Origin of the sequence: Limnomicrobium aquaticum (assembly GCF_040545545.1) — a bacterium.
Taxonomy (GTDB): Bacteria; Pseudomonadota; Alphaproteobacteria; order Rhizobiales; family Rhizobiaceae; genus Ensifer_A; species Ensifer_A aquaticum.
Genome location: NZ_JBEPMB010000009.1, coordinates 1 through 113955 on the forward strand (window position 1 = coordinate 1; position 113955 = coordinate 113955).

The following is a 113955-nucleotide window of genomic DNA, read 5'->3' on the forward strand; positions in this document are numbered from 1 at the left end:
TGGCAACGCACCTTCGAACCGCATCCGCCCGGCAATCTGCTCCGGGCTCCAGCCAGCCTTCAGACAGACGACGATCCGCTGGCGCAACTCGGAATATCGGACGAGCTTGCGGTGCCGGAACCGACGGCCAAGCGCCAGTTTCTGAGCCAGCACACACCAGTAGCCGGTCAACTCAGGGATTTCGACGTCGTGGTGTCGGTTTCGCCGCAATTCGCGGAACACGGTCGAACGGTGGCGTCCCAGCCGTTCAGCGATTTCCGTCGCGCTCATCTTCATCAGTCGCCAGCGTTCGATCTGACGCCGGTCAGCTAGGGTGAGGTGGCTGTATCGGGTCTTCATTCAGGATGTCCTTTCCATCTTCAACATCCTGCCACGTTTCAAAAGTCGCAGTTCGGTATAGCGCGTACCCCGGCTATAAGTTTAGATTTCATAATTTAGTTTATGGAACTAATATCTTGGGCGGAATAGGAAAAATACCTTTATGTGCCAGACGTTTAACGGCTAATCGTCTATACGGACATTGAGCCCGTAAGTTTTGGTTAGAATTGTATCAATAGGTACGGAGAGTTCCGGCTCAGAGAAGACCCTTCGCCTTGAGGTCGCCGGCGAAAGTTGCCAACGGCAACACAAGCGCCAGCGGTCTATCTGCAAGCGGCTCGGCCCCATAACTGGCATACCAGCGCGCTGCTCGCTCCGCTCTTGGCGTCGATTATCATGAGCACGCCACCCACCACATCCGCGATCCGCAATCAGCGTAACGCTGCGGTCGCGAAAAGTTGCCCGCCTAACTCCTATCCCGCGACAGTAGCATCGGTTGCAGTCCGAGGCGGCGATTCATGCTGCCAACGTCCTGCCAACCGGGGGCCGTTCCACATATGAGCCAGAGCCAATTCTCCGGTCAGACCCGAAGGCGCTCAACGATATCGTCAATCAGCGTGCAGCGAAGCGGGGCTTGATCCGGCAGAGTTTCCGGCCCACGGCATTCGCTCCGGATATCTCACCGTGGCTGCCAGTCCCTGCATTCCGCTGCCCGAAGCGATTGAACAATCTCAACAGCGCTCCCGTCCGGCAGGCCACGGAATATTACAACAGCGCCACGCGGACGGGCAACAAGGCTATTGGGATCGAGTGGTCGGCGTACATGAATACATAAGCCGATGGAAAGGTATCAATATATGGCCGCTATTTCCCAAACCGTTGGTTTGAGTCCTTCCCGCAATATGAAATGGGTTAGGCCACGCAGGGATCGGATGCGACAATACTCTGCCCTGGGGATCACATCCCAATATGAGCGCCATGAGCAAGCTCAGAAGGTTTCCCACTGCGGAGCTGCAGCCGCATTGCCGGCCCGCCCGCGCTGAGCGACAGCGCGGGAAGGAGCCCGCATGCTGGAAGCCACATTGCGCAGCTGTTGCCCATCATTGCCAAGTGCAAAGCGTGCAAGAAGGTCCGCCAGGTTGACAGATTCCTGCGCAAGGCCCGCACCCGCCGCATTCATCTCTTCCACCATAGCCGCATTCTGCTGTGTTGCCTGATCCATGTGGTTGACGGCCGTGTTGACCTCCGCCAGTCCCGAGGACTGTTCCTGCGCCGCTGTCGCGATGGCTTCCATATGCGTGTTGATCACCTGGACCAGTTGCTCGATCGAATTAAGCCCCTGCCCCGTATCGGATACGAGCTTCACACCTTCGGAAACGGCAGCTGTCGAGTTGTTGATCAGCGCCTTGATCTCCTTCGCCGCATTCGCAGACCGCTGCGCAAGCTCGCGCACTTCCTGTGCAACAACCGCAAAGCCCTTTCCGGCATCACCGGCGCGTGCCGCCTCGACGCCGGCATTCAGCGCCAGCAGGTTGGTCTGGAAGGCGATCTCGTCAATGACGGAAATAATGTTGGAGATCTGCTGCGATGCCTGCTCGATCCGCTCCATCGCCGTCACCGCATTGCGCACCACTGCACCGGAGTGATCCGCATGCGAGCGGGCCTCTCGCACCACAGTGCGGGCTTCGGCTGCACGCTTGGAGGTAGAAACGACGTTGACCGTGATCTCTTCCAGCGCTGCCGCCGTCTCTTCCAGAGACGCGGCCTGCTGTTCCGTACGCTTGGCCAGGCTGTCGGAGGCGTCTGAGATTTCCTTTGAACCGTTCGTCACGGTCGCGGCCGAGTTGCTGACGCTGAGCAACGCCGCACGCAATTGGCTGACGGAGGTGTTGAAATCGGCACGCAGGGTTTCAAATTGCGGGGCGAACTGTTCGTGGATCTCGCAGAGCATGTCACCTGCGGCAAGACGCTTCAGGCCTGCTGCCAGCGAACCGGTAGCCCGGTCCAGGCGTTCCTGCGCTTCGGCTTCCGCCCGACGCTGCACCTCGACACGATCAGCTTCCGCGAGCTTGCGGTTTTCATCGGCTTCCGCCTCAAGCTGCTTGTTGCGGATGGCCGCTTGGCGGAACACTTCGACAGAGCCCGCCATACCGCCGATCTCATCCTGCCGATTGGTGAAGGGGATGAGGGATTGCGTATCGCCATCGGCCAATGCCTGCATGCAGCGGGTCAAATTACCAATTGGCATGGCGACGCGGCGCACGACAATCACCATCCCGGCAATTGCAACAACAAGTGCGGCCAGAAGCAGAAGACCATACGCGATGACGCTGGAAAGCGCGCCATCAGCGAGTTCATTGGCCTTGTCGTCCATCACCTTCATGGAAGCGACCACGACATCGGCGATCGCCGCCTGTGACTTGGAACTGGGAGCCAGCCAATTGTCCAGGGTGACACCGACAGGTTCGCCTGCCACAGCCTTCTTGAACATCCCGTCGCGCGTATCGGCGATCTGTCCGCTGAAATAGGCAGCTTCAGCCTTCGTCAGCAGCTGCTTCAGGTCGTTTGACACGATCGGATGGTCGATCAGCGCACGCACCTGCAACCAGCTGGCCGTGACCTTTGCATCCTGGGCGATCAGTTCAACGACATCAGCCTTCGGAAGCGCCGCACCAGAGGCCGCAGCCTTGTTGAGAATGATGTTTTCCGCGCCAGCACCAGCGCGGGCCGCCCAAGCGTTTCCTCGGATCTGCAAGAGATCAGTCAGGCCGTTATCAAGAGCTCGAATGGCGGATTCGGTGAAGATGGCATTGGTTTCAAGATCCGTTAAGACCGTAGCCCCAAACGACATCTGTTTGACGTTCACGTCCTTGTTTCGGCTGTCCAGCGGCATGGCCAACTGCGCGTCGATTTGTGCGCGCATCGAAACGATCGTATCGTAATTTGTCCTGGTCTTGGCAAGGATCGCGGAAAACTCCGGGCGATCCACTGCTTGTATCGCCTTATCGATTGCCTTCATCGCCGCATCGACTTTTTGGCGATCCACGGGAATGTCCTGCGGCGTCGTGCCGGCCTTTTCCGGCGTCGTAATCATCGCCGTGTTCGTGTGACCGCGCTCCAGACGATAATTCAGAAGAAAGTCGAACAGGGCCTTGTCCACAGCCGTCAAACCCGCGACCTTCTTGAAGGTATTGTACGCCGAGTACGATTCCAGAACGGATTTCGATACAACGGCACCTAAAGCCAGACTGATCACGAAAAATACGGAAACGAGAACATTTCTGATGGAAAACATGGTCTAGATAGACTCCAGAATCTTTGCATATCGTTTTCCGCTAAAGAACTTAAATATCGCTAAATTACCCGGAATTGATTTTTCGAGTTTGACGACAAACCGCGCCGCCACTCAAATCATTCGACGACGGACACTTTTGATCCTCATAAGACCGGGGAGAGATCACGACTTCGCTTGCAGCACGTCGTGATCCCTTTCTTTGGTATCTTCCACCGCGGCATCAGCCTGACTGACCGGCAGAGCCGCAATCAGGGCGAAAGTTCTTCAAGTGCCGTACCCTTGGTTTCCACCGCGAAGAAGAAGGTGAGACCCGCGCCGACCAGCAGAATGGCCGCGAAGGTGGCGAACACATACTGGATACCCACCGCCGTCATGATGAACCCGACAACCATCGGACCGGCCGAAGAGCCAAGCCTGAGCCAAGCGCTGCCCGCCCCGGTCCCGATAGCACGCAAGCGGGTCGGATAGATCTCTGCGGAATAGAGATAGAGGGAAAATGTCACTGTCTGCACAATGGCATAGGCGATGCTTGCAAGAACGAGCACCTGCACGGCCGAGGTCGCACCCAACCACGCAAGGGCGAGCAATGGAAGCGGTGCCAAAATCAGCGCCCCCGTATACCAGCGCTTGCGGCCGACCTTGTCGATGAGAAGCGCGCAGATCACAGCCGCCACGACACCGCCGATCGATGTCAGGAAGCCATAGAATATGCTGGTCTGAAGCGGCAGGTTGAAAACCTGGCGGTAGAGCGTCGGAAGCCAGGTGATCGTTCCATTGGCGACCATATAGGTCGTGAACCACATGGCCCAGATCGACAATGTGCGGCGCAGGTAAATGCCCTGGAAAAGTTCCTTCCAGTCGGAAGCGCGCTTGACCGGCGTCGCGACGATCTTCGGTTCGGGCAGCTCCTTTCCGGATGCGCGCGCACTTGCCTCCATCTTCGAGACGATGGCATCGGCCTCCTGGTAGCGACCGTTTGCGGCGAGCCAGCGCGGCGATTCGTTGAGGAACCAGCGAAGCGGGATCATGAGCACCGCCGGAACGAGACCCACGATGAACATGGCTTTCCAGCCATAGGCGGGCACCATGAAATAGCCGATGAGACCGGCACCCACGAGACCGAGCAGGAACATCACCTCGTAGAGCAGGAAGAAGCGCCCGCGGCCCTTGTAGCCGATCATTTCGTTGACATAGGCACTGGCGACAGGCACCTCGCCCCCGGTTCCGATGCCCTGCACGAAGCGAAAGGCCATCATCATGCCGGCTCCCGCCGCAAACAGGCAGGCGACGTCCATGCTGACGAAGAGCAGAATGGTGAAAAGCAGGACCTTGAGCCGGCCGACCTTTTCCGCGAGCCAGCCGAACAGAATCGCGCCGATCAACTGTCCGAGATAGCCCATGGACAGGATCATACCGGTCTGCTGGGCGTTCAGTCCCCATTCCTTGACCAGAACGGGCATGGCATAGGCAATTGCAATGACGGTATATCCGTCGAAGAAGGTCGCGGCGCCGACAATGTTTCGCGCCCAGAAAACCTCGCGCGTGACCGGAAGCCGTTCCAGGCGGGCACTGATATCCGCTTGCGGATCGTCGACCTGCCGCGCATCTGCCAACGAGGGCTGCATGATGTTCATTGGTTCCTCCTCACGCTCCGCGAACACCCTCTCCATCCCGGTGCCGGAAACGTCTTCGTGTTGTTGCTAACTTGGCTCAGGGCATCCTGTCTGTGCAAGAAATTCAGCCGGCATCCCTCTCGACGGCGTGCCGTGCCCGATCTGCCGACCGGCATGCTTCAATCGCGGGTCAGTGCCCCTGCGCGCCCAAGCGCGGCAGGGGCCGCCGACGGTTTACTCGGCAGCAATCAGCTGCTGATCGACGCGGCCGATGCCGGCGGCGTCGAAGGCCGCAAAGATCTCGCGCTCGGCCTTCTCGCCCAGGTTCTTCAGGGGCTCGCGGATCGTTGCGTGATCGAGAAGACCGCGGTGAACGAGGCCGAGCTTGAGAGCGACTGTGCCTTCCATGTGCGAACCGCGATGATAGACGGCGCGGGTGACCGGCAGAAGCTTTTCGAAGATCTTGCGGGCTTCCGGATAGTTCTGCGCCTTGCCGGCCTCGATGAGGTCAATAAGCAGTTCCGGCGCGATGTTGCCGTAGCCGACCAGCAGACCGTCGACATCGAACATGGTCGGCAGCAGCCATTCGTCGTGGCAGGACAGAACCTGGAGCTTCGGGTTGGCCTTCTTCAGTTCGGGGATTTCGACATACCAGCGCTTCATGTTGCGCACGCCGTTCTTGGTGGCGACAACGCCGTCCTGCGTGGCAATCTCAAGCTGGGTGTCGAGGTCGTAGGACGCTTTGGTTACGTCGGGATACTGGAATAGGATTTCCTGCAGTCCGGACTCTTCCCAGATCGCCTTGTAGCGGCTCTGCGGTGCGCCCTTCTGGTAGCCGAAGCGAAGCCAGCCGTGGTTCGGATAAACCAGCGCGCCGGTTGCGCCCGCTGCCTTGCACTTCTTGGCTTCGGCGGCGGCAACCTGCGTGCCTTCGCCGGTGATGCCGGCAATGATCGGAACGGCGCCATCAACGGCTTCAACATAGGTGCGGATAAGCGCCAGGCGTTCGTCTTCCGTCAGGAAAGTGCCTTCGCCGGCATGGCCGAGAATGACGAGGCTCTTCACGCCCTTCATCGAGACCAGCCATTTGGCAATCCGGGCATTCGCCTTGTGATCGACTTCGCCATCCTGCGTGAAGGCGGTGACGGGAGCGGGGCTGAGGCCGCGAAGGTCCATGGGGTTCATTTGATTTCTCCTCCTGATGCATCGCCGGCAAGTTTCGTTTGGCGATGGGAACGTTATTGGGAACGTTCCCAATATCGATTTGATTTTTGGAGGAGTCAAGTGGTAGAAATCAAATTCTATGAACGCGGGAATGAAAGCGGCGCTATGAAGAGTGACAGGACAAACCCCGAGGTGCAGCCGCGCGTGACAATCCTGGACGTGGCAAAGGCCGCCGGCGTTTCCAAATCCAGCGTTTCACGTTTTCTCGACGAGCGCATACCGAAGTCGGATAGCGAGACTGCCCGGCGCGTGCGGCAGATCGCCATGGACATGGGCTATGTGCGCGACGTTTCGGCATCCTCTCTCAGGCGCGGGAAAACCGGCATGGTTGGGGTCATCGTTCCGCGCCTCACGGATACGGTCATGGCCATGCTTTACGAAGCGCTGGCGCATGCGGCGGCGCGCGCGGGCCAGTTCACCATCGTTGCAACGACCGAAGATGAGCCTGGAGCCGACCGGCGCGCCGCCGATATCCTGCTGCGCCGCGGGGTGGACGGCCTCATCCTGTCAACAGCGCGGGAGGGGGACAATTTCACCGACGAACTGGTCGATCGCGGCGTGCCCTTCGTCCTGGCGCTGAGAACGGACGGCAAATGCCGCTCCTCCGTGGGCGATGACTGTCTGGGCGGCTATCTGGCGACCCGGCACCTCCTCGACCTTGGCCATCGTCAAATCGGCCTGATCGCCGGCCCGACCTACGCTTCCAGCGCAACGGGACGCGTGGAAGGGTACAGGAAGGCCCTGGCGGAAGCCGGCCTTGAGGCGCGGTCGGAATGGATCAAGGGTTCGACCTTCGGCATCGAATCGGGCGGCGAGGCGGCCCGCCAGCTGATGTCGCTCGCCGAGCGCCCGACGGCGATCTTCGCCGTCAACGACAATACTGCCATCGGCGCCCTGTCCGCGCTCACCCGTATGGGCCTGTCGGTGCCAAACGATGTCTCGCTGGTCGGTTATAACGACATTCCGGTGGTCAGCCATTTGCCGATCCCCCTGACATCGGTGAAGATCCCCTTCGAACAAATCGCAACAGCCGCCTTCGATCTGCTTTCGGCCGAGACCGTATCACCGCGCGAACGCATCCGCATTGCGATGCCAACATTGATCCCTCGTGGTTCCACAAAGCCGAGGTGAGATCGTGCCGACGAGCCAGCATTTTTCTTCAATCTCATCCAGCAGGGAAAGAAAGCCATCGAGGTCAAACATGGCGCGTTACCTCTTCTGACGCACGCGCCCTCCCCTTCCCGCACCCGGCTTCAAGCATTCCCATCTGTTCCATGACGAGCCTGCCAAGCCTATCAACGCCGCTCTTCAGCTCGGCATAACGCGGAGCCCGTCCGGCATTGAGCGCCCGCGCGATCTGGTTCAGGTTCATGCCCACTTTCCGCAACTGCACGACATTGGCGTGAATGCCCTTCGCAGCCTCTCCGTCGAAGGTCGGCCCAAAACCGGAGGCATGGCGCGCCAGCCGGCGCAAAATCTCGCTCGTGGTCAACCGAGAAGCGATCGCAAACGATGTCAACGCGCGCCACTCCTCGTCTGACAGACGCACAAGGACCACCCGGCCGCGTCTGATTGACGACGAAAGTTTCGGCCGTCCGCCTGCCATGGTGATCCTATTGCGTCTCATCTCGTCGTTCCGGTCGCCCTGCGACTGCCGGAACGACCCCCCAACCGCCCGCTTCGGGCACAGGCAGTTTTCGTATCACGAAGACTGCTATCCAGCCGGTCAGATAATTCAATATTATTATTTATTTTCATATACTTAAATCATCTTAAAAAGCACTTTACTGCAGGAAGTGAACCCACTTCATGAAGCATAGCGCTTCATGAAGGACTTCGCTGCGTTAAGCTCTCTGCTGTGCGGCGTGTCGTGCTCCGGCAAGCGAAATGCTTCCCGAAGACCATGTTGTTAACAGGGAATAGCTGTCTCCGATTGAGGCTTCCCTCGTCTATATATGCACATGTATGTAGGCATCATAGACTGGGACTCTGATGACCATTATCTCATTCGCAAACTCACACCGCGGCACGCGCTCTATCCTACGCAGCGAGGATAATCGTGGTCACGATCACGATGCCAGCAGTCGCGCCGAGACAGTATCGAAGGCCCGTTCGACCAGCGCCAGCTTGTTGATCTGGTAAGCCTCGTATTCCTTGCGAAACGCCGCGGACAGCCAAAGCGTCGAATGGCCGCGTCGTCCTGTCCAGCCCAGGAAGCCCCCTTGTTCGGCAACCATCAACTTGCGTCCGAGATGCGTGCGCGAGACCTTCACCTGCTCGGCAAGTTCAGTGATGGAGACAATGTTCGTCAGTGTCCGTTCGGCCTGCTCCGGCCCGGGTTCCAGCCCGGCTATCAGCTGGTCCATGAGATGGCCCCCATCCTTCAGCCAGGTGAAATTGGCGAACGCGCCCTGCGGAAGCCGCATCGACCGGGACGCCGCCAGCTCGTCGGCCACCGCCGGCTGCACGATGCGGACCGATTGCGGAACGCGCTGAAAGGTGGCGCTGCGGCATCCGCCGTCGAAGCAGTCCAGCATGTGGAGATGCAGGTTTATCCAGCCCGTGATGGCAGCAACCATCGAGTCCGGCAGGCAGAGCAGGCGGACCTTGCCTTTCTTTTCCGGAGAGCGGTACTGAACAACGCCATATTTCAGCATCTCGAGCATGAAGGCGTGTGCCGTATTGCGTGCAGCGATCTGCTCCGCCTCCACCTTGTCCAGAACCGAGGCGGTGTAGGCGGGCGGCCCATCGCCGGTGAGTTCGCGGAAATAGAGCGCGATGCCGACCTGCGCCATCAGCCAGCGCTGCTGGGTGCTGAAGACAGCGCCCGTCAATGGGTCAGCGGCATGCAGCTCCAGAAAAGCGCTGGCCAAATGCCTGACAATCGCCCGCCGGTCAGGGTGGGACATCATCTGTTCGAAAGACAAGCTCATCTTTCGGTCTCTTTAAAACGTATTGGTTTGTAATCCCGGCAGACGGTCCAAAGTTCGGTCGTCTCGCGAAACCCTATAGCAGCCGTTGTATACAAATCCTTGACAGGCCTCTAGAATTTCACGCGATAGCTTGCCGAGAGCCAGGTGACATTGCGGCCGGTCTGGTTGGAAGTGTTGAGCATGACCAGCCCGTCGCCATTGCCGAGCTTGTAGTTCACCCCGATGCCGCCCCGGACCCAGTCCTGCTGCACCGGCGCGCCGTCGATGGAGAAGGCCGAGAGCCCGAGGATCTGCCCGCTGACACCCGCGCCGGCCTTCTCGAAGCGATGGCCATATTCGAGGCGAGTGACGAGGGCGAATTGATCGTTGAGCGGCGTTTTGGCGTCCGCGCCGATCCGCACGGCGTTGGAGACTTCGCGCGACGCGTCGAAACGCGACGGGAAGCTGCCGCCGGTTTCGGTATAGCCGCCCATGCGTCCATCGATATGGGTGTAGCTCGCATAGGGCGATACACCGGTATCGGCCAGCATGAAGGCATCCTTCCAGTCGAGCCGGGCGCGCAGCGCGAAGGTCTGCGTGTCGGTCGAGCCGGTGGAGAAATCGTTTGCCGTGCCGTTCAGGTAGCCACGACGGATATCCGCCCTGCCCCAGCTGTAATAGCCGGTCAGCGTACCGACAAAGCGGCCGCCGAAGTTCAGTGCCGCTTCCGGTGCGACATAGCCGCCGGAGAAGGTGGCATTGCCGGCATTGTTCAGGTCGAAGCGCGAATATTGACCGCCACCGGCAATGCGCACCGTCCAGCCGCCTTCGATCCCGCGGCCGAAGCCGATCTCGCCCGCGCCGAGCCCGCCGCGATAGGTTTGCGCATCGGCGTAGCCGCCATCGCCCGTAAACCAGGCGGAGGATTGGCCGGCATCGAGCAGCATGAAGAGCGGCGAGGAATGCGCGCCGTTGATGACCTGATCGGCATTGAGCGACATAGGCGGAAGGCCGTTCAGGTTGGCGAGGCTCTGCTGGAAATTGGGCACGTCCATCAGGCCGGCCGTGGTTGTGGTGCCGCCGGGTTGTACCGGAACGGGGCCTCGGGCGATATAGGGGTTGGTGTTTCGCAGCTGGCCCACCACCACATTGCCGTCCGCCGACACGCCGGAGGCGGTCTGTGTGGTGAAGTCGGCGACGGCAACGCCGTTGCTGCGCAGCCATTTTTCGACGCTGAGCATGCCGGTGGCCTGGGTCCAGCGAAATCCGACCGCACTGGGTTCGTCATTCGGGGTGAGAGGCATATAGGTATTTCCGACAACCACCGCGCCATCGGCGGAGACGGCCCTGGCGTCCGAGGTATCGTTGGCGCCCCCCAGCGTGCCGAGACTGACCATGCCGGTGGCCTGGGTCCAGCGGAAGGCGCGAGCGGAGTTGTTCAGCATCCCGTCCGCGGCATATCCGACAATGACCGAGCCATCGCGGTTGGCGGCTCTTGCAAGGGAAACGCTACCGTTGTTCAGGGAGCCCAGGCTGACCATGCCGGTGGCCTGGGTCCAGCGGAAACCGCTAATATTGCCGTCCTGCTGATCATTGGAATAGCCGACGACCGTGCTACCGTCGCCGCTGACGCCATTGGCCCAGGACCACTTGGCTAATCCGACGACTCCCAGATCCACCATGCCGGCGGCCTGGGTCCAGCGGAATGCCCGGCTGCGGCCACTGGGCAAGGTTGACGAGCCGACGACGGTGTTGCCGTCGTCGCTGACCCCCGTGGCAGCGGATGTGCTGCCACCGAGTGTACCGAGACTGATCAAGCCGGTGTCCGCGGTCCAGCGAGCCGCCCGCGGCTGAAAGACGCCGCCGTCTACGGCCTGACCGACAATGACGCTGCCATCGGCATTGATCCCGTATGTGGACAGGCTGTTGCCGCCATGGAGCCTGCCGAGGTCGGTATAGGTGCCGTTCGCGGCGCGCCGGAAGCCGTTGCCCAGGGCGCTGAGCGCCAGAGTTTTTCCGTCCCCGCTGACCGCCACCCGATCCTCAACGGCTTCATCGCCGGCCGGAACACCCGGCGGCGTTCCGATATCGGTGAAGGACTGGGCCGGGGCAGGCCCGGCGGCGCAGAACGCGGCAGCACCTGCGAGAAGTACGCGCCTCAGCCGGAGAAAGACGGGGTTTTCAGATGGAAAGATAAAGGCGGGAAGGCGTTCCTTCGATACAATCGATGTGTGCAGCGTCATTGTCCAGTTCTCAACACCTGAGTTGCCGGCCTGTCGCAATCCGACGGCCGCCTTCGCGAGGCTGCGAAGAACATTCTCTTAGGAAAGCGGGAGGCCGCAGTCTCCGGCCATTTTTGGGACTCTGGATTTTTCGTCGTGTGCGGTCGCGGGGAAAGGTCGGCCGCTTTCAGATGACGCCGACGCCGCCGCACCCCCCAAGGCACCCCGGGGAGCGGCGGGTTTCGCTCAGTGCCGTGAGAGCGCCTTCAATGCGCCGATTGCTGCTTGGCGCGGGTGACGATCTGCGTCGGGTTGACGAATTGCAGGGCAATCACCAGCCAGAACAGTGTCGTGACCATGTAGACGACCGCCATCGCGTCGATGGACTGCGCGGCGCGCACGCCGGAGGCGAAGACGGCGTAATAGAGCGAGACCACCAGCGTCTGCGTCGTCGGACCGGCGACAAGGAAGGTGAGCTCGAACATGGCGAGCGCCCGGACCAGAACGAGAAGCAGCGCGGCGAGCATCCCCGGCAGCAAGAGCGGCAGCAGAATGCGGACGAACAGGCTCGTGGTCCCTGCCCCGAAGACGCGGGCCGCCGCCTCGATGCGCGGGTCGATCTGCTCGATGAAGGGGATCATCACCAGCACGACGAAGGGGAAGGAGGGCACGAGGTTGATCAGCACGACGCCCCAGAACGTGCCGCCGAGCCCGAACTGATAGAGCACGGTCGCAAGCGGAATGCCGTAGGTGAGCGTCGGGATGAGGAGCGGCAGGAGGAAGAGGAGAACGACGATCTTCTTGCCCGGAAAATCGCGCCGCGCCAGCGCATAGGCCGTCACGACACCCAGCAGGCCCGAGAGGATCGTCACGGTGAAGACGATCTCGAAGGTGACCAGCACGACATCGGAGAGCTGGAACTCGCTCCAGGCGTCGAAATACCAGCGCGTCGTCCAGCCGGCCGGAAGCCAGGTGCCCAGCCAGCGGGTGGCGAAGGAGTTGATGATCACGACGGCGATGACGCCGGCGAGATTGAGGACGAAGAGGCCGGCGACGGCCCAGATGGCGAAGCGCCAGAGTTTCGAGGCGAGGCCCTTGTCACGGATCATCGGATCAACCTTTCGTGCCGCCGGCCGGGCCGCGATAAAAGAGGGAGCGCAGCGCCAGAACCAGCACGACCACGACCAGCTCGACGCCGCCCATGACGAGCGCGATCGCCGAGCCCATGGAGTGATCATATTGCTCGAAGGCCGCCTGATAGGCCGCAATCGAAATCACGCGGGTCGGGCCGGCGGGTGCGCCGAGAAGCACGGCGGAGGGGAAGACCGCATAGGCCTGCACGAAGGACAGGCAGAAGGTGACCGCCAGCCCCGGCACCAGCAGCGGCAGGAAGATGCGCTGGAATCGCTGCCGTGCCCCCGCCCCGAGCGTCGCCGCCGCCTGCTCGATGGCCGGGTCGATGCCCGACACATAGGAGAGCGTCAGCAGGAAGGCGAAGGGAAAGCCGGTGATCAGCAACGAGGCGAAGACGCCCCAGTAATTGTTGGTGAGCTTCAGCGGCTCATGCAGGATGCCAAGCAGCATCAGCACATGGTTGAACCAGCCGCGTGGTCCGAGAAAGGTCAAGAGGCCATCGGCGACGAAGACCGTTCCGAGCGTGATCGGCAGGACGAGGATCGTGGTGAGCAGGCGTTGCCGGCGCATGAGGCGGACGCGGAAGGCGATCGGCACGGCCAGCGCGAGGTTGACGATCGTCACCGGGAGCGCGAGCCAGAGCGTCGCGGCGATGGTGCCGTATTGATAGGGATCGCCGAAGAACTTCGCATAATTCGCATACCACGCGCCGCCATCCTTCGGCCGCAGCGAGTCGATCACCCCGAAGGCGAAGGGATAGATGAAGAGCGCGAGGATAAAGATGAGCCCCGGCAGGAGGAGCAGCGTCGTGCCGTCGAACCCTCGCGCGGCAAGCCGGCTGCGAAGCGAAGGCGCACTCATGCCACGTCTTCCCGGAAGATCAGCGCCCGGCGCGGCGCCGGGGCGAGATAGGCTGAGGAACCGCGCAACAGCGGTTCGTCGGCGCGGAAATAAAGCTCCGCGCCTGCAGCCGTGCGCGCCAGCCCGAAGAAGGCCCGGCCGCGATATTCGATGCTGACGACGGTGGCGGCAATGCCGGGGCCTGTGGCGCTTGCGACAAGGTCTTCCGGACGGATGGCGAGAACCGCTCTATCGCCCACCTTCAGAGTTTCGCGCGCCAGCCCGTGGAAGCGGCTGCCATCCACTTCGATCTCGGCCTCGTCGCCAGCAACCGAAACGATCCGGCCCGGCATGCGGGTGCGGAAGCCCATGAAGTCGGCCACCGTGAGATTGACCGGCCGCTGATAAAGCTCTTCCGGCGTCCCCACCTGCTGGATATGGCCCTGGCTCATGACGACGATGCGGTCGGCCAGCGACAGCGCCTCGTCCTGATCATGCGTCACATAAATGGTGGTGGAGCCGATCTGGTCGTGGATGGCGCGGATTTCGGCGCGCATTTCCAGACGCAGCTTGGCATCGAGATTGGAAAGCGGCTCGTCCATCAGCACGATGGGCGGACGGATGACGATGGCGCGGGCAATGGCCACGCGCTGCTGCTGGCCGCCGGAAAGCTGGCCCGGCAGCTTGTCCGCCTGGCTTTCCAGCCGCACCATGGCAAGCGCATCGCGGATGCGCTTCTCGGCCTCCGGCCCCTTGATGCCCTGCATGGCAAGGCCGAAGCCGACATTCTTGCGCACGCTCATATGCGGGAAGAGCGCATAGCTCTGGAAGACCATGCCGAAGCCGCGCTTTTCGGGCTCCAGCTGGTCGATACGGCGGCCACCGAGACGGATTTCGCCGCCGGTGAGTTCCAGCAGTCCGGCAATGCAGTTGAGCGCCGTCGACTTGCCGCAGCCGGAAGGGCCAAGCAGCGCGATGAACTCGCCGGGCTCGATGGCGATATCGATGCCTGCCAGCGCGTTATAGGCACCAAAGGACCGGCGCAGGCCGTCCAGTTCAAGACGTCCGCCGATGCGCGATGCGCCCGCTGCCGGGCTCGCATGTTCTGCCACTGCGTTCACTCTATGCTCCATTCCAGAAAGACAGGCGATGCGGGCTTGGCGCCCGCATCCATCTCTTTGTCTTGACGCAATTCCGACGAAAAACCGGCTCCCGGTTCTCCTGGAATTGCCTGAGCCTCACAATCAGCCCTTCTTGGACCCGATCTTCTCGTCCCAGATGCGGAAGGCTTCCACCATCTGCTTGGGCTGAAGCGGCACTTCCAGCGGGTTGTTGGCGATCCAGTCGGCATATTCCGGCCGGCCGAATTCCTTGATCGTGTCCTGGCTTTTCTGCGGCGCCATTTCGAGCGTGACGTCCTTGACCGCCGGGCCCGGATAGAAATAGCCGGCATCGAAGGCGATCGCCTGCTGCTTGGGCTGCAGGATGAAGTTGAGCACGTCCATCAGAACGGCGACCTTCTCGTCCGGCACGCCCTTCGGCACGACGGCGTAATGCGCATCCGTCACCCAATGGAAGCCGTCAAGCTTGGCCACCTTGGCTTCGGCCGGCACGATGCCGAGCGCGCGCGGGTTGATGTCCCAGCCGGTTGTCGAGACCATCATATCGCGGGTGCCTTCGCCGAGTTCCTTGCAGACCTGCGTCGTGCCGCTCGGGTAGTACTGGATGTTTTCGCCGAGCGCCGCGAGATATTCCCAGGTCTTGGCCCAGCCGTTCGTCGGGTCCAGCGGGTCCTTGTCGCCCAACAGATAGGGCAGACCCATGAGGAAGGTGCGGCCGGGGCCGGAATTGGCGGGGCGGGCATAGATGAAGCGGTTCTTGTTCTGCTTCGCCCAGTCCATCAGTTCCTGTGCGTTCTTCGGCGGGGTCTTCACCTTGTCCGGCATGTATTCGATCAGCGGGCCGGACGGATAATAGGTGACGACGACGCCCTGATCCTTGGCCAGCGCCTGCATCTTCCAGGCCTGCGGCAGATAGATCTTTTCCAGATCCGGCAGGTCGGCCTTGTGCGAGCCGAGGTCAAGCCAGAGGCCCTGGTCAAGGCCTGCGGAAAGCGCATCCGTGCCGGTCAGCACGAGGTCGATATCGACCTTGCCGGCCGTCTGCTGCGCCTTGATCTTGCCCGGCAGTTCCGGCGCCGGCGCCTTGGTGAAGGCGAATTTGGAGACCCAGTCCGGCTTCTGCGCCGCATAGGCCTCGAACATGCCCTGCGTGAGGGCCAGATTGCCGGCAACATCGGCCACCGTTATGGTAACGGGGCTCGCGGGCTTTTTGATTTCCGCGAAAAGGCGGCTGGGAAAGGACCCCATGACAACCGCACCGGCCGCGCCTCCGACAAATGTTCTACGTGTAATTTTCATGCTGGCTCCTCCCATTGTTTCAGGCCGGCACAAAGGTGCCCAGGCCCCATGAAATCGACTGCAAAATCCTCTGAAAACTTCAGTCAGGCGCGACCTCCTCCGTCGCGCCCCTTGGCAAGTCTGATTAACTGATATACTAGTACACTTAACCCTGTCAACAGAGCCCCTTGATGCCACAGAACGAACTCGTTCCCACTCTTGACGACACTTCCTCAGCGAGAAGGCCCGTTGGCCTTGTGCGCGTGACCACGGCGCGCGCCATCTATGAGCGGCTGCATGCCGATATCCTGTCGCTGAAAATGCCGCCCGGCATGGCCCTGCAGGAAAAGAAGATCGCCGAGGAGTTCGGCGTCAGCCGCACGCCGGTGCGGGAAGCGCTGCTGCGCCTTTCGGAGGGCGGGCTGGTCGATATCTATCCGCAGTCGGGCACCGTCGTGTCCCGCATACCGGTCTCGGCCATTCCCGAAGCCGTGGTGGTGCGCAAGGCGCTGGAATCGACCACCGTGGAGCGAGCCACCGAAATTGCCGATGCCGGCGCGATTGCACGGCTGGACGCCATCATCACCCGCCAGCGCATGCGCGCGGCGCTCGGCGACACGTCCGGCTTCCACGAGGAAGACGAGGCTTTTCATGAGGCAATCACCCAGATCGCCGGCTATCCGGGCATCTGGACGATCCTCAAATCGGTGAAGGTGCAGATCGACCGCGCGCGGCGCATCACGCTGCCCATCCTCGGGCGCATGGACAAGGTCATCCAGGAACATGTGGTCATCCGCGATGCAATTGCAGCGCATGACGCTGAAAGCGCCAAGTCGGCGATCCTGCATCACCTCAACGCCGTCATTCCCGATGTCGCGGAATTGCGGCTGAAACACCCGGATTACTTCCGGTAAGCATATTCTAACATTTTAAGGCAGGCAGGCCGAACGGCAGGAGGAGACGACATTGCGGCAGGGTTGGAGATGGTTCGGGCCGGAAGCGCCGGTCACGCTGGACGAGGTGCGCCAGACGGGCGCGACGAATATCGTGTCCTCGCTGCATCAGGTTCCGATCGGCAGGGTCTGGACTGAGGCCGAGGTTGCCGAACGCAAGTCGCTGATCGAGACGACGCCGGCTGGGCGTTCGCCGCTCACGTGGTCGGTCGTCGAAAGCATTCCGATCCCGGATGCGGTCAAGCGCATGGGCGGCAAGGCCAGGTCAGAGATCGAGGCCTGGATCGCGAGCCTCGAAGCCGTCGCCGCCTGCGATATCCCCATCGTCTGCTATAATTTCATGCCCGTGGTGGACTGGACACGCACCGAACTCGACTATGAAATCGAGACCGGCGCGACCGCCATGCGCTTCGACCAGGAACGCTATGCGGCCTTCGATCTCCATATCCTGCAGCGCGCCGGTGCCGAGGCCGAATATTCACCCGAGGATCGCGCCCGCGCCCGCGCCGTCTATGAGGCAATGAGCGAAGCCGAGATCGCCGAGATCACCCGCATCATCACCTCGGCCCTTCCCGGCTCCACGACCGAGCCGATGACCGTGCCGGGCTTCCGCGACAAGCTCGCGCAATATGCCGGCATAGATGCCGCGAAACTGCGCCAGCATCTTGTCGAATTCCTGGAAGCCGTCACGCCGGCGGCGGAAGCGCGCGGCGTCAAGCTGACGCTGCATCCCGACGATCCGCCGCGTCCGCTCTTCGGCCTGCCCCGCATCGCCTCGACTGCCGACGACTACGCAGCCCTCTTCGATGCCGTGCCCTCGCCGGCCAACGGCATGTGCTACTGCACCGGCAGCCTTGGCGTGCGCGCCGACAACGACCTGCCGGCCATCGCCCGACGCTTTGCGGAACGCATCCATTTCGTGCATCTGCGCGCCACAAAGCGCGAGGGCGATGGCCGTTCCTTCCATGAGAGCGCGCATCTGGAGGGCGATGTCGACATGGTGGCGGTTCTGAAGGAACTCGTCGCCGAGGATCGCAAGCGTGACGCCGCCTCGCAGATGGTCTTCCGCTCCGACCACGGCCACCGGATGCTCGACGATCTGGCGAAGACCGTCACCCCCGGCTATCCGGCCATCGGCCGCATGCGCGGGCTCGCGGAACTGCGCGGCATTCTCTACGCGCTCGGCGTGGTCCCGAACTGAGGCCCAGAAGTGAAGAACAACATGAATAGCAAGAACGGCATTCTCCATCCCGACCGGCTCTTTCCGGCCGACCCCGCCACCCGCACGGTCGCCCGTGACCTTTATGAAACGGTCAGCGACCTGCCCATCGTCAGCCCGCATGGCCACACGGAGCCGTCATGGTTTGCCAATGACACGGCCTTTGAGGACGCCTCGGCCCTTCTGGTGATCCCGGATCACTATCTCTTCCGCATGCTCAACAGCGTCGGCGTCAAGCTCGACGATCTCGGCGTGCCCCGGCTCGATGGCAAGCCGGTGGCGAAGGGGCGTGACATCTGGCGAGCCTTTGCAGCGCAATATTCGCTGTTTCGCGGCACGCCCTCGAGCCTCTGGGTCGATCATGCCATGTCCGCCGTTCTCGGCTGCGACGAGGCTTTGACACCTCAGAACGCCGACCGGCTCTACGACCATATCAATGCCCAGCTTGCAACGCCCGAATTCCGCCCGCGTGCCCTGCTGACCCGCTTCGGCATCGAGACGATTGCGACGACCGAAGGCGCGCTCGATACGCTCCCCCATCACCAGAGGCTCGCCGCCGACGGCTGGATCGGCAAGGTGCGCACGACCTATCGCCCCGACAGCGTGACTGATCCGGACGCGCCCGGCTTTCGCGACAACCTCATCAAGCTCGGTGAAATGACCGGCGAGGACGTCACCCGCTGGGACGGCATGATTGCCGCCCATCGCAACCGCCGCGCCTGGTTCCGCCAGTTCGGAGCAACCGCGACCGACCACGGCGTGCCGTCTGCCTTCACCGCCGATCTCGCACCGGGTGAGAAGCAGGCGCTCCTCGACAAGGCGCTGAAGGGGCCGCTCTCTTCTGCGGATGCCGAACTTTTCCGGGGGCAGATGCTGACGGAAATGGCAGGGCTCTCCGCCGAAGATGGCATGGTCATGCAGATTCATGCCGGTTCGCGTCGCAACACCGATGCCGCCCTCTTCGCCACACGCGGTCCGAACATGGGCGCCGATATCCCCGGCCGCACCGACTGGGTCGGCGGGCTGAACGCGCTTCTCTCAAAGCACGGCCACGCGCCGGGGCTGAAAATCCTGCTCTTCACGTTGGACGAAACGACCTATGCCCGCGAGCTGGCCCCCATGGCCGGCTATTGGCCATGCCTGATGATCGGCCCGCCCTGGTGGTTCCATGACAGCCCCGCCGGCATTCGCCGCTATCTCGATCAGGTCTCGGAGACGGCCGGCTTTGCCAATCTCGCCGGCTTCAACGACGATACGCGGGCACTTCTGTCGATCCCGGCGCGGCACGATGTCTGGCGTCGTGAAGTCTGCCGCTACCTTTCAGGTCTCGTCACCGAGCACCGGATGACGAGCCAGGAAGCGGAAATCGTCGCCCACGATCTCTGCTACGCCAATGCGAAGAAGGCCTACAAGCTGTGACGACACGCCTGCAGAATCTGGACGGCCTCCCCGCCTCCGTCATCCGTCCGGCCTATCGCCGCGATGCGCTCACCGCCGGCATCCTGCATCTCGGGCCGGGCGCGTTCTTCCGTGCCCATCTCGCCGTCTACACCGACGATGTGCTGGCGAAGGACAATCGCTGGGGCATCGAAGCCGTCAGCCTGCGCAGCACCGATGTGGTCAATCATCTGAACGAGCAGAACGGGCTCTACACATTGCTCACGCGCGACACGGCCGGCACCACTGCGCGGGTCATCGGCTCGATCAGCAAAGCCCATGCGGCGTCCCGCAATCCTGCCGGCCTGCTGAAGCGTCTCGCCGATCCCGCCATCCGCATCGTCAGCCTGACCGTGACCGAAAAGGCCTACGGGCTCGACCCGCGCACCGGCGGCCTCGATCTTGCCCATCCCGATATCGCCGCCGATCTCGCCAATCCCACCCATCCGCGCGGCGTCATCGGATATATCGTCGCCGGTCTCGCTGCGCGCCGGGCGCAGGGTCTGAACCCTTTCACGCCGCTCAGCTGCGACAATCTGCCGGGCAATGGCGCGGTGTTGAAGCGGCTGGTGCTGGAATTTGCCGACCGCGTCGACCCGGCTCTGCGCCGCTGGATCGAGGAGAGCGTCCCCTTCCCCTCCACCATGGTCGACCGTATCACGCCGGCCAGCACCGACGAGACCTATGCGGATGCGCAGCGCCTCACAGGCCACGCCGACCGCGCGGCCATCGAGACCGAACCCTTCTCGCAATGGGTGATCGAGGATCACTTCGTTGACGGCCGCCCCGCCTGGGAAGAAGCCGGAGCGCTGATGGTTTCGGACGTCTCGGCCTACGAGAAGATGAAGCTGCGCATGCTGAACGGCGCGCATTCGCTGCTCGCCTACCTCGGCTTCATCGCCGGTCACGAATTCATCCGTGACACGATGCAGGATGCGGGCCTGAAATCGCTCGCGGAACGCCACATGAAGGCAGCGGCCAGAACGCTCGATCCGCTCGCAGGCATCGATTTCCACGATTATGCCCGCGCCCTGATCGCCCGGTTCGAAAACCGCGCCATCGCACACCGCACCTACCAGATCGCCATGGACGGCACACAGAAGCTCCCGCAGCGGCTGCTGCAGCCGGCAATGGAGGCATTGGCACGCGGCGAGGATGCGGAAACCTTCGCCATCGCGGTGGCCGGCTGGATGCGCTACGCGATGGGCATCGATCGGGACGGCAAGCCTTACGAGCTGCGCGACCCCCGCGCCGGCGAAATCGCTGCGGCGCTTGGCGCAACTGACACAAGCGCCGTCAGCGTGTCGCGGGCGCTCTTTTCGCTCCCCGGCCTGTTTCCCGAAGCCTTGACGGACAATGCGCATTGGACAGCAAGGGTGGAGACTGCGCTTGGCGATCTCATGTCCGGGGCGAGTGTTCCCGCGATCCTGTGATCGCTATTCCGTAACGGCGGCCGTCTGCCCCTTGGGCGGCCGCCCCTGTGCCCCGCGCTCGCTTGCCAGCTTCGAGATGATCTCAACGAAGAGGCGCACGGTGGGGCGGCTTTTCCAGTCTTCGGTCGTGGCGATCTGGAACTTCGCCTTGTAGGAAAAGAGCTTTGGCCGGACGGGACGCATGCGGCCCGCCGCGACGAATTGCGCCGCATAATGGTCCGGCAGATAGCCCAGAAAACTGTCCGACAGGATCAGCATCGCCTCGGCTTCCATGTTGGACACGGTCGCATGGGGGCTCGCGATGGCGAATATCTTGATGTCGCGCGCCGCCCAGTAGCTCCGCCCGATGATCCGGTGCGTGCGCACCTCATCGATGCCGATGCGCTCGTCCGGCTGCGCAAACAGCGGATGGCCCGCGCCACAATAGAAATTGTGGGTTTCCTCATAGAGATCGAGATAGGCAAGACCCAGCGCCATGCGCGGAAAGCTGCCGATCGCGACATCGAGCTTGCGGGCGACCAGATCGCGCAGCAATTCGCCCGGCGAGCGGACTTCAAGCTGGAATTGCAGGGCCGGTGCGGCGTCCACCAGACTGGCAATGCTGGCCGAAATGGGAGAGGCAGGATCGGAAATCATGTTGTCGAGCATGCCGATGGACAGCGTGCCGCCGAGATTGGAGCGGAAGCCGGCCACCTTGCGGCTGAACTGGTCGAGCGAGCCGGTGAGCCGCTGGCATTCGTCGAAGATCATCCGACCGCTTTCGGTAAGCTGGAAGCCGCCGCGGCCGCGCTTGCACAGCGTCACGCCGAGCCGCTGTTCCAGCGCTGCGATCTTTTCCGAAATGGTGGACAGCGACAGATTGAGATCGGTCTGCGCAGCCGACAGGCCGCCCGCTTCGACCACGCGGATAAAGATCCGGATGAGGCGGATATCGATATTGTCGATCGAGATCGGGCTTCGGGCGATGGTCTCCGTCTTCTGCATCCGCAACTCCTGCAGCACGTCCGCCCCTTCGAAGGCCGGGCTGCGATCAGGCCGGCGCCGATGGCGACGCCTGCTCTGTGCCAGAATGTGCAAGGCGGAGCAAGCGGTCAGGCGGCTTGCGTGATATGCTTGATGCCCTGATAGGCCGAAAGCCCCCATGGACCCAACTCGCGGCCAATGCCGCTGCGCTTGAACCCGCCCCAGGCCGTGTTCGGGGGGATGACCTGTATCGTGTTGACCCAGATATGGCCGGCTTCAATCCGACGCGCCACGGCAGCGGCCGCCTGTCTATCCGTGCCGACGACGGTTGCCGCAAGGCCGAAGCTTGTATCGTTGGCAAGGGAAATTGCCTCTTCGACGGTGGCGTAGCTGCGCAGAGCCAGAACCGGCCCGAAGATTTCCTCCTGCCAGATGGCATGATCCTGCGGCACGTTGCGATAGATGGTGGGCTCGACAAAATAGCCTCTGCCGCCTTCGACAGCCTTGCCGCCCGTCAGGCACTCAATCCCGTCCGCCTGCGCCTGAGCGAAAACGCTCTTCACCTTGGCAAATTGCGGCGCGGTGGTGAGCGGACCCATTTCCGCATCCGGATTGTCATAGCCGCCGACGGTCAGCCTGCCGGCCTTCTCGACAAGGGCGGCGATGAAATCGTCGGCGATCTTGTCCGCTACAAAGAGGCGCGAGGTGGCCGAGCACATCTGGCCGCAATTGAAGAAGATGCCGGCCGCTGCGATATCGACGGCTTCGGCAATGTTCGCATCTTCCAGAACAATCAGCGGCGATTTGCCGCCAAGCTCCAGCGAAACGGGGACGGCACGCGCCGCGGCGGCTGTCATGACGCGGGCGCCGGTGGCATTCGAGCCGGTGAAGGAAATCTTGCGGAAGCGGCGGTTTTCGGAGAGTGCCGCGCCGACGTCTCCGGCGCCCGGAACGATGTTGAGCACACCGGCGGGCAGGCCTGCCTCCAGTGCCAGATCGCCATAGACGAGTTCGGCAAGTGTCGTGAATTCGGACGGCTTCAGCACCGCCGTGCAGCCGGCGGCAAGCGCCGGGGCCAGCTTCCACGCGGTCGTGACCATGGGGAAGTTCCAGGCGACGATGAGCGCGACGGGGCCCAGCGGTTCGGCATAGGTCGCGCCTGCCAGACCGTCCATCCCCAGATCGACCGGGCGACCCTGGTCCGCATCGAGCTGGTCGGCAAGGCCGGCATAGTAGTCGAAGGTGGCGGCCGCATCGTCCACGTCGATTTCGGCCTCGAAGCGCGGCTTGCCGTTGTTGAGCATCTGCAGATGGACGAGTTCGGCCTTGCGCGCCCTCAAACCCTCGGCAAAGGCCCGCAGGTATCCGGCGCGCTTCGCGGAACCCATCTTGCCCCAGCTCGCAAAGGCCCGCGTGGCAGCCTCGGCGGCCTCGTTCACCTGCGCCGCTGAGGCTGGCTTGAATTGCGCGAAAGCCTCGCCGGTCGAAGGATCGACAGCCGAAATCGCGGCCGCACCCTCGCCCTTGCGCCAGGAACCGTCGATGAAGACGCAAGCGTCGCGGTCGATCATGGCGGTGGAAACATCCAGTGTCGCGGCGAAAGTTCGGGTTGTCATGGCGCGGGTTTCCTCCAGTCGAGCCTCTGATGAAATGCGGACGGCCGTTCCCGTTCTTCTCGGCATTCCCGTTGCGTCCAAGGGTCGGCGATGGCGCACCTTGAATACAGTGGGAGAAGTCCGCGCTTCACTTCGCAATAATCCGAATTAAAGCGCGCTTGCGCGCGATTAAGGTGGGGTCAAACAGGCAGGAGACTTCGCGATGACAGACCAGGCGCATCTTGACGCACTACGCAAGAAATACGGCAACGCGGCCGGCGGCGACATTTTCGATCCGCTTTTCAAGCAGGTGGCGGAGGCTCAGTTCTCCGGCGGCGACAAGCGCAAATGGCCGTTTGCCGGCATTCCGACCCTGCTCGATGCGCCTGCCATGCCCGATGCGGCGAACTCCGACGACTTCGGCGGCCTCGACATCGCCCTTCTCGGTGTTCCGATGGATCTCGGCGTCACCAATCGCAACGGAACCCGCTTCGGCCCGCGCGCCCTTCGCACCATCGAACGCATCGGTCCCTATGACCATGTTCTCAAGGTCTCGCCGCTCACCAGGGCCAAGGTTGCCGATATCGGCGACGTGCCGTTGCAGAGCCGTTTCGATCTCGCCCAATGCCATGCCGATATCGAGGCCTTCTATCGCCGCCTCGTGGGCGCCGGCGTGCGCCCGCTCAGCGTCGGCGGCGACCATTCGATCACCTCCTCGATCCTCAAGGCGGTTGGCGCCAAGGAGCCGGTGGGCCTCATCCATATCGACGCCCATTGCGACACGTCCGGCCCCTATGAGGGCACCAAGTTCCAGCATGGCGGCCCGTTCCGCCTCGCCGTTCTCGACGGCGTTCTCGATCCGCGCCGCACGATCCAGATCGGCATTCGGGGACCGGCCGAATATCTCTGGGAATTCTCCTATGAGAGCGGCATGACTGTCGTCCATGCCGAAGAGATCAACGAACACTCGCTGCCGCAGATCATCGCCAAGGCGCGCGAACTCGTGGGCAACGGCCCGACCTACGTCTCCTTCGATATCGACAGCGTCGACCCGGGCTTTGCGCCGGGCACCGGCACGCCGGAAGTGGGCGGCCTGATGCCGCGCGAAGTCCTGCAGATCCTGCGCGGCCTCGACGGGCTCAACATTGTCGGCGGCGACGTGGTCGAGGTTGCGCCACAATACGACTCCACCACCAACACCGCGCAGATCGCCGCGCAGGTGCTGCATACGATCCTCTGCCTGATGGTCAATTCGGGCAAGTGACCGCTCCGGAAAAACGAAGGACCGGCGAGGGTTTCAAACCCCGCCGGTCCTTTTTTTATTCTCAATCTCGGGGTGCTCCGTCAGGCGGCGGCGGAACGCAGGTCCGCCGGCACCTCGCTGAGCGCCCGATCCAGCGCGTCCACGCAACGCGCCGCATCGGCGAGGCTGAAGACGAGCGGCGGCCGGATCTTGATAATATTCCCGTGCGGCCCCGTCGAGGAGACGAGGACACCGAGCACCTTCATACGCTCGCGCACCCAGCGCGCGGCATACTTGGCCGGCCCCTTTGTGGTGCGGTCCGTCACCAGTTCGACGCCGAGGAAGAGACCGCGGCCCTGGATCTGGCCGATGATCTCGTGCCGCTGCATCAGGCCGTGGAGTTCCTTGATCAGCCATGCGCTGCTGCGCGCCGCATTGCCCTGCAGGTCTTCGCCGATCAGCACATCGAGACAGGCGTTTGCGACAGCCGCCGACACCGTGTTGCCGCCGAATGTGTTGAAATAGCCGGTCTGTTTCTGCACCGCTTCGGCGATCTCGCGCCGGGTGGCGACGGCCGCGACCGGATGGCCGTTGCCCATCGGCTTGCCCATGGTCACGATATCGGGCTGGACGCCAAAAGCCTCAAAGCCCCACATATGCGTACCCGAGCGCCCAAAGCCCATCTGCACTTCGTCCGCGATCACCAGCGCGCCGACCTTCTTCGCCGCCTCGTAAGCCAGCTGCATGTAATCCGGCGGCGGCACCAGTGCGCCATTGGCGTCGAAGATGGAATCGATCATCAGGCCGGCCATGCCCGGACCCCTGGCCGCGAGCGCCTCGGCGGCAGCCGTGACATGGTCGGCATATTTCCGGCCGGCATCGTTGACGTCTTGGCCGTAAAGCCCGCGATAGAGGTTCGGCGGCGGCACGGTTTCGACCCAGCTCGGCTTGTCCTTGATGTCGTAGTCGATCAGCGATAGCGGCGTGACCGTCGTCGTATTGCCGTGATAGCTGTTCTCGGTCACCACCACGCCCTCGTTGCCCGAGATCATGCGCGCCATGCGCACGGCCAGATCGTTGGCTTCCGAGCCGGTGCAGACGAAGATGAGCGTGTCGAGATGCGCCGGCAAGGTGGCCGAAAGCCGTTCGCCCAGCCGCACGATTTCCGGATGCAGGTAGCGCGAATTGGTGTTGAGCATGCTTGCCTGCCGCGTCAGCGCATCGAGCACATAAGGATGGCAATGGCCGACATTGGCGACATTGTTGTAGCAGTCGAGATAGTCCTTGCCCGCTGCATCATAGACCATGCAGCCGCGCCCGCGTACCAGTTCCAGCGGTTCGTTGTAGAACATGTAGGTCCTGCCGAGCACGGCCTGGCGGCGTTCCAGCAGCGCCGGTGCCGACGCCGTGGGCGAAACGGCAACAGCCTCGCTCGTCGGCACGACGGAGGGCATGACGCCCCTGACGAAATCAGGTTCGGAAACGGCAGCAAGCTTCAGGATCGCCCGGATATAAAGCGCCTGCAGTGCCTCGAGATCGTCATCCTGGCGGCCATGCACGGCCGTCTGGTAGGAAACGAGACCGACCTGCAGCAGGAGCCGCGCCAAAACGAGGCTTCTCAGGATCGCCAGATCATCCTGTTCCAGCGGCATGAAGCGCTGATAGCCGCGCACGAGGCAGTTGGCGGCAAAGACCGGATCGGGCGTCCAGTGGATGAGCGAGGCGACGGAAACGGCGAGATCCTGCGCAACCGGCCCGAAGATCATGTCGCCGAAATCGATCACGCCTTCGACGCTCAGCGACGGGTCGAGCTTCACCAGAACATTGGACTCGTGGAAGTCGTGATAGATCACCTGTGCCCGCAACTTCGGCAGCCTGTTCGAGAGCACATCGGAAATCTGCGGCAGCAGGTCTTCCAGCAGCGGCGCGATCGGGGTCGGCATATGCGCGTGGACTGCAGGCGAAAAGAGCAGGCCGCTGCGGATATCCCACGGCATGACGCTGGAGGCGCCGCGGCCGGCAAAACCCTGAAGGGCGCGCGCCAGCCGTCCGCTGGCCCGGCCAAGCGCGATGAGGTCTTCCGCGTTCAGTGACCGGCCGGTTTCCTGCAGCTGGTCGAAAAGGATTGTTCCCTTCACGAAGGTCAGCACGCGCAGCACATGGCTCACGCCTTCCTTATCGAAGATGTGTGACATGGCTTCGCCGGCCAGCGTGCGGCGCAGACGGGGCGCCACGAGGCCCGGATCGACGCTGGCAATGTGCTCCAGCGCCTCCGTCTGGAAACGAAGGCTTTCCATCGGCTCGGTCGGCGCGGCGATCTTGACCACGAAGGCCGCACCCTCGCCTATCGTGAGGCGGAAATTCTGCTCCCGCTCGCCACCGAGCTGCTTCCACTCTCCGGTGAGGCCATAGACCTCGGCGACACGCGCCCGGATCATTTCCAGCGGCAGGTTCGGCGCCTTGATCCCGGCCAGCATGGCCTCGATCGTCGGGTCCTTCATCATCGGCTGCGTGTTCAAGTCATAACCTCACGAACTGGCGAAAAGGGGAAAAGCCTGCGGCCCAAAGGCCCCGGAAGATCGCTCCCCGGCGCCAGCCATCCCCCATGGATCATGGTATTCTCACATGCCCTTACTTCGCTGCAAATGGGTCAGGGCCGGAGTTCACTTCGTGATAATTCAAACTGAATTCAATCGTCGTTGCCGTTGTTGAACTTTTCAGACCGTTTGTGCCGCCATCGTGTCTCCGCGATTTCAGGGCCGCAACCCTCTCATGCTTCGGCAATGTCCGAAGTCTCCTCCTGAACAATACGATTTTTGATCAAGTCTTGCATGTGGTCCATTCGACCGACAAACAGGGGAACCATCATGCGGACCATCATCAGCAAACTTGCGCTCGGATTGCCTCTCGCAATCCTCTCGGCTGTCCCGGCACACGCCGAGGACAGGGTCGTCAATGTCTATAACTGGTCGGACTATATCGACGCGACGATCCTGACGGATTTCACGAAAGAAACCGGGATCAAGGTTGTTTACGACACCTACGATTCCAACGAAATCGTCGAAACCAAGATGCTGACCGGCGGCTCCGGCTATGACGTCGTGGTGTCCAGCGGCCCGTTCCTCGCCCGCCAGATCCAGGCCGGTGTGTTTCGGACGCTCGACAAGTCCAAGCTGCCGAACCTTGCCAACATGTGGCCCGACATCATGACCCGGCTCGCCCAATACGACCCCGGCAACGCCCATGCCGTCAACTACATGTGGGGCACGACCGGCATCGGCTACAATATAGACAAGGTGAAGGCCGCACTGGGTGATGTGCCTCTCGACAACTGGGATATCCTCTTCAAGCCGGAAAATGCCGCCAAGCTGAAGGACTGCGGCATCAATATCGTGGATTCGCCGGATGAAGTCCTGCCGGTGGCGCTGAACTATCTCGGCAAGGCCCCGAACAGCAAGGACAAGGCCGATCTTGAGGCCGCCGCCGCCGTCTTCGCGAAGATCAGGCCCTATGTCCGCACCTTCAATTCGTCTTCCTACATCAACGATCTGGCCAATGGCGATATCTGCATTTCGATCGGCTGGTCCGGCGACGTGCTTCAGGCCCGCAATCGCGCCACGGAGGCCAAGAACGGCGTGAACGTCGGCTACGTGATCCCCAAACAGGGCACATCCGTCTTCTTCGACAATCTCGCGATCCCGGCCGACGCGAAGCATGTGGAGGAGGCGCATGCCTTCATCAACTACCTGATGCGGCCGGAGGTCATCGCCAGGTCGTCCAACTTCATACAGTCGGCCAACGGCAATCTCGCCTCGCAGAAATTCATCGATGAGGCGATCATCAAGAACCCGTCCGTCTATCCGAATGAAGAAACCTTCAAGCGCCTCTTCGCCATCACGCCCTCGGGCCCGAAGGAGCAGCGCATCACCACCCGGCTCTGGACGCAGATGAAAACCGGCCAGTAAGCAAGGGACCGCCTCTGCGGCGGCTGGCGCTGGAGCATTTCCGATGAAAACCGGATCACCTGAAATGCTCTATCTCTTTGTTTTTTCGCAGTCCGAACGCAAAACCGCTGACGCACTTTTGCTGGACGTGCTCCAGGGTCTCATGGCCCGCGCCGCGAGGTGTCTGGCATCAGTGGCAGGCCGTAAAATCGGCTGAGCGCGATCCAGAATGCGCTGACGAGGATCAGGGAGACGTCCCCGTCGATGGCATAGTGCCAGCCGCTATAGATGGAACCGAACTGGATGATGACCGCATGGCTCCAGCCCAGCATGGCCCAGCGGCGTCCGAAGCCCGACAGAAACCAGGCCGAAAGCGTGGCGACGGCGACATGAACGCTCGGGAAGGCGGAAATGCCCGCCGCGAAGGCCAGCTGCTTGCCGCGATAGGCATCCAGCAGATAGCCTGAATAGCCCAGAATGTTGCTGATGTAGGGGTTGCCCTGGATCGCCGGCTTCAGGTTGATGAACTGCGGCGCATGGGGATAGAAGTCCGTGTAGAAAATCGGACCGACGGAGGCGAACAGGGTCGCCAGCACCGTTCCCAGAACGGCATAGACGAAGAACAGGCCCCACGCATAGCGATGCAGCCGTGCGCCATCGACAAAGATCAGCCCGCTCAGCATGCCGAAAAGCAGAACGGCCGGCCAGACGCGGGTGTAGAAGAAGTCGACCACCAGGCCAACCTGCGGCGGCACTTCATGCATCAGGCGCCAGGCGTTGCGGCCATAGAGGAAACGGTCGATTTCCGCCAGATACGGGTCGGCGTAAAAGGGAACGACGGTCGGAATATTGATCTTGTAGGTCGAATAGGCGCTCAGGCCGAGAATGAACATGAAGAGGCCGCCGACGATGAAGCGTCCCCGGCGCGCAAGCCTCTCCCTCAGCGCCTCAATCGGCCGATCCGGGGCCTTGATCAGCCCTTCGAAACACACGACCAGAACGATGAAGGCGAGTGAAAAGGCGAACATTTCCGACATGGTTGTAACCACCATGGGCCAGAAGATGTCTGGATAAAGAACGCCGGCGCCCAGCGTATAGACATTGACGACGATCAGGAACGGCATCCAGGAGCGCTCTTGCGAGGCGCGCACCTGCGACGCGGCCCGGCCGGTCGCAACGTCTACCCTGAAAAAATCGGTCGAGAGCATCAGTCGCCCAAAAATTTCAATATTTTCTGGGTGCTACTCCTGCCTTATAATCCTTTCGATTTGCTAAATCCGCACTCGCGAAATCTCTTATAAGTTGCGTATCACCCGCACGAAATGCGGCGAGGTCGGCGCGGGTACTCCGCACCGGCCTCCAGGTTGAAACCCAATCGGGCACTTGCCGATACAGCTATTCCGCGAAGATGCCCGTTTCGGTGGCCACGCGACGATAGGCAGCCCCCGCGGTGAAGCCGCCATCGATGACGAAGTCTTCGCCTGTGATGAAGCTCGATGCGTCAGACGACAGGAAGAAGACGAGATCGGCGATCTCTTCCGGCTTGCCGGCGCGCTTGAGCGGCGTGATGCCGATCATAGGCTTCAGATGCGGGCTCGCCGCATTGAGGCCGGTGACGACGAGGCCGGGGCAGACGGCGTTGACGCGGATATTCTTCGGTGCAAGCTCCATGGCAGCACTCTTGGTCAGGCCGCGAAGGCCCCATTTGCTCGCCGTATAGGCCGGGTCGTAATGGCCGGAATAGCCGCTGTTGGACGAGATGTTGACGATCGCGCCGCCGCCGGTCTCCGCCATCAGCGGACTTGCCGCCTGGATACCGAGGAAGGAGCCGGTGAGGTTGACGCGCAGCACCCGTTCCCAGGCTTCGAGCGACGTGGTCTCGACCAGCGTCCGGTTGATGATGCCGGCATTGTTGACCAGCACGTCGAGCCGGCCCTTCCACGATTTCGCCAGATCGATGACGGCGGCCCAACTGGCCGGGTCCGTCACATCGAGGCGGATGAAGCGGGCCTCCTTGCCCTCTTTCGTCAGTTCCGCCGCCAGCGCCTCGCCTTCGTCCACGAGAACGTCGGCGATGATGACCGCCGCGCCCTTCGAGGCGAAGAGGCGGATTTCCGCCGCGCCCTGTCCGCGCGCGCCGCCGGTGACGATGACAAGCTTGCCTGCAAAATCGCTCATGGCTTTAGTCCTTCGCTTCAATGGTTTGCTGGCGCTGGTCGCCCAGACCCTCGATGCCGAGCGTCATGACCTGGCCCACCTTGAGGAAGACCGGTTCCGGCTTGATGCCGAGGCCGACGCCCGGCGGCGTGCCGGTGGCGATGATGTCGCCCGGCTCCAGCGTCATGAACTGGCTGATATAGCTCACCAGATGGCGCACACCGAAGATCATGTTGGCGGTGGTCCCGGTCTGGCGGCGCACGCCGTCGACATCGAGCCAGAGCGCAAGGTTCTGCGGGTCCGGCACCTCGTCGCGCGTGACCAGATACGGGCCGATGGGGCCGAACGTGTCGTGGCTCTTGCCCTTCGTCCACTGGCCCCCGCGCTCCGACTGGAAGGCGCGTTCGGACACGTCGTTGACGACGCAATAGCCGGCGACATGGTCGAGCGCCTTGTCTTCGCTGACATATTTCGCCCGTGTGCCGATGACGATGCCGAGTTCGACTTCCCAGTCGGCCTTGACGGAGCCGCGCGGAATTTCCACCTCGTCATTCGGGCCGACGATGGCGCTGGTCGCCTTCATGAAGAGGATCGGCTCTTCCGGCGGCGCTTTCCCGGTTTCCTTCGCATGGTCGCTGTAGTTGAGGCCGACGCAGATGAACTTGCGTGTGCCGGCCACGCAGGGACCGATCCTGCCGGGGGAAACCTCCGGCAGGGTCTTTAAGTCAGCGGCGGCGATGCGGGCAAGGCCCGCATCTGAAAGGACATCGCCGCCGATATCGGCGACAAGGCCCGAGAGGTCGCGGATCTTGCCGTCGCTATCCACAAGGGCGGGCTTCTCGGCGCCCGCCGGGCCATGACGCAGGAGCTTCATCAGGCGCGCCGGAAACCGACGAGGATCGAATCGTCCACGTCCGGCAGGTTGATGACGATATTGTCCGGCGTGCGCGTGGTCATCCAGACCAGCTCTTCCGTGGTCGACATGTTGACCTCGATATGCGGCCAGTAGGGCGGCACGAAGATGAAGTCGCCTTCTTCCATGTCGAGATATTCCTGCCAGTTCTCGCCGAAATAGATGCGCGCCTTGCCCTTCAGCACATAGCCGCCGGTTTCGGCTTCGCCATGGTGGTGCGGATAGGAGCGGTAGCCCGGATCGTTGGAGACCTTGCCGAACCAGATCTTGGTGGCGGGCGTGTGCTGCGGGCCGACGCCCGAAATGCGGATGCAGCCGCCGGACTGGCCGGTATTCTTGTCTTCCTGGCCCTTGCGGGTGATGACGGGCATGACGGTATTGGACATGGTTTCCTCCTGGGATTTGAGTGGTTTCTGCATTTCCACGGGGATGGAATGTATTCCTCAATCCGGAACGACGGCGAGCGCCTGGATTTCAACCTTGGCGCGGTCTTCCATCAGCGCGACGACCTGAACGGCTGCCATCGGCGGGAAATGCCGGCCGATGATCTCGCGATAGGCCGCGCCGATTTCCTTCATGCGCGACTTGTAGGCCTCGCGGTCGGTGAAATACCAGGTCATCTGGATCAGGTGTTCGGGCTTGGCACCGGCCTTTTCCAGCACGCTGACGATGTTGATCAGCGTCTGGCGGACCTGATCGACGAAGTCGTCGGAGTGGAACAGGCAGTTCTCGTCCCAGCCGACCTGACCGCCGACCTGCACGATACGGCCGCGCGCGGAAATGCCGTTGGAATAGCCGACGGGCTTGGCCCAGCCATCGGGTTGAATAATTTCATGCAGCATCTTTTGGCTCCAGATAGCGTGTGAGGCCAGCGCGGATATCGTCCGGCCAGGCGCGGGATTTGTGGTCTTCTGTGGAGGTGAGAACGATGCGCTGGCGCACCGTCCAGATCATGTCCTCGCCGACGCGAACATCGGTCTCGAGGTCCAGCGACGAGCGGCCGATGGCGCGGACATGGACGGAGAAGTCCAGAACGTCGCCATAAACGGCCGGCTTGATGAATTGAAGGTTCATGGTCACGGTCGGCAGGCCGAGACGGCGCTCGAACATGATCTCCTTCCAGGTGATGCCGAAGGAGGCAAACATCGCCTCGTTGACGTCCACCAGATAGGACAGATAGGCCGGGTGATAGGCGATCCCGGTCAGGTCGCAATCGCCGAAGCGCATCGGCTTGGATATCTTGAATGGCATCTCGTTCCCTCTCAGGTTTCTTATCTGTCAGCCCGCCAGCACTTCGCCGCCGGCGACCGCAATCGCCTGACCGTTGATCGACCGTGCTGCCGGTCCGCAAAGCCAGGCGACCGTGTCGGCCACCTCGGCAGGATCAACCAGCCGGCCTTGCGGATTGTGTTTGGTGAATTCGGTCATCGCCTGTTCCGCCGTCCGGCCGGTCTTGGCGACAATCGCCTCCACCGAGCGGGCAATGATCGGCGTATCGGTAAAGCCGGGGCAGACGGCATTCACCGTCACGCCGGTTTTCGCCAGTTCCAGCGCCAGCGCCCGTGTGAGCCCGACAACGCCATGCTTGGCGGCGCAATAGGCCGAGACGTAAGCATAGCCCGTAAGCCCCGCCGTCGAGGCGATGTTGACGATGCGCGCGCCCTGGCCGAAGGCTTTCAGATCCGGAAGCGCCGCTTTCGTCACATTGAACACGCCCGTCAGGTCGACGCCGATGACCTTTTCCCAAAGGTCGAGCCCGGTCTTCTCGAACGGCGCGCTCGGGGCCTCGCCGGCATTGTTGACGAGAATGGAGACCGGGCCGAATTTCGCCCGCGCCGCCTCGAAACCGCGCGCAATGGCTGCCGGATCGGTGACATCGACGCCGGAGACGGCCAGCGTCCGGTCAAGACCAAGCTCGGCGGCCAGAGCCTCCAGCGGCTCGGCGCGGCGGCCGGCCAGCGTCAGCAGCGTGCCCTCGCCCGCAAGTCTGCGGGCAATGGCCGCCCCGATGCCGCTGCCGGCGCCGGTGACGAGAACGTGCCTGTTTTCAAGCGCGCGGGCCACGTCAGCCTCACTTCGCCGGAGCGGTCGCACGGGCGAGGTTCGCCTCGTACTGATACTTGCCCGACACATATTGCTTGGGCCATGCGACACTCTTCAGGCCGATCTTGGCCGCCTCGTGCAGCGCCCAGGCGGGGTCTGCCAGATGCGGGCGGGCGACAGCGCAGAGGTCGGCGCGACCGGCGGCGATGACGGAGTTGGCATGGTCGGCTTCCGAGATCGCGCCGACTGCAATGGTCGGAACATGGATCTCGTTGCGGATCTTGTCGGAGAAGGGTGTCTGGAAGAGACGGCCATAGACCGGCTGTTCTTCCTTCCACACCTGACCCGACGAGCAGTCGATGAGGTCGGCGCCGGCATCCTTGAACATCTGGGCGAAGATCGCGGCATCGTCCGGCGTGTTGCCACCCTCGAACCAGTCATGGCAGGAGAGGCGCACCGAGAGCGGCTTGTCGGCCGGCCAGGCGTCGCGCACGGCGCGGAACACTTCCAGCGGATAGCGCGCCCGGTTCTCGTGGCTGCCGCCATATTCGTCCTCACGCCGGTTGGTCAGCGGCGACAGGAAGCTGGACAGGAGATAGCCGTGGGCGGCGTGGAATTCGAGCCAGTCGACACCGGCCTCAACCGCGCGCTTCGTGGCGGCGACGAAATCGGCCTTGACGCGATCCATGTCGGCCCGGTCCATCGCCTTCGGCACCTTGCTGTGCTTGAGGTAAGGCAGCGCCGAGGCCGAGAGGAGCGGCCAGTCGCCGCTTTCCAGCGGCTGGTCGATGCCTTCCCAGGCGACCTTGGTCGCACCTTTTCGACCCGCATGGCCGAGCTGCATGGCGACCTTGGCATTGGAATTGCCATGAATGAAGGCGACAAGCCGCTTCCAGCCTTCCATCTGTTCATCGTTCCAGATGCCAAGGCAGCCGGGGGTGATGCGCGCATCGGGCGACACGCAGGTCATTTCGGCAAACACGAGGCCCGCACCGCCGAGCGCACGGCTGCCGAGATGCACCATGTGGAAGTCATCGAGCAGACCGTCCCTGGCCGAATACATGGCCATGGGCGAGACGACGATGCGGTTCGGCAGCGTGAGCCCGCGCACCTTGTAAGGCGTGAACATCGGCGGCAGGCAGCGCTCGCCCTCCTGGACATTGAGGCCCTGCCTGGCGGCAAACCACCGCTCGTAGCCTTCAAGCCAGGTCTTGTCGCGCAGGCGCAGATTTTCATGGCTGATACGCTGCGAGCGGGTCAGCATCGAATACATGAACTGTTCCGGCTCCAGCGTGTCGGCATAGCGCTGACCGACGACCTCGAACCATTCCATGGCGTTGCGCGCCGCATTCTGGATGCGGGCGACATCGACGCGGCGGATTTCCTCGTAGCTCGAGAGAACGCCGGGGATCGCATCCTTGCCATGGCCGGCAATGTTGAACTGGTTGGCGAGTTCGATGGCGTCATCGATGGCGAGCTTGGTGCCCGAGCCGATCGCGAAATGGGCGGTATGGGCGGCGTCGCCCATCAGCACGACATGCGAATTGCCGTTGAAATGGCTCCACTTGCCGCAGATGAGGCGGCTGAAATTCAGCCAGGCCGAGCCGCGCAGGTGGCGGGCATTGGTCATCAGCGACGAACCTTCGAGGCTTTCGGCGAAGAGGTCTTCGCAGAACTTGATCGACTCGTCCTGCGACATCTCACCCAGCTTGTGGGCCTGATAGGCCTCTTCCGTCGTCTCCACGATGAAGGTCGAGGTCTTGTCGTCGAACTTGTAGATATGCGCCTGGAACCAGCCGTGATCCGTCTTGCGGAAATCGAAGGTGAAGGCGTCGTAGAGCTTGTTGGTGCCGAGCCAGATATAGCGGTTCGGGCGCACCACCATGTCGGGCTGGAAGATCTCCGCATATTTGTTGCGGATCTTGGAATTGAGACCGTCCGAGGCAATGACGAGATCGGCATCCGGGAAATCGAGATCGCTATCGACATCCGTCTCGAACTTGAGTTCGACGCCCAGCGCTTCGCAGCGGGCCTGCAGGATATTGAGCAGCTTCTTGCGGCCGATGCCGACGAAACCGTGGCCGGAGGTGCGCTGTCGCGTGCCCTTGAAGAGCAGTTCGATATCGTCCCAATGGTTGAACGAGTCCTCGATTTCGGCCGCACTTTCCGGGTCCCAGACGCGCATGGACTGCATGGTCTGGTCGGAGAAGACGACGCCCCAGCCGAACGTGTCATAGGGCTTGTTGCGCTCGACCACGGTGATGTCGTGGGCGGGATGAAGCTTCTTCATCAGAAGTCCGAAATAGAGGCCAGCCGGGCCTCCGCCGATGCAAACGATGCGCATTTTCGCGTTCCCTTCATTCCAGAATTTATTTTAAGTTTAAAGTATCCAGAGATGCTTTAAGCGTCAAGCAAAAAATGCCGCCCAGTCATCCTGTCGGAGAGGTTTGTTCAAACGCCTGAAACGACGCGATTTTCCGCTGTCAGCGGCCGGTAGTCGCCCTGCCAGTAGACCAGCGCCGCGCTGGCATCGCCGATCGCCACCGAGCGCACGCGGCCGATGAGGATGGAGTGGGTCGTCCACTCGATCATGTCCTGGATCTCGCAGTCGATGGCGACCGCAGCGCCTTGCAGAAGCGGCGCACCGGTCTCGCCCTTGCGCCATGTCCCGAGCGCATAGCGCTCCGCGCCCTTCACCCCGCCCTTGCCGCTGAACCGCTCGGCAATCGCCTTCTGGTCGGGCCGGAGCGCGTTCACGCCGAAGTGCCGATAGCGTTCGAAAAGCGGCCAGGACGATGCACTGCGATTGACGCAGACGAGCATCGTCGCGGGCTCGACGGAGAGCGAGACGGTGGAGGTCGCGACCAGTCCGGAGCGCTCATCGCCCTCCCCCACCGTGATGACGCTGACATTGCCGGCGAAACTGCGCATGGCCTGGCGGAAGGTGTCGGACATGTCGTGGTTGGTGAGTTTCATGGTGGGTCCCCTATTCTTTTCTGGACGTGGGTGTTTGTCGTGACGGGTTTTGGTCTGGCGCAAGTCGGCAAAAAGACCCCCTCTGGCCTGCCGGCCATCTCCCCCACAAGGGGGGAGACGACTCGTGGCACCGACCTGCCCCATGGCGGAGGACACGGACGAGGCGCTCTCAGGTTCGACGCGTGGCACCCCTAGGCACGACGGTCACTCTCCCTCCCCCTTGTGGGGAGGGTTGGGGAGGGGGCTGTGCCTCAAACTCTGCCGCTTCAGATTGAAGACGTCCCCTCTCCTCCGTCATGCCGGACTTGATCCGGCATCCAGTCAGCCCGCGTCTGCGGGCTGGAAGGCCCTTCCTTAAAGAGTCCTCTTGCGCGATAGACATCGCGCAGCTGGATCCCGGCTCAAGGCCGGGATGACGGTGGTGGGTGGGGCACACGCTGCAGCCTCAGGCAGCCTTAGCCGCCTTGGTCACAGCCCGCCGAATACCCGCGCTTTCCAGCATCGGCAGCACGGTGTCGCGGAAGTAGGGGAACTCTTGCGCATAGTCGACGAAGGAAAGCGTCGTGCCGTTGAAGCCGGCCTTGTGGAGCGCGATCAGCCCCTCGGCCACCTGTTCCGGCGTGCCGACCAGCGGGAAGCCGCCGTGGCCGGCGGCCATGCGGTCGCGGATCAGCGCGAGAAGATCGTGCGGGAAGGAATGCGCGTGCGCAAACTGCAGCCGAACGAGATTGTCGACGGCGTCCCAATCGGCATTGTCCTGGCCGAAATGCTGCAGATAGTCCTTCGCTTCTTTCTCCGTGGGACGGCAGACGACATGGCTGAAGGTGAGCACGCCCACCTTCTTGCCAACGTCGCGGGCCTGCTGCTTCAGGGCCGCAATCTCTTCGCCCGAGCGGGAGAGATCGATGGCGGGCGTGAAGAGGAAATCGGCATTCTTCACCGCGAACGCCCGGCCTTCGCCGGAGCCTGCGGCATTCAGGATCGGCACCTTGCGCGAGGGGCGCGGGTCGCCGAGGATGCCCTTCAGCTTGAAGAACGCGCCGTCCCAGTCGAAGGTTTCGGTGCGCGACCATAGCGCCTTGATGACGTCGAACCACTCCTGCGCATAGGCGTAGCGCTCTTCGTGGCCGGCGGGCAGATCGAGGCCGAGCGCCTTGTATTCCGGCTCGTTCCAGCCGGCGACGATGTTGAGCCCGATGCGGCCCCGGCTGATCTGGTCGATGGTGGCGATCTGCTTGGCAACGACGGCCGGGTGGTTGGCCGCCGTGTGGATGGTGGCAAACACATTGATGTTCTGCGTGCTGGCCAGAAGCCCGGCCGCCCAGGTCATGGTTTCCAGCACACCGCCATGGAAATTGGTCTCGCCGCCATAGCCGATCCAGCGGGCGATCGGCAGCATGAAGTCGATGCCGGCATCGTCGAGCAGGCGGGCGAGCTTCAGATTGTTGTCCCAGGAATTGACCCAGCGCTCGGGCACTTTGGTGACGGACATGCCGCCGGAGCAGTTGGACGCGAAGGTTCCGAGCACGAATTGGCCTTCAGCGAACATCGAGTTCTCTGTCATGGTAGTTCCCCAGAAGATTTGTTAGAATTTACGATAGAAAGTTTATTTGAAGTCTAAACTTTGTCAACGGTCAAATTCGCGAACCGCTATTTTTCCGCGCGCGCCGGCAGGCCCTTGGAGCCGCCGCCGTGGCGCGGTTAATGTCGGGGTCATGAGTCGGTTGCAGGAGCGGGACATGCAGGACAAGAGCGGGAATGCCGGCAAGGGAGCCGATGGGGAGAAGGACAGCGGCCTCGACCGGCACTGGCATCTGGCGCGCACACGGGGAGAAATGGATGTCGCCGAGCTGGAATATGCGTTGATGCGCACCTTCGAGGCCTTCGGCCGCTGGCAGACGGAATGTCTCGCCACCGTTCTCGACCTGACCGCGAGCGGCCCGGAAAACGCCATGCTGCACATCATCCGCATGAATGACCGGCCGAAAACGCTGAAGGACATCGCCCGCCTGTCCAACCGCGAGGACATTCCCAACATGCAATACAGCCTGCGCAAGCTCATCGGCGCGGGCCTTGTCGAGCGCACCGGCAGCGGCCGCGCCGGCGTCACCTACACCGTCACCCAGGCCGGCCGCGACGTCACCGACCGTTACGCCGACATCCGCGCCTCGCTTCTGGTCAAGGCCGTTCAATCCGTGCCGAACCTCGGCAAGCGGCTGGAAGATGCGACGGAAACGCTGGATCTGCTGACGGGGATTTACGAGCAGGTGGCACGGACGGCCGCGACACATAGGAGGCTGCCGCGGTGAGTGCTGAGGCGTGACGGAGGCTCTACCCTCCGCCGTCATGGTCGGGCCTGTCCCGACCATCTGCCCACGCCGAATTCCTGCTGCAACGTCGTTTGCTTGGCCTCTTTAGCAGATCCTCGGACAAGCCCGAGGATGACGGCGGGCATGTTTGTCAGCTCCGAGTCCCTGTCAATTGTTGTTCTTCCAACTCGGGAATGTCTGCGAGATTGTAAGGCTTGTCGGTTTCCACGCTTGCCTGCATTACTAGCCTGACATCGTTCTCAGTTAGAGTGCTAGCTTGTACTAAAAAGTTCTCTTCATTCAAATGTGCAGGTGCGTACAGAAGAAAGAAGTCGTTCCAAAACCTGACGACTACATCAAGCAGTTGGCCTAAAGGCATCCAGCGAAGCTCACCAGCTGATTCGCCGTTGTCAATGAGAAGAACAGCGTTATCGCCCGTCATATACGGCATGGGTCCGTCCCAAGAACCACTATCAAAACCTGCGTCGGCTTTATCAAAAGCGAACGGCAGGGCGCTAACCTTTAAAGCTTCAAAGGATTTCGGACGGCCGAAATGTTTCGTACCGTTCGCGAGTTCTTCAACCCAATGAAACCAAACGCAAGTTCTAAACAGCCATTTCTGAAAGCTATTTTTATCATGCAGTGCTAGCTTTGACTGGAGGCTGGCGTCTTCCTTTAGCCAGTCACTCCATACCCAATCATGCATATGATAGGCTGTAAGCACACAATTGAGCGCCAGTCTCGACGAGCCCGGATCCTTTTTCCAATCAGCAAAGTCGCCTTCTAGTTTGTTCAAGAAATCCCGTGAGTTGGTCATTCCGAAGATGCTAGGCTTTACGTTGGATTTGCGGCGGCTCATTGCACCGACCCTCCCCTATTTCAGCTCACGATGACATTTGGAGAAGAAATTACAAGAGTTTCGCGCATATAAAACCGCTGATACGCGGCGAAGCGTTCGCCTTACCACGGGAGGAAACCCTTTCGCCGCGAGCTGTGTAAGATAGGTGCTGGCCACTCCCCGCATGCACTTGTGGGCGGCGGCGTAGATAAGGCATAGGGCGCCCCTTCCGAACCTCATTTTTCGCCCCACATCAACATTGCGACCCACCCCCAACGGGTGTATGCGCCGATGATCCTTTGAAGTCGCCGAGAAAGAACACCGCATGCTCTTGCAGCAAGGCCAAGCCCGTGATGAACGCGTTGATCTCAACCTCGCGGTGACGCTGGCCGGAACGGCAGGTGCGCTCAATGCGGCGGCATTTTACTCGGTGGGCTTCTTTTCCGCGAACATGACCGGGAATGTCTCGACCCTCTCGGATCATCTCGCCATCGGCCAGTGGCAATCCGCGCTCTTCTATTTCAGCATCGTCTTCGCGTTCATCTTCGGGGCCTGTGTCTCGACGCTGCTGATCAACACCGGGCGGCGGCGGCATATCCATGGCATCTACGCCTACAGCGTGTTGACGGAAGCCATTCTGCTTGCATTGCTCGGCTGCGCCGATCTCTGGCTGCTCGAGGCCTGGCGCACACCGGTTGTCGTGCTGGGCCTGGCCTTTCTCATGGGCCTGCAGAATGCCGTGGTGACGCGGATTTCCGATGCCCGTGTGCGGACCACACATGTTTCGGGCATGGCGACCGATATCGGCATCGAACTCGGCATCGCACTCGATATCCTGCGCGGGCGCGATCGCGAAACGGATGCGGCGCATAACCGCTCGAAGCTGCGCCTGCATCTCTATACGATTTCCGCGTTCCTGCTGGGCGGCGTTCTTGGCGTCGTGGCCTATCAGGCCATCGCCGGCTGGCTGTTCATGGTCGCAGCAGGCCTCCTGTTTGTGATTTCATTGACCGGGATTTCGCGGTCGCGGCGCATCGCCGGCCGCAACGGGTCATCCGATTTCGCGACGGAGTCCGGGGACTGAGACAACAAAAAAGGCCGCGTCGAAACGCGGCCAAGGGTTCGCTTGTGTCCAGAGAGGAGAGCCTTACGCGGCGAGCCGTGTAAGGTAGGCGTCCGCCTCTTCCGGGACGGCGAACCAGGGGAAAAAGTCCCGGGGGTCGTTGAAGCCGTTGGCGATGCGCTTGGCGAGGTCCGGATAGGCCTGTGCCGAGCCCATGATGTTCAACACATGCGGCGGCGGCGGCATCAGGAGCGCGTTGGTCCAGCCGACGACGAACTGGGCATAAGACCAGTAGGCTTCGAAGGTCGCGACCATGAAGGCCTCGTCGAAGGCGCGGTCGCCGTGGGCGAGGATCGCGTCCATATAGGCCTTGGCGCATTTGGAGGCGTTGTTGGAGCCCTGGCCGGTGATCGGGTCGTTGAGGCAGACGGCGTCCGCCATGCCGAGAACGATGGCGCCGGAGGGCAGGCGGCCGACAGGCTTGCGCACCGTGGGCGGGAAGGCCCCGGCGAGGATGCCGTTATCGTCGGTGAGTTCGATATTGTGGCAGCGCTCGGCTTCCCAGGGCGTGAAGGTCTCGAGGATCCACTTGGACTTCGCCAGATGCTCTTCCGGCGACTTGACGTCTTTCCAGCAGTCCATCGGGCCGCCGGGAATGCCTTCGAACACCATGATGTCGCAGGGGCCGGTGGTCGTCAGCGCCGGGAAGGTGAAATATTCGCCGACCGTCGGGATGAGGTTGAAGTTGACGGCCGAATGGTCGGGGCGCTTTTCCATGCCCTTGACATAGGTGAGCGCCAGCGCGCGCTGCGGCTTGTCGAAGGGCGAGCGGGTGGCGTCGCGCTCGAACATCTTCACAATATCGCCCTTGCCGGCGGCGACGATGACGAGATCGCTCTGCTTGGCATAGTTTTCGAGATCTTCAATGCCGGCGTCATGGATGATCATCTCGCCGCCCTGACGGACAAATTCCTGCATCCAGCGCGGAATCTTGACGCGCTGGTCGACGCTCTGCGCGGCGTGATCGAGCTTGCCGTTCCAGTCGATCGCCTTGGCGCCACCGCCATCCGGCGAAGGCACGGTGAAGCTGATGGAGTCAACCGTCGGGCATTCGGCTTCCCAGAAATTGATGCCGAGGTCGCGTTCGTTCTGCAGCGCCTGATCGAACATGCACTGGCTGGACATCACCTTGCCCTTCTCGATGTCATCACCGGTGCGGTTCTGCACGATGCGGACTTCGTGGCCGGCCTTCAGCAGGCCGATGCCGAGCTGCAGGCCGGACTGGCCGCCGCCGACGATGGTGAAATGTCTGGATTTCGTCATGTCATTCCCCTTTCTTTGCGTGTGTTCAATTGTCGTTGAGAAGGCCCCTCACCCCGCCTCCGCTTCCGCTCGGCGACCCTCTCCCCAAGGGGAGAGGAGGTCCGGCGGCGTTGCGGCTCCACCCCTTCTCCCCTCGGGGAGAAGGTGGCGCGCAGCGCCGGATGAGGGGTATTCATCACTCCATCAGGCGCGGGATGGCCGGAACGTTGGTTTCCGGTCCCATCGCCGTGTAGCCGCCATCGACGCGGATATCCGTGCCGGTGATGAAGCTGGCATTGTCGGAGAGCAGGAAGGCGATGGCCTCGCCCACTTCGCTCGGGCTGCCGGTGCGGCCGAGCAGGTGGAAGTCCTTCGCCACGGCGTCCGCCTTGGCGCGCGTGTCATGCGTCAGTTCCTGCATGATGTTCGACCAGGTCCAGCCAGGCGACACGGCGTTGACGCGGATGCCCTCGGGCGCCAGATCCATCGCCTGGTTGCGTGTCAGTTGCAGGATCGCGGCCTTGGACACCGGATAGACCCAGCGGCCAACTTGAGCCACGCGGGCCGAGATGGAGCCGAAATTGACGATCGCGCCCTTGTTGGCGGCCAGATGCTTGCGCGCCGCCTGCATCAGCATGACGGAGCCGACGATGTTGACGTCCAGCGCCTTCAGCCAGTCGCCGCGTGTCGTGTCCGCGCCATTGTCGAGATAGGTGCAGGCGACATTGACGAGGAAGTCGAGACGGCCGGTCTTTTCCACCGTCGCCTTCACCAGCGCCTCGATTTCGGCGTCGCTGGTAATGTCGGTGGCGATGAAATGCGTGTTGCCGCCAACCTTGGCCGCTGCCTTCTCGCCGACTTCTTTATTGATGTCGGCAATGACGACCGTCACGCCATAGTTTTTCAGAACCTCGGCGATCCCCTGTCCGATCAGCGTCGCGCCGCCGGAAATGATCGCAGTTTTCCCGTTCAGTCCATTCATGATGGCTTCCCCTGTCTATTGAACGATGTCGTTCTAACGATGTCTTTTGTGATGGCTCAGGCCGCAGCAGAGGCGGTTGCTGCCGCGAGGCGGGCGGTCAGGAACGCACCGTCGCCATAGATCAGCGGCGGCGTTTCGCCATCCGCGCAGCGGGTCGAGACGACCTCGCCGATGAGGATCATGTGCGTGCCGAATTCGTGGATCTCGGCGAGCTTGCAATCGAAGGAGACGGAGGCATCGGCCAGAACCGGCGCGCCGGTGCCGTCATCGATCCAATCGCCGACCGTGAAGCGATCCTCGCGGGCGTGGCCGGTGCGCCCGGCAAAGGTCTCGGCGACCGGGCGCTGGTCCTCGGCGAGAACGTTGACGGCGAAGACGCCGCGATGTTCAACGACGGCCGCGATGGAGGTCGAGCGGTTGACGCAGGCAATCAGCGACGGCGGCTCTGTCGAGAGCGAACAGACAGCGGTCGCCGTGATGCCGCAGCGACGGCCGTCGGCATCCAGCGATGTGATGATGGTGACGCCCCCTGCAAGACGGCGCATTCCGGCACGAAAGAGATCGCTTCCCATGACCTTGTTCCCGTTTTCTGAGCCGTCTTTGTCGATGGCTTTTCATTCATTTTATGTTTAAACTAATCATGAACCGGATTTGACAATCGGCAATCCACTTTGCGCGAGGCCTTGTCCACTTTCGGCAGATATGGTTTGATTTCGGCTCGTCACGGGGAAACCGCCGATGTTCGATGCGCAGGAAAAGCCTCTTCAGCATCACGGTCTGGTCGACACCCGCGCCGTCGATGAAGCGCGCGATGCCATCGGCCGCATCTTCTGTCCCCACTTTCTCAATGTCCGCGACCGCAATGGTTATGGCTTTCATGCCGTGCACAATGCGGTGGAGCAGCCGGGCTATTCGGTGAACTTCGTCGCCTACGGCGCGGAAGTGGAGATCGATCCCGGCGAGCTGTCCGATTTCTTCCTGCTGCAATTGCCGGTCCATGGCGCCGCCCATGTCCGCTGCGGCACCAGCGCCGTCGATGTCGCCGCCGGTCAGCGCGGCTCGCTCCTGTCGCCGACGCTGGCGTCCCGCATGGTGTGGAAGGACGATTGCGAAAAGCTGATCGTGCTGATGCGCCGCCGCATGGTCGAGGATTTCTTCGAGACGCTGACGCATCGCGCGCGCGGGCCGATCGAATTCGACCCCTCGGTCGATCTCACAAGCCCTGTCGGGCGCAGCATCCTGTCGCATACCCGCATGCTGGTGGAGGCGGCGGAAGGCGGCGCGGCGCTGCCGGACGCCTATCGCAGGATGCTGCGCGACGGGCTGATTTCGCTCATCCTCAACGGACTGACCGGCAATTTCTCCTCAACCCTCAGCCAGCCCGCCATCGACCCCGGCTCTGCCGCCGTGCGCAAGGCGGAAGATTTCATCCGCGCCCGCGCGGCCGAAAACATCTCCATGGCCGACATCGCCACCGCCGCCGGCATCCCGCTGCGCACGTTGCAGGAAAGCTACCGCAAGGCCTTCGGCCGCACGCTCTCGGATGGCGTGCAGAAGGCGCGGCTTGAGAGTTTGCGCAACGCGCTGCTCAAGCCCACGCCGTCGCTCAATGTGGCAGATGCCGTGCTGGCATCAGGCTTCGGGCATCTGGGACGGGCGGCGGCCGCCTATCGCGAGGTCTATGGGGAGAGCCCGTCGGAGACCTTGCGACGGGTGCGGGGGCGGTAGTCTCGCCTCTCATTCGGTATCGTCGAAATAGGCATCGATGTCGCGATGCCCCTCCAGAATGTTGACGACCTCAAGCCTGTCTCCGACATAGCGGAAGAAGATCACGTAGCCCCGGAAGGCAAAGCTGCGCATGTCCTCGCGCAATTCCGGGCGTGGGCGGCCCATCGTTCCGGGAAGGCCCGCGAGATGCCGGCATTTCAGCCGGAGGGCTGCGACGAAATCCTGGCCTGTCTGGAGTGACGCGCTTTGCGTCGTGACGTAACGGAGGATGTGAACGAGGTCATGTCTGGCGCTGTCGAGAAATATCAACTGCGCCACATCAGAAGCCCTTGGCCCGCAATGCTTTGGCTTCCTCCGCCAGTGCCGCGTCAATGTCGCCGTCACCATTGTCGCCGCCGGCGGCGATGGAGGCGTTGAGATGGTCACGCAGCGCGTTCAGCCGCGCTTCGCGCTCCTCGACGAGGCGCAGACCCTCGCGCACGACTTCGCTGGCCGAGCCATAGCGTCCTTCGCGGACGGTCTGCTCGACAAATTTTTCCCAGCGCTCGCCCAGTGAAACATTCATCGCAGTCTTCTCCTTCGACGGTCTTAAAGATACGCCGATAACAGAAACTGCGCAATAAATGCTATTTGCGAAAACTTTCCCTCACGCCCCCGGCTTTTCCGGGTTCCACAGCAACACCTTGCTCGTCGCCTCATAGGCCATCCCCTTGGGATAGCTGATCGCCTCGAACTGCAGGCCCCACGGCGCCTGGAAATAGAGGATGGACTGCCCGGCAATCGGGCCGTCCTCAATAGGCAGTGGGCCCAAGCGCGTTTCGACGCCCATGTCGTCGAGATAGGCTTTGGCGGCGGCGATGTCGCGGACGTAGAAGGCGATGTGGAAGGCGCCGATGTCGCTGTTTTTCTGTTTCAGGTCGCGCTGGTCGGGGGCGGAATACTCGAAGAGTTCGAGGTTCGAGCCATTGCCGCAGCGGATCATCGCAACACGCTCGATGCGAGCGCGCGGGTGGACGCCGAGCGCGTCCGTCATGAAGCTGCCCTCCGGATCGCCGATGGGGCCGAAGGTGAGAACATGGGTGCAGCCGAGCACGCGGTCGAAGAAGTCGATCGCCTCGTCGAGGTTCGGCACGGTGAGGCCCGTGTGGTCGTGGCCGACGAGGCCGGGCAGGCCCTTGGTCGTTTGAACGGTCATGGCAGGTCCTCCGGTCAGGCTGCGTTTTCAAGATTGGGAGCCGGCCGCGTCAGCCAGCCGTCGTCGATTTCGGGCAGCGGAATGGCATCGAGCAGCAGGCGCGTATAGGGCGATTGCGGGGCGTCGAAAACGGTTTCGCACGGGCCCTCCTCCACCACCTCGCCGAAGCGCATGACGGTGACGCGGTCGCAGACGGCGCGGATGACGGAGAGGTCGTGGCTGATGAAGGCCATGGCGAGCCCCATTTCCTTGGACAGCGCCTTGAGGATGTTGAGCACCTGCGCCTGCGTCGACACGTCGAGACCGGAAACGATCTCGTCGGCGAGCACGAAATCCGGCTTCATCAGCACGGCGCGCGCGATGCCGACCCGCTGGCGCTGGCCGCCGGAAAGTTCATGCGGCGCGCGCTCCAGCGTGACGGGCGCAAGCGACACGCGATCGAGGATCGCCCGCACCTGCCGTTCGGCATCGCGCCGGTCGGTGGCAAGGCCGTGCAGGAAGAGCGGTTCGGTCAGGATCCGGCGGATCGTGTGGCGCGGGTTGAGCGAGGCCATCGGGTCCTGGAAGATCATCTGCATGCGCCGGCGCAAGGGGCGCATGGCGTCGGGCGAGAGGTTCGTGATGTCCTGCCCGTCGAACCGGATCGTGCCGCCGGAAACGGGCACGAGCTTCAGCAGCGCCCGGCCGAGCGTCGTCTTGCCCGAGCCGGATTCGCCGACAATGCCCACCGTCTCGCCGCGCCGGATCGCCAGATCGACGCCATGCAGCACGCGCACGCCCGGCCGGCCATGGCCGAAAAGACCCTTGCTCATGCCATAGGTGACTTCGATGCCCTTCGCTTCAAAGAGAAGATCGCTCATCTCACACTCTCCTCTCGGCAATGCCGACTTCGGCGCGCAATTGGCGGAACACGGCTTCCGGCACGGGCTCCAGCCCGGCATTCGGCCGGTCATAGCGCGGGCCTGCGGCAATTAGCGCGCGGGTATAGATGTGTTTCGGCGCGGTCAGCATGTCGGCAGTCGCGCCGTCCTCGATCACCTTGCCGGCATAGAGCAGGGTCACGCGGTCGCAGATTTTCGCGACGACGCCGAGATCGTGGGTGACGAAGATCACCGCCGTGCCATGCGCCTCCTGCATGCGGCGGATGAGGCGCAGGATTTCCTTCTGCACCGTCACGTCCAGGGCCGTCGTCGGCTCGTCGGCAACGACGAGCTTCGGGTTCAGCGCGAAGGCCGAGGCAATGAGAATGCGCTGGCGCATGCCGCCGGAGAGTTCATGCGGATAGGCGTTCAGCACCCGTTCGGGATTGCGGATCTGCACTTCGTCGAGAAGCTGCAGCGCGCGTTCGTGTGCCTGCGCCTTGCTCATCCCGAGCTTAAGCCGCAGCCCGTCGGTCAGCTGCGCCTCGATGCGCCGGGCCGGGTTCAGCGCCGTCTGCGGGTCCTGCGGGATCAGGGTGATGTCGCGGCCCATGATGTCCGAGAGTTCGCGGCGCGGCATGGCGAGCAGGTCGCGTCCCTCGAAGCGGATGAAGCCGCCGGTGACCTTCACCGTGGAGGGCAGGATGCCGAGCAGCGCCTTTGCAATGGTGGACTTGCCGGCACCGGATTCGCCGACGAGGCCGCGAACCTCGCCCTTTTCTAGCGTCAGGGACACGTCGCGCAGTACGGGCGCGCCGCCGTCGCGGGTGGAAATGGCGCTCAGGCCTTCGATAGCAACAAGTGGTTGGGTCATCGGCGCATCACCGGGTCGAGCGCCTTGCGCAGACCGTTGCCCAGCTGGTTGAAGGCAAGAACGGTGGCGAAGAGCGCGATGAGAGGAAAGACGAAAACCCACCAGCCCTGATGGATCATCTGGCGGCCTTGCGCGATCATGCCGCCCCAGGTCGGGATGTCGGAGGAGAGCGACAGACCGACAAAGGACAGGATCGCCTCGACAATCACGGCGATGCCCATTTCGAGGCTGACAAGGGCGATGAGGACCGGCGCGACATTGGGCAGGATTTCGCGCCAGAGAATGTGGCTGCGGGAAAAGCCGATGGTTTCGGCGGCCATCACATAGTCAAGCTGCGCCTGCGCCATCGTTTCGGCCCGCACCACGCGACAGAAGCGCGTCCAGTCGATGATGACGATGGCGGCGATGACCGAATGCAGGCCCGAACCCAGCACCGCGACGAGCAGAACCGAGAGCAAGACCGGGGGGAACGCCATCCAGATATCGACGAGGCGCGAGATGATCCGGTCCGCCCAGCCGCCATACCAGCCGGCGGCGAGCCCCATCAGCGTGCCGATGATGGCCGAAAGGCTGGCGGCGACGAAGGCGACGGTGAGCGCAATGCGCGAGCCGTAAAGCACGCGCGAGAGCACGTCGCGGCCGAGATCGTCGGTGCCGAGGAAGTAACCCGGCTCCGCGCCGGGATAGTTGGCGGGCGGCATGTTGCCGAGCATCAGGTCCTGCTCCAGCGGGTCCTTCGGCGCGATAAAGGGCGCGAAGATCGCGATCAGCAGCAGCAGCAGCAGGAAGCCGCCGGCGATCACCACCCGCGGTTCACGCAAAAGCGGTTTGATGTTTTTCATCGGCAGGCTCCGGAGGGGGACGGGGGCGTCCGTGGTTGCGATCTCAGCCATGGGCAGCGCCCCGCGGATTCAGCCAGGCGGCGATGAGATCGACGAGAATGTTCACGAGAATGAAGATCGCGCCGAAGGTCAGCACGATGCCCTGGATCAGCGGCAGGTCGCGGTTGATCACGGCGTCGATCGCCATGTTGCCGAGGCCGGGATAGGAGAAGATGCGCTCCACGATGACCGTGCCGCCGATCATGAACGTGAACTGCACACCGGTCAGCGTCAGCGTCGGGCCGACCGCATTGCGCAGCGCCTCCTGCAGCACGAGGCGGAGCGGCGACATGCCCTTGAGACGCGCCAGCAGCACGTAATCCTGCACCATGGCTTCGGCCAGCGCCTCCTTCAGCGTTCGCACGACGATGGCCGCGAGCGGCAGGCCGAGCGCGAGCATCGGCATGACCATATGGGAGATCAGGTCGCCGAAGGCGGAAAACTTGAGAGTGACGAGGCTTTCGATCAGGTAGAAATCCGTTTGAAAATTGGTCGAAAGCGTCGGGTCGATGCGGCCCGACAGCGGGAACACCGGCCAGAACACGCCCAGCAGCAGCACCAGCGCCAGCGCCCAGACGAAATCGGGCACGGCGAGAAACAGGCCGTTGACGAAATCCAGCGCCGGATCGAGCGCGGTGCGCCGCGCCAATGTCCCGAGCGTGGCGATGATACCACCGGCCAGCACGCCGAAGACGAGGGCGGCAAAGGCGAGTTCCAGCGTCGCCGGCAGGCGCTCGCCGATCAGCTCCATGACATCGCGGCGTTGCGAGATCGAGGTGCCGAAATTGCCTTTCAGCACATCCATGAACCAGATGCCGAATTGCTGCGGCAGGCCGAGATCGAGGCCGTAATGGGCGCGGAGCGCTGCAATGTCGGCCGGCGTCGCACTCGGCGAGATCATCATGGCGATCGGATCGCCCGGCACAACGCGCAGCAGACAGAAGACGATGACGGCGACGCCGGCAAGCGTCAGCACCGCCATGAAAAGACGATTGAGAAGATCGGAAGCGGTCATGATGAAACCTTCCTGTTGCCGTCAGCGCCGGCAAGCTAGCCGGGCGCACGGGTCTGCGAACAGGGGGAAGCAGCGCCGCGCCATCAAGGGTACGACGCTGCCTTCTTGATGTCAGGCTTTGGAGACCAGCGTCGGCTGGAGCGCGCTCGAGACGTTCGGCGTCACCTTCAGCGAGGACTTGAAGACGATGGGCTGCACATATTGCAGAAGCGGGATCACATAGCCCTGCTCGGCAATATACTTGTCGACGGCCTTCCAGCCGGCGATGCGCTTGGCCTCGTCCTTTTCGCCCCAGAGCGGACCGATGAGCGCGTCGACGTCGTCCGTCTTCCAGCCGGAATGCGGCGACTTGGAGAACATGGCAAAGCCGGTCGAGGTCGTCGGATCGCCGATCGCATTGCCCCAGTTGTAGAAGGCGGCGGGTGCGAGCTTGTGGCCGGCGCGGAGTTCGAAATGCTTGGCGATTTCGTAGACTTCGATTTCCGCCTCGATGCCGACCTTGCGCCACATGCCGACAATCGCCTGGATCATCTCGTAATCCTTGGGCTTCAGGCCGCGCGTGGTCTGGATCTTGAACTTGACCGGCTTGTCCTTGGAATAGCCCGAAGCCTTCAGGAGCGCGACGGCCTTGTCCGGATCGTAAGCGACCTTGATCGACGGATCGAAGGCGGCATATTCCGGGGCTTCCAGCGTGTCGATCGGCACGCCATAGCCGCGCAGCAGCTTCTTGACGATGCCGGCCTTGTCGATGGCGTGATGGGCAGCAAGGCGCACATTCTTGTCCAGCATCGGCTCGACATTGGTGATGAAGATCATGCCGATATCGGAGATCGGCGAGGAAACGCCGGCATAGCCCTTCTTGGCCTTCAGACGGTCGAATTCCTCGTAAGGAATTTCGAGCGTCACGTCGGACGAGCCGCTCTCGATTTCGGCGACGCGGCTGGTCGGGTCGGTGACGAACTTGAAGATGACCGTCTCGAAGGCCGGCTTGCCGCCCCAGTAGTTCGGGTTGGCCTTCAGACGCAGGAAGGAATTGCCCTCATAGGCGTCGAACATGTAGGGGCCGGTGCCGATCGGCTTCTTTTCGAAACCTGCAGCACCCACCTTTTCATAATAGGCCTTGGGCAGGACGAAGCCGGTGAGGAAGGCCATCCACTTGAAGATGGTCGGGTCGAAGGAAAGAACGTCGGCGGTGATGCGCTTGCCGTCCACCTTGTAGTTGCCGATGCCGGCCCAGACGCTGGCCACCGGGTTGCCGGTCTCGGGCTTGCCGGCGCGGGTCAGCGACCAGACGATGTCTTCGGGCGTGAAGTCCGAGCCGTCATGCCACTTCACGCCTTCGCGCACATCCATCCAGACCTTGGTCTTGTCGTCGTTCCAGCCCCAGGCCGTCAGCAGGCCGGGCTCAAACGACAGGTCCGGCTTCTGGCCGATATATTGATCGTAGATGGAGCGATAGATCGCCTGGATCGCCGGGTTCACGCCCGACAGTCCCACCGTGCCGTCGAAGGACGGCAGGTTCGAGTTGAAGGCAATCGTCAGAGTGTTCGTTTCGGCGGCCTGAACCGGGATCCGGCCGGCGAGAATGCCGGTCAGAACGGTAGCCGCACCCAGTCCCAGTACGCCACGACGCGTCATGTCAGTCATTTTGGACTCCTATGTTCCCCTTGACGGAATTCCGGTGGTTTCCGGATTTTGTGATTGTTTGAAACTTAAAATGAAAATCCGGATTTTGACAAGGGTCGTTTGGCGCATTTCTTAAAAATAATATGAAATGGAATATTTCCTCCCCGCCGCATATAAAGGCAAGCGCGCGCGTAAGCGGCAAAGATTTATGCAATTGACACAATCCGACAGATGAAATATGCATTTGCATATAACTTGCCAACAAGATGGGGAACGTCATGGCAGAGCGATCATTTGCGCGTGAAGTCGAAGACCTGAAGCTCGGCGAAGGCGACATTTTCAGAGGCGAAGGCATCCTCGCCATCACCAAGGCGCTGCTGCAATCGGGCGTCTCCTATGTGGGCGGCTATCAGGGCTCGCCGATCTCGCATCTCATGGACGTGCTGGCTGATGCCAAGGACGTGATGGAAGAGCTGGGCGTGCATTTCGAGACATCGGCGTCCGAAGCCGCCGCGGCCGCCATGCTCTCGGCCTCCGTCATGTACCCGGTGCGCGGCGCCGTCACCTGGAAGTCCACCGCCGGCACGAACGTCGCCTCGGATGCGCTCTCCAACCTCTCCTCCGGCGGCGTCACCGGCGGTGCGCTGGTCATCATCGGCGAAGATTTCGGCGAAGGCTCCTCGATCATGCAGGAGCGCAGCCATGCCTTTGCGATGAAGTCGCAGATGTGGCTGATGACCCCTCGCCCGAACTTGCCCTCCATTGTCGAGGCGGTCGAAAAGGGCTTCGAGCTTTCGGAAGCCTCCAACACGCCGGTCATGCTGCAGGTCGGCATCCGCTCCTGCCACGTTCATGGCCATTTCGTCGCCAAGGACAACAAGCGTCCCGAATATACGCTGAAGGAAGCGCTGGAAAATCCGCGCCGCGACCTCAGCCGCATCGTTCTTCCGCCGGCCTCCTTCGCGCATGAGAAGGAAAAGCTGGAGAAGCGCTGGCCCGCGGCGGTCGAATTCATCAAGGCCAACAAGCTCAACGAACATTTCGGCCCCACCGAGGGCGAGATCGGCATCGTGCTGCAGGGCGGCGTCTATAATGGCGCGATGCGGGCGCTCCAGCATCTCGGCCTCGCCGACGTCTACGGCAATTGCCGCGTGCCGCTCTATGTCATGAACGTCTCCTACCCGATGGTCGATGACGAGCTGATCGAATTTGCGGCCGGCAAGAAGGCGATCCTCATGGTCGAGGAAGGCGCGCCGGAATATATCGAGCACACGCTGCACACGCTGTTCCGCCGCCGGGACATCCAGACCAAGGTCTCGGGCAAGGACGTCCTGCCGCTCGGCGGCGAATATACGACGCCGGTCCTGATCAAGGGTCTCGGCGCCTTCATCGAGGCCAATGCGCCGGGTCTCCTCGGCAACCGCCCGCCGGTGCCGAACCCCGATCCGATCCTCACCGATCCCAAGGTCAAGGCGCTCGCCGAGGTCGTGCCGCCGCGGCCTGCCGGCTTCTGCACCGGCTGTCCGGAGCGCCCGATCTTCGCGGCCATGAAGCTGGTCGAGAAGGAACTCGGCGAACATCACGTCTCGGCCGATATCGGCTGTCACCTCTTTTCCATCCTGCCGCCCTTCAATATCGGCGGCACGACAATGGGCTACGGCCTCGGGCCGGCCTCTGCCTCCGCCTTCAATGTCGAGGCCGACAAGCGCTCCATCTCGGTCATGGGCGATGGCGGCTTCTGGCATAACGGTCTTGCCACCTCGGTCGGCAATGCCGTCTTCAACAAGCAGGATGGCGTCATCCTCGTCGTCGACAACTACTATTCGGCGGCGACCGGCGGTCAGGACATCATGTCGTCCCGCGCGCTCAACCCTCGCCGCAAGACCAACAATTCCATCGTCAATGCGGTCAAGGGCATCGGCGCGACCTGGGTCCGCCAGATCGACCGCACCTATGATGTCGCCAAGATGCGCGACACGCTGAAAGAGGCGCTGACGACAAAGGAACCGGGTCCGAAGATCATCGTCGCCTCGTCCGAATGCAGCCTCAACAAGCAGCGCCGCGTGAAGCCGCAATTCGCGAAAGCCGTGAAGGACGGCAAGCGCATGGTCAAGGAGCGCTTCGGCGTTGACGAGGATGTCTGCACCGGCGATCATGCCTGCATCCGCCTCTCCGGCTGTCCCTCGCTCTCGGTCAAGCATACGGATGATCCGCTGAAGGACGATCCGGTCGCGGCCATCGACAATTCCTGCGTCGGCTGCGGCAATTGCGGCGAAGTCTCGGAAGCGGCAGTCCTCTGCCCCTCCTTCTACCGCGCCGATGTCATCCACAATCCCACGGGCTGGGACCGCTTCGCGCATCGTGTGCGCAAGGCCGTGATCGGCTGGCTCCAGTCGCGCCGCGCCGAGGCCCGAGTCGTCTTTGCTGATTGAGAGGGATGAAAACCATGAACGTTCATGTCGATAACGCATTTGCCGCCCTCTCCCACGACAAGCCGCTGTCGCTTGCCATCCTCGCTATGGGCGGCCAGGGCGGCGGGGTTCTCGCCGACTGGATCGTGGATCTGGCAGAATCTCAGGGCTGGGTCGCGCAGACGACTTCCGTGCCGGGCGTTGCCCAGCGCACGGGCGCGACGATCTATTATCTGGAACTGCTGAAGGCCCGCGAGGGCGTCGAGCCGGTTCTGGCGCTGATGCCGACGCCTGGCGATGTGGATATCGTGCTCGCCGCCGAACTGATGGAAGCCGGCCGCTCCGTGCTGCGCGGTCTGGTCACGCCCGACAAGACAATGCTGATCGCCTCCACCCACCGCTCCTATGCGGTCGGCGAAAAGGAAAAGCCCGGCGACGGCACAGGCAACCCGACCGTGGTGGTCGACGCCACGGATTTTGCCGCCAGGAAGACCATCACCTTCGACATGGATACGCTGGCCACGAAGAACGGCAGCGTCATCTCCTCCTCCATGTTCGGCGCGCTTGCCGCCTCCGGCGCCCTGCCCTTTACCAAGGACGCCTTCGAGGCGACCGTGCGCAAGGGCGGCAAGGGCGTCGAGGCCAGCCTTCGCGCCTTCAACGCGGCCTATGACCGCGTGCTCCGCGGCGGCAATGACAAGGTCTCGGCCACATCGCCCAAGACCTTCGCCGAAATCCCGGCCTCCGCCGGCCATCCGGCGCTGGACAAGCTGCTCACCCGCATCCGCAGGGAATTCCCGGACATCATCCAGCCCATGCTCTATGCCGGTGTGAAGAAGCTCACGGATTTTCAAGACCCGGCCTATGCCGACGAATACTTAAGCGAAGTCGCCAAGCTCCACGCCGCCGACAAGGCGCATGGCGGTGGGGAAAAGGATTTCGCCTTCACCGCACAGGCCGCCAAATATGTCGCCATCGCCATGGCCTATGACGATGTGATCCGCGTCGCCGATCTGAAGACGCGCGGCACCCGCTTCGACCGCGTGAAGAAGGAAGTCGGCGTCAAGGCTGACCAGATCCTCTACACGACCGAATACATGCATCCGCGCATGGAAGAGGTCTGCGGCACGCTGCCGAAGGGGCTCGGCCAGTTCATCGGGAACCGCCCTGCCCTGTTCAACTGGCTCAACCGCCGCATCGACAAGGGCCGCCGTGTCAAGACCGGCACACTCTTCTGGTTCACCGGCCTCTATGTCGTCTCGTCGCTCCGCCGCTTCCGCCGGGGGAGCCTCCGCCACTCGATCGAAATGGCGCATCGCGATGCCTGGACCGCAGAGGCTCTGAAGGTTCTGCCGCAGAATTACGATCTCGCCGCCGAAGTGCTCGGCAACCGTCGCCTCGTGAAGGGCTATTCGGACACCCATGTGCGCGGCCTCTCCAAGTTCGACCGCGTCATGTCGGCACTGCCGATGCTCATGGGTCGCGAGGATGGTGCGACATGGATGCGACGGTTGCGTCAGGCCGCTTTGCTGGATGAAGGCGGGATTGCGCTGGATGGGGCGCTGAAGACCGTCGCAAGTTTGTGAGTTCCCTCTTCTCCCCTTGGGGAGAAGATGTCCGAAGGACAGATGAGGGGTTTCTCTCCGCATTGTTGGAACCCCTCATCCGGCGCTTCGCGCCACCTTCTCCCCTTGGGGAGAAGAGGGCACCCGCTCACCCCGCCTTCGCCACCCCGGCAAATTCCCCCGCCGGCTTGGGCTTGCTGAACAGATAGCCTTGCGCCTTGTCGACGCCGAGGTCGCGCAACGTCCGCTCTTCCTCCACCGTCTCGACACCCTCGGCCACGACGATCGTGCCGGTGCGGCGACCGTACTCGGTGAGCGCACTGATCATGGCGCTGCGCAATGGGTCGGTGTCGATATCGCGCGTCAGACTGATGTCGAACTTGATGATATCCGGCTGCAATCTCAGCACATGCTGCAGGCTCGCATAGCCGGCACCCGCGTCGTCGATGGCGATCTGCACACCGGCCGCGCGCGCCTGTCTCAAGGCGGCCTGAAGTTCGGCATAGTCGTCGACGGCAGCGTGTTCGGTGATCTCGATGACCAGACGCTTCGGGTCCACCTGCGCCAGAAGCGGCTGCAGGTTGCCGGTCAGAATCGTCTTCGGCGACAGGTTGATGTTGATCGAGCAATCCGCCGGCAGCGTCCGGCACGCGGCGAGCGCGCGCTGTGCAGCGACAAGCTCGAGCCTGCCCCCGATGCCGGCAAGCTCCGCATCTGCAAACCACTTGTCGGGGCTGCGCGGCGGTTCGCTGGAAAAGCGCGACAGCGCCTCGAAGCCGGTCACGACGCGGTTCTTCAGGTTCACGATCGGTTGAAAGACGATGGCCGGGTCGCCCGCGGCAATGGCCGTCTCCACCAGCTTGCGGGTGCGGCTGCGCTTCTTCTGCGCGCTGATGTCGCCGGCCAGCATGCGCGCCATCAGATCGGCAAGCTGGCGCAGCAGCACGAGCTGCGTTTCGCCGAGATCGGGCCGCGGCGTGAAGGCGAAACAGCAGAGCGTGCCGTAAAGCTGCCCGTCCTCCAGCCGCAGCGGAACGCTCAAATGCGCGCCGATGGGAATAGCCGCCGTTTCGGGAATTTCCGCCGTCAGCGGCACATCGGCGGTGTTGGGGATCAGCTGCGGTAGCGCACCCTCGACAACCTTGCGGCAATAGCCCGAACCGATCGGATGAACCTCGCCCGCGCGGATCGGCGGATGGTCGACAATCGAAGAGACGCCATGGAACACGCGCACCGCGTTGGAAAACTCCGCCAGAAACGCGACATCCATGTTCATCTGCGTGCGGATGGTATCGAGAATGAGATTGACATTGGTGGCGACGGGGGCCGACAAAGGCGTCGGCACGGCGCCGGCATCATCAACAAGCTTCAAGCGCGTTCCCCCCGGAATCGAATGCCTTGCAGCCTTGAGAGTATCACGACTTTCATATTAGAAAAGGCTTTCCAAAATCCTCTTTTGATTGCAGATCATGCCGTCTTGCAGCCCGGATTTCAACCTTTGGGACGTCTCGCCGCATCGTCAATTCTGTGGCCGGGCGACATCTGCATCTGCCCGTTCCGGAGACTGGCATTAGGATCATGGCCGTGGCATGGTCTGGCCGTTTGGCTCGCCGGCGCTCTTTTGCTCGTCGCGCGCACGCATGGCAGGAGGAGATTGCGATCATGAGCGGCACTTTCAACGCGATGGTGATTGATGCGGTGGACGGCAAGCCGAAGGCGGGCTTCCGGACGCTGAAGGTGACCGATCTGCCCGATCACGACGTTCTGGTCGAAATCCAATTCTCCACGCTGAACTACAAGGACGGGCTCGCCGTCAGCGGCAAGGGCCGCATCGCGCGGCGCACGCCGCTCATCGCCGGCATCGATCTGGCGGGTGTGGTGGTCGAGTCCCGCTCGCCCCACTGGAAGCCGGGCGACCGCGTCGTCGTCAACGGCTTCGGCCTCTCCGAAACCGAATGGGGCGGCTATAGCCGCTATCAGCGCCTCAAGCCCGAATGGCTGATGAAACTCCCGGAGGCCTTCTCCTTCGAACAGGCCATGGCCATCGGCACGGCGGGCTATACCGCAGCGCTCTGCGTCAACGCGTTGGAGCGCTGGGGCGCGATAAAGCCCGGCGAAGGCGAGGTTCTGGTGACGGGCGCCGCCGGCGGCGTCGGCTCCGTCGCGATCAGCCTTCTGTCAGCCAGGGGTTACAATGTGACCGCCTCGACCGGACGTCCGGAAACGCATGAGTATCTTGCGGGCCTTGGCGCCACCGCCTTCGTGGACCGTGCCAGCCTCGCTGAAAAGGGCGGCGCGCTGCAGAAGGAGCGCTGGTCCGGCGCGGTCGATTCCGTCGGCTCGACGACGCTTGCCAATGTGCTGGCGCAGACGAATTATGGCGGCGCGGTCGCGGCCTGCGGGCTTGCGGGCGGGGCCGATCTTCCCGCGACCGTCATGCCGCATATCCTGCGCGGCGTCGCCCTCCTCGGCGTCGATTCCGTCATGGCCCCGATGGCGCTGCGTCAGGCCGCGTGGCAGACGCTCGCCGACCATCTCGACCGCGACCGCCTCGCCGCCATGACGACCGTCGAGCCCATGTCGAAACTGCCGGAGCTGGCCGAGGCTATCGTAGCAGGTCAGACCCGCGGGCGCGTTGTCATTGACGTGACGCGCTGAAGACGACTGGTGTCAGTGCGAATACGGAATCCCGTAGCGTTCGGCGAGCAGTTCGCAGAGGCGGTTGATATCGCTGACGAAACGGGTCTCGCCATATGTCAAGGCATCGGCGGGCGCAGTCGCCGGGTCGGCAAAGATCAGCACCGGAAGCCCCTGGTTCTCCTCGCCGATCCGTTCGATCACCGCCGGGCGCGGCCGGGGGAAGTCGACGCGCATGACATCGACATGGTGATACAGCTGCGGAAAGGTGGCGAGCAGGCCTTCCACCATATTGCATTGCGGGCAGTAATAGAGCCTGTCCGGCGAAAGCTTCGCGTCGGGAAAGCCGGGGGTCAGCAGAATGAGAAGATCGCGGGCCATGGGATGCCTTTCCGGGATTGGTGGATGTGTCTTAGAGCAATTCCAGCGAAAGTGGAAACCGGTTTCACGTCCGGAATTGCGGAAAACAAGGAGATGGAGCGCTTCAGCGTTTCTGTGAAACGTTGAAATGCTCTAGGAAGGAAGGCCCCGCAAGGCAAGGGCCAGCGGCGGCCTCGCCTCCCCGTGAGCGATAGTTCACCCTGCTATAACTCATGAAATACCGCATTGATGAGTTATAGAAAGGACATCTATCACTCATGCGCTGAAACTATAGGCCGCCCGTCTCAGCCGTTCTGCTCCCAGATACGCCGTGCCACGTCGAAGACATGGGCGACGACCGGATCGTTGGCGCGGGCTTTCAGCGAAATGAAGCTGAGCGCGGTTTCGATCTTCACCGAATTGGCGATGATCAGACCGTTCGACTGCTGCTCGTGCAGCGCGATCGATTCCCGGCAGAGGCTCAAGCCCACGCCTGCGCGCACCATGGCGAGCATGGACATTTCCTGATCGATCAGCGCCACGACATTCTGCCGGACGCCAAGTTCGCCGAAAATGCGCCCGAGCAGGCGATTGTGCACCGAGGCCGGCGGCGTGCCGATCCAGGGCAGTGCGGCCAGTTCCGCCCAGGTCCTGTCGCGCACATAGGGCGCAAGGGCCCCCGGCGCCACGACACGATAGGTCAGCGGCGCGAGTTCCAGCACATGGAACAGGCTTTCCTCCGCGCCGGGTCCAAGCCCCGCCAGCGGATCGAAATCGCGGATATCGCCGAGGAAAAAGCCGACATCCAGCTCGTTGCGCTTCAGCCCCTCCGGCACCTGCCCGCTGATGCCGTGGCGCAGCTCCGTCTCGATGCTCGGCGCGCTTTCGACCAGCGATTTCAGGAAGGCGCCGAGCCGCGTGAATTCCGGGTCGATGATCGTGCCGATGCGCAGCGAGCCGCTGACCTGCGTGGCCAGACTGCGCGCCGTCTGACCGAAATCCATCAGCGAGGCGAAGATCAGTTCCGCCTTGGCGGCGAGCAGCGCGCCGTCATGGGTCAGCTCCAGTCCCCGCGCGGTGCGGCGGAAAAGCTCGATGCCGGTCTCGGCAGTGAGACGCTTCAGCTGCAGGCTGATGGCCGGCTGCGTCAGGTGCAACTGCTCCGCCGCGCGGGTCACATTGCCCTCCCGCGCGACCGCCACAAAGGCGCGTAATGTTTTGAGATCAAAATCGCTCATATTAATTCTGCTTATAATGTTATTCTGAATTTGTCATTGGATTTCTCGTTTACTTCCCGTTTAGCTTTTCGGTCAGGCGGGAGGACGCCCAACATGCCGGACCAGCTTTTTCAGGCTCTTGCGCTGCGGCGCGGGGCCGCAGACGCTTCTATCCGGCATCGGGAGGTTTGGGATTGATTGCGAAAGCATTCGATTACATTATAATCGGAGGAGGGTCGGCTGGCTGCCTGCTGGCCAATCGCCTGAGCCGCAATCCGGCCAATCGCGTGCTGCTTCTCGAAGCCGGCCGCAAGGATGATTATCACTGGATTCACATCCCCGTCGGCTATCTCTATTGCATCGGAAATCCCCGCACCGACTGGCTTTACAAGACCGAGGCCGAAGCCGGGCTCAATGGACGAAGCCTTATCTATCCGCGCGGCAAGACGCTCGGCGGCTGCTCCTCCATCAACGGCATGATCTACATGCGCGGTCAGGCCCGCGACTACGATCACTGGGCGGCGCTGACGGGCGATGCGTCATGGTCGTGGCAGGATGTGCTGCCGCATTTCAAGGCGCATGAGGATCACTATCGCCTCGATGGTGGCCAGGATCCCGAAACCGGCGGCAACAGCCGCTTCTCCGATCTCCACGGCCATGGCGGCGAATGGCGGGTGGAAAAGCAGCGGCTGCGCTGGGATCTGCTGGATGCCTTTGCCGATGCCGCGGTGCAAGCCGGCGTGCCGAAAACGGAGGATTTCAACACCGGAGACAATGAGGGCGTCGGCTATTTCGATGTCAACCAGCGGGCCGGCTGGCGCTGGAACACGTCGAAGGCCTTTCTCCGCCCTGCCCTGTCGCGACCCAATCTCACCGTCTGGACCGAAGCGCAGGTCGAGCGGCTGCTGTTCGAGGCGGATGACGATGGAGCCCTGCGCTGCAGGGGCGCGCGCGGCAATCGCGCCGGCGAAACGGTCGAAGTCCGCGCAAATGCCGAAGTGATCCTCTGTGCCGGCTCCATCGGCTCGCCGCAGATCATGCAGCTGAGCGGGCTTGGCGATCCGGCCTTCCTGAAAAGTCTCGGCATCGAACCGGTTGCGGACCTTCCCGGCGTCGGCGGCAACCTGCAGGACCATCTGCAGATCCGCACGGTCTTCAAGGTGACGGGCGCCAAGACGCTGAATGCGCTGACCGCCAGCCTCTTCGGCAAGATGACGATCGGCATGGAATATGCGCTGAAGCGCAGCGGCCCGATGAGCATGTCGCCCTCGCAGCTCGGCGCGTTTACCCGCTCCGACGAGAGCCAGCCGCATGCCAATCTCGAATATCACGTCCAGCCGCTGAGCCTCGAAGCCTTCGGCCAGCCGCTGCATCGCGAACCGGCCTTTACCGTCAGCGTCTGCAATCTCAACCCGACCAGCCGGGGCAGCGTGCGCATCCGCTCGAAAGACCCAAAGGATGCGCCGGCCATTGCCCCCAACTATCTGACGACGCCGGAGGATCGGCGCATTGCCGCCGACAGCATCCGTCAGGCCCGCCATATCGTGTCGCAGCCGGCGCTTTCCCGTTACGCCCCGGTGGAATGGAAGCCGGGCGTTGCGTTCCAGAGCGACGAGGAGCTGGCGAAGCTCGCCGGCGACATTGCCAGCACGATCTTTCACCCCGTCGGCACGACGAAGATGGGTCGCGAGGACGATCCGCTCGCCGTGGTCGACAGCCGGCTGCGCGTCCATGGCGTGCGCGGCCTGCGGGTGGTGGATGCCGGCGTCATGCCGACAATCACCAGCGGCAACACGAATTCCCCGACATTGATGATCGCCGAGAAAGCCGCTAGCCTCATTCTGGAGGATGAGGGGCGCAGGGCCGGATGGCCGCGGGGACAGCAATTCCGCGAAGCGGGATGATGGAGGAGGCCCGGATCGGAGCCCGCAGACAGCCGGAATGGCGCTGGGGATAACGGTTCGGACTTTAAAGGCAGACTGTCTGACAATCGCGCGGGCGCCTGAGCCCCGCAACTCAAGGAGGAAGAGTGATGAAGGCATTTCTATATGGCAGCGTGAGCGCGGCAGTTGTTGCCCTCGCGGCAACTTCGGCATTCGCCGATGGCGTTTCCAACGACGTGGTGAAGATCGGCGTTCTCGGCGACATGTCGGGCGTCTATTCCACCGGCTTCAGCGGCGATGGCGCCGTGGCGGCCGTGAAGATGGCGGTCGAGGATTTCGGCGGCACGGTTCTCGGCAAGAAGATCGAAGTGATCTCGGCGGACCACCAGAACAAGGCCGACGTCGCGTCTGCCACCGCCCGCCAGTGGATCGACCAGGATCATGTCGACATGATCACCGACCTCACCAACTCCGCCGTCGGCCTTGCCGTGCAGCAGCTCGCGTCTGAAAAGAAGGTCATCACCATGAACACGGGCTCGGCCAGCGCCGATCTCACCGGCAAGGCCTGCACGAAATACGGCATCCACTACGGCTACGATACCAATGCGCTCTCCACCGGCACGGCTTCGGCCGTGATGAAGAATGGCGGCGACAGCTGGTATTTCATCACCGCCGACTATGCCTTCGGCCATGCGCTGCAGAAGGCCACCACCGCCGTGGTCGAGAAAATGGGCGGCAAGGTGCTCGGCAGTTCCGACGTGCCGCTGGCCTCGACCGACTTCTCGTCCTACCTGCTACAGGCGCAGTCCTCGGGCGCGAAGGTCGTCGGCCTTGCCAATGCCGGTCAGGATACGGTGAACTCGATCAAGCAGGCCCATGAATTCGGCCTCACCTCGGCCGGCCAGCAGCTTGCCGGCATGCTTGTGACGATTGCCGACGTGAAGGCGCTCGGCACCGATGTCGCCAAGGGCCTGAACTTCACGGTCGGCTGGTACTGGAACCAGGACGATGCCTCGCGCGCCTGGAAGGAAAAGTACATGAAGTACTCCAATGGTGCCGCCCCGACCTTCATCCACGCCGCCGACTATTCGCTGACCATGGCCTATCTGAAGGCCGTGAAGGCCGCCGGCACGGATGATCCGGATGCCGTGCGCGCTGAACTCGGCAAGGCCAAGATCGACGACTTCTTCGCCAAGGGCGGCCAGATCCGCGCCGATGGCCTGCTGGAGCATGACATGTATCTCGTGCAGGTGCAGGATGCGACGAAGGACCCGTGGGATGTCGTAAAGGTCGTCCAGACCATCCCCGGCAAGGACGCCTATGCCTCGCTGAAGGACGGCGGCTGCCCGCTGGTGAAGTAACTGCTCCGCAGGGCGGGCAGACCGGGAGGTTTTTCCGGCTGCCCGCCCTGCCCTTCCTTGCCAATGACTTTCCGAAAACGTCTTGCCGAAGGACACTCATGAGCGATTTCATCCTCGAAGCGACTGACCTCAGCCGCAGCTTTGGCGGCTTCATGGCGGTCAGAAACGTCAATCTGAAGATTGCGCGCGGCTCCATCCATGCGCTGATCGGCCCCAATGGCGCCGGCAAGACGACGATGTTCAATCTTCTGACCAAGTTCATCACGCCAAGCTCCGGCACGATCACCTTCAACGGGCGCAACATCACGCATCTGAAGCCGGAGGAGATCGCCAATCTGGGCATCGTCCGTTCGTTCCAGATTTCCGCCGTGTTCCCGCATCTGACGGCGCTGGAAAACGTGCGCATCGCGCTGCAGAAGCGGCTCGATGTCAGCTATCAGTTCTGGCGTTCGCGCAAGATCCTGTCGACGCTCGACGGCGAAGCGCTGGGGCGGCTCGATCAGGTCGGGCTGAAACGCTTCGCCCATGTGCCGGCGGTCGAACTGCCCTATGGCCGCAAGCGCGCGCTCGAAATTGCCACGACCCTCGGGCTCGAACCCGAACTCATGCTGCTGGATGAGCCGACTCAAGGGATGGGCTCGGAGGATGTCGGCCAGGTCGCCGATCTCATCAAGCGCGTCTCGGTGGGCCGCACCATCATCATGGTCGAACACAATCTCGGCGTCGTCTCCAAGCTCGCCGATGCGATCACGGTTCTGAGCCGTGGCGAGGTTCTGGCCGAAGGCACCTATGAACAGGTGTCGAAGAACCCCGCCGTCATGGAAGCCTATATGGGCATCAAGGCCGAGGAGGTGGCATGATGGCCGCGCCGCTTCTCAAAACCAGCGGGCTCAATGCCTGGTATGGCGAATCCCATGTGCTGCACGGCATCGATATCGAGATTGCCGAGGGCGAGCTGATTACCCTTCTCGGCCGCAATGGTGCCGGCCGCACCACGACGCTGCGCGCCATCATGGGCATGGTGTCGCGCCGCACCGGCTCGGTGACGATCCGCGGCCGAGAATTCATCGACATCGCCGATCACCGCATCGCGCCGCTTGGCGGCATCGGCTATTGCCCGGAAGAGCGCGGCATTTTCGCCAGCCTCAATGTCGAGGAAAACCTCATGCTGCCGCCCAGCGTCGGCAAGGACGGCATGAGCCTTGATGAGATCTACCGCATGTTTCCCAACCTGAAAGAGGTGCGCAAGCGCATGGGCACGCGGTTGTCCGGCGGCGAACAGCAGATGCTCGCCATTGCCCGGATTCTTCGCACCGGCGCCAAGCTCCTCCTGCTCGACGAGATCACGGAAGGGCTCGCCCCCGTCATTGTCAAGGCGCTCGGCGAGGCGATCATGCGGCTGAAAGCGCAAGGCTATACGATTGTGCTGGTCGAACAGAATTTCCGCTTCGCAGCTCCGCTTGCCGACCGTCACTATGTCATCGAGCACGGCCGGGTGATCGACCGCATCGAGGGCGGCGATGTTGCCGCCAGCATGGACCGGCTCAACCATTATCTGAGTGTGTAGAAAGGCGAAAACATGCTGAAGCTTCTGCTCGCCCAGGGCATGCTGGGCCTCAACAACGGCGTCTTCTACGCCATGATGAGCCTCGGTCTCGCCGTCATTTTCGGGCTGCTCAATGTCGTCAATTTCGCCCATGGCGCGCTCTACATGCTCGGCGCCTTCGTGGCGCTGATCCTGTACACCTATGTCGGCCTGTGGTTCGGGTTGAGCGGCTTTCACATCGGCTTCTGGCCGGCACTGATCCTCACGCCCATCATCGTCGGCGGCTTCGGCATGCTGATCGAGCGCTTCCTGTTGCGCTGGCTCTACAAGTTCGATCCGATCTATTCGCTGCTGCTCACCTTCGGCGTCACGCTCGTGCTGCAGGGTCTGTTCGTCAACATCTTCAGTGCCTCGGGCACGCCCTATCCCGGCATGCCGGACGCCTTGAAGGGCGTGGTCAATCTCGGCTTCATGATGTTCCCGAAATTCCGCCTCTTCGCCATCGTCTTCTCGCTCATCGTCTGCCTGATCGTCTGGTATGTGATCGAGCGGACCAAGGTCGGGGCGCTCTTGCGCGCCGGGACGGAAAACCCGGAACTGGTGAAAGCCTTCGGCGTCAACGTACCGCTGATGGTGACGCTCACCTTCGGCTTCGGCACCGGGCTGGCGGGGCTCGCCGGCGTGCTGGCCGCACCCATCTATTCGGTGAGCCCACTCATGGGCGCCGACCTCATCATCATCATCTTCGCGGTCGTCGTCATCGGCGGCATGGGCTCGATCATGGGCGCGGTCGTCTCCGGCATCGCGCTCGGCCTCATCGAGGGCGTGACGAAGGTCTTCTACGCGCCGGCCGCCAATACGGTGATATTCTTCCTGATGGTCATCGTGCTGCTGGTGCGGCCATCCGGCCTCTTCGGGCGCGAGGGATAAGCGACATGACAAAACCTGCCTCTTCCCATCAGACCCTCGACCAGGCCGGCGAATTCGCCGAAAGCGTGCCCCATGAGAAGCTCGCCCGCAGCCGTGCGGCGCAGGCGGTGCTCTGGGTGCTGCTGATCGCGGCGGTGCTTTTTGCACCCGCCGTGCTCTATCCCGTCTTCGTCATGCAGCTCCTCTGCTTCGCGCTCTTTGCCTGCGCCTTCAACCTGCTGATCGGCTTTACCGGCCTGCTCTCCTTCGGCCATGCCGCCTTCTTCGGAGGTGCGGCCTATATCTGCGGCCATGTGGTGAAGGTGTGGGGGCTGCCGCCGCTTCTCGGCATTCTCGGCGGCGGCGTCTTTGCCGCCGCACTCGGCTATGTCGTGGGCTCGCTCGCCATCCGCCGTCAGGGCATCTATTTCGCCATGATCACGCTGGCGCTCGCCCAGATCGTCTACTTCCTTGCGCTCCAACTGCCCTTCACCGGCGGCGAGAACGGGCTGCAGGGCATTCCGCGCGGCACGCTGTTCGGCCTCGACCTGAACAGTCCACTGCCGATGTATTATTTCGTCGCAGCGATCTTCCTGGCCGGCTTCCTGATCATCTACCGCACCATCCACTCGCCTTTCGGACAGGTGCTTCAGGCGATCCGCGAGAACGAGCCGCGCGCCCGCTCGCTCGGCTACAATGTCGATCGCTTCAAGCTGATCGCCTTCGTGCTCTCGGCGTCGCTTGCCGGCGTTGCGGGCTCGACCAAGGCCATCGTCTTCCAGTTCGCCTCGCTCACCGATGCGCATTGGCAGATGTCGGGCGAAGTCATCCTCATGACGCTGATTGGCGGCATGGGCACCATCTTCGGCCCCGTCGTCGGCTCTGTCGTCATCATCACGCTGCAGCACTACCTCGCCGACATCGGCTCCTGGGTGCAGGTGGTGATCGGCGCGATCTTCATCGTCAGCGTGCTGCTGTTCCGCCGCGGCATCGTGGGAGAACTCGCCCGCATGCTGAAGATTTCCTCGGTGTGATGTCGCTGATACCGAACCGATCCGCCGAAAACCACGCTTAATGTGATCACAAAAATTCACCCGGCCGGGAATAGCGACCCGCGCCGGGTGCCTTCGCGCGCCGAGAAGACCGCGTATTTTGTCGGAACAACCCTTCGAACAGTCAAGGCCCCCCTTGCATTCCCAAATACTCCACTATAATCGTGATCACGAAAACATGATCAAATTCGGGGATCGGAATGATCGGCAGAACCTCCACGCTTGCAGACGGGAACGCGGCCAGCCTTGCGCTGACGGCGCGCGCCGGCGAGGGCGAGGAAGGCGGCGAACCTGAAGCGACCATGCAGGACCGTGCCTACCGGACCCTGCGTCATGCGCTGATCGTCGGCAAGCTGCCGCCGGGCAAGGGCATCAGCCTGCGCGCCATGGCGGAGGATCTGGGCGTCGGCGTCATGCCCATGCGCGCCGCGATTTCCCGGCTTTCGGCAGAGAATGCGCTGACGGTTCACGACAACCGGCGGGTCTCGATCCCGGAAATGACGACGGAGCGTTTCGACCAGCTGATGCAGGCGCGCCTGCTTCTGGAGCCGGCCTGTGCGATCCGCGCGCTGAACGAGATCGACGCGGCCACGCTTGCCCGCATCCGCGCCCATGACGACCAGATCAATCTCAGCTACCAAAACGGCGACGCCGAGCTTTACATGGCCGCCAATTATGCCTTCCATTTCGAGATCTACCGCGCCGGTCGCTCCGAGGTGCTGACACATCTTCTCGAAAGCGTGTGGATGCAGTTCGGCCCCTTCATGCGCCGGGTCTATGGCCTCGTCGGCACGGCCCGCCTCACCGACAAGCACGAGATCGCCATCGGCGCCATCGAACGGCGCGATGTCACCCGCCTGAAGCTCGCGCTTGAGGCCGACATTCTCGATGGCATGGAATTGCTGGGGAAATCCATTTTCGCCGACGCGACCGCTCCGTCGACGACGGCCAGGTCCGGGCGCAAGTCCGCCCGCCTGTCCGGAACGTCGGACGGCGAGGCCTGATCTATAAAGGGAGAACAAATATGGCATCCTCACTAGCCTCCGCGCCATCCGCAAACGGCGTCGATCGCGGCGCGCTTGCAGCGCTTCTCGCCGCCGAGCAGGCCCGCTATGGCGACAGCCGTCCGCTGTCGTCCGCCCGTGCCGCGCGCAATTCGAAGGGCGGTTTTTCCGGCGGCGTGCCGATGCACTGGATGCGCGACTGGCCGCAGCCCTTCCCCATGGTCATCGAGATGGCTGAGCGCAACCGGCTGCGCGACATCGACGGCAACGACATCGTCGATTTCTGCCTCGGCGATACCGGCGCCATGTTCGGCCATTCGCCGGTTCCGGTCATGCAGGCGATCCGCGGCCAGGAGACGCGCGGCCTCACCTTCATGCTGCCGTCCGCCGATGCCGACCGCGTCGGCGCGCTTCTGCAGGAACGTTTCGGCCTGCCCTGCTGGCAGATGGCGGTGACGGCGAGCGATGCCAACCGTTTTGCAATCCGCGCTGCCCGCACTGCCACCGGGCGCAAGCGCATCCTCGTTTTCGACGGCTGCTATCATGGCACGGCGGAAGACACGCTGGTCGATCTGGTTGACGGAAAGACGATCGCGCGCCGCAGCCTGCTCGGCCAGGTGCAGGACCCGAGCCTCACGACGGTGATGATCCCCTTCAACGACCGCGCGGCGCTCGCTTCCGAACTTGCGAAGAAAGACATTGCCTGCGTGATTGCCGAGCCGGTCATGACCAATTGCGGCATGATCCTGCCGGAGGACGGCTTCTGGGATTATCTCCGCACCGAGACCCGCAAGGTGGGTACGCTGCTGCTGCTCGACGAGACGCACACGATCTCGACCGGCCCCGGCGGCTATGGCCGGGCGCATGGGCTTGAGCCGGATCTCTTCGTCGTCGGCAAGCCGGTGGCCGGCGGCGTTCCCGCCGCCGTCTGGGGCATGAGCCAGGCGGTCAACGACAAGCTCTTTGCCGCGCGCCCCGAGACCGAGCACGGCCATTCCGGCATAGGCACGACGCTGGCAGGTAACGCGCTGCAGCTCGCCTGCATGCGCGCGACGCTGGAAGAGCTGATGACGCCGGAAAACTATGCGCGCATGCTGGCCGGCGCCGGGCAGCTCGATACGGGCATCAAGGCGCTGATTGCACAGCACCGCCTGCCCTGGCACACCGCCCGCGTCGGCGCCCGGCTCGAAATCGTGTTCACGCCGGAGCCGGTGAAGAATGCGGCGGAAGCGCGCGCCGCGCAGGATGCGATGCTCGAAAGCACGCTGCATGTGGCGCTGCTCAATCGCGGTTTCCTGCTGACGCCCTTCCACAACATGATGCTGGTCGGCCCCGACACGACGCAAGCGGATATTGCCGCCTTCCTCGCCGCCTTCGGCGAGGTTCTGAACCTTTTGCCTCTGGAGACTGCACAATGAGGAAGATTGACGCGCCCGCGCGCCCGGCCGCACCGGAATTTCGGGCTTCCGCTGAGGAACTGCAAGCCTTCCTCGCCGCCCATCCCGAAATCGAGGCCTTCGATCTGATGCTCTACGATCCGAACGGGATCGCCCGCGGCAAGACGGTGCGCCGCCACGAGATCGAGGGCATCTGGGAAAACGGCCGCCATCTGCCGGGCTCCATTCTCGGGCTCGACGTCACCGGCGAGGATGTGGACGAAACCGGCCTCGTCTGGACCGATGGCGATGCCGACCGCTGCGCCTGGCCGCTGCCGGGCACGCTTGTCCCCTCGCTCTGGACCGACCCGCCGCGCGGGCAGTTCCGCGTCGCGCTTCACGAGATGGACGGCAAGCCGGTCTGGGCCGATGGCCGCCATGTCCTGCAGCGCCAGATCGACCGCCTTGCCGCGCGCGGCCTTTCTGCCGTCGCCGCCTTCGAGCTGGAATTCTACCTGATCGAGGCGAGCCCCGACACGCTGACCCCGCAGGCCGCCCGCATGCCGCTCGGCGGCAGCCGGCCCTTCGGCACCAATGTCTATTGCGTCGAGGAACTCGACCGCCTCGAACCCTTCAGCCGCGATCTCTATCGCGCGGCTGAAGCGCAAGCGCTCCCGGTCGAGACGCTGATTTCGGAATATGCGGCCGGCCAGTTCGAGCTGACGCTGCACCACGGCGATGTCATGCAGGCGGCGGAAAACCTCATGGCGCTGAAACATCTCCTGCGCGGCGTCGCCCGCCGGCACGGCATGCAGGCCTGTTTCATGGCGAAACCCTTTGCCGAGCGCTCCGGCTCCGGCATGCATCTGCATGCAAGCCTCTGTGATCGCGACGGCCGCAACCTCTTCGCCGACCGCGACGGCGCGCTCTCGCCCGACCTTCTCGGCGCCATTGGCGGGCTGCTCGACACGGTGTCGGAAAGCATGCTGGTCATGGCCCCGCATCATAATTCGTGGATGCGCTTTGCCGCGCGCAGCTATGCGCCGACCACGCCCAACTGGGGCATCAACCATCGCGGCGTCGCGATCCGCGTGCCGGCCGGTTCTCCCGGAAGCCGCCATCTGGAACAGCGGCTGGCGGGCGTCGACGCCAATCCCTTCCTGGTCGCGGCGGTCACGCTGGAGGCGATGCTGCGCGGCATGGACGCAAAGCGTGACCCCGGCCCACCGATCGACGCTGCCGCCGACCATGCCGGCGCGGAGCCCACCGGCGACGGGCCTGCACTGCCGCGAAACTGGTCGGACGCCATCGAAACGGCGCAACGGTCGGCCTTCCTCAAGGATGTGCTGGGCGAAACCATGCATCGCGTTCTGGTGGCCATCAAACGCGCCGAGGCTGCCCGCTTCGCCGCCTATGTCTCGCCGCTCGATTACCAGCTCTATCTGGACACGGTCTGACGCATTTCCCCTTCTCCCCCTGGGGAGAAGGTGGCCCAAAGGGCCGGATGAGGGGCTTCCTGCCGCTGAGCCAGATGGGAACCCCTCATCGCCTCACTGCGTTCGGCACTTCTCCCCAAGGGGAGAAGAGGCAAAAACCGCACCCTTACCAGCCGAAGCTGAAGGTCGCGCCGCTGCGGTTGTTGCCGTTCTGCACCACCTCGTCATCCGTGTTGCGGCCATACTGGAAGATGCCATAGGCGTTGTTGTCGCCATTCTGCTGCAGGGTGGCCCGATGGCCGTTGCCCTGCTGCTGGATGAAGCCGAGATTGCCACGGCCGGCTTGAGCAAGCCCGGCGGCATTGCCGTTGCCCTGCTGCCGGATCTCGCCATCCTTCACGCCCCGGAAGAGCGAATAGACGCGGATGCCGGTTGAAAAGAGTGCGGCTTCGCGCTGGTTGCGCGGTGCGACATCGAAGGAAATCCGCCCGCCGGCTTCAGCCGGAACGGCAAGAACCGCCTGGCCGACGGTGGCCGAAAGAGCAAGAACGGTCAAAAGCTTAGCAATGGTGCGGGTCATCGAAATCTCCATATGACGACTGCCGTGATCGATGATGTGACATTCGCATATCCCGGCTGAACCGAAGCGGAACTGGCCGTTCAGTTGGCGTTAATCTGGCCAGAGCCATTTCGAGCCGAAAGTGGGAACCGGTTTCGCGTCCTGAATGGCGTGGAAAGAAAGAGATCGGGCACGCACGAAAAAGGGCGCCCACAGCGCACGACAGCTTCTGTTTGGATTCGCCGCTCCCCCCTCACCCTGCCTCCGCTTCGCTCGGCAGACCTCTCCCCAATGGGGCGAGGAGACCCGCAACGCTGCGGCGAATTCCCGCGTCTCCCCATCGGGGAGAAGGTGGCCCGAAGGGTCGGATGAGGGGGGCTGCCAAGCCCAAAGACGCTTGCGTCATTAACGGTGAAAGGGCGCCGAAACCCGGCGCCCCTTGGGCAAATACCGTGGCTGGAGCAGGTCGAGCCAAAAGTGCGTCAGCGGTTTTGCGCCCCGACTGCGAAAAAACAAGGAGATAGAGTTTCAGATGCCGCCGGCCTGCTTCGTGCAGGTGACCGACTTGCCGCCCGCATTGACGACCAGCGTCGCCTTGTAAACCGCACCCTTGCCGCCCAGCGAGACAGAACTCAGCGTCGCCGTCTCGCCGGCCTTGGCGTCGAAATCGCCGCCCTGGTTGATGGTCGAGCTGCCGCCACCGCCGGTCTTTTCGACGCGGAACGTGTAGCTGCCGGCAACAGCCTTGTCGGCATTGACCAGCGCGTCGAGCCGCACCGTCCCGCCGGAGGACTTGACCCCGATCTCGCAAATCTGCGGGGCATCGAGCAGTTTTGCGGAGCTCACCGTCGTCATCGTGGCGAGCGCGCCGACCGGCAGCAGGAGCGCCGCGAAGGCCGTCATCATGCGGGGAAGTTTGACGCTATTGGACATGGGTTCGTCTCCTTGCGGTCGCAAATCGTGGTTCTCTTCGCCTCGTTCTGCCTGCCGTTTACGGGCAGGCCTGGACGAAGGCGGCGACATTGCCGTTGCCGCCCTGTGCGACATTGGCGCTGCAGCCGTGGCCGACCTGAACGCCGGCGGCAATGTTGCCGTTACCGTCCTGGGTCAGGATCGTGGTGTGATTGGAACCGAACTGGCCGATGCCGGCCGTGTTGCGGTTGCCGTTCTGCGTGGTGGCGCCGTAGTTGTTATAGCCTTCCTGACCGATGGCCGAGAGATTGTGCCGGCCATTCTGGCGGCCAACCAGCCGGTTGTAGTCGCCGTTCTGGTAGGTTCGGATCCGGTTCGAATAGCCTTCCTGTGCGCCGCCGGCGGAGTTGCGCCAGCCATATTGCTCGATGCGAACATCGTTGGCCATGGCAGGGGCGGCGACTTGCAAGCCGACAAGGGCGACGAGTGCGGTAGCGATGAAAGAGGTCCGGATCATTGTTTTCTCTCCTGAAGCGGTAACGACCGCGGTTGAACGTCCTTGTTCTATTCCGCCCCGTTCGAACGGAAGCTGAAGGGATCATTCAGCCGCCGTTCAGCCGAAGAGATCGCTTCGCAGAGGGCCGCCGGAGCTGTCATCCGAAGCTCATCTCGATGCCGTTTCTCCCCTGAAAACGGACCGGAAAACCACCTTCCGGTCTCAAGACATGCCTCATCAAGACATTCCTGAAATGTTACACCGCAGGCTCCACCGGACGCGTCGAGCCCAAAAAAATAAGCGCCGGATGCGAAAAATCGCCGAGATCGTGAAAATCTTCAGTAATTCGTTGACCACCCCGCAAGTAACCTTGTGGCACTTCAGGAAAGAATTGTACCAGGCGCGTTTGTGCGGAGTTCGGCCAATGGAAGATTTCGGTTTCCCTGCAAAGGTTGCGATGTCATCGCCGGCTATCCGGTCATGGCGCAGGCGCGCATCCGGCCTGATCAAACGCTTCCGCAGCGACCGGAGTGGAAACTTCGCCCTGCTCACCGTGGCTCTCGTCATTCCGATCACGCTTTCCACGGGACTGGCCATCGATGTGGCGCGCATGACATCGGCCAAGATCACCTATCAGCAGGCCGTCGATTCCGCCGTGCTGGCCGCAGCCGCGAAGTTTGCCTCGACCGGCACGGCCGATCCGGTGATTGCGCAGAAGTTCATGAGCGGCAACAGTTCCGGCGCCACCGCAACCCCGATCACCTTCACCACCAATGCCGACGGAACAGTCACCGGCTCCGCCACCTTCCAGATGAAGCTCATGATGATGCGGATGTCGGGTCTGGATACGGTTTCGGTCAATATCAGCTCGAAGGCAAACGCCGTCGCGGTCACGAAACTGTCCCAGGCTTCGCTGCAGATCACGGCGGCGCAGGGCGCCTATTCCAAGGACATCTATTTCTTCACCCGTGACGCCAAGGGCGCGATCCTCAGCCAGACCCTCGTGCTGAAATACCGCTATGACGGGACCAACAAGACCTATACGCCGCCCATCGGCGGCACGACCACCATCAATGTCGGCGACTATGCCAGCTACGGCTATCGCATGGATATCTATGTCGACAATTCCTACAAGGGCAAGACGAACGGAGTTCCGGTCGTCACCCACTATTCCGACGATGCGGATGCAGCCAAATGGACCCGCTCGACCGGCACCTGCGCCGACCCCAACGGCATCAAGGTGCAATGGGAAGACGGCGGTGACGCCAACTATCTGGACTTCCAGTATATCCAGAAATGCACGCAGACCACCAACAAGGTGACAGATGTGCGCCTGGTGAAATGACGGGTTGAGCGGTCACCCCGCCCTCGCCTTCTCGCCAACCTTCTGCCCCACCTTCTGGCCCACTTGGCCGCGCATCTGCGCCATCAGCATCGGCCCGAGCGAGAATTCGCCGCGTTCAGCCCGGCGTGTCAGGTCGCGCAGATACCCGCCCGCCGAATTGATATGCCCGGCGCGCTCCAGAATGCAGGCCATCACGGTCGCCGCGTTTTCCGGCCCCAGAATGCCGCAGGCCTCCTCATAGGCTGACGGCGAAACGCCGAGCATGGAGCGCACCACCACCGCCGCCGACATCAGGTCTCGCCAGCTGGTGACATGGCCGCCGGGGCCGTAATCGGCGATATCCGGGCAGGCTGACAGCACCATGCCAAGCGGGAAGGGTTTCAGGCCCGCAATGCTGTCAAGCGACTTGCGTTCGGGTGCTATGCCATCGGAAGACACGGCGCGGATATCCGGCCTTGCGGCATGATCCGGCGCGAGCTCGCCCGCAAAACCGGCCGATCCCCCCACCGCTCCGGCGGATTTCGCCCCGTTTGCGGCGTCACCTGCGGCAAGTCTTGCAGTCTGACGGCGCTGGCGCGCAATTTCAGCCGCGGCCCCGTCGTCCACCTCTGCGTCCAGCGTCCGGACCGTCAGAATTCGGCCGGCGCCGGATATTTGCCCGCCTTCCGCACCGCTGTCCCCGTCGCCACCAGCTTCATGGGTGCCATCACCTTCAGCCGCTTCCGCCACATCAGACCAACCCAATCCGGTGTCACCCCGATTTTGCCCCAGCGTCTTTTCCAAGCGCGGTTCAAGTTCAGAGATAGAGTCGGATTTTGAATTCTGTATATGCCGCTCGTCCTGATAGGCATTGCCGCCTTGATTTTGGGATTTCAGCTGCATTTCCAGCTGGTTGACGATGTTTTCCCTGAGAAAAGTCATCGCATCGAGCGTCTGCGCCACCATCGCGGGCCCCGGCTTGCGCGGATAATCCGCCAGGATAGCCCGATATTCGGCCTGCGCCGCCTCCCAGTCGCCCGAAGCGCCCTCCTCGATCGCGGTCTCGATCAGCTTCACGACATCGCGCCGGCAGATGGTCAGCCGCTCCTTCAGCCGCTGCAGAGTGAGCCGCTCGGCCTCGACCTCGGCTGCCAGGCGTTCGATCTCGTCTGCCCGTGCCAGCAGCGGAGCGAGCGAGAAGCCGAAGGCCTCATCGATCTGGCCGGCGCGATCGCGGCGCACAAAGCGCTTGCCATTGGCGCTGTCGCGGCGCGTGAGCAGCCCGGCCTCAATGAGGCTCGCCAGATGCCGGCGGATCGTCTGCTCGGCCATGCCATGGGCCCGCAGCGACAGCTGCGCATTGGAGGGAAACACGATCATCGTGTCTTCAGCCGAAAGCTCCGTCTTCGGATAGAAGCTCAGGAGCGCGTTGAGGATCGCAAGCGCCCGGTCGGTCACGCCCAGCCGCTCGCGCGCCTCACAGAGCGCCCGGTAAAGCTTCCACTTGTCGGCACGCGCGCCCTCTTCGATCTCCGCCGATGCCATCTGGTCTTTCAACATGGCATAGGTCAGCGGCCGCCGCCCAAAGGGCGTCGTCACATGGTCCAGCTGCATCTCAGCTCTCGCCTTTCAATAGGCAAAAGAAAGCCGCCCGCCGAAATTGACGGTGAAACATCTTGACTGCGATTCGGGGAAATGCGATTCTCTAGCTGCTAGACACGAGAAGGGCTTCCACGGTTCGCCGTTGGGGGCCTTTTTCTTTTGCGGGTCTTCGTTTAACTCCGTTTCTGCTCGTTCCTGCGCGACGCGTCCTTGTGGTAGGCGTCGTGAAGTTCTTCCATGCGCTCGGCCAGATAGGCGACGAAATCGGCCGGAACCGACTTGCTGAACACCATCCTGCCGCCCGCCTTGCCATAGGCCACATCGGCCAGCTTGATGCCGCGCGACACGACTTCCAGCGGGCCGGGGTCCTTGGGCGCCGGCTTCAGCGCCTTGACGAACATCGACGACATGGCCAGCGCAAAGCGCTCCTCGCTCGTCATGTTCTTGCCGGCGAAATCCAGGACCTCCTGCACCATGACATGCGAATGCTGATGCGTGATCCACTTTTCCATCAGCTCGATCCAGCGCCGCCGGCCGATCTCGGGGGCCGGGCCGATGGTGCGGACAAGCTTGTCCGGCAGCGTCGAGGCGAGCCGGATCATCTCGGAAATATGCGACTTGCCGGTGGAGAGCGAGGCGGCAATCGTGTTGCGTGAATAGCCGGCCTTTTCCATCGTCAGAGCAAAGGCGCATTTCTCGATATAGGTCAGATCATTGCGGGCAGTGTTTTCCTCGCCCTGGTAGATGACCGCCTGTTCGTCGGAAAGCTCGCGGACCACCGCCTTGAACTTGAGCCCCAGCTTCTTGGCGGCGGCCAGTCGCCGGCGGCCATAGACAATCTGGTAGCGCTGCGGCTCGCCGGGCGCGGGACGGACCAGACCCGGCACGATCTGGCCGCGATCGGCCATGCTGATCACCAGCTCCGAGATGGCCGTGTCGTCATAGGCGCCTTCGAAACGGTCGGCGAGTGCGGAGGGCAGAACAGCATCCGGGTCAAGCTCGACGACCTGCCCGCCCTCCTTCATCAGCTTGTCGATGAGTTCGCCGCGCTCCTGGATCTGGCGCACACCCGCCGCCACCTTCATGAGATGCGGCGAGGCGAGCGGCTTGGGCGCCGTGGTTGCCGAAGGCGTACCGGCACCCGTGGACGGAGGGCTGTCTGCCGCCCCCTCCCCCAGCTTGCCGAGCACATTGGCGAACATGCCCTTTGAATCCTTCCGGCTCATTGACGCCCCCACGCGTTCCAAAGCAGTTGCTCGATCTCGGCGTTCGCCGCGTTGATCGACTCGATTGCCCGGTCGTAGGTCTTGGGCGCGGAGAATCGCGCCCGCTGCACCTCGTACAGGCTCTGCTTCCATGTTAGCGCATCCGCGACCGCCGTGGATTTGATGACCATATTTAAAAGCAGATCATTGCCGAAGACCTGCCGCATGAGCGCCATCATATTGGCCTGCGGATGGTCGTTGGGCTCGAATTTCGTGATCAGGAACTTGGCGAAATCCCACTGCGCGGTGGCACCGATATCCGCGAGAATCTGCATGTAGGACCCGGCCAGCTCCAGGAACTTGGCGGTCGAATCCACGTCCAGCATATGCGCCGGAACCGGGATCAGAACCCCGGTCGCGGCGGTGAGCGACGAGAGCGTCAGGAAGTTCAAGGACGGTGCCGAATCCATCAGGATCACGTCATAGCGATCCGCCACCTGCTCGATCGCCTGATTGACCCTCAGCAGAAAGCCGGTGCCCCCGGTGTTGCGCATTTCCAGCGCCACGGCGGTTTCGAATTCAGTGAGTTCAAGCCCCGCGCAGATGACGTCGAAACCGGCAATATGGGTCTTGTGGATCAGCGTTTCGGTGGGCACCGGATCGTCGAAGCGAATCGCCGAATAGAAGGTGTCGCCCTCGCGCGGGTCGAAGCCGTCCAGCGCGCCATGCAGCGCGGTGAGCGATGCCTGCGGGTCGAGATCGATGGCGAGAACGCGGTAGCCCTTCAGCGCCAGATAATGGCCGAGATGGATCGTGGTGGAGGTCTTGGACGAGCCGCCCTTGAAGTTCGTGACCGCAATCACCTGACAGGCCTCGCCTTGCGCCCGGCGCGGATTGATCCATTTCTTGCGGCCGTTTTCGGCGAGCAGCAGGCGCAGTTCGAGGATCTGTTCGACCGAATAGAGCCGCCGTCCATTGGCCGCCACTTCCGGCTCCGGACCTTTTCCTTTCAGCGAAATCTGCCGGATATAGGCTTCCGTCACATCGAGAAGCTGGGCGACTTCGGACGAAGCAAACTTGCGCATGGTGCGGTGCGCATCCGGCGGATATTGGGCAAGCGACAGATTGCGCAGAGCCACGTCGAGCTTTGCGGAAAATGTCTGCATGAAATCGAGGCTGCTCAGGTGCCGAGTCAAATGACGATCCTCTTCTTTTGAACTGCCACCATCTTACAGACTATAGTTAACCAAATGTTGATCGGGTCGAGACTACGCAAAAAATCGAAATTTTCGGAATTCCGCGTAACAGAAGATACGACGATTCGGGAAGGGTGGGCAAATGGCCGTCCCGGATGAAAAGTTCCCCGCGGGGAACTCTGCCGATGTCGGGCGGGAAGGCCTCGGGAAATTCATCACCGCGAGTTTGGGAGGGGAATGTCGGAGAGAGAGCGAAGGCAAGAATGGACGCAGGGCAGACATTGCCGAACGGGTTCGAACCGGCCCTCCAGCCAAAAGTTCCCCGCGGGGAACTTTGTGTCAGGCATGGGACAATGCCCGCAGCGTCGCACGCGCTTCAGGCCTGAGTTCCCCGCGGGGAACGTCCCAAGGAACGGCGAAAGCGCCCTCGCCTCAATCCTCTTCCGACAGATGCTTCTGGGCAGATTCCTTGACCTGGCCGAGTTCGGCGAGGAGGCGTTTCAGAACGGCCGGATCGACTTCCGCCATCAGTTCCTTGATCCAGCGCTCATGCGCATCCGCCATGCCTTCGAAATAGGTCCGGCCTTTTTCAGTCAGACGGGCGACGGTGACGCGCTTGTCGTCTTCGAGCCGTTCCCGGATGATCGTGCCGTCGGCTTCCAGCCGTTCGACGAGGCCGGTGACATTGCCGTTGGTGACCATGGTGCGGCTGGAGAGTTCGCCGAGACGAAGGCCGTCCTTCTCGCGGTAGAGCTGGGCGAGCAGGTCGAATTGCGGCAGCGTCGCGCCGAATTCGGTGCGCAGACGCCGGCGCACTTCCTGCGACATGAGCTTGGTCGTGGCAAGCAGGCGCAGCCAGAGCTTCAGCTCCTGCTTCTTGCCCTCCTGGGCGTCGCTGGCAACCAGTTCGAGATCCATCGCCGAGTCCGTCATGCGTGTGATAAGCTGAACCTTACCTGCGGGAAGTGCCGGGCCGCGTCAAGACATTCGTTGAGACCTGAAGCAATTGCCCCCAAGACTCGCGGTGGACCTAACCGGCCAGCATCTTCGCCAGCAAGAATCCGGACCCCGCCCCCGTCCCCGCGCCCGGCCATGTCGCGGCCCCGCACATATAAAGACCGCCGACCGGGCTCTTGTAGCGGGAGTAGCCGGCAACGGGGCGGAAGAGGAAATTCTGGTCGAGATGATGGGAGCCCGAAAGGCTGTCGCCACCGATCAAGTTCGGGTTCTCGGCCTGCAGATCGAGCGGCGACCAGACGGCGCGGCCACGGATTTTGGCGCGGAAGCCCGGTGCGTAATTTTCGATGATCGAAAGCACGCGATCGGCATAGGCTTCCTTTGCCGACGGCCAACCGGCCGCGGAAATTTCTCCCGCCGAATCGCCCTTGATCTCCGCAGGCAGGACGCGGACCTGCACCCAGAGCACATGTTTCCCCACCGGCGCGCGCGTCGGGTCGAGCGCCGTCGGCTGGCCGACGACGAGGGCGGGTTCGCGGGGAAGCAGGCCGGAGACCGCTTCGTCATAGACGCGGTTCATCATAGCAAGGTTCGGGGCGATGTGGACGTAGGCGTAGGACTTTAATTCGGGCGAGGCCGACCAGTCCGGCAGATCGTCCAGCGTCAGATGGATCATCATGGCGCCGGGGCCGGGGCGGTAGGTTGCAAGACCATCGGCAAACCGGACGGGCAGGGTGCTTCCTTTGACGAGACCTTTGAAGAGGAGCTTGGGGTGAATGTTCGAGATGACAGCCCGCTTCGCCGTCAGCGTCCGGCCATTGGCCAGCGTCACCGATTTGGCGCGGCCGCCCGCCACATCAACGGACGCCACCGGAGAATTGAGGAAGAGTTCCCCACCCTTGGCGTTCAACAGTCCCGTCATCGCCTTGATGATCGCATCCGCGCCGCCCTCTCCGATCACCATGCCGAAGGCCTGGTTGGTCATCGTTTCCAGATAGGGAAAGAGCGCGCCGCCGGCGGCATCCGGGGGGAAGTCGAGATGCAGGCCCCATGCGGCCATCATCGCCTTCAGTTTCTCATTGTCGAAATGCCGGTCGAGGAAGCCGCGCGGGGAGGAGAGGAGGAGACGCAGAAGATCGGTGAGCAGCGGCACGCCGCCGGCACGCCATGCCTTCCACACGGTCTTGATGCTTCCCAAGGAGGGCATGGGATTGCCGAGCAGGCCGAAGAGATGCGGGGCCATATTGCCGAACTCGGCGGACATGGCGGCGAAGCTCTCGGCATCCTTCGGCGACAGCGCCGCGATGGCCGCCTTATTCGCGGCAGCATCGGTGCCGATGCCGAGATGGGTGCCGTCGGAGAAGACGGAGGCGAAGCATTTCGGGGCGGGGATGAATTTGAGGCCATGGGCGGCCAACTCTGCCCCATAGGTCTGGTGAAAGGCGGAACCGGCGAACATGGAGAGGTTCATGGCAGCCAGATCGTGGCGGAACCCGGGCTCGATCGGCTCCTGCGTTTTCACCGCCCCGCCCGCGCTCGCCTTGGCCTCCACGACCGCGACCTTCCAGCCCTTCGCCGCCAGATGCACGGCAGCGGCCAGCCCATTGTGACCTGCGCCCAGAATGATGGCATCGAATTCAGACATCGCGTTCCCCCGATTTCTTCGGATTTATTTCTGTATGCATACATCTTCGATAAAATGCATCAAGCTTAAAATAAATCGGAAACGGGGGAATACGGCCTCCCCCGGCTATAAATCCCACACCTTCGCCGCTAACGGGCCGAGGCGCGCGCACACGAGGGCAGGGCGGCTGACAAAACCCCACGCAAAATTACTTGCATTTACATATTTTGTGATCTAGCGTCGCCTCAATGCAGGACCCGGCCGGGCTTCCGCCGGGTGCGCAACCGCCAATAAAGGGGAACGCCATGACGGATACAAGCACACTTTCGCAACTCGCCGCCAATCTTCTGACCGGCAAGGTCAAGGTCGTCGACCTGACCGCCCCGCTCGGGCCCGATACGCCGGTTCTCTATCTCCCGCCGCAGTTCGGCAAGAACACGCCGAACGTCAAGGTTCACGAGATTTCGGCCTATGACGAAAACGGTCCGTTCTGGGCCTGGAACTGGCTGGAACTCGGCGAACATACCGGCACGCATTTCGATGCGCCCTGCCACTGGATCACCGGCAAGGATCATCCCGGCAACACGACCGACACCATCCCGCCGCAGAATTTCGTCGCCCCGGTCAATGTCATCGACCGTTCCAGGGAAGCCGCCGCCGACAACGACTATCTGCTGACGGTGGAAAGCATCAAGGAATGGGAAGCCGAGCACGGCGACATCGAAGCGGGCACCTGGGTCGTGATGCGCACCGACTGGTACAAGCGCAACGGTTCGTCCGAGGCCTTCCTCAATGCCGACGAAACAGGTCCACACACGCCCGGCCCGACGGCCGAAGCCATCGAATACCTCATCTCCAAGGGCATTGTCGGCTGGGGCCAGGAAACGATCGGCACCGATGCCGGCATGGCGGGCGGAATGAACCCGCCTTTCCCGGCGCATAACCTCATGCACAAGGCCAACAAGTATGGGCTCGCCAGCCTGTCGAACCTCGACCAGCTTCCGCCGAAGGGCGCGATCCTCATCGCCGCACCGCTGAAATTCGTCAGGGGCACCGGCTCGCCGATCCGCGCACTGGCGCTGATCGCGTAAGGGGCAGGGCTGCGGCTTGAGGTGAGGTGGGCAGGCGCGACCTGAGTGGGTTCGCGTCAGAGGCTACCCCAATCTCCGTCATGCCGGACTTGATCCGGCATCCAGTGCGCGATGTCCATCGCGCGGAGGGACTCTCTTCATCTTAAGGGGGAGTCCTTTCACCCCGCAGACGCGGGGTGGCTGGATCCCGGATCAAGTCCGGGATGACGGAAGGTGAGTGAAGCCGGCCTTGACCGCCAAAGCAGCCTTGCGGAAGGCTGATGCAGCAGAGTGCTCATCCTCAACAAACCTAGGAGAGGGCAAGACGGTCGCCACATCCGTCTCCCCCCTTGTGGGGGAGATGGCGGCAGCCAGAGGGGGTCTTGACCGCAAGCACTGAGCAAGCGGAGGGAAAGGCCCCTCCCCAACCCTCCCCACAAGGGGGAGGGAGAGTGACCGCTGCGGCAAGCCTCTCACCAATTCGGGAAGAGGGAGCAAGACGCCCGACCAACATCATACAACAACCATCCCCCATCGGAGATGACCCATGAGCAACCCGGATTACATCATCGTCGGCAGCGGCATCAATGCATTGGTGGCGGCGAGCCTGCTGGGCAAGAAGGGCAAGAAGGTTCTGGTTCTGGAGCGCAACGCCAAGATCGGCGGATGCCTGCGCACGGAAGAGATCACCGCGCCGGGCTTCGTGCATGATGTCATGGCGACCACCATGGTGCTCTTCATCACCTCACCGGCCTTTGCCGCGCTCGGCAAGGATCTGGAGGCGCGGGGGCTGGAGTTCTGCCATTCGGCAACGCCGACCGGGGTTCTGCGGCCCGATGGATCGCATGCTATCCTTGCCATGAACCGGGCCGAGAATGTTGCGAATTTCGAGAAGCTCGCTCCCGGCGACGGGCAGGCTTTTGATCGCGAGATGAACCGCTTCGGCGGCAATGCCGGCTTCGTGTTCGGGCTGCTCGGCGGCAATCTCTGGTCCATTGCGACGGCCAAGCTGGTGGCGAAAGAGGCATGGTCGCGCGGCCTGAAAGGTCTTGCGGCTTTCTTCGGCGAGGCGCTGGCGCCAGCGCGCGGCTATCTGGAAAACACCTATCAATCGGATGAGATGAAGGCGCTGTGGGCGCCCTGGGCGCTGCATTGCGGGCTGGGGCCGGAAAGCAGCTATTCGGCGGAGATGGTCAAGGTCATCGGCTTTGCCATCGAGCTGGCCGGCTGCCCCATCGTCAAGGGCGGTGCGGTCAACCTTCTGAAAGCGTTCGAGAAACTGATCACGGATCAGGGCGGCGAGATCATCACCGGAGCCGATGTCGATCAGGTTTCGCAAGGGCAGGGCGGCCGCGCCAGCGGCGTGGTTCTGGCAGATGGCCGCAGCTTCAAGGCCAATGCAGGCGTGATTGCATCGATGACGCCGGACCAGATTTATAGCCGGCTATTGAAGAAGTCCTCCACGGCCCTGCCGGATTACGTGAAGGACGGGCTGAAAAACTACCGCTACGGCAAGGGCAACATGCAGATCCACTATGCGCTGAAGGCCGCGCCACGCTGGAAGGCGGGCGAGGGCTTAAGCAAGGTGGCGCTGCTGCACCTGACCCCCGGTCTCGACGGCGTGTCGCTTTCGTCCAACGAGGCGGAGCGCGGGCTGCTGCCGGCAGAACCCACCGTCTGCGTCGGCCAGCCGACCTCCTTCGACCCGAGCCGCGCGCCGGAGGGCCAGTCTATCCTCTGGCTGCAGCTGCCCGACACGCCGCGCTTGATCAAGGGCGATGCGGCGGGCCTGCTCGATTGCCCCGCCGACGGACGCTGGACCGAGGCGCTGCGCGAAGGTTTTGCCGATCGCGTGGAGGCGATGCTGCGCCACCATATCGAGAATTTCGACGAGGCGGTGATGGCGCGCCGCGTCTACTCCCCGGCAGACCTTGAGGCCATGAACATGAACCTTGTGGGCGGCGATCCCTATGGCGGTTTCTGTGGGCTGGACCAGTTTTTCCTCTGGCGTCCCTTCAAGAGACCGAATAACCACATGACCCATGTGCCGGGGCTCTACCATATCGGAGCATCCACCCATCCGGGACCGGGCCTTGGCGGGGGATCGGGCTTCCTGCTCGCATCCTCCCTGAAATGAAACGGAACGGGCCGGCGCATCGTTTACGGTCGAGCGGCCAGGGCATGAATGGGAGACGCGTGGATGGAGAACGGCTTTTCCGGTGAGGTTCTCGGGCCTCCGGGCACCGAGGAAGGACGCATGCCGTCGCTGGGAGAAATAGGCCTCAACCATTTCGCGCCCTATATCATGAACCGCATCATGGCGCGGTGGAACGTCAATCTGTCGGAAGAATTGCGCTCCCGTGACATGACGACCGCGAAGATGCGCGCACTTGCCGTTCTCTCCGTGTCCACCTCGCTGACGATCAACGAACTCTCCGTCTTCGGCGTCACCGAACAGTCGACCATGAGCCGCACGGTGGATTCGCTGGAAGAACAGGGGTTGATCAGCCGCACGCCGCGACCTGACGACCTGCGCGTGCGCGATGTCTCCATCACCGAGGAAGGCCGCGCGGTGTTCAACGACGTCTGGCCGCTGATGTATGAGGGGCTGCGCCAGATGTTCCGCGATATCGACGACGATGAATATCGCGCATTTCTCAACACGCTGCACAAGATCCTGCGCAATGTGCGCAAGAACGAGATGTGACAAAGCCATCCTGGTCCCGGCGGCGTTCACGGTATGAATCAATACCGCAATTTTGCTTTCGTTAACGCCGTATTCACCATAACTTCAATGCCTTGAAATCTCGCTAAACTGCTCAACGAGAGCCGACTGCGCAAGCACGCCCGAGGATCGTCAGGCCATGCGCCCGGTATAAGCCTGGCGGGCCCCGTCCGCTCTGGTCATGCACTCGGTTCGAATAACCTCGGCGACCTTCGCGACCTTTTCGACGCGATCCGATCTGGTCGTCACGTGAAGGAAGGTCAGGTCGCGCGCGATGGCCCTCGTTCCCGGAAGATTGCAACGCACGAGTTCGCCGCTTTCCAGCTGCGGCGCCAGCACCCGCAGTGATTCCAGGGCAATGCCGAATCCGGACAGGGCCGCCGGAATGATCTGGGAGGCCCGGTTGAACCGCAGCCAGTTGAGATTCGCCGCTGCAATCCCGTTGAGCTGAAACCAGTCCGTCCACGTCACGGCGTTCGTTTCATTGACGATCAGTGCGCAGTCGGCCAGGTCCGCGGCCGTCTGCAGACGCGCCTTCAGACCCGGCGCGCAGACGGGCATGAAGACATCCGGGCCCAGGGGTTCCAGATCATGGATCTTCGCAGCCGGTTCGCCATAGACGATTGCGACATCGAAGTCGCGATAGCGTTTGAAGTCGGGCGCCTCGTCGGCCACGATCCTGATGTCGCGGATCTTGGAGGCCAGAAGCGACTGCACGACAACCGGCAGCAACTGGCTTGCAAGGCCGGGCGGGCTGGAGATGGATATGGGCATGTCGCGCGCCTCGGTGAGCGTCTGCAGCCCGATGCGCATCTCCTCGAAACCCTTCACCACATGCTTGAGCAGCTTCTCGCCCTCCAGCGTGAGCTTCAGGCCATTCCCGATCCGCAGGAACAGGGGACAGGCCAGACGCTCCTCCAGTTTTCGGACAGCCTGGCTGACAGCGCTCGTCGACAGGGCAAGGTTTTCCGCCGCGACCCGGAAGGAACAGGTCTGGCCCGCCTCGGCAAAGATTTCGAGTGCGCTCAAGGGCACGCTGAGACGTGTCATCGTGAAGCTCCGCTTAACGGTTGAGACAATACAAGTCGTTTGCTCAGCCGGGGTCTCGATCCTAATCATATCTCTGAGGAGACTGGATTTGGCGATGCTATCGCCACGGGAGGAAGCATGCAACGCCAACTGGAGGGGCGCGTGGCGGTGGTCACCGGCGCTGCACGGGGCATCGGCTTTGCGATAGCCGAAAGGCTCGCCGGACAGGGCGCTCATGTCGTCATTTCCGACGTTGACCACAGCGCCGGCCAACAGTCGGTGGCGCGGATCGCCAACAATGGCGGTTCATCGAGTTTTGCCGCCGTGGACCTGAGCCAGCCGGACGATATACGACGGGCATCGGACGAGATATTCAGGCAGCATCCCCGCATCGACATCCTTGTGAACAATGCCGGCATTGTCTCCAGAGGTGGCATCGAGACGGTCGAACTGGAAGAGTTTCAGCGTCTGATGATGATCGATCTGACGGCGGTCTTCCTTCTGACGAAAGCCTTTCTGCCCTCCATGACCGCCGCCGGCTGGGGGCGTATCATCAACATTGCCTCCGTGGCGGGGCAACAGGGCGGCGGCCTCTTCGGCAATAGCTGCTACGCGGCGGCCAAGGGGGCGGTGATTGCCTTCAGCAAGGGCGTCGCGCGCGAGGCTGGCCGGTCGGGCGTGACCTGCAACGCCATCTGCCCCGGATTGACCGATACGGCGCTCACCTCGGAACTCACCATCGCACAGAGAGAGCAGATCATTTCGACCATCCCGGTCGGGCGCCCCGGAGAGCCGGAAGACATTGCAGAGGCCGTCGGCTTTCTGGCCTCCGATGCGGCGAGCTTCATTACAGGCGTTACGTTGAATGTCGATGGCGGCTTGATGCGCCATTGAATTGACAGGCATGCACGCGGCGGGTCAGGGAGGCCGGCCGCACCAGAAGAAGAGGGAGGAAAAGACATGCAGAAGAACTTCACGACATCCGATGGCGCCGTCCTGACCTATACGGATGAAGGCCAGGGCCCGGCGCTTGTCCTGCTGCCGGGCTGGTCGCAATCGGCGGCGATGTTCCGGCATCAGGTCGCGCATTTCTCGGCGACGCACCGCGTGCTCGCCATCGATTTTCGCGGACACGGCCGGTCGCCGGACGCCACGCGCGGCTTCCGCATCTTCCGCTTTGCTGCCGACATCATGGAACTGATGAAGCACGAGAAGATCGAGAAGGCCACGATGCTCGGCTGGTCGATGGGCGCCTCGGTGATCTGGGCGATGATCGATGTCTTCGGCACCGGCTTTATCGAGAAATTGATCCTCGTGGACGAGCCTGCGACGGTGATGCGTCAGTCGGGCATGACGGACGAGGATGCGATCAATGCCGGCGCCCTCTTCGATGCGGCGACGATGGTCGCCATCGCAGACCAGATCAAGGGCGCAGAAGGTTCGGCTGCGCGCGGCGCGTTTCTTGACGGCATGATCACGAAAAACATTCCGGCGGACCTCAAGGCCTGGCTGCTTCAGGAAAACCTGCGCGTCGATGCCATCCACGTCGCCAATCTCTTCGTCGACCATTGCTCCATCGACTGGAGCGACATCTTCCCCCGCATCGACAAGCCGACCCTGATCGTCGCAGGCCGCGTCAGCCATGTGAACTTCCGCTCGCAGGAATGGATCCACGGCCAGATCAAGGGTTCGAAGCTGGTGATCTTCGAAGAGAACGAAGGCGGCGCGCATTTCTCCTTCATCGAAGCGCCGGCGCGCTTCAACGAGGTTCTCTCGACCTTCGTCGGCAACGGGTGAGACTGGAGCCGACCGGCAGCCTAAACAGGGCCAGATCTGATCCGCGACATCTCCAACGAGGGGCTCGCAACTTGCAGGCGCGTGCAATCGCGATCACCAGTCCGTCATAGCCGCCTTCGAAGACAACCATCTTCGGGCAGTCGATGTGATCGCTGCCTGGAGAGCGCCGGAATAATTGGCCCAGGCCGAACCGGACTCCAGCGACAGGTTCAGATTGAAACCTTCGCCGGCGCTGTTGCCGATCTCGTCCGCGTAGCCCGAGAAGTATGGATAGTCATGTGCCGGATCGGCATGGATCGAGACGGTGAGCACGGACGCGGATTGCCAGAAGATGTCCTCTGTCCCGTTTCCGTGATGCGCATTGATGTCGAGGACGGCAACCCGTGCGCCGTCCTTGGCGAGCGTGGCAGCCGCGAGAGCCGTGTGGTTCAGATAGCTCGCGCGGCCGACCATGTTCCGGCACGCATGGTGGCCGGGTGGCCTGATGGGGGCGAAGACGCGCTCGTCGGTCCGGGCAAGGTGTAAGGCGGCTGCGCGCGGCACGCGTGGCGGGCGGTTGCGGTGTGGCCAGATGAAGCCGAGCCGTCGAGGTTCCCGTCGTAGCTCTTCGTCCATTCGTTCCAGACGGTTTCCAGAAAGGACAGATAGTCGGCATCGTGAACCGGAAGCAGCTCGCCCGGAATGAGTTCGCGTTTGGCTTCGTGGGCGCCATGCGCGCTGTAACCGAAGATCTTCATGCTGTGCCCTTGTGTTTTCGTGATCCGACCGGAGAGCAGGCCTCTGCGGCGGCGCTGAGCAGCCGGTCGATCAGCGAGGTTATCACGACCATGCCGACAGCCATCATCAGCGTCCGGCTAAGCGCCAGCAACAGTCCCGGCCAGGCGAGCGGCAGGCGCACCTTGACGAATGTTTGTCAGGGCGTTGCGCCGAACATGCCGGCAGCTTCCAGCACGCCGGCATCGACCTCCTTGAGGGCATGCGAGACATAGCGGATGGTGGTCGCCATCGAGTAGATGGCAATCGCCGGCACGCCCGAGACATCGCCGGAGCCCCGCAGCATCACGATCGGGACGAGGTAGACGAAGGAAGGCAGGGTCTGCCGCGCGGTCACGATACCGTCTGCGACCTTGTAGACACGGCGCGACGAGGCCGCCCACATGCCGACGAGTACGCCGATGAGGAGCGAGAGATGTTCCCCTTTTTGCTGCACCCTCAGTGAGATCGTATTTTCCCTTGATTTCAATCACAAAAATATCCCAGAATTCACTTTCTGATGCCAATTTATAATTTATAGATTGATTTGTGATTATTTTGTGCTTTCATAGAGGCAACGAAAAACACATGCCGCATCTCTGCGCAGTGCGGAAAAGGGGAACCAGATGAAAATTGAGGCAAATGCCCCTGTTGCATTCATAACGGGTGGATCTCGCGGGATTGGACGCGCCACTGCCGAACTCTTTCTGCGTGAAGGCTACGATCTTCACGCGACCTATCGCACCCGCGCCGATGCCGCCGAAGGGCTCGTCGCACTCGGGCAGAGCCTCGGTCGCCGGGTCACCCTGCATCAGCTGGAGGCCAGTTCGACGGAAAGCCAGGATCGCCTGCTCCGCAACCTCGCCGGCATCCGCTTCAACGCGCTGATCTTCAATGCCGGCACGATCGAATTCGAGGATTTCTCGCAATACGATGAGGGCATCTGGAACCGGACGATGGAAACCAACCTCAATTCCATCCTGCGCTTCTCGGTGCGCCTGCAGAACGCTCTGGCCGAAGGTGGCGCCATCGTGATCGTTTCGTCCACGGACGGCTATGTCGGCTCCTATGCGAGCATGGCCTATGCCGCATCCAAGGCTGCGCTGATCAATCTGACGCGCAGCCTCGCCTGCAATTACGGACCGCGAAATATCCGCGTCAACGCCGTCGCGCCCGGCTGGATTTCCACCGACATGACGACCGAAGGCTCTTCGGATTCGGCTTCGGTAACGCCGCTTGGCCGCGACGGCAGGCCGGACGAAGTTGCCAATGTCATCAGCTTCCTGGCTTCGCCGAAAGCCAGCTTCGTGACGGGAACGACCATCGTCGTCGATGGCGGTTACACATCCTCCGATCCGATCATGCTCAACGAAGCCCGGCAGTTTCAGGCATCCAGGCTGGAGAGCGGCGATGATCGTTGAATGCCGGCATCTCTGGAAAGTCCATGGCGGCAGGGGAACAGATCCCAATGCGGCTGGTGGCTCCGTGGAGGAGGCGGTCGCACGCGCTGAAAAGGCCGGCGCCCATGTGGCGCTTGCCGACATCAATATCGGCGTCGAGCGCGGCGAGACGCTCGTCATCATGGGCCTTTCCGGCTCGGGAAAATCCACCCTTCTGCGTTGCCTGACCCGGCGGATAGAACCGAGTTCGGCCGAGGTGATGTTGGAGGGCCTGCACGACACGTCCATACAGACCCATGCGGGAGCGGCCTGACGCGTCCGGATGCCCTGACCGGAGCGAAACGTTTCAAATCGAATTTCCATTGTTGAACACCCGAGGAAATGATGTCCAAGACAACCGCACCGCACTGGTGGACCGCAACCGAAACCCTGGCTGCGCTGCGCAGCCGTCGGATCGGCGCGGTCGAACTGCTGACGCATATGGTCGAGAGGCACGAAAGGCTCGGGGCCCGGATCAATGCCGTCATCGAGACGCAGATCGATCTGGCGACATCGACCGCCAGAGCGGTCGATAACGGCGACGTTGCAGGCCCGCTGGCAGGCCTGCCGATGACCATCAAGGACACCTATGAGGTGGACGGCTTCGGCTGCCGGGCGGGCATCCCGGAGCTGAAGGACTATCGCTCGGCGCGCGACGCCGATGCGGTCCAGCGCCTGCGCAGGGCGGGAGCCGTGTTCTGGGGCAAGACCAACGTTCCGCTCGCTGCCGCCGACCATCAGAGCTACAATTCCATCTTCGGTGTCACCAACAATCCGTGGGATTTCGGCCGGTCGCCGGGTGGCTCGTCAGGCGGTTCCGCGGCTGCCCTGGCAGCCGGCTTCACCGGCCTGGAACTCGGCAGCGATATCGGCGGCTCGATCCGCGTTCCCTCGCATTTCTGCGGCGTCTGGGGGCACAAGCCGAGCTACGGCATCGTGTCGCAGCGTGGCCAGGTGCCACCCAATCCGGGAGCACTGGTGCAATCGCCGCTCGCCGTCTGCGGGCCCATGGCACGCAGCACCGCCGATCTGACGATGGCGCTGGATATCCTGGCTGGTGCAGCGCCCGGCGAGGCCTGGACGCTGAACCTTCCGGCGGCGCGCGGCAAGTCGCTCAAGGATTTCCGGGTCGCGATCTGGTGCGGCAGCTATCCCGTCGATCCCGAATATCATCAGGCGATCTCCGCCTTCGGCCGTGCGCTTGCAGCGGAGGGCGCAAAGGTCGTCGAGCTGACACAGGCGCCAGACGCATTGCCCGGCGATGAAGACCTCTACATTTCGCTCCTGTTTGCCGTCATCGGCGGCGAACTGGGCGGCGCCGATCTGTCGGAATACGACGAGGCTGCTGCAAAATATCCCGCCGACAGCGTTGCCGGTCGTGCCGCTCGCGGTGTTCGTTCCAGCACGTCGGATTTCTTCGCGCTGCGCGAACGGCAGGCCCATCACATCGCGAAGTGGAACCAGTGGTTCGAGAGCTTCGACATTCTTATCTGCCCTGTCGCAATGACGCAGGCCTTTCCGCATCAGAACAAGGATGGCGACGGCCCCATTCCGAGCATGGCGCGCACGCTGCGTGTCGGCAACGGTGAGCGTCCCTATCTGGAAAACCTGCTGTGGTCCGGCGTTGCCACATTGGCCCATCTCCCGGCCACCGCCCGGCCGCTGCCCTGGCAGGTTGCAGGCCTGCCGGCCGGCATCCAGATCATCGGCCCCTCCTACGGCGACCGCACGACGCTCGCCTTTTCAGCCCTTTGCGACGAAATCTTCGGCACGTTCACGCCGCCGCCCGCACTTTTGCCGGACGTGCTCCAGGGTCAAAACTGACATGCATCGCCGAAACATCGATACAACGGGACGCCGGACGACATGAATGACAAGACCCTGACGGAGAGCGGCAAGGAATCGATCGCCGACCAGATCTACAAGTCCATTCGGAAAGACCTGATGGAGTGCCGCTGGCCCGCTGGTCATACGCTGAAGATCAGAAATCTTGCCGAGGAATTCGGCGTCAGCCCGATGCCGGTGCGGCTGGCCCTGAAGCGGCTGGTGGAAGAAGGTGCGCTGACCGCCGAGGAGAACCGCTCTGCCCGCGTTCCGATCATTTCGCAGCGTCGGTTCAGCGAATTCTACGAGATCACCGTGCGGCTCGAAACGCTCGCGTTGGAGAGAGCCTCGGCGCGGATCACACCGTTGCAGTTGACCAGCCTGCTCGACAGAGCCGAGGCGATACGGCTGGAAATCGAAGACGGGCGGACCGCAGGCTATGCGCAGCGTTTCAACTCGATGCTGATGGAGGTCTATCGCATCGGCGGATCAAGTGCCCTCATCGAGATGATAGAATATGCCTGGGTTCATGTCGCTCCGCCGTCGAACGCGATTTTCGAGGCACCGGAATTCGTTGGCAGTATCCATGCACACCTGATCGAGATCTTTCAGGCATTGCGGCGCAAGGATTCCATTGCGGCTGCCAACGCGCTGGTGGCCGCCTTGAGCTACGCCGAGCGGTCGATGTTCCCGTTGACGGATGAGGAATCAGGCGCGAGCCCGGTGCGTGCGCCCAAGCGCCGGGGGCGAAAGGAAATCCACGCAGCAGAAGGCTTGGCCGGCGAGGCGTGATCTCCCGGCTGCGCATCCCTGACGTTCAACGGGGTTACGGTTCCCGGAGCCGTCATATCTCACACAGCTGACGATGTGATCAGCGCAGCCATCGGAGAAAACGCATGGAAAAACAGGACAATCATGACGCATTCGAGAGCCGCATGCTGCGCCTGGCGCGGAAGTGCCGGGAGGAGAACCGGCTCATCATGAACCACGTCTGCATTCGTGTCGAAGATATCGACCGGACCGAGAAGCTGCTGGCCGCCTCCTTCGGCATCGGCGCGGAAGGGTTCACGCGGGTTGAAGGTGCTCTGTTCAAGGGCGAGGCTGCCGTCAGCGGAGCCTGGGTGAGTGACGAATTCTATCTGGAGCTCATGGAGCCGGTCGAAAAACAGCAGCTGGGCTATGACACCGGCTGCGGTGCACCCATCGGGCATTTGAGCGAAATCGGGTTTCTGACGCCCAACATGGACGCCGACCTGGAACGCCTGTCGAAAATCGGCTGGCGGGTGACGGACTCGCTCTCCTCTGACGTGTCCCGCGAGGTCAAGATGGATATGGAACCGTCAATCGGATTTCCAATCGAGCTGATGGAGATAAAGACGGATCGGAAATAGGAAATAATTCCTTCCTTCGCCGAAGCGTTCCTCATCGTGTGACAAACGCCTCCCGCACATCCCTCACGGCACAGGCATTACAGGCCCGAAGCGAGCATTGAATGGCATATATTGCAGTTTTCCCGAAATCTGCCGCGGCAGAACAGCGATTGGCAGATGACTCCACATCAGTCATGAACCTTCTTCATCAAGCAACAAAAGACGTTCTCGAGGTTCCCGATCACGACATCATCGTTGAATTGAACCGTTGCACCACGATCGCCTTCAACCAGTCTGCGATGAATGCCGGCGCAGTTCCGGATGCTGTCATTCAGATCGCGACCAGCGATCATGAGCTGCAACCCAGGTTCCAGACCCTGTGCGACCAGATCGTCAGCAGGTGGGATGCGCAGTTCGGGAAGACGCTCAAGATGGAACTCTGGGTGAACCTGATCGATACATGGGCCTGCAACATGGATTTCGGCCAGAACATTCCCTCTTTCCCATGAAACGCTGAAACCGTTTCGCGGGATCGACAACTCTCAGGCAAAGTCCACGGTTCTGAGAACCCTTTCGATCGTCCCGAGGAACAGACCTTTCAGCAGGTCGACGCTGGTGGAGGCGGAGACGAAGACGCCCATGCGGTAATTGCTGAGCGCCGTGTCGGCGATAGGCACGAACTTGAGCGTCCTGTCCTCGATCTCATCGAGGAACCCGATCTTCGTGTAGATGCCGACCACCTGTTTCGACAGGATGGCCTGTTTGGCGATCGAAAGCGTGTTGGTGAACATCTGCGTCTTGAGCATGGACGACACATTGGCGATTTCCTGATCGACGATGGAGTTGCGGCCCCGCGCTCTCGGCGTTGCGACAAGGGCATAGGCCGACAGGTCTTCCACCGTAATGCTGCTGCGTTCGGCCAGCGGGTGGTCCACCGACAGTATGGCGCCGAACGGCGCCGGCTTCTGGGCGATGATGCGCAGGTCCGGATGCATCATCTTGGTAAAGCCGATGCCGATATCGGCCTCGCCATTGACCACGCATTGCATCACCTCGTCATGCATGCCGACATTGATCGAAAGCGATATGCCGGGATGCGCCCCGCTGAACTGCTCCAGCACCTTGGGCAGAAAGCTGAAGGCGGCGGAATCGATGGCCTGGATATTGAGATGCCCGGTCTTGAGCCCGCGAATGTCGCCGAGCAGGGCCTGCGCCTGCTCGAAATCGTAGAGCGTCTTGCGGCAGTGTTCGAGGATGATCCGGCCGGACGTGGTGAGTTCCACCCCCTCCGGCGAGCGGTCGAGAAGCCTGACGCCCAATTGCTCCTCCACCTGAATGATCTTCCGGTTGACCGATGTCGAGGTCACATTGAGCACGGTCGCCGCCTTGCGGATGGAACCCTGGCGGGCGACCTCGTCGAGATAACGCAGGAAAACCGTGTGCATGCGGGATCCTTCGATGTGGAGCGAAAATCGCACCACTGTTGGTAAAAATTAGCTCTTCTTGTGTCACGGCTGGCGGGCTTAGTGTCAAGCAGATGGCAAAAACAAAACGGGGAACTCCGACGTCCATCTCAAAAACTGTGGAGACTGATCAATGACGACATTCATTCCGCACGCATCCCGCCGTTCCGTTCTGAAAGGTCTCGGCCTTGCCGCCGCCGGCGCTTTTTCCGGAACATCCTTTTCCTTCGCGCCCGCCGCCCGCGCCGCCGATCCGTTCACGGTGCGCATGCAGCTGGGCTGGCTTGCCAGCAACGGCATTCTCGGCGAAGTCGCGGCCGACAAGCTGGGTTACTTTGCTGATGAGGGGCTGAAACTCGAAATCGTCCCCGGCGGACCGAATATCGATGGTGTTGCCGCCATCGCCAGCGGCGCGTCCAATCTCGGCCAGATTTCCTCAAGCCCGTCACTCATGATGGCGCGTTCGCAAGGCATTCCGGTCAAGTGCATCGCCGCCGGCTACCAGAAGCATCCCTACACCTATTTCTCCTTGAAGAAGAAGCCGATCAGCACGCCCAAGGACATGATCGGCAAGGTCATCGGCACCCAGGCGACCGGGCGCATCCTGCTGCGCGCGCTTCTGGCCAAGAACGGGATCGCCGAGAAGGACGTCGAGATGAAGATCATCGGCGCCGACATGACACCCCTGATGACGGGCCAGGTCGATGCGATCACCGGCTGGCTGACCAATATCGATGCCCTGGCCGTGCTGGGAGACCAGCGGGTCGATCTCACGCTCTGGGACGCCGGCATCCACCTCTACGCCAACCCCTACTACGTCTCCGACCAGACCCTGAAGGATCATCCGGACAAGCTGCAGGCGACCATCCGCGCCATTGCCAAGGGCTGGGGCTTTGTCCACGACAACCCGGAAAAGGCCGTCGAATACCTGGTCGAGCGCTTCCCGAACCTCAACAAGGACAGCGAGATGAAGGCCGTGCGCCCCATCGTCGCCTACTCGTTCAATGAAACGACGGCGAAGGCCGGCTGGGGTGCGATGACGCGAGAGAACTGGCAGGCCCAGATCGACACCTACAATCAGCTTGCCCAGTTCGAGAAGGGCGCGCCGACGGTCGATGACGTCATGACCCTGTCGGTGCTGGAGGCCACGGCCGCCCAACGTCCGGCCTATGGCTGAGGTGGGGAACATGCAAACGGCCTCCGCTCCCGCCGCAGGTCCGGTGCCGATCGCGGCATCCCTGCGCAATGCGACCGTCCGGTTCGCGACCTTCACGGCGATCGACAAGATCAGCCTCGATATCGAGGATGGAGCCTTCTACTCCATCCTCGGCCCCTCCGGCTGCGGCAAGTCCACGCTGCTCCGGCTGATCTCGGACCTCATCCCGGCCGCCGAGGGCGAAGTCACCGTCTTTGGCAAGTCGACCGAAGAGGCGCGCCTTGCCCGCGAATTCGCCTTCGTCTTCCAGGAGGCGACTTTGCTTCCCTGGCGCAGCGCCATCGACAATGTCCGTCTGCCGCTGGAAATCGGCCGCAGCCGGGGTCTCAACCTGCCGGTCAGCGAGCGCTCGCCGGCGGAGCTTCTGGAACTCGTCGGCCTCAAGGGGCGCGAAAATGCACTGCCGCATGAGCTTTCGGGCGGCATGCGCCAGCGCGTGGCCATTGCCCGAGCCCTCGTCTGCAAGCCGAAGCTCCTGCTGATGGACGAGCCCTTCGGCGCGCTCGACGAGATGACGCGCGACCACATGAACCTCGAACTTCTGCGCATCTGGCAGGAAACGGGCGTGACGATCCTCTTCGTCACCCACTCGATCCCGGAGGCCATCTTTCTTGGCCAGAAGGTGTTGATGCTGAAGGCCAATCCCGGCCGGGTGCGGGAGATCGTCGATATCGACTTCCCCTATCCGCGCGAGATCGCGCTGCGCGATACGATGGAATTCACCCGCTATTCCGCGCGTCTGCGCCAGCTTCTGGAGACATGCTGATGGCTGCGACCCAAGACACGACCCGGCCGATCCCGCTGCGCCCGAGGAGCAATCCGATGCATAAATTCGGCGGCGGGGTGCCGCTTCCGCTTCTCACGGCTGTCGGTCTCATCCTGCTCTGGGAGGCCGGCGTGCGCGGTTTTTCCGTGCCCTCCTATATCGCACCGGCGCCGAGCGACATTGCCCGCACACTGGTCAGCGATTTCCCGCTGCTGATGCGCAACTTCTGGCCGACGCTGTTTGAAAGCCTGCTCGGCTTTGCGGTCGGCAATATCGGTGCGGTGCTGATCGCTATCGCCTTCGTGCACAACAAGACGGTCGAGAAGGCCTTCTTTCCGATCGCCGTCTTCGTCAACACCGTGCCGATCCTCGCGATTGCGCCGATCCTCGTGCTGATCTTCGGCGGCGGGCTGACGGCCAAGGTGGTGATTGCGGCGCTGATCTGCTTCTTCCCCACCCTCGTCAACATGGTGCGCGGGCTGGAGGCGGTGACGCCGCAGGTGATGGAACTGGCGCGCATTCTCTCGGCCTCCAAGTGGGAGATCTTCTGGAAGATCCGGCTGCCCTCGTCGCTGCCCTTCCTCTTCGCCGCGCTCAAGATTGCCGCAACGACCAGCGTCATCGGCGCGATCGTCGGGGAGTGGGTGGGGGCCGACAAGGGGCTTGGCACGCTGATCATCGATGCGACCTTCAACTTCCGCTCCGCGCAGCTCTACGCGACGGTGCTGATGTCGTCCGGCCTTTCGGTCGTGATGTTTGCCAGCGTCGCCATCGCCGAGAAGCTGCTGATCCGCTGGGAACACAAATAACGCAACGCAACCGCACAGGCTGCCTGAAACCTTCAACCGAGGGCGGGCGGAGCTATGGGAGAAAGACCATGACCGACAAAGCTATCGATCACATCACCCTCCAGAGCGAGAACGTGCCCGTCGTTGCCGATTGCGACGTGGTGGTCGTCGGCGCAGGACCAGCCGGCCTTTCCGCCGCCGTTTCGGCGGCGCGCAACGGCTGCAAGGTCGTGCTGATCGAGCGTTACCATCACCTCGGCGGCATGGCCTCCGGCGGCATGGTTCTGGTGCTTGACGACATGGTCAATGACGGAACCGAAATCGTCACGACCGGCATTGTCAGCGAATTCGTCGACCGGCTGAAGCGCCAGGATGCCGCCGTCTATCCGCCGCCGGAAGATTGCCTGACCAACTGGGACATGTGGCGCAAATGGTCGCGCTGGGGCTGCATCGATTTTCACAAGACCGGAATGCCGCAGCCGATCATCCACGCCGTCGCCTTCGATCCGGATGGCTGGAAGCGGGTGAGCCTCGATCTGGTGCGCGAGACGAATATTCACCTGCGCCTGCATAGCTGGTTCTGCGGCACGGTGGTCGAGGGGGGCGAGGTCAAGGCGGTCATCTGCCAGACCAAGCTCGGCCGGCAGGCAATCCGCGCCAGGATGGTGGTGGACGCATCCGGCGATCTCGATGTCGCGGCCTCGGCCGGCGCGTCCTTCCTCAACGGGCAATATATCGTCACGACCGTGTTCCGGCTCTGCGATGTGGACACGGATGCGGCCGAAGCCTTCGAATATGAAAACCCGGAGGCCTACAAGGAGCTGGACCGCAAGGCGCGGCGCATTATCGGCGGGGCCTGGGGCATGTGGTGGCTGAAGACGCCGCTGCCGGGCATCGTCTGGTGCAATTGCCCGCATATGCCGGGCTTCGACGGGCTTTCGCCGGAGGACATGGTGGCGGCCGAAATTCAGGGCCGCGACCGCATGATGGCGCTGCTCGAATTCGCCCGCGCCAATCTGCCGGGCTTTGAAAAGGCAAAGATGCTGGGTGCTGCCGAGCAGATCGGCATTCGCCAGACGCGGCTTCTGCAGGGCGAATATGTCGTCACCCGCGACGACGTGAAAAACCGCCGCTATTTCGACGACACCGTCTGCCGCGGTCGCGACTATTACACGCCCTATCGCGCGCTGCTGCCGCGCGGGCTCGACAACCTCATCGTCGCCGGCCGGCACTATTCGGCGGAGAGCGAGGCGCAGAAGCTTTCCCGCGAAATCCCTCCCTGCATGGCGCAAGGCGAGGCGGCCGGCGTTGCCGTTTCGCTCGCGCTCGAAGGCGGCCATGCGCTTCGCCATGTCGATGCGGCGAAGATCCAGGCGCGCATGCGGGCGCAAGGCGCCGATCCCGGCGACCGCCCCTCCGCCAACGCGCTCATCGAACCGCACTCCATTGCCGTCTGACAGAAGGAAAACACCATGGTTCATCCCCTAGAAGGCGTGCGCGTCATCGATTTCACGCAAGTCATGCTCGGCCCCTGCGCAACGCAGATGCTGGCTGATTTCGGCGCCGACGTGATCAAGATCGAACGGCCGGGCGCCGGCGATCTGTCGCGCAATTTCATGGGCGATGCGAGCGAGGCCGGGCAGAACAATGCCGTCTTCTGCTCGCTCAACCGCAACAAGCGCTCTGTCGAGATCGACACCAAGTCCGAGGCCGGGCGGCAGATGGTCTACGATCTCGTGCGCGTCTCCGACGTGGTGGTCGACAATTTCCGCGCCGGCGTGATGGATCGTTTGGGCTTTGGCTATGAGGCGCTGAAGGCGATCAATCCGCGCATTGTCTGCGCCTCCGGCACCGGCTTTGGCGAAAAGGGCCCCTATGCCCACAAGGGCGGGCAGGACGTGCTGGCGCAGGCGATGACCGGCGTCATGGAAAAGACCTCCGATCCCTCCATACCGCGCTCCATCTACCCGACGACGCTTTGCGACTATACCGCCGGCATGCATCTCGTTCAGGGCGTGCTCGCAGCACTTCTGGCGCGCGAAAAGACCGGCCATGGCCAGAAGGTCTCCGTCTCGCTTTACGACTCCATCATCGCCATGCAGATGCAGGAGGCGGCGCAATGGTCGAAGCACCGCGAAATCCTCAACTGGGCCGCCATGCCGCTGACAGGCCTGTTCGATGCCGTCGACGGGCCGCTGGTGATCGTCGGCGCCTTCAAGCAGAACCCGCTGCGTGACATCTGCACAGCACTCGGTATCGAAGACTTGTCGCCGCGCTATCCCGATCTCGCCAGCCAGCGCGCCAACAAGCCCTTCCTTCAGGACACGTTCCGCAGGCAGATCGCGACGAATACCGTGGCCCATTGGCTGGCGCGGCTGGAGGAACAGGATTTGCTCTGCGCGCCGGTGCGCTCGCTAGGCGTCGCACTCGACGATCCGCAGACGGCGATCAACGGCATGTTCATCGATATCGATCATCCGGTTATGGGGCCGCTGCGGCTTCTCGGGTCTCCGGTCCACCTCAGCGACGCGCCGCTCGAGCTTCGCCACGTCCCGCCGCGCCTTGGTGAGCATACCGACGAGGTGATTGCCGAATTCGGTCTCGCGCGCGACCAGCGGAGGGCGGCGGTATGACGGTCGGCTTTACCCTCGCCGGCGGCGTCGCCCGCGTCACGATCGACCGTCCCGACCGGATGAACGCGGTCGATCTCGCCACATCCGCCGAGCTTGAACGCATCTGGACGGCGATCGAGGCGGATGAGAGCGTGCGCTGCGTCGTACTCACGGGCGCGGGAAACCGCGCCTTCTCGGCAGGGGCGGACATGAAATCCGACAGTGGCAAGACCGGGCTTGAATATTGGGCGGAGGCAAACCCCTCCGGCTTCGGCGGCATTGCCTGCCGGGAAAGCCTGATGGTTCCGGTCATTGCCCGCGTCAACGGTCTGGCGCTCGGCGGCGGCATGGAAATGGTGCTGGGCGCCGATATCGTCATTGCCGCAGACCACGCCCGTTTCGGCCTCCCGGAAGCCAAAGTCGGGCGGCTGCCGCTCGACGGCGGCATGGTGATGCTACAGCGGCTCATTCCGCGCAATATCGCCGCCGGCCTGATGATGACCGGGCGCATGCTGGGTGCGGCTGAGGCGGCCCGGCTCGGCCTCGTCAACGCCGTCGTGCCGGAAGCGGAACTCGATGCGGAGGTCGAGCGCTGGGTTGCCGATATCCTCGCCTGCGCGCCGCTGTCGCTGAAGGCGATCAAGCGGTCGATCCGGGCGACCGCACATCTCACAAGCGCCGACGCGCGCGGGCTGAAGACGCCCGAACTGATCGCAGCACTGACCTCGGCCGACTCCCAGGAGGGCGTCGCGGCCTTCCGCGAGAAGCGCGCGCCGCAATGGACCGGCAGGTAATTCGCCATGACACTCGTCATCAAAAGCGAATGCATCGACGTGAAGGACGGGGCCTGCGCCGCCGTCTGTCCGGTCGACTGCATCTATGAAGGCGAGCGCATGTTCTACATCCACCCGAGCGAATGCATCGAATGCGGCGTCTGCGAAAGTGTGTGCCCGGTCGATGCGATCCGCTTCGAGGACGAGATCGGCGACGAGGCAAAGAGCTTCATCGCCATCAATCGTGATGTCTTTTCCGACGCGGCAGGCGCGCTCACTTCGCCCGGCGGCTGGAGCCGCAAGAGCCCGCCGATGCGCGATCATCCCGCCGTCGCCGCCACACCGATAAAAAACTGAAATCGAGAGGAAATCCCATGCAAGGCGTCATTGCAGCCGTTCCCACACCGCTTTCCGAAGGCTATGAGCCCGTTCGCGCACCCTTCATCGCCCATTGCCAATGGCTGCTCGACAATGGTTGCGACGGGCTCAACATTCTGGGCTCGACGGGGGAGGCCAATCTCTTCGATGGCGAGACGCGCCGCACCGTCATGCGCTGGGCGGCCGAAGACCTGCCGCGCGGCCGGCTGATGGTCGGCACAGGCACGCCGTCGCTTGTCGAGACCATCGAACTGACGCGGCATGCCGCAAGGCTCGGCTATCCGGTCGCTCTGGTTCTGCCGCCCTATTACTACAAGCCACTGACGAATGACGGGCTGGTTGCGTGGTACATGGCGCTGCATGAAGCGCTGGGCGACAGCACGATCGAGATCTATTTCTACAATTACCCGCAGATGACCGGCATCACGATCCCTGCGGACGTGATTGCCCGGCTGCGGCAGTTGGCACCCACGCGGTTTACCGGCATCAAGGACTCGTCCGGCGATCTCGCCTATTGCCGCGCCCTTGCGGTCACGTTTCCGGGCTTCGCCGTGTTTCCAAGTTCGGAAATCTCCCTTGGCGAGGCAGCGCAGTCGGGCTTTGCCGGCTGCATCTCGGCGACGACAAACCAGACATCCGCACAGGCCGCAAGGGTCTGGCGTCATCGCTCGGCACCCTCGAAAGCCGAACTCGAGGACATGTCCGCCATTCGCGGCGCCATCGCCGGTCCGGCGCTCGTTGCCTCGGTCAAGGCTCTCGTCGCGGAGCGGACGGGCGATCCGATCTGGACCCGCGTCATGCCCCCCTTCATCTCCCTCACCGACGAACAGCGCGCAGCGTTGGCTGCAAATGTGCTCCGGGTCGAATTGCCCCGCGCGTCATAAACGCTCATCAGACCGATACATCGGGACGTGCCGGGTTATCCCGGCGCTTTTCGGGACTGCGTCTCCAAGATGTCGCGGCGTGCGGCCAGCCATCGCTGCCGGAGAGGCTTAGGCGGCCATGTACGGGGCCGAAACCGACAGCCGCCCGCCTGAGAAAAGACCGCTCTCTTTAAAGCATCGCTATCATCGCAAATTGATGCTTTTCTGCTCGCAAGATGCTGCTCTATACGAAATCGATGGTTTACGACCCGGTGGGCCGGCGGGACCTGCAAGGGGTCGCGGCGAGCTGCGTTTCCACGCCGTGACCCGGCGGTGAGCCATGACAACGATGAAGCGCGGAACCTCAGTGCGGGAAGGCATGTCCATGGCAAGATCATTCTACTGGAACGAACTCACCGCATACGACTTCCAGTCCCTCGACCCCAACGAGACGATCGCCATCCTGCCTCTGGCCTCCACCGAACAGCATGGCCCGCATCTCCCCATCGCGACCGATGTGACCATCGCAAACGGGATGCTCGCCGAAGTCCGCAGTGTTCTTCCGGACGACCTGACGGTTCTTGTCCTGCCGACGCAGGAGATCGGCAAGGCCAATGAACATGTCTACGGTCCCGGAACGCTTTCGCTTCCCGCAACGCTTCTGATCGAAGCCTGGACGGCGATCGGGCAGAAGGTGGCGGAAGCCGGGGTTAGAAAGCTGGTCATGGTGAACTCTCATGGCGGCAATCTCGACATCATGAGCATCGTTTCGCGCGAGATGCGCGTTCGCTTCGGCCTGATGGCGGTTGCCACGCAATGGGCGCGCTTCGGCCATCCGGAGGGTCTTGTGCTCTCACCCAACGAGCAGCGGTTCGGCATCCATGGCGGGGAGGTGGAAACATCCCTCATGCTGCATTTCCGGCCCGATCTGGTGAAGATGGAAAAGGCGCAGGACTTCAAGTCCAAGGCCGAATGGATGGCCAACAACACGAAATATCTGCAGCCGCTGCCGCCTCATTCGGTCGCCTGGATTGCCCATGACCTCAACCCGTTCGGTGTCGTCGGCAATGCCTCGGCCGGAACGGCGGAAAAAGGCGAGATGATCGCAAGCCATATCGCCCGCGCCTTCATCGATCTGCTCTACGACGTGAAGGGCTATCCGCTCGACAACCTCTATTCTCCGGCGTAGCGGAAGCTCACTCCTCGGGATTGTTGGCCCGGCCGGCGCTCTTGACGCCTTGCGCCGAGAGCGTTGCCAGCAGGGCGGACAGTTCCGCAAGCAGGAACTCGACGAAGAGGCTCGTGGCGCTGTCGAGCGGTGTGCGGGCGCGCGCAAAGACCTTCATCTGCTGAACCTTGACATGCGGATCGGACAGCGGCCGGAAGACGAGATCGCCGCGCGCGCAATCGTGGATGATATCCAGCGGGTTCATCAGCGAAACGCCTGCGCCTGAGCGCACGAACTGCTTGACCGCCTCCGTCGTGTTCGTTTCGATCACCGGCTCTACCGCAACCGACAAGGGCGCCAGCGCAAAGTCGATGACTTCCCGGAGGCTGAGCGACTTCATGACAAGGACAAGGCGTTCCTGGATGAGTTCTCCCAGGCCCACCTGGGCCTGCTGCGTCAGCGGATGTCCGGGCGGCAGGACGGCGCCGATCGGCACATCGAAGACGGCGAGCGTGCGGATGCCGGGTGAGGCCGGAATGTTGAGGCCGATGCCGATATCGACCTCGCCGACGCTGACCGGATTGAGCGTCGTGCCCGAGCCGATGTCGTTGCGCATGAAGATCTTGACGCGTGGATGCTGGGCCACGAATTTCGACACGATGACGGGCATGGGACCGGCCGCAAGCCCGGTCGTCGTGACGATACGCACCTTGCCGGCATCGGGCATTTTCAGCGCCTTGACGCGGGATTCGAGCCGCTGATAGCTCTTCATCACCTCGCGGATATGCTCGACGTAAAGCTCGCCTGCGGAGGTCAGCCGCAACCCGCGCGGCAGGCGCTCGAACAGGGCCGCCCCGATCTCATCCTCCAGCTCGATGATCTGCCGGTTGATCGCCGAAGAGGCGACATTCAGCTTGGCCGCGGCCTTGCGGATGGAGCCCGTGCGCGCGATTTCGTTGATGTAAAGGAGTTTGCGGGAATGCAGCACTGACGACCTCTGGAAATCCTGCGTGTTTACATTTCGACATAGCGCAAAAAGGCATCAATGCGAACGAATTTTGATGCTTTTCAAAGAGCGAAAGGCCAGCGCACTATCCTGCTGCAGCGCAAAAAGCGCCTTCCAGATAAAGCAGGGAACAGTCTTGATGTCGCACACTTTCAAATCCATCGCCGCTTCAGCCGCGCTTTGCTTCGCGGCGGCGCTCCCGGCGCACGCGCTCGACAAGGTCTCCTTCGGCACCAACTGGCTCGCCGAGGCAGAACATGGCGGCTATTATCAGGCTGTCGCTGACGGCACCTACAAGAAGCACGGGCTCGACGTGACCATCGTTCAGGGTGGCCCGAACGCCGCCAACAGCGCGCTTCTGATTTCGGGCAAGATCGAATTCTACATGGGCGGCGAGATGGGCGAACTCAACGCCGTCAAGCAGGGCATCCCGCTGGTCGATGTCGCCGCCATGTTCCAGAAGGACCCGCAGGTCCTGATGGCCCATCCCGACCAGGGGATCGACAAGTTCGAGGATCTGGCCAAGCTGGGCGCCATCTTCATGGGCAAGGACGGGTATCTCACCTATTTCGAATGGATGAAGGTCAACTTCAAGGGTTTCAAGGACGAGCAGTACAAGCCCTATAACTTCAACCCCGGCCCTTTCATCGCCGACAAAAAGTCCGCGCAGCAGGGTTATCTGACGTCTGAACCCTTCGCGGTGGAGAAGCAGGCCGGCTGGAAGCCGAAGGTCTTCCTGCTTGCCGACAACGGTTTCAGCCCCTATTCGACCACGGTCACCGTCAAGGCGGACCTGATCAAGTCCAATCCGGATCTCATCCAGCGCTTTGTGGATGCCTCGATCGAAGGCTGGTACAACTATCTCTACGGCGACAACAAGGCTGCCAACGATCTGATCAAGAAAGAGAATCCGGAAATGACGGATGAGCAGATCGCCTTCTCCATCGCCCAGATGAAGGAGCACGGCATTCTGGAATCCGGCGAGGCTCTGACGAAGGGCATCGGCTGCATGACGGATGAGAAGTACAAGGCCTTCTTCGACGAAATGGTCAAGATCAAGCTCTTCGACGCCGGGATGGACTACAAGAAGGCCTTCACCACGCAGTTCGTCTGCAAAGGCGTCGGCATGGCTCTGAAGAAGTAACAGACCACAAGCGAAATCTCCGTTCCCGCCCGCTCGGGAACGGAGCACCCGGATCACGCATAGAGTTGATGGCATGAACGCTCAGGCGGCCGATAGTTCCGTTATGACAACGCCCCATACCCGCCCACTCGTGGCGATGGACCATGTGTCCAAGGTCTTTTCCAACGGAACGCTTGCGCTTCAGGACATGTCGCTGACCGTGCGCGGTGGCGAGTTCTTAAGCCTCCTTGGCCCCTCCGGCTGCGGCAAGTCCACGGCGCTGCGCATCATCGCCGGGCTTGGCGGCGTCACCAGCGGATCAATCGACTGGCCGAGTTCGCGGATCAACTCCAGGGGCCTGCCGGAGGGCGATATCAGCTTCGTCTTCCAGGAGCCGACGCTGATGCCCTGGCAGACGGTGTTCGGCAATGTTTATCTGCCGCTTCGCCTGCGCGGCGTCACGAAGAAGGCGGCAGAGGCGCCGATCATGGAAGCGCTCACCGCCGTCGGTCTTGGCGATTTTGCCAAGGCCTATCCGCGCGAGCTTTCCGGCGGCATGAAGATGCGCGTTTCCATCGCCCGCGCCATGGTGACCAAGCCGCGCCTCCTCCTGATGGACGAGCCCTTTGCCGCACTCGACGAGATCACGAGGCAGAAGCTCAACGACGATGTCCTCGATTTGTGGCGCAGGACCGGCATCACGGTGATCTTCGTCACCCATTCGGTCTTCGAATCCGCTTATCTCTCCAACCGCATCGTGGTGATGAAGGCGCGCCCCGGCCGCGTTCACGCGGATTTCCCGCTGGTGACGGCCAGCGAGCGCGATGCGCTCTACCGCAGCTCGGAAGATTACCGGCAGGCCTGCGAAAAGGTCTCCGCCATGCTGCTGGAAGCCATGGGCGATGCCCCGGAGGGCCATTGATGACGAACGCTGTTCCTCAGTTCGACACCGCCGCCGCCGAACGCCGCAAGGAGATCGCGCTGCGCATCGCCGTGCCGCTTGCCATGGTCGCCCTGCTGGTTGTGATCTGGCATTTCGGCGTGGTCTGGTCCGGGGTCCCGCCCTATATCCTGCCCAGTCCCGGCGCAGTGGTCAGCGCCCTCATAGGCGACTGGAGCCTTCTCTTCCCGGCGCTTCTCGTCACGACGAAAATCACGCTGATGTCGCTGGCGCTGGCGCTCATCGGCGGCGTCGGTTTTGCGATCTTTCTGGTGCAGTCGCGCTGGATCGAAATCGCTTTTTACCCCGTTGCCGTCATCCTGCAGGTCACGCCGATCGTGGCGATCTCGCCGCTCATTCTCATCTATGCGCCGACCACGCAGGTGGCGCTGCTGATCTGCGCCTTTCTGGTCGCCTTCTTCCCGATCCTCTCCAACATGGTGCAGGGCCTGAAGAGCGTCGATCACAATCTGCTGAACCTCTTCGATCTTTACGGCGCGTCGCGCTGGCAGACGCTGATTTATCTCAAGATCCCCGCCGCCCAGCCCTATTTCATGACCGGGCTTCGCATTGGCGGCGGGCTGGCGCTGATTGCGGCCGTGGTGGCGGAATTTGCGGCAGGCTCGGCGGGCGCCTCGTCCGGCCTTGCCTTCCGCCTGCTGGAATCGCAGTTCCGCATGAACATTCCCCGCCTCTTCGCGGCCCTCCTGATGCTCTCGGCGCTGGGCGTGGCGATCTTTGCGGCCACCTCCTTCATCTCCTGGCTGGCGCTGCATCGCTGGCACGAGAGCAACCTCAAGCGGGAGAACTGAGACGTGACATCGGATCTGCAATTGCCCTCATCAACCGCCTATGTCCTCGCCGGCGCGACCGTGCCGCTCGCCGCAACGGATGCGGCGCTGCCGGGGGCGAGGGAAGGTCTTGCCGCTGCCGACATCGTGGTGCGCGACGGCACCATTGCGGAGATCCTGCCGGCGGGTGCTGCGAGCGCTGATCTGCCTGCCGTGGCGCTGGGCGGGCGGATGGTCTGGCCCTCGTTCACCGACATGCATACCCATCTCGACAAGGGTCATATCTGGGAGCGCAACCCCAATCCGGACGGCAGCTTTCCCGGCGCGCTCGATGCCGTCCGCGCCGATCGCGAGGCGAACTGGTCGGCCGATGACGTCGCCACGCGCATGGATTTCTCGCTGCGCTCAGCCTACGCCCACGGCACATCGCTGATCCGCACGCATATCGATTCGCTCGACCCGCAGCACCGCATTTCCTTTCCCGTTTTCAAGGACATGCGCGAACGCTGGAAAGGCAGGATCGACCTGCAGGCGGCTGCGCTGTTTCCGCTTTATGCCATGGCGGATGAGGCCTTCTTCCGCGATCTCGTGCGCGTGATCCAGGAGACCGGCGGCCTGCTTGGCGGGTTGACGCAGGTCGGGCCGACACTGGATCAGGAACTCGACAAACTGCTCCAGACGGCCACTGACATCGGCGTCGACGTCGATCTCCACGTTGACGAGACCGCCGACCGCGAAGTTCTGACGCTGGCCTCAATTGCTAAAGCCGTGATCCGCAATCGCTTCGAAGGCACCGTCACCGTCGGCCATTGCTGCTCGCTGGCGCGGCAGGACGAGGAGACGGCCAAGCGCACCGTGGATCTCGTCGCCAGAGCCAATCTGGCCGTCGTGTCGCTTCCCATGTGCAACATGTATCTCCAGGACCGGCAGGCGGGTGTCACGCCGCGCTGGCGCGGCGTCACGCTGTTCAACGAACTGCGCGCGGCGGGCGTTCGCGCTGCCGTTTCCTCCGACAATACGCGCGACCCGTTCTATGCCTATGGCGATCTCGACCCGGCGGAGGTTTTCCGCGAGGCCGTGCGCATCCTGCATCTCGATCATCCACTGACCGATGCGGCGTCAGTGGTGACGACAACACCTGCCGGCATTCTCGGCCGGAAAGACAAAAGCCGCATCGCCATCGGCGCGTTAGCCGATCTCATCGTCTTCAAAGCCAGACGCTGGAGCGAATTCCTGTCCCGCCCCCAATCGGATCGCACCATCATCCGGGCCGGTCGCGTTATCGAGCGCGTCATTCCCGACTATGCCGAACTCGATACCCTACACGGAGCATGACCATGGTAGATTACGCACTGATCAAGAAGGACCTCGAGGGGATTGCGGTCGAGGACCATCCGGCACTGGTGAAGCAGAAGAGCCGGGACTTCTACTGGTATTCGCCGATCCTCAAGAGCCAGCTCGACAATGTGACGGCGGACCTCGTCGTGTCGCCGGTGACGGAAGAAGAGGTCATCCGCACGCTGAAAGTGGCCTATGCGCATGGCGCGCCGATCACGCCGCGCGGCGGCGGCACGGGCAATTACGGGCAGGCCATGCCGCTTTCGGGCGGCATCATCCTCAACATGGCGAACATGAACAAGGTCAAGCAGATCCTGCCCGGCCGCGTCATTGCCGAAACCGGCGTGATCATTTCCGAACTCGACAAGCAGACGAAGGCGCATTCCGGTCAGGAACTGCGGTTCCATCCCTCCACCGCGCAGACCGCGACGATCGGCGGCTTCATCGCCGGTGGCTCGGGCGGCGTGGGTTCGATCACCTGGGGGGGCTTGCGCGATCTCGGCAATATTCTGCGCCTGCGCGTCATCACCATGGAGGCCGAACCGCGCATTCTCGACCTCACGGGCTGGGACCTGCAGAAGGTCAGCCATGCCTATGGCACCAATGGCATCATCACGGAAGTCGAGATGCCGCTGGCGCCCGCCTATGACTGGGTCGATGTGATCGTCGGCTATGACGATTTCATGGATGCGGTTGGTTTTGCCGACGCGCTGGCGCATTCCAACGGGCTTCTGGTGAAGGAAATCGCGCCCATCGCGGCGCCCGCACCCTTCGATTATTTCACCCGCCACAAGCCCTATCTGAAGGAGGGGCAGTCGGTCGTCGTGATCATGGCCGCGCCGCATTCCATGGGGCCGTTCGAGGCGCTGGTTTCGCGCTACAAGGGTGATATCCGCTTCCGCTCCGACAAGGTGGAAAGCATGAAGGGCATCCCGCATGCCTATGAACTCGCCTGGAACCACACGACGCTCAGGGCGCTGAAGATCGACCCCAGCATCACCTATCTTCAGGTCCAGTATCCGGCGCCGGACCATGTGGCCAAGGTCCGCAAGACCGTCGAGACCTTCCACGGCGAGGTGATCGGCCATCTGGAATTCATGCGATTCGACGGCACAATCCAGTGCTCGGGTCTGCCCATGGTGCGCTACACGACGGCCGAGCGGCTGGAGGAGATCATTCGCATTCACGAGGACCTCGGCTGCCCGATCTTCAATCCGCATCGCTACACGCTCGAAGAGGGCGGCATGAAGCAGACGGATACAGTCCAGCTCGCATTCAAGAAGGAAACGGACCCCAAGGGCCTGCTCAATCCGGGCAAGATGATCGCCTGGGACAATCCGGATTTCGACTTCAAGGCGGGCAAGAACTACCTCTTTCAGGGCCTTGCCGCCTTCATGGAGGCGTGAATGCGCGTTCTCGTTCTCTTTTCGCATCCGGTCGAAGACAGTTTCGGGGCCGCCCTTCATGCCCAAACGGTGGAAAGCCTCAAGGCCGCCGGCCATGAAGTCGACGACTGCGATCTCTATGCCGAAGGCTTCGATCCGGTCCTGTCGCGCCACGACAGGCTGATCTACCACACCTATCCCGACAATACGGCGCTGGTCTCCGGCTATGTGGAGCGCCTGAAAAAGGCGGAAGCACTGGTCATCTGCACGCCGGTCTGGAATTTCGGCTTTCCCGCCATGCTGAAGGGCTATTTCGACCGGGTCTGGCTGCCGGGCGTCACCTTCGAGCTGGTGGATGGCAAGGTTCGGTCGACGCTGCGCCATATCAAGAAGCTGGGCGCGGTGCTGACCTATGGGGCCGATCCCTTCCGCGCCTTTGTCGCCGGCAATCCGCCGAAGAAGATTGTCAAGCGCGTGATCCGCGCGCAGATCGACCCGCTCGCGAAGGTTCGCTTTCTCGCCCATTACGACATGAACCGGGCGACGGAAGAGACCCGCAAGCGCTTCCTTGAGAAGGTGAAGCACGAATTCTCGACATTCTGAGGCGAAGGCGATGAAGCGAGTTCTCAACCCGGCAACCGTGCGCAAGCCCTTCGGACACTACAATCACGGGCTCGTTCTGCCCTCTCAGGGAGAGCTTCTCGTCACCTCCGGGCAATTGGGCATCCGGCCGGACGAAACCATTCCCGATAGTATCGAGGAACAGGCGGTGATCTGCTTCGAGGCCGTTGGTGCAATTCTGGAAGAGGCCGGCATGAGCTTCGCCGACGTCATCCGCATCGCCGGCTTCGTCACCCGCCGGGAGGATTTCGCACCCTATATGGCCGTGCGGGATCGCTACACCCTGGAGCCAAGGCCGGTCTCCACCCTGTTGATCGTCACCGGCTTCACCCGGCCGGAGTTCAAGGTCGAGGTCGAGATTACCGCCGTGAAACCGGCCAGATAAAGCCGCTCCATCTCTGCGCTGGCAAGCCGCAGCCTCCACGGCTCCACTGGCCCGCCATCACTCCGCCTCTGCACGTCCGTCGACACCTGAAAATTTCCGCTTGACTCTATTTGGATCGTTCCATATCCATATTGGAACGATCCAAATAAGAAGCATTTCGGGAGGAAAGCATGCGCTGGGCCCTGGTGGGCGCGAGCACGATCGCGTCTCAACACATGATCCGGGCGATCCGCGCTCAAGCCGGCAGCGAAGTGGCCCGCGTCGTCAGCGGCTCCCGCGATCGTGCCGAGGCCTATGCCCGTGAGCATGGCATTCCTGCCTTCGGCACCGACCTGAACGAGGCGCTGGCCGATCCGGCCATCGACGCCGTCTATATTTCAACCACGAACGAGAAGCATCTTAAGCAGGCTCTTGCTGCGATTGCCGCCGGCAAGCATGTGCTCTGCGAAAAGCCGCTGGCGATGACCGTTCCCGATGCCGCCGCCATGGTGCGCGCGGCCGACGAGGCGGGCGTGACCTTCGCGACGAACCATCACCTTCGCTGCTCCGGCAGTCATCGCGCCGTCCGCGCTCTGATCCGCGAGGGGCGCGTCGGCAAGGTTCTGTCGGTTCGCGTGTTCCATGCAGTGCACCTGCCGGAGAACCTGCAGGGCTGGCGCATCAACTCGGCGGCGGAAGGCGGCGGGGTCATTCCCGATATCACCGTGCACGATGCCGATGTGGTGCGCTTCCTGCTGGACGAGGACCCGGTTTCGGTCGTCGCGCAGGCAACCAGTTCCGGCATGGGGCAGGGCGTCGAAGATTCCGCCATGTCCGTCTGGGCCATGCCCTCCGGCGCCATGGTGATGAGCCACGAGAGCTTCACCCATCCTTTCGCCGGCAGCGGTCTGGAAGTCCATGGCACGCAAGGCTCGATCTTCGCGCGCGGCGTGATGACCCAGAAGCCGGTCGGCGAGATCGAACTGGTCGATACGGCCGACCGCCATGCGATCCCCTTCGATGCGCATGATCTCTACATCACCGGCGTCGCGGAATTCGAGGCGGCCGTGCGGGGCGAGGGTTCGCCCGCTGCAACCGGCATCGATGGCGTCAAGTCGCTGGCCGTGGCTGCTGCCGTGCGCGAGGCCGCCGAAGCGGGCACGCGCGTGACAATCAATTATGGAGGCATGAAGTGAGCAAGGTCGTCAGCGCTGCAGAAGCGGTTGCGCGCATTCAAGATGGTGCGGTGGTCACCGTCTCCTCGTCTTCCGCACTCGGCTGTCCCGATCTCGTGCTGAAGGCGCTGGGCGAGCGTTTCGACGCCGAAGGTCATCCGCGCGGGTTGACGACGCTGCATCCGATTGCCGCCGGCGACATGTATGGCGTCAAGGGCATGGACCATATCGCCAAGGACGGGCTGCTGACGCGCGTGCTCGCCGGCTCCTATCCCTCCGGCCCGTCGAACCTGCCGATGCCGGAAATCTGGAAGATGATCGTCGAGGATCGTGTCGCCGCCTACAACGTGCCCTCCGGCGTGATGTTCGACATGCATCGCGAGGCCGCCGCCCGCCGTCCCGGCGTGCTGACCCGCGTCGGTCTCGAAACCTTCGTCGATCCGATCCGCGAAGGCTGCGCGATGAATGCGAAGGGGGCGGCCCAGCCCATCGTCTCGCGCGTCGAATTCGGCGGTGAGACATGGCTTCATTTCCCTAATATCGTGCCCAATGTTTGCATCCTGCGCGCCACCACGGCGGATGAGCGCGGCAATCTCACCTATGAACATGAGGGTGCCTATCTTGGCGGGCTCGAACAGGCGATCACCGTTCGCAACCATGGCGGCCTCGTCATCGCGCAGGTCAGCCGCACGACGGCGGCCGGGAGCCTGCGGCCGCATGACGTGCGCGTGCCCGGCCATCTCGTCGATCTCGTCGTTGTCGATCCACACCAGAAACAGACTTGCGAGACACCCTATGATCCGGCGATTTCCGGCCAGATCATGCGGCCTTGGTCGAGCTTCAAGCTGGCCGAGCATGGCGTCGAGAAGGTCATCGCCCGCCGTGCGGCGATGGAACTGAAGGGCGGCATGACGGCCAATCTCGGCTTCGGCATCAGCGCGCAGGTGCCGCGCATTCTGCTGGAAGAGGGCCATCCGGACGCCGTGACCTGGGCGATCGAACAGGGGGCCGTGGGCGGCATGCCGCTCACCGATTTCGCCTTCGGCTGCGCCTCCAATGCGGACGCCTATGTGCCGTCGCCGCAGCAGTTCATCTACTTCCAGGGCGCCGGCTTCGACGTCTCCTTCCTCTCCTTCCTCGAGGTCGACGTCGAAGGCAATGTGAATGTCTCCAAGCTCGGGAAGAAGCCGTATCTGACAGCCGGCTGCGGCGGGTTTGTCGATATCACGGCCCATGCGAAGAAGATCGTCTTCTCAGGCTGGTTCGAGGCGGGCGCGGAGATTGCGCTGAGCGACAACGGCATCCGCGTCGCCAGGCCCGGCAAGTTCACCAAGATGGTTGAGCGCGTCGAGCATGTCACCTTCTCCGGCAACCGCGCGCGGGCGCAGGGGCAGGATGTGCTCTATATCACCGAGCGCTGCGTGATGCGGCTGGGCGAGGGCGGACTGGTCGCGACCGAGATCATGCCGGGCATCGATGCTCAGGCCGATATCGTCGGCGCCTCGCAGGGCCGCGTTCGCGTCGCTGAAAACGCCACGACCATGCCGGCCAGCCTCTTTGGCACCCAGCCGATGGGGTGGACGCCATGAGCGACGTGCATCTTAACATTCGCGGCCGCATCGCGGAAATCCGCCTCGACAATCCGGCCAAGCTCAATGCTTTCACCGTCGACATGCTGGCGCGGCTCGCCGCCCATCTCGACACCATCGAGCGCGACACGCAGATCGCCTGCGTGCTCATCACCGCCGAGGGCGAGAAGGCCTTCTGCTCGGGCGCGGATATCAATGGCTGGGGAGACCTGACGCCCGCCGAATTCGCGCGCCACTGGGTGCGCGGCGGCCACCGCATTTTCGACCGGCTGGCGCGGCTTGCGAAGCCGACGATTGCCGTGCTCAAAGGCCACGCCTTTGGCGGTGGGCTGGAACTGGCCGCTGCCTGCGACATCCGGGTGATGACGCCGCGGGCGACGATTGCGCTGCCCGAGGCGGCTGTCGGCATCGTGCCGGGCTGGTCGGGCACGCAGCGGCTGGCGCGGCTGCTGCCTGAACCGGTGCTGAAGGAAATGGCGCTGTTCGGCCGCCGGGTCAGTGCCGAGCGGGCGCTGCAATTCGGCTTCGCGGCCGAGGTGGGCGAGGATGTGCGTGGGCTCGCCGAAACAATGGCCGCCCGCGTCACCGAGCTTTCGCCCCGCGCCGTCGAGATCGCCAAATCCATGATCCATGCCGCGCAAGGCGAAGATGCCGGCGCGATGATCGAAGCGCTGGGCAGTGCCGCCATTTCCGCCAGCGACGACCGCAATGAAGGCGTTGCCGCCTTCAGGGAAAAGCGCAAACCCACATTTTCCGGACAATGACCATGAATGACCTGACTCTCATCACCACCGCCGATATCGCGCTGCCGCAGGCGCCGTTCGAAGGCCGCCACTTCATCGATGGCGCATGGTGCGACAGCGCGGAGGGCGAAACATTCGAGCGCGTCTCGCCCTCGCATGGCGTCGTCGTCAGTCGCTCGGCCAAGGGCGGCCGCGCCGACGCGGAGCGCGCCATTGCCGCCGCCCGCAAGGCCTTCGACGCCGGCATCTGGAGCCGCATTTCGGGCAAGGAACGCGCGACCGTGTTGCTCAAGGTGGCCGACCTGATCGAGGCCAATGCGGAGCGCATGGCGATCCTCGAAACCCTGGAAAGCGGCAAGCCGATCACCCAGGCGCGCGGCGAAGTTTCGGGCGCCGCCGATCTCTGGCGCTATGCCGCGTCGCTCGCCCGCACGCTGCATGGCGACAGCCACAATTCGCTCGGGCAGGATATGCTCGGCGTCGTGCTCAAGGAGCCGATCGGCGTCGTCTCGATCATCACGCCGTGGAACTTCCCCTTCTGGATCTTGAGCCAGAAGCTCCCCTTCGCGCTCGCCGCCGGCTGCACCTGCGTCGCCAAGCCGTCCGAAATGACGCCTTCCACGACCGTCATGCTCGCCGATCTTCTCGTCGAGGCGGGTCTCCCGGCGGGTGTCGTCAATATCGTCCTCGGCTTCGGTCAACCGGTTG

Annotated in this window: 108 protein-coding genes and 1 pseudogene (1 of these 109 only partly in view); 54 read left to right on the plus strand and 55 right to left on the minus strand. The window is 62.6% G+C overall.

From position 1 onward, the window contains the following. From ABID16_RS20135 to ABID16_RS20160, 5 genes and pseudogenes are all read right to left on the minus strand, one after another. Positions 1–339, minus strand: a 339-nt coding sequence (locus ABID16_RS20135; RefSeq protein ID WP_354558165.1) for a helix-turn-helix domain-containing protein, incomplete at its 3' end; no start/stop codon positions are given. A gap of 235 nt (positions 340–574) precedes the next feature. Continuing rightward, positions 575–914: pseudogene (locus tag ABID16_RS20140) on the minus strand (GNAT family N-acetyltransferase); the annotation flags it as partial. A gap of 392 nt (positions 915–1306) precedes the next feature. Further along, complete coding sequence (locus ABID16_RS20150; RefSeq protein ID WP_354558166.1) at positions 1307–3613, minus strand: methyl-accepting chemotaxis protein; 2307 nt, start codon at positions 3611–3613, stop codon at positions 1307–1309. 248 nt (positions 3614–3861) lie between these two features. Then, the gene (locus tag ABID16_RS20155; protein ID WP_354558167.1) at positions 3862–5247 is read right to left on the minus strand and encodes an MFS transporter; all 1386 of its coding nucleotides are present in this window, start codon (positions 5245–5247) and stop codon (positions 3862–3864) included. 213 nt (positions 5248–5460) lie between these two features. Then, a complete protein-coding gene (locus tag ABID16_RS20160) occupies positions 5461–6411 on the minus strand; it encodes a dihydrodipicolinate synthase family protein (protein WP_354558168.1) in 951 nt (316 codons plus the stop codon). 144 nt (positions 6412–6555) lie between these two features. Here ABID16_RS20160 and ABID16_RS20165 point away from each other — a divergent pair, with 144 nt between their 5' ends. Then, positions 6556–7581: a LacI family DNA-binding transcriptional regulator gene (locus ABID16_RS20165; protein ID WP_354558325.1), complete on the plus strand. Its 1026-nt coding sequence runs from the start codon at positions 6556–6558 to the stop codon at positions 7579–7581. A 64-nt stretch (positions 7582–7645) separates the two neighbouring features. Here the strand turns inward: ABID16_RS20165 and mobC are convergent, their stop codons facing one another. From mobC to ABID16_RS20200, 7 genes are all read right to left on the minus strand, one after another. Then, the gene (mobC, locus tag ABID16_RS20170; RefSeq protein ID WP_354558169.1) at positions 7646–7969 is read right to left on the minus strand and encodes a plasmid mobilization relaxosome protein MobC; all 324 of its coding nucleotides are present in this window, start codon (positions 7967–7969) and stop codon (positions 7646–7648) included. A 550-nt stretch (positions 7970–8519) separates the two neighbouring features. Further along, positions 8520–9383: a hypothetical protein gene (locus tag ABID16_RS20175; protein WP_354558170.1), complete on the minus strand. Its 864-nt coding sequence runs from the start codon at positions 9381–9383 to the stop codon at positions 8520–8522. Positions 9384–9493: 110 nt separating this feature from the next. After that, the gene (locus tag ABID16_RS20180) at positions 9494–11605 is read right to left on the minus strand and encodes an autotransporter domain-containing protein (protein ID WP_354558171.1); all 2112 of its coding nucleotides are present in this window, start codon (positions 11603–11605) and stop codon (positions 9494–9496) included. A gap of 245 nt (positions 11606–11850) precedes the next feature. After that, the gene (locus ABID16_RS20185) at positions 11851–12693 is read right to left on the minus strand and encodes an ABC transporter permease (protein WP_112630321.1); all 843 of its coding nucleotides are present in this window, start codon (positions 12691–12693) and stop codon (positions 11851–11853) included. A 4-nt stretch (positions 12694–12697) separates the two neighbouring features. Continuing rightward, positions 12698–13579 (minus strand): ABC transporter permease, encoded by an 882-nt coding sequence (locus ABID16_RS20190; protein WP_354558172.1) that lies wholly within the window; start codon positions 13577–13579, stop codon positions 12698–12700. Further along, on the minus strand, positions 13576–14679 hold the full coding sequence (locus ABID16_RS20195) for an ABC transporter ATP-binding protein (protein ID WP_354558173.1): 1104 nt from the start codon (positions 14677–14679) through the stop codon (positions 13576–13578). Before ABID16_RS20195 ends, ABID16_RS20190 begins: the two co-directional genes overlap by 4 nt. A 123-nt stretch (positions 14680–14802) precedes the next feature. Next, positions 14803–15978: an extracellular solute-binding protein gene (locus ABID16_RS20200; protein WP_354558174.1), complete on the minus strand. Its 1176-nt coding sequence runs from the start codon at positions 15976–15978 to the stop codon at positions 14803–14805. A 170-nt stretch (positions 15979–16148) separates the two neighbouring features. Here ABID16_RS20200 and ABID16_RS20205 point away from each other — a divergent pair, with 170 nt between their 5' ends. Genes ABID16_RS20205 through ABID16_RS20220 form a run of 4 tightly spaced genes read left to right on the plus strand, consistent with a single transcriptional unit; the run spans position 16149 to position 20999 of the window. Further along, on the plus strand, positions 16149–16871 hold the full coding sequence (locus ABID16_RS20205; protein ID WP_354558175.1) for a GntR family transcriptional regulator: 723 nt from the start codon (positions 16149–16151) through the stop codon (positions 16869–16871). Between the two features lie 52 nt (positions 16872–16923). Continuing rightward, the gene (uxuA, locus tag ABID16_RS20210) at positions 16924–18111 is read left to right on the plus strand and encodes a mannonate dehydratase (protein ID WP_354558176.1); all 1188 of its coding nucleotides are present in this window, start codon (positions 16924–16926) and stop codon (positions 18109–18111) included. Between the two features lie 21 nt (positions 18112–18132). Further along, on the plus strand, positions 18133–19548 hold the full coding sequence (uxaC, locus tag ABID16_RS20215; protein WP_354558177.1) for a glucuronate isomerase: 1416 nt from the start codon (positions 18133–18135) through the stop codon (positions 19546–19548). Next, positions 19545–20999, plus strand: a complete 1455-nt coding sequence (locus ABID16_RS20220; RefSeq protein WP_354558178.1) for a mannitol dehydrogenase family protein — start codon at positions 19545–19547, stop codon at positions 20997–20999. Before uxaC ends, ABID16_RS20220 begins: the two co-directional genes overlap by 4 nt. Positions 21000–21002: 3 nt before the next feature. On the opposite strand, the gene ABID16_RS20225 is transcribed toward ABID16_RS20220, so the two are convergent. Both ABID16_RS20225 and ABID16_RS20230 read right to left on the minus strand, forming a co-directional pair. Continuing rightward, positions 21003–21983, minus strand: a complete 981-nt coding sequence (locus ABID16_RS20225) for a LysR family transcriptional regulator (RefSeq protein ID WP_354558179.1) — start codon at positions 21981–21983, stop codon at positions 21003–21005. A gap of 107 nt (positions 21984–22090) precedes the next feature. Beyond that, the gene (locus ABID16_RS20230) at positions 22091–23578 is read right to left on the minus strand and encodes an aldehyde dehydrogenase family protein (RefSeq protein ID WP_354558180.1); all 1488 of its coding nucleotides are present in this window, start codon (positions 23576–23578) and stop codon (positions 22091–22093) included. A 202-nt stretch (positions 23579–23780) separates the two neighbouring features. Here ABID16_RS20230 and speB point away from each other — a divergent pair, with 202 nt between their 5' ends. Further along, complete coding sequence (speB, locus tag ABID16_RS20235) at positions 23781–24821, plus strand: agmatinase (protein WP_354558181.1); 1041 nt, start codon at positions 23781–23783, stop codon at positions 24819–24821. Positions 24822–24901: 80 nt separating this feature from the next. Here speB and ABID16_RS20240 read toward each other — a convergent pair whose 3' ends face one another. Beyond that, complete coding sequence (locus ABID16_RS20240) at positions 24902–27319, minus strand: aminotransferase class III-fold pyridoxal phosphate-dependent enzyme (protein ID WP_354558182.1); 2418 nt, start codon at positions 27317–27319, stop codon at positions 24902–24904. Positions 27320–27667: 348 nt separating this feature from the next. On the opposite strand from ABID16_RS20240, the gene ABID16_RS20245 reads away from it, so the two are divergent. Further along, positions 27668–28765, plus strand: coding sequence for a polyamine ABC transporter substrate-binding protein (locus ABID16_RS20245; protein WP_354558183.1), 1098 nt, complete (start codon positions 27668–27670; stop codon positions 28763–28765). A gap of 140 nt (positions 28766–28905) precedes the next feature. On the opposite strand, the gene ABID16_RS20250 is transcribed toward ABID16_RS20245, so the two are convergent. The 10 genes from ABID16_RS20250 to ABID16_RS20295 all read right to left on the minus strand — a co-directional run bounded on the left by ABID16_RS20250 (position 28906) and on the right by ABID16_RS20295 (position 38397). Beyond that, complete coding sequence (locus ABID16_RS20250) at positions 28906–29952, minus strand: phosphatase PAP2 family protein (RefSeq protein ID WP_354558184.1); 1047 nt, start codon at positions 29950–29952, stop codon at positions 28906–28908. 187 nt (positions 29953–30139) lie between these two features. Further along, the gene (locus ABID16_RS20255) at positions 30140–30922 is read right to left on the minus strand and encodes an SDR family NAD(P)-dependent oxidoreductase (protein WP_354558185.1); all 783 of its coding nucleotides are present in this window, start codon (positions 30920–30922) and stop codon (positions 30140–30142) included. A gap of 4 nt (positions 30923–30926) precedes the next feature. Continuing rightward, a complete protein-coding gene (locus ABID16_RS20260) occupies positions 30927–31775 on the minus strand; it encodes a fumarylacetoacetate hydrolase family protein (RefSeq protein ID WP_354558186.1) in 849 nt (282 codons plus the stop codon). After that, positions 31775–32200, minus strand: a complete 426-nt coding sequence (locus ABID16_RS20265) for a cupin domain-containing protein (protein ID WP_354558187.1) — start codon at positions 32198–32200, stop codon at positions 31775–31777. Before ABID16_RS20265 ends, ABID16_RS20260 begins: the two co-directional genes overlap by 1 nt. Before the next feature lie 57 nt (positions 32201–32257). Then, positions 32258–32653, minus strand: coding sequence for a RidA family protein (locus ABID16_RS20270; RefSeq protein WP_354558326.1), 396 nt, complete (start codon positions 32651–32653; stop codon positions 32258–32260). After that, on the minus strand, positions 32646–33065 hold the full coding sequence (locus ABID16_RS20275; RefSeq protein WP_354558188.1) for an acyl-CoA thioesterase: 420 nt from the start codon (positions 33063–33065) through the stop codon (positions 32646–32648). The genes ABID16_RS20270 and ABID16_RS20275 overlap by 8 nt, the downstream gene beginning before the upstream one ends. 27 nt (positions 33066–33092) lie before the next feature. Next, on the minus strand, positions 33093–33878 hold the full coding sequence (locus tag ABID16_RS20280; protein WP_354558189.1) for an SDR family NAD(P)-dependent oxidoreductase: 786 nt from the start codon (positions 33876–33878) through the stop codon (positions 33093–33095). Positions 33879–33885: 7 nt separating this feature from the next. Next, positions 33886–36201 carry a bifunctional salicylyl-CoA 5-hydroxylase/oxidoreductase gene (locus ABID16_RS20285; RefSeq protein WP_354558190.1) on the minus strand — a complete coding sequence of 772 codons (2316 nt, stop codon included), beginning with the start codon at positions 36199–36201 and terminating at the stop codon, positions 33886–33888. A gap of 107 nt (positions 36202–36308) precedes the next feature. Beyond that, positions 36309–36833, minus strand: coding sequence for a flavin reductase family protein (locus ABID16_RS20290; RefSeq protein WP_354558191.1), 525 nt, complete (start codon positions 36831–36833; stop codon positions 36309–36311). Positions 36834–37278: 445 nt separating this feature from the next. Beyond that, positions 37279–38397, minus strand: coding sequence for an LLM class flavin-dependent oxidoreductase (locus tag ABID16_RS20295; RefSeq protein ID WP_354558192.1), 1119 nt, complete (start codon positions 38395–38397; stop codon positions 37279–37281). Between the two features lie 175 nt (positions 38398–38572). Between ABID16_RS20295 and ABID16_RS20300 the strand changes: the two genes are divergently transcribed. Further along, positions 38573–39142: a winged helix DNA-binding protein gene (locus ABID16_RS20300; RefSeq protein WP_354558193.1), complete on the plus strand. Its 570-nt coding sequence runs from the start codon at positions 38573–38575 to the stop codon at positions 39140–39142. Between the two features lie 151 nt (positions 39143–39293). On the opposite strand, the gene ABID16_RS20305 is transcribed toward ABID16_RS20300, so the two are convergent. Then, positions 39294–40001, minus strand: coding sequence for a hypothetical protein (locus ABID16_RS20305; RefSeq protein ID WP_354558194.1), 708 nt, complete (start codon positions 39999–40001; stop codon positions 39294–39296). A gap of 304 nt (positions 40002–40305) precedes the next feature. On the opposite strand from ABID16_RS20305, the gene ABID16_RS20310 reads away from it, so the two are divergent. Beyond that, complete coding sequence (locus ABID16_RS20310) at positions 40306–41064, plus strand: YoaK family protein (protein ID WP_354558195.1); 759 nt, start codon at positions 40306–40308, stop codon at positions 41062–41064. Positions 41065–41127: 63 nt separating this feature from the next. On the opposite strand, the gene ABID16_RS20315 is transcribed toward ABID16_RS20310, so the two are convergent. From ABID16_RS20315 to ABID16_RS20325, 3 genes are all read right to left on the minus strand, one after another. Then, a complete protein-coding gene (locus ABID16_RS20315) occupies positions 41128–42366 on the minus strand; it encodes a styrene monooxygenase/indole monooxygenase family protein (protein ID WP_354558196.1) in 1239 nt (412 codons plus the stop codon). Between the two features lie 175 nt (positions 42367–42541). Next, the gene (locus ABID16_RS20320) at positions 42542–43327 is read right to left on the minus strand and encodes an SDR family oxidoreductase (RefSeq protein ID WP_354558197.1); all 786 of its coding nucleotides are present in this window, start codon (positions 43325–43327) and stop codon (positions 42542–42544) included. 56 nt (positions 43328–43383) lie between these two features. Then, on the minus strand, positions 43384–43899 hold the full coding sequence (locus ABID16_RS20325; protein WP_354558198.1) for a flavin reductase family protein: 516 nt from the start codon (positions 43897–43899) through the stop codon (positions 43384–43386). A gap of 166 nt (positions 43900–44065) precedes the next feature. On the opposite strand from ABID16_RS20325, the gene ABID16_RS20330 reads away from it, so the two are divergent. Beyond that, positions 44066–45055: an AraC family transcriptional regulator gene (locus tag ABID16_RS20330; protein WP_354558199.1), complete on the plus strand. Its 990-nt coding sequence runs from the start codon at positions 44066–44068 to the stop codon at positions 45053–45055. Positions 45056–45064: 9 nt separating this feature from the next. Here the strand turns inward: ABID16_RS20330 and ABID16_RS20335 are convergent, their stop codons facing one another. The 8 genes from ABID16_RS20335 to ABID16_RS20370 form a co-directional block, all read right to left on the minus strand. Continuing rightward, complete coding sequence (locus ABID16_RS20335; RefSeq protein WP_354558200.1) at positions 45065–45373, minus strand: type II toxin-antitoxin system RelE/ParE family toxin; 309 nt, start codon at positions 45371–45373, stop codon at positions 45065–45067. Between the two features lies 1 nt (position 45374). Further along, positions 45375–45620, minus strand: a complete 246-nt coding sequence (locus tag ABID16_RS20340; RefSeq protein WP_354558201.1) for a type II toxin-antitoxin system ParD family antitoxin — start codon at positions 45618–45620, stop codon at positions 45375–45377. An 81-nt stretch (positions 45621–45701) separates the two neighbouring features. Beyond that, on the minus strand, positions 45702–46250 hold the full coding sequence (locus ABID16_RS20345; protein ID WP_354558202.1) for a VOC family protein: 549 nt from the start codon (positions 46248–46250) through the stop codon (positions 45702–45704). Between the two features lie 14 nt (positions 46251–46264). After that, the gene (locus ABID16_RS20350; RefSeq protein ID WP_354558203.1) at positions 46265–47110 is read right to left on the minus strand and encodes an ATP-binding cassette domain-containing protein; all 846 of its coding nucleotides are present in this window, start codon (positions 47108–47110) and stop codon (positions 46265–46267) included. A gap of 1 nt (position 47111) precedes the next feature. Then, a complete protein-coding gene (locus tag ABID16_RS20355) occupies positions 47112–47984 on the minus strand; it encodes an ABC transporter ATP-binding protein (RefSeq protein ID WP_354558204.1) in 873 nt (290 codons plus the stop codon). Next, positions 47981–48826, minus strand: coding sequence for an ABC transporter permease (locus ABID16_RS20360; RefSeq protein ID WP_354558205.1), 846 nt, complete (start codon positions 48824–48826; stop codon positions 47981–47983). The genes ABID16_RS20355 and ABID16_RS20360 overlap by 4 nt, the downstream gene beginning before the upstream one ends. Positions 48827–48869: 43 nt before the next feature. Next, a complete protein-coding gene (locus tag ABID16_RS20365) occupies positions 48870–49880 on the minus strand; it encodes an ABC transporter permease (RefSeq protein ID WP_354558206.1) in 1011 nt (336 codons plus the stop codon). A gap of 111 nt (positions 49881–49991) precedes the next feature. Beyond that, positions 49992–51527: an ABC transporter substrate-binding protein gene (locus ABID16_RS20370; RefSeq protein ID WP_354558207.1), complete on the minus strand. Its 1536-nt coding sequence runs from the start codon at positions 51525–51527 to the stop codon at positions 49992–49994. A gap of 257 nt (positions 51528–51784) precedes the next feature. On the opposite strand from ABID16_RS20370, the gene ABID16_RS20375 reads away from it, so the two are divergent. Together ABID16_RS20375 and ABID16_RS20380 are read left to right on the plus strand one after the other, a co-directional pair. Further along, positions 51785–53938 carry a thiamine pyrophosphate-dependent enzyme gene (locus tag ABID16_RS20375; protein ID WP_354558208.1) on the plus strand — a complete coding sequence of 718 codons (2154 nt, stop codon included), beginning with the start codon at positions 51785–51787 and terminating at the stop codon, positions 53936–53938. A gap of 5 nt (positions 53939–53943) precedes the next feature. Then, positions 53944–55503, plus strand: a complete 1560-nt coding sequence (locus ABID16_RS20380; RefSeq protein WP_435532454.1) for an indolepyruvate oxidoreductase subunit beta family protein — start codon at positions 53944–53946, stop codon at positions 55501–55503. 127 nt (positions 55504–55630) lie between these two features. On the opposite strand, the gene ABID16_RS20385 is transcribed toward ABID16_RS20380, so the two are convergent. After that, the gene (locus ABID16_RS20385) at positions 55631–56854 is read right to left on the minus strand and encodes a sensor domain-containing phosphodiesterase (protein ID WP_354558210.1); all 1224 of its coding nucleotides are present in this window, start codon (positions 56852–56854) and stop codon (positions 55631–55633) included. Between the two features lie 290 nt (positions 56855–57144). Between ABID16_RS20385 and ABID16_RS20390 the strand changes: the two genes are divergently transcribed. Next, a complete protein-coding gene (locus ABID16_RS20390; protein ID WP_354558211.1) occupies positions 57145–58140 on the plus strand; it encodes an MDR family oxidoreductase in 996 nt (331 codons plus the stop codon). A 12-nt stretch (positions 58141–58152) separates the two neighbouring features. On the opposite strand, the gene ABID16_RS20395 is transcribed toward ABID16_RS20390, so the two are convergent. Beyond that, a complete protein-coding gene (locus ABID16_RS20395) occupies positions 58153–58500 on the minus strand; it encodes a DUF3088 domain-containing protein (RefSeq protein WP_354558212.1) in 348 nt (115 codons plus the stop codon). Between the two features lie 284 nt (positions 58501–58784). Continuing rightward, complete coding sequence (locus tag ABID16_RS20400; RefSeq protein WP_354558213.1) at positions 58785–59717, minus strand: LysR family transcriptional regulator; 933 nt, start codon at positions 59715–59717, stop codon at positions 58785–58787. A gap of 173 nt (positions 59718–59890) precedes the next feature. Between ABID16_RS20400 and ABID16_RS20405 the strand changes: the two genes are divergently transcribed. The 9 genes from ABID16_RS20405 (at position 59891) to ABID16_RS20445 (ending at position 70284) form a co-directional block, all read left to right on the plus strand. Further along, entirely contained in the window at positions 59891–61600 is a 1710-nt protein-coding gene (locus ABID16_RS20405) for a GMC family oxidoreductase (protein WP_354558214.1), read from the plus strand. 128 nt (positions 61601–61728) lie between these two features. Further along, a complete protein-coding gene (locus tag ABID16_RS20410) occupies positions 61729–62940 on the plus strand; it encodes an ABC transporter substrate-binding protein (RefSeq protein WP_354558215.1) in 1212 nt (403 codons plus the stop codon). A gap of 98 nt (positions 62941–63038) precedes the next feature. Beyond that, the gene (locus ABID16_RS20415; protein ID WP_354558216.1) at positions 63039–63800 is read left to right on the plus strand and encodes an ABC transporter ATP-binding protein; all 762 of its coding nucleotides are present in this window, start codon (positions 63039–63041) and stop codon (positions 63798–63800) included. After that, entirely contained in the window at positions 63797–64507 is a 711-nt protein-coding gene (locus ABID16_RS20420) for an ABC transporter ATP-binding protein (protein WP_354558217.1), read from the plus strand. Before ABID16_RS20415 ends, ABID16_RS20420 begins: the two co-directional genes overlap by 4 nt. 15 nt (positions 64508–64522) lie before the next feature. After that, complete coding sequence (locus ABID16_RS20425; RefSeq protein ID WP_435532456.1) at positions 64523–65416, plus strand: branched-chain amino acid ABC transporter permease; 894 nt, start codon at positions 64523–64525, stop codon at positions 65414–65416. A gap of 5 nt (positions 65417–65421) precedes the next feature. Further along, a complete protein-coding gene (locus ABID16_RS20430) occupies positions 65422–66429 on the plus strand; it encodes a branched-chain amino acid ABC transporter permease (RefSeq protein WP_354558219.1) in 1008 nt (335 codons plus the stop codon). A 218-nt stretch (positions 66430–66647) separates the two neighbouring features. Then, positions 66648–67451 carry a GntR family transcriptional regulator gene (locus ABID16_RS20435; protein ID WP_354558220.1) on the plus strand — a complete coding sequence of 268 codons (804 nt, stop codon included), beginning with the start codon at positions 66648–66650 and terminating at the stop codon, positions 67449–67451. 20 nt (positions 67452–67471) lie between these two features. Next, positions 67472–68869 (plus strand): aspartate aminotransferase family protein, encoded by a 1398-nt coding sequence (locus ABID16_RS20440; RefSeq protein ID WP_354558221.1) that lies wholly within the window; start codon positions 67472–67474, stop codon positions 68867–68869. Continuing rightward, complete coding sequence (locus ABID16_RS20445) at positions 68866–70284, plus strand: glutamine synthetase family protein (RefSeq protein ID WP_354558222.1); 1419 nt, start codon at positions 68866–68868, stop codon at positions 70282–70284. The genes ABID16_RS20440 and ABID16_RS20445 overlap by 4 nt, the downstream gene beginning before the upstream one ends. Positions 70285–70429: 145 nt before the next feature. On the opposite strand, the gene ABID16_RS20450 is transcribed toward ABID16_RS20445, so the two are convergent. The 3 genes from ABID16_RS20450 to ABID16_RS20460 form a co-directional block, all read right to left on the minus strand. After that, a complete protein-coding gene (locus ABID16_RS20450) occupies positions 70430–70843 on the minus strand; it encodes a curlin (RefSeq protein ID WP_354558223.1) in 414 nt (137 codons plus the stop codon). Positions 70844–71350: 507 nt separating this feature from the next. After that, on the minus strand, positions 71351–71755 hold the full coding sequence (gene csgH / locus ABID16_RS20455; RefSeq protein ID WP_354558224.1) for a curli-like amyloid fiber formation chaperone CsgH: 405 nt from the start codon (positions 71753–71755) through the stop codon (positions 71351–71353). A 58-nt stretch (positions 71756–71813) separates the two neighbouring features. Next, positions 71814–72251 carry a curlin gene (locus tag ABID16_RS20460; protein WP_354558225.1) on the minus strand — a complete coding sequence of 146 codons (438 nt, stop codon included), beginning with the start codon at positions 72249–72251 and terminating at the stop codon, positions 71814–71816. A gap of 403 nt (positions 72252–72654) precedes the next feature. Here ABID16_RS20460 and ABID16_RS20465 point away from each other — a divergent pair, with 403 nt between their 5' ends. Next, the gene (locus ABID16_RS20465) at positions 72655–73575 is read left to right on the plus strand and encodes a TadE/TadG family type IV pilus assembly protein (protein ID WP_354558226.1); all 921 of its coding nucleotides are present in this window, start codon (positions 72655–72657) and stop codon (positions 73573–73575) included. A gap of 12 nt (positions 73576–73587) precedes the next feature. On the opposite strand, the gene repC is transcribed toward ABID16_RS20465, so the two are convergent. The 5 genes from repC to ABID16_RS20490 all read right to left on the minus strand — a co-directional run bounded on the left by repC (position 73588) and on the right by ABID16_RS20490 (position 80159). Beyond that, entirely contained in the window at positions 73588–75168 is a 1581-nt protein-coding gene (gene repC / locus ABID16_RS20470) for a plasmid replication protein RepC (protein ID WP_354558227.1), read from the minus strand. A gap of 161 nt (positions 75169–75329) precedes the next feature. Continuing rightward, positions 75330–76382: a plasmid partitioning protein RepB gene (gene repB, locus ABID16_RS20475; protein ID WP_354558228.1), complete on the minus strand. Its 1053-nt coding sequence runs from the start codon at positions 76380–76382 to the stop codon at positions 75330–75332. Further along, on the minus strand, positions 76379–77557 hold the full coding sequence (repA, locus tag ABID16_RS20480; protein ID WP_354558229.1) for a plasmid partitioning protein RepA: 1179 nt from the start codon (positions 77555–77557) through the stop codon (positions 76379–76381). Before repA ends, repB begins: the two co-directional genes overlap by 4 nt. 432 nt (positions 77558–77989) lie before the next feature. Further along, positions 77990–78475, minus strand: a complete 486-nt coding sequence (locus ABID16_RS20485; RefSeq protein WP_354558230.1) for a MarR family winged helix-turn-helix transcriptional regulator — start codon at positions 78473–78475, stop codon at positions 77990–77992. Between the two features lie 112 nt (positions 78476–78587). Continuing rightward, entirely contained in the window at positions 78588–80159 is a 1572-nt protein-coding gene (locus ABID16_RS20490) for a phytoene desaturase family protein (protein ID WP_354558231.1), read from the minus strand. 284 nt (positions 80160–80443) lie between these two features. Between ABID16_RS20490 and ABID16_RS20495 the strand changes: the two genes are divergently transcribed. From ABID16_RS20495 to ABID16_RS20505, 3 genes are all read left to right on the plus strand, one after another. Beyond that, entirely contained in the window at positions 80444–81229 is a 786-nt protein-coding gene (locus ABID16_RS20495) for a cyclase family protein (protein ID WP_354558232.1), read from the plus strand. 526 nt (positions 81230–81755) lie between these two features. Continuing rightward, entirely contained in the window at positions 81756–83345 is a 1590-nt protein-coding gene (locus ABID16_RS20500) for a phytoene desaturase family protein (protein ID WP_354558233.1), read from the plus strand. 63 nt (positions 83346–83408) lie between these two features. Then, positions 83409–83915, plus strand: coding sequence for a MarR family winged helix-turn-helix transcriptional regulator (locus ABID16_RS20505; RefSeq protein WP_354558234.1), 507 nt, complete (start codon positions 83409–83411; stop codon positions 83913–83915). Positions 83916–84065: 150 nt separating this feature from the next. On the opposite strand, the gene ABID16_RS20510 is transcribed toward ABID16_RS20505, so the two are convergent. Then, positions 84066–84983, minus strand: coding sequence for a LysR family transcriptional regulator (locus ABID16_RS20510; RefSeq protein WP_354558235.1), 918 nt, complete (start codon positions 84981–84983; stop codon positions 84066–84068). Positions 84984–85100: 117 nt separating this feature from the next. Here ABID16_RS20510 and ABID16_RS20515 point away from each other — a divergent pair, with 117 nt between their 5' ends. After that, the gene (locus tag ABID16_RS20515; RefSeq protein WP_354558236.1) at positions 85101–85856 is read left to right on the plus strand and encodes an SDR family NAD(P)-dependent oxidoreductase; all 756 of its coding nucleotides are present in this window, start codon (positions 85101–85103) and stop codon (positions 85854–85856) included. Between the two features lie 66 nt (positions 85857–85922). Further along, a complete protein-coding gene (locus ABID16_RS20520) occupies positions 85923–86759 on the plus strand; it encodes an alpha/beta fold hydrolase (RefSeq protein ID WP_354558237.1) in 837 nt (278 codons plus the stop codon). A 93-nt stretch (positions 86760–86852) separates the two neighbouring features. Here ABID16_RS20520 and ABID16_RS20525 read toward each other — a convergent pair whose 3' ends face one another. From ABID16_RS20525 to ABID16_RS20540, 4 genes are read right to left on the minus strand one after another with little or no spacing between them, the layout of a single operon-like run. Next, positions 86853–87302 (minus strand): arginase family protein, encoded by a 450-nt coding sequence (locus ABID16_RS20525; protein ID WP_354558327.1) that lies wholly within the window; start codon positions 87300–87302, stop codon positions 86853–86855. Continuing rightward, the gene (locus ABID16_RS20530; protein WP_354558329.1) at positions 87188–87496 is read right to left on the minus strand and encodes a hypothetical protein; all 309 of its coding nucleotides are present in this window, start codon (positions 87494–87496) and stop codon (positions 87188–87190) included. The genes ABID16_RS20525 and ABID16_RS20530 overlap by 115 nt, the downstream gene beginning before the upstream one ends. Continuing rightward, a complete protein-coding gene (locus ABID16_RS20535; protein ID WP_354558238.1) occupies positions 87493–87657 on the minus strand; it encodes a hypothetical protein in 165 nt (54 codons plus the stop codon). Before ABID16_RS20535 ends, ABID16_RS20530 begins: the two co-directional genes overlap by 4 nt. 15 nt (positions 87658–87672) lie before the next feature. Continuing rightward, positions 87673–88002, minus strand: coding sequence for an ABC transporter permease subunit (locus ABID16_RS20540; protein ID WP_354558239.1), 330 nt, complete (start codon positions 88000–88002; stop codon positions 87673–87675). A gap of 136 nt (positions 88003–88138) precedes the next feature. On the opposite strand from ABID16_RS20540, the gene ABID16_RS20545 reads away from it, so the two are divergent. The 6 genes from ABID16_RS20545 (at position 88139) to ABID16_RS20570 (ending at position 92654) form a co-directional block, all read left to right on the plus strand. Beyond that, positions 88139–88933 (plus strand): SDR family NAD(P)-dependent oxidoreductase, encoded by a 795-nt coding sequence (locus ABID16_RS20545; protein WP_354558240.1) that lies wholly within the window; start codon positions 88139–88141, stop codon positions 88931–88933. Then, positions 88923–89225: an ATP-binding cassette domain-containing protein gene (locus tag ABID16_RS20550; protein ID WP_354558241.1), complete on the plus strand. Its 303-nt coding sequence runs from the start codon at positions 88923–88925 to the stop codon at positions 89223–89225. The genes ABID16_RS20545 and ABID16_RS20550 overlap by 11 nt, the downstream gene beginning before the upstream one ends. A gap of 71 nt (positions 89226–89296) precedes the next feature. Beyond that, a complete protein-coding gene (locus tag ABID16_RS20555; RefSeq protein ID WP_354558242.1) occupies positions 89297–90775 on the plus strand; it encodes an amidase family protein in 1479 nt (492 codons plus the stop codon). Positions 90776–90817: 42 nt separating this feature from the next. After that, positions 90818–91567 carry a GntR family transcriptional regulator gene (locus tag ABID16_RS20560; protein ID WP_354558243.1) on the plus strand — a complete coding sequence of 250 codons (750 nt, stop codon included), beginning with the start codon at positions 90818–90820 and terminating at the stop codon, positions 91565–91567. Between the two features lie 104 nt (positions 91568–91671). Continuing rightward, positions 91672–92166 (plus strand): VOC family protein, encoded by a 495-nt coding sequence (locus ABID16_RS20565; protein ID WP_354558244.1) that lies wholly within the window; start codon positions 91672–91674, stop codon positions 92164–92166. 173 nt (positions 92167–92339) lie between these two features. Beyond that, complete coding sequence (locus tag ABID16_RS20570; RefSeq protein WP_354558245.1) at positions 92340–92654, plus strand: hypothetical protein; 315 nt, start codon at positions 92340–92342, stop codon at positions 92652–92654. Between the two features lie 33 nt (positions 92655–92687). On the opposite strand, the gene ABID16_RS20575 is transcribed toward ABID16_RS20570, so the two are convergent. Then, positions 92688–93590 carry a LysR family transcriptional regulator gene (locus ABID16_RS20575; protein ID WP_354558246.1) on the minus strand — a complete coding sequence of 301 codons (903 nt, stop codon included), beginning with the start codon at positions 93588–93590 and terminating at the stop codon, positions 92688–92690. A 151-nt stretch (positions 93591–93741) separates the two neighbouring features. Here ABID16_RS20575 and ABID16_RS20580 point away from each other — a divergent pair, with 151 nt between their 5' ends. The 9 genes from ABID16_RS20580 (at position 93742) to ABID16_RS20620 (ending at position 102193) form a co-directional block, all read left to right on the plus strand. Beyond that, positions 93742–94785, plus strand: a complete 1044-nt coding sequence (locus tag ABID16_RS20580) for an ABC transporter substrate-binding protein (protein WP_354558247.1) — start codon at positions 93742–93744, stop codon at positions 94783–94785. Positions 94786–94795: 10 nt separating this feature from the next. Beyond that, complete coding sequence (locus ABID16_RS20585) at positions 94796–95590, plus strand: ABC transporter ATP-binding protein (RefSeq protein WP_354558248.1); 795 nt, start codon at positions 94796–94798, stop codon at positions 95588–95590. Next, on the plus strand, positions 95590–96399 hold the full coding sequence (locus ABID16_RS20590; protein ID WP_435532455.1) for an ABC transporter permease: 810 nt from the start codon (positions 95590–95592) through the stop codon (positions 96397–96399). Before ABID16_RS20585 ends, ABID16_RS20590 begins: the two co-directional genes overlap by 1 nt. Before the next feature lie 68 nt (positions 96400–96467). Continuing rightward, a complete protein-coding gene (locus tag ABID16_RS20595; protein ID WP_354558250.1) occupies positions 96468–97835 on the plus strand; it encodes an FAD-dependent oxidoreductase in 1368 nt (455 codons plus the stop codon). Positions 97836–97850: 15 nt separating this feature from the next. After that, a complete protein-coding gene (locus tag ABID16_RS20600) occupies positions 97851–99011 on the plus strand; it encodes a CaiB/BaiF CoA transferase family protein (RefSeq protein ID WP_354558251.1) in 1161 nt (386 codons plus the stop codon). Further along, on the plus strand, positions 99008–99784 hold the full coding sequence (locus tag ABID16_RS20605) for an enoyl-CoA hydratase-related protein (protein ID WP_354558252.1): 777 nt from the start codon (positions 99008–99010) through the stop codon (positions 99782–99784). The genes ABID16_RS20600 and ABID16_RS20605 overlap by 4 nt, the downstream gene beginning before the upstream one ends. 6 nt (positions 99785–99790) lie before the next feature. After that, positions 99791–100120, plus strand: coding sequence for a ferredoxin (fdxA, locus tag ABID16_RS20610; protein ID WP_354558253.1), 330 nt, complete (start codon positions 99791–99793; stop codon positions 100118–100120). A gap of 17 nt (positions 100121–100137) precedes the next feature. After that, positions 100138–101025, plus strand: a complete 888-nt coding sequence (locus tag ABID16_RS20615) for a dihydrodipicolinate synthase family protein (RefSeq protein WP_354558254.1) — start codon at positions 100138–100140, stop codon at positions 101023–101025. Positions 101026–101389: 364 nt separating this feature from the next. Further along, positions 101390–102193, plus strand: coding sequence for a creatininase family protein (locus ABID16_RS20620; protein WP_354558255.1), 804 nt, complete (start codon positions 101390–101392; stop codon positions 102191–102193). A 7-nt stretch (positions 102194–102200) separates the two neighbouring features. Here the strand turns inward: ABID16_RS20620 and ABID16_RS20625 are convergent, their stop codons facing one another. Continuing rightward, a complete protein-coding gene (locus ABID16_RS20625; RefSeq protein WP_354558256.1) occupies positions 102201–103160 on the minus strand; it encodes a LysR family transcriptional regulator in 960 nt (319 codons plus the stop codon). Positions 103161–103317: 157 nt separating this feature from the next. Between ABID16_RS20625 and ABID16_RS20630 the strand changes: the two genes are divergently transcribed. The 11 genes from ABID16_RS20630 to ABID16_RS20680 all read left to right on the plus strand — a co-directional run. Beyond that, a complete protein-coding gene (locus tag ABID16_RS20630; RefSeq protein WP_354558257.1) occupies positions 103318–104322 on the plus strand; it encodes an ABC transporter substrate-binding protein in 1005 nt (334 codons plus the stop codon). Positions 104323–104395: 73 nt separating this feature from the next. Then, the gene (locus tag ABID16_RS20635) at positions 104396–105223 is read left to right on the plus strand and encodes an ABC transporter ATP-binding protein (RefSeq protein WP_354558258.1); all 828 of its coding nucleotides are present in this window, start codon (positions 104396–104398) and stop codon (positions 105221–105223) included. Then, positions 105223–106053, plus strand: coding sequence for an ABC transporter permease (locus tag ABID16_RS20640; RefSeq protein WP_354558259.1), 831 nt, complete (start codon positions 105223–105225; stop codon positions 106051–106053). The genes ABID16_RS20635 and ABID16_RS20640 overlap by 1 nt, the downstream gene beginning before the upstream one ends. A gap of 3 nt (positions 106054–106056) precedes the next feature. Beyond that, positions 106057–107367 carry a cytosine deaminase gene (locus tag ABID16_RS20645; RefSeq protein ID WP_354558260.1) on the plus strand — a complete coding sequence of 437 codons (1311 nt, stop codon included), beginning with the start codon at positions 106057–106059 and terminating at the stop codon, positions 107365–107367. A gap of 2 nt (positions 107368–107369) precedes the next feature. Next, a complete protein-coding gene (locus ABID16_RS20650; protein WP_354558261.1) occupies positions 107370–108776 on the plus strand; it encodes an FAD-binding oxidoreductase in 1407 nt (468 codons plus the stop codon). Then, a complete protein-coding gene (locus ABID16_RS20655) occupies positions 108777–109358 on the plus strand; it encodes an NAD(P)H-dependent oxidoreductase (protein ID WP_354558262.1) in 582 nt (193 codons plus the stop codon). A gap of 10 nt (positions 109359–109368) precedes the next feature. Next, entirely contained in the window at positions 109369–109761 is a 393-nt protein-coding gene (locus ABID16_RS20660) for a RidA family protein (protein ID WP_354558263.1), read from the plus strand. A gap of 170 nt (positions 109762–109931) precedes the next feature. After that, a complete protein-coding gene (locus tag ABID16_RS20665; RefSeq protein ID WP_354558264.1) occupies positions 109932–110936 on the plus strand; it encodes a Gfo/Idh/MocA family protein in 1005 nt (334 codons plus the stop codon). Then, a complete protein-coding gene (locus tag ABID16_RS20670; protein ID WP_354558265.1) occupies positions 110933–112504 on the plus strand; it encodes an acyl CoA:acetate/3-ketoacid CoA transferase in 1572 nt (523 codons plus the stop codon). Before ABID16_RS20665 ends, ABID16_RS20670 begins: the two co-directional genes overlap by 4 nt. Beyond that, positions 112501–113268, plus strand: a complete 768-nt coding sequence (locus tag ABID16_RS20675) for an enoyl-CoA hydratase/isomerase family protein (protein WP_354558266.1) — start codon at positions 112501–112503, stop codon at positions 113266–113268. The genes ABID16_RS20670 and ABID16_RS20675 overlap by 4 nt, the downstream gene beginning before the upstream one ends. Before the next feature lie 2 nt (positions 113269–113270). Further along, positions 113271–113955, plus strand: partial view of an aldehyde dehydrogenase family protein gene (locus ABID16_RS20680; RefSeq protein WP_354558267.1) — the start only. It continues 839 nt past the right edge of the window; only the first 685 of its 1524 coding nucleotides appear in the window; the start codon lies at positions 113271–113273; the stop codon falls past the right edge of the window.

What these genes read in the sequence shown, in the direction of transcription:
- ABID16_RS20150 (WP_354558166.1), bottom strand. Translation starts at nt 3,613, where the DNA reads ATGTTTTCCATCAGAAATGTTCTCGTTTCCGTATTTTTCGTGATCAGT.
- ABID16_RS20155 (WP_354558167.1), bottom strand. Translation starts at nt 5,247, where the DNA reads ATGAACATCATGCAGCCCTCGTTGGCAGATGCGCGGCAGGTCGACGAT.
- ABID16_RS20160 (WP_354558168.1), bottom strand. Translation starts at nt 6,411, where the DNA reads ATGAACCCCATGGACCTTCGCGGCCTCAGCCCCGCTCCCGTCACCGCC.
- ABID16_RS20165 (WP_354558325.1), top strand. Translation starts at nt 6,556, where the DNA reads ATGAAGAGTGACAGGACAAACCCCGAGGTGCAGCCGCGCGTGACAATC.
- ABID16_RS20175 (WP_354558170.1), bottom strand. Translation starts at nt 9,383, where the DNA reads ATGAGCTTGTCTTTCGAACAGATGATGTCCCACCCTGACCGGCGGGCG.
- ABID16_RS20180 (WP_354558171.1), bottom strand. Translation starts at nt 11,605, where the DNA reads ATGACGCTGCACACATCGATTGTATCGAAGGAACGCCTTCCCGCCTTT.
- ABID16_RS20185 (WP_112630321.1), bottom strand. Translation starts at nt 12,693, where the DNA reads ATGATCCGTGACAAGGGCCTCGCCTCGAAACTCTGGCGCTTCGCCATC.
- ABID16_RS20190 (WP_354558172.1), bottom strand. Translation starts at nt 13,579, where the DNA reads ATGAGTGCGCCTTCGCTTCGCAGCCGGCTTGCCGCGCGAGGGTTCGAC.
- ABID16_RS20200 (WP_354558174.1), bottom strand. Translation starts at nt 15,978, where the DNA reads ATGAAAATTACACGTAGAACATTTGTCGGAGGCGCGGCCGGTGCGGTT.
- ABID16_RS20205 (WP_354558175.1), top strand. Translation starts at nt 16,149, where the DNA reads ATGCCACAGAACGAACTCGTTCCCACTCTTGACGACACTTCCTCAGCG.
- uxaC (WP_354558177.1), top strand. Translation starts at nt 18,133, where the DNA reads ATGAATAGCAAGAACGGCATTCTCCATCCCGACCGGCTCTTTCCGGCC.
- ABID16_RS20225 (WP_354558179.1), bottom strand. Translation starts at nt 21,983, where the DNA reads ATGCAGAAGACGGAGACCATCGCCCGAAGCCCGATCTCGATCGACAAT.
- ABID16_RS20230 (WP_354558180.1), bottom strand. Translation starts at nt 23,578, where the DNA reads ATGACAACCCGAACTTTCGCCGCGACACTGGATGTTTCCACCGCCATG.
- speB (WP_354558181.1), top strand. Translation starts at nt 23,781, where the DNA reads ATGACAGACCAGGCGCATCTTGACGCACTACGCAAGAAATACGGCAAC.
- ABID16_RS20245 (WP_354558183.1), top strand. Translation starts at nt 27,668, where the DNA reads ATGCGGACCATCATCAGCAAACTTGCGCTCGGATTGCCTCTCGCAATC.
- ABID16_RS20250 (WP_354558184.1), bottom strand. Translation starts at nt 29,952, where the DNA reads ATGCTCTCGACCGATTTTTTCAGGGTAGACGTTGCGACCGGCCGGGCC.
- ABID16_RS20255 (WP_354558185.1), bottom strand. Translation starts at nt 30,922, where the DNA reads ATGAGCGATTTTGCAGGCAAGCTTGTCATCGTCACCGGCGGCGCGCGC.
- ABID16_RS20260 (WP_354558186.1), bottom strand. Translation starts at nt 31,775, where the DNA reads ATGAAGCTCCTGCGTCATGGCCCGGCGGGCGCCGAGAAGCCCGCCCTT.
- ABID16_RS20265 (WP_354558187.1), bottom strand. Translation starts at nt 32,200, where the DNA reads ATGTCCAATACCGTCATGCCCGTCATCACCCGCAAGGGCCAGGAAGAC.
- ABID16_RS20275 (WP_354558188.1), bottom strand. Translation starts at nt 33,065, where the DNA reads ATGCCATTCAAGATATCCAAGCCGATGCGCTTCGGCGATTGCGACCTG.
- ABID16_RS20285 (WP_354558190.1), bottom strand. Translation starts at nt 36,201, where the DNA reads ATGCGCATCGTTTGCATCGGCGGAGGCCCGGCTGGCCTCTATTTCGGA.
- ABID16_RS20290 (WP_354558191.1), bottom strand. Translation starts at nt 36,833, where the DNA reads ATGAAACTCACCAACCACGACATGTCCGACACCTTCCGCCAGGCCATG.
- ABID16_RS20295 (WP_354558192.1), bottom strand. Translation starts at nt 38,397, where the DNA reads ATGACAGAGAACTCGATGTTCGCTGAAGGCCAATTCGTGCTCGGAACC.
- ABID16_RS20300 (WP_354558193.1), top strand. Translation starts at nt 38,573, where the DNA reads ATGCAGGACAAGAGCGGGAATGCCGGCAAGGGAGCCGATGGGGAGAAG.
- ABID16_RS20305 (WP_354558194.1), bottom strand. Translation starts at nt 40,001, where the DNA reads ATGAGCCGCCGCAAATCCAACGTAAAGCCTAGCATCTTCGGAATGACC.
- ABID16_RS20310 (WP_354558195.1), top strand. Translation starts at nt 40,306, where the DNA reads ATGCTCTTGCAGCAAGGCCAAGCCCGTGATGAACGCGTTGATCTCAAC.
- ABID16_RS20315 (WP_354558196.1), bottom strand. Translation starts at nt 42,366, where the DNA reads ATGACGAAATCCAGACATTTCACCATCGTCGGCGGCGGCCAGTCCGGC.
- ABID16_RS20320 (WP_354558197.1), bottom strand. Translation starts at nt 43,327, where the DNA reads ATGAATGGACTGAACGGGAAAACTGCGATCATTTCCGGCGGCGCGACG.
- ABID16_RS20325 (WP_354558198.1), bottom strand. Translation starts at nt 43,899, where the DNA reads ATGGGAAGCGATCTCTTTCGTGCCGGAATGCGCCGTCTTGCAGGGGGC.
- ABID16_RS20330 (WP_354558199.1), top strand. Translation starts at nt 44,066, where the DNA reads ATGTTCGATGCGCAGGAAAAGCCTCTTCAGCATCACGGTCTGGTCGAC.
- ABID16_RS20340 (WP_354558201.1), bottom strand. Translation starts at nt 45,620, where the DNA reads ATGAATGTTTCACTGGGCGAGCGCTGGGAAAAATTTGTCGAGCAGACC.
- ABID16_RS20345 (WP_354558202.1), bottom strand. Translation starts at nt 46,250, where the DNA reads ATGACCGTTCAAACGACCAAGGGCCTGCCCGGCCTCGTCGGCCACGAC.
- ABID16_RS20350 (WP_354558203.1), bottom strand. Translation starts at nt 47,110, where the DNA reads ATGAGCGATCTTCTCTTTGAAGCGAAGGGCATCGAAGTCACCTATGGC.
- ABID16_RS20355 (WP_354558204.1), bottom strand. Translation starts at nt 47,984, where the DNA reads ATGACCCAACCACTTGTTGCTATCGAAGGCCTGAGCGCCATTTCCACC.
- ABID16_RS20360 (WP_354558205.1), bottom strand. Translation starts at nt 48,826, where the DNA reads ATGAAAAACATCAAACCGCTTTTGCGTGAACCGCGGGTGGTGATCGCC.
- ABID16_RS20365 (WP_354558206.1), bottom strand. Translation starts at nt 49,880, where the DNA reads ATGACCGCTTCCGATCTTCTCAATCGTCTTTTCATGGCGGTGCTGACG.
- ABID16_RS20370 (WP_354558207.1), bottom strand. Translation starts at nt 51,527, where the DNA reads ATGACTGACATGACGCGTCGTGGCGTACTGGGACTGGGTGCGGCTACC.
- ABID16_RS20375 (WP_354558208.1), top strand. Translation starts at nt 51,785, where the DNA reads ATGGCAGAGCGATCATTTGCGCGTGAAGTCGAAGACCTGAAGCTCGGC.
- ABID16_RS20380 (WP_435532454.1), top strand. Translation starts at nt 53,944, where the DNA reads ATGAAAACCATGAACGTTCATGTCGATAACGCATTTGCCGCCCTCTCC.
- ABID16_RS20390 (WP_354558211.1), top strand. Translation starts at nt 57,145, where the DNA reads ATGAGCGGCACTTTCAACGCGATGGTGATTGATGCGGTGGACGGCAAG.
- ABID16_RS20395 (WP_354558212.1), bottom strand. Translation starts at nt 58,500, where the DNA reads ATGGCCCGCGATCTTCTCATTCTGCTGACCCCCGGCTTTCCCGACGCG.
- ABID16_RS20400 (WP_354558213.1), bottom strand. Translation starts at nt 59,717, where the DNA reads ATGAGCGATTTTGATCTCAAAACATTACGCGCCTTTGTGGCGGTCGCG.
- ABID16_RS20410 (WP_354558215.1), top strand. Translation starts at nt 61,729, where the DNA reads ATGAAGGCATTTCTATATGGCAGCGTGAGCGCGGCAGTTGTTGCCCTC.
- ABID16_RS20415 (WP_354558216.1), top strand. Translation starts at nt 63,039, where the DNA reads ATGAGCGATTTCATCCTCGAAGCGACTGACCTCAGCCGCAGCTTTGGC.
- ABID16_RS20420 (WP_354558217.1), top strand. Translation starts at nt 63,797, where the DNA reads ATGATGGCCGCGCCGCTTCTCAAAACCAGCGGGCTCAATGCCTGGTAT.
- ABID16_RS20430 (WP_354558219.1), top strand. Translation starts at nt 65,422, where the DNA reads ATGACAAAACCTGCCTCTTCCCATCAGACCCTCGACCAGGCCGGCGAA.
- ABID16_RS20435 (WP_354558220.1), top strand. Translation starts at nt 66,648, where the DNA reads ATGATCGGCAGAACCTCCACGCTTGCAGACGGGAACGCGGCCAGCCTT.
- ABID16_RS20440 (WP_354558221.1), top strand. Translation starts at nt 67,472, where the DNA reads ATGGCATCCTCACTAGCCTCCGCGCCATCCGCAAACGGCGTCGATCGC.
- ABID16_RS20445 (WP_354558222.1), top strand. Translation starts at nt 68,866, where the DNA reads ATGAGGAAGATTGACGCGCCCGCGCGCCCGGCCGCACCGGAATTTCGG.
- ABID16_RS20450 (WP_354558223.1), bottom strand. Translation starts at nt 70,843, where the DNA reads ATGACCCGCACCATTGCTAAGCTTTTGACCGTTCTTGCTCTTTCGGCC.
- csgH (WP_354558224.1), bottom strand. Translation starts at nt 71,755, where the DNA reads ATGTCCAATAGCGTCAAACTTCCCCGCATGATGACGGCCTTCGCGGCG.
- ABID16_RS20460 (WP_354558225.1), bottom strand. Translation starts at nt 72,251, where the DNA reads ATGATCCGGACCTCTTTCATCGCTACCGCACTCGTCGCCCTTGTCGGC.
- ABID16_RS20465 (WP_354558226.1), top strand. Translation starts at nt 72,655, where the DNA reads ATGGAAGATTTCGGTTTCCCTGCAAAGGTTGCGATGTCATCGCCGGCT.
- repC (WP_354558227.1), bottom strand. Translation starts at nt 75,168, where the DNA reads ATGCAGCTGGACCATGTGACGACGCCCTTTGGGCGGCGGCCGCTGACC.
- repB (WP_354558228.1), bottom strand. Translation starts at nt 76,382, where the DNA reads ATGAGCCGGAAGGATTCAAAGGGCATGTTCGCCAATGTGCTCGGCAAG.
- ABID16_RS20485 (WP_354558230.1), bottom strand. Translation starts at nt 78,475, where the DNA reads ATGGATCTCGAACTGGTTGCCAGCGACGCCCAGGAGGGCAAGAAGCAG.
- ABID16_RS20490 (WP_354558231.1), bottom strand. Translation starts at nt 80,159, where the DNA reads ATGTCTGAATTCGATGCCATCATTCTGGGCGCAGGTCACAATGGGCTG.
- ABID16_RS20495 (WP_354558232.1), top strand. Translation starts at nt 80,444, where the DNA reads ATGACGGATACAAGCACACTTTCGCAACTCGCCGCCAATCTTCTGACC.
- ABID16_RS20500 (WP_354558233.1), top strand. Translation starts at nt 81,756, where the DNA reads ATGAGCAACCCGGATTACATCATCGTCGGCAGCGGCATCAATGCATTG.
- ABID16_RS20505 (WP_354558234.1), top strand. Translation starts at nt 83,409, where the DNA reads ATGGAGAACGGCTTTTCCGGTGAGGTTCTCGGGCCTCCGGGCACCGAG.
- ABID16_RS20510 (WP_354558235.1), bottom strand. Translation starts at nt 84,983, where the DNA reads ATGACACGTCTCAGCGTGCCCTTGAGCGCACTCGAAATCTTTGCCGAG.
- ABID16_RS20515 (WP_354558236.1), top strand. Translation starts at nt 85,101, where the DNA reads ATGCAACGCCAACTGGAGGGGCGCGTGGCGGTGGTCACCGGCGCTGCA.
- ABID16_RS20520 (WP_354558237.1), top strand. Translation starts at nt 85,923, where the DNA reads ATGCAGAAGAACTTCACGACATCCGATGGCGCCGTCCTGACCTATACG.
- ABID16_RS20530 (WP_354558329.1), bottom strand. Translation starts at nt 87,496, where the DNA reads ATGAAGATCTTCGGTTACAGCGCGCATGGCGCCCACGAAGCCAAACGC.
- ABID16_RS20545 (WP_354558240.1), top strand. Translation starts at nt 88,139, where the DNA reads ATGAAAATTGAGGCAAATGCCCCTGTTGCATTCATAACGGGTGGATCT.
- ABID16_RS20550 (WP_354558241.1), top strand. Translation starts at nt 88,923, where the DNA reads ATGATCGTTGAATGCCGGCATCTCTGGAAAGTCCATGGCGGCAGGGGA.
- ABID16_RS20555 (WP_354558242.1), top strand. Translation starts at nt 89,297, where the DNA reads ATGTCCAAGACAACCGCACCGCACTGGTGGACCGCAACCGAAACCCTG.
- ABID16_RS20560 (WP_354558243.1), top strand. Translation starts at nt 90,818, where the DNA reads ATGAATGACAAGACCCTGACGGAGAGCGGCAAGGAATCGATCGCCGAC.
- ABID16_RS20565 (WP_354558244.1), top strand. Translation starts at nt 91,672, where the DNA reads ATGGAAAAACAGGACAATCATGACGCATTCGAGAGCCGCATGCTGCGC.
- ABID16_RS20570 (WP_354558245.1), top strand. Translation starts at nt 92,340, where the DNA reads ATGAACCTTCTTCATCAAGCAACAAAAGACGTTCTCGAGGTTCCCGAT.
- ABID16_RS20575 (WP_354558246.1), bottom strand. Translation starts at nt 93,590, where the DNA reads ATGCACACGGTTTTCCTGCGTTATCTCGACGAGGTCGCCCGCCAGGGT.
- ABID16_RS20580 (WP_354558247.1), top strand. Translation starts at nt 93,742, where the DNA reads ATGACGACATTCATTCCGCACGCATCCCGCCGTTCCGTTCTGAAAGGT.
- ABID16_RS20585 (WP_354558248.1), top strand. Translation starts at nt 94,796, where the DNA reads ATGCAAACGGCCTCCGCTCCCGCCGCAGGTCCGGTGCCGATCGCGGCA.
- ABID16_RS20590 (WP_435532455.1), top strand. Translation starts at nt 95,590, where the DNA reads ATGGCTGCGACCCAAGACACGACCCGGCCGATCCCGCTGCGCCCGAGG.
- ABID16_RS20595 (WP_354558250.1), top strand. Translation starts at nt 96,468, where the DNA reads ATGACCGACAAAGCTATCGATCACATCACCCTCCAGAGCGAGAACGTG.
- ABID16_RS20600 (WP_354558251.1), top strand. Translation starts at nt 97,851, where the DNA reads ATGGTTCATCCCCTAGAAGGCGTGCGCGTCATCGATTTCACGCAAGTC.
- ABID16_RS20605 (WP_354558252.1), top strand. Translation starts at nt 99,008, where the DNA reads ATGACGGTCGGCTTTACCCTCGCCGGCGGCGTCGCCCGCGTCACGATC.
- fdxA (WP_354558253.1), top strand. Translation starts at nt 99,791, where the DNA reads ATGACACTCGTCATCAAAAGCGAATGCATCGACGTGAAGGACGGGGCC.
- ABID16_RS20615 (WP_354558254.1), top strand. Translation starts at nt 100,138, where the DNA reads ATGCAAGGCGTCATTGCAGCCGTTCCCACACCGCTTTCCGAAGGCTAT.
- ABID16_RS20620 (WP_354558255.1), top strand. Translation starts at nt 101,390, where the DNA reads ATGGCAAGATCATTCTACTGGAACGAACTCACCGCATACGACTTCCAG.
- ABID16_RS20630 (WP_354558257.1), top strand. Translation starts at nt 103,318, where the DNA reads ATGTCGCACACTTTCAAATCCATCGCCGCTTCAGCCGCGCTTTGCTTC.
- ABID16_RS20635 (WP_354558258.1), top strand. Translation starts at nt 104,396, where the DNA reads ATGAACGCTCAGGCGGCCGATAGTTCCGTTATGACAACGCCCCATACC.
- ABID16_RS20640 (WP_354558259.1), top strand. Translation starts at nt 105,223, where the DNA reads ATGACGAACGCTGTTCCTCAGTTCGACACCGCCGCCGCCGAACGCCGC.
- ABID16_RS20650 (WP_354558261.1), top strand. Translation starts at nt 107,370, where the DNA reads ATGGTAGATTACGCACTGATCAAGAAGGACCTCGAGGGGATTGCGGTC.
- ABID16_RS20655 (WP_354558262.1), top strand. Translation starts at nt 108,777, where the DNA reads ATGCGCGTTCTCGTTCTCTTTTCGCATCCGGTCGAAGACAGTTTCGGG.
- ABID16_RS20660 (WP_354558263.1), top strand. Translation starts at nt 109,369, where the DNA reads ATGAAGCGAGTTCTCAACCCGGCAACCGTGCGCAAGCCCTTCGGACAC.
- ABID16_RS20665 (WP_354558264.1), top strand. Translation starts at nt 109,932, where the DNA reads ATGCGCTGGGCCCTGGTGGGCGCGAGCACGATCGCGTCTCAACACATG.
- ABID16_RS20675 (WP_354558266.1), top strand. Translation starts at nt 112,501, where the DNA reads ATGAGCGACGTGCATCTTAACATTCGCGGCCGCATCGCGGAAATCCGC.